Origin of the sequence: Aeromonas sp. 2HA2, assembly GCF_029237345.1 — a bacterium.
GTDB classification, from domain to species: Bacteria; Pseudomonadota; Gammaproteobacteria; order Enterobacterales; family Aeromonadaceae; genus Aeromonas; species Aeromonas salmonicida.
Map to the genome: position 1 here is coordinate 115,343 of NZ_JAACGB010000004.1, position 114,048 is coordinate 229,390.

Below are 114,048 nucleotides of genomic sequence, written 5' to 3' on the forward strand. Positions count from 1 at the left end.
ACTCGAATACTGTGACACAGTACACGCAGGCCAAGAGGAGAGCACTCACAAGAGTGCATAATACAGCGGTTCCTTGAAGGCTAGATCAGCTAACCAGTACTGTAGGGTGCAATAAGCGCAGCGCATTGCACCTCTGCTCTTACGCATTTAATTAGCGGTGCAATTCACTTCGTTCTTTGCACCCTACTCATACCGCGTTTCCGGGGTGACGAACCCTCTCCCACCCTTCGTCACAAGTGACGAATGTCACAATTCGACACGGTGCCGCGTCCTCGCCACGGCTCGGCATGAAAATTAAATCCATTTAAAAACAGTATCTTAAACTCATTTCTGGCATCACCTCAGATTTGGCCCGCATTTTGCTATCCTGCCCCTATTCTCTCCGTTCGCGACACGACAAGGTAGGCTATGAACCGCTTCGTTATCGCTGACCCCAAGCTGTGTATCGGCTGTGGCACCTGTATGGCGGCCTGCAGCACGGTTCACAAGGCGCAAGGTTTGCAGCAAGCCCCCCGTTTAACCGTTATGCGACACGAGCAGGCGACCATGCCGGTTCAGTGCCGTCACTGTGACGATGCCCCCTGCATCAAGGTGTGCCCGGTCGAAGCCATTCGCCAGACCGGCGATTGCGTGCAGCTCAACGAATCCCTCTGCATCGGCTGCAACCTCTGCGCCGTGGCCTGCCCGTTCGGTGCCATCCAGAGCGGTGGCAGCCGTCCGGTGGCCATGGCCAACAGCTACGACACCTATATTCCCTGCTCCATCCGCTCCAGCAATCCCTCCACCTCCGCCGGTCTGCGCTGCTTTGGCGAGGATCTGCTGAGCTGGGAGCCGGGGGTGCGCAGCATTGCAGTCAAATGTGACCTCTGCGAGTTTCGCACCGAAGGCCCCGCCTGTGTCAGTGCCTGTCCCTCCCAATCACTGAGCATGGTCAACGACACGGCCTGCGCCAACGCCGCCCGCGACCGTCGTCTGCAAGCGGCCAATGCCCACCCGCAAGGTTCCCCCGCATTCTCGGCCTCTGCTTGCTCGACCGCCACGACTGCGCCTGTTTCACCCGACGCTTCAATCACTGAGGGATCCTGCTGATGTTGTCCCCCCTTGTTATGGCCACGCTCCTGCTCTTTTTGCTGGGCGCTGCCGCCGGTCTGCTGCTGCAAAAGCAGCCCTGGCTGGCAAACCGTCTCAATAGTGGTTTCGCCCTGCTGGGCTCGCTCGTCGGTTTTGTTGCCGCCATCAAGGCGCTGGCCCAGGATGCGCCGATCGACGGCCAGATCTGGCTGCTGGGCTCGGTCCATCTGGATATGTTGGCGGCACTGATGCTGCTGGTGATCACGCTCGTGGGCGTCGCTGTCTCCCTCTACTCCTTTGCCTATATTCGCGAATATCAGGGCAAGGGGGATGTGGCCATTGGCGCGCTAATGAACCTCTTCCTGTTCGCCATGGTGGGCATGGTGCTGGCCGACAACGCATTGGGCTTTTTGCTCTGCTACGAGCTGGTGACCCTCACTACCTACTGGCTGGTCAAGACCAACCCGGAGGCCGCCAAGCAGAGCCGCCTCTATCTGGTGATGAACCATATCGGCATGGCGCTGGTGCTGGTCGCCTTCTGGCTGCTCTGCCGCGACAGCGGCTCGCTGGAGTTCGCCGTGCTGTGTGAGCACCATCTGGCGGGTGCATTGGCATCCCTGGTCTTTCTGCTCAGCTTCTGCGGCTTTGGCCTGCGCGCCGGTTTCGTGCCGCTGCACGGCTGGCTGCCAGTAGCAGAGCCCGTCGCCCCCTCCCATATCTCGGCGCTGATGTCTGGCGTCATGGTGAAGCTGGGTCTGTTCGGCATTTTGCGGGTCAGCATCGACTTTCTCGGCGCCAGCCAGCTCTGGTGGGGCTACATGGTGCTGATCTTCGGTGCCTGCTCGGCAGTGCTCGGGGTGCTGTTTGCACTGGCGGAGCACGATCTCAAGCGGCTGCTCGCCTACCACACGGTGGAGAACATCGGCATCATCCTGATGGGGATGGGGATCGGCATGATCGGCATCGCCAACCAGCAACCGGCGCTGGTGGTGCTGGGGTTGCTCGGCGCCCTCTATCACCTGCTCAACCACGCCATCTTCAAGAGCCTGCTCTTTATGGGCACCGGATCTGTGATGTTCCGCCTCCACACCCGTGACATGGACAAGATGGGTGGCCTCGCCAAGCTGATGCCCTGGACCGCGCTGGCGTTCCTTATCGGTGCCATGGCCATCTCGGCGCTGCCGCCCCTCAACGGCTTTGTCAGCGAGTGGTTTATCTATCAGGCGCTCCTCTCCATGACCAAACTCGGCACCTCTGTCGTTGCCCCGCTGGCGGTAGTAATGCTGGCGGTGACCGGCGCCATGGCGGTGATGTGTTTCGTCAAGGTGTATGGCATCTGCTTCTGCGGCGCCCCGCGCAGTGAAAAAGCGAGTCAGGCCCGCGAAGTACCCAATGCCATGGTGGCAGGCACCCTGCTGCTGGCGGCGGTCTGTCTGGTGCTGGGTCTGGGCGCGCCTTGGATTGCCCCCTTTGTCAGCGGCTACGGCCAAGCGATCGTCTCTACTCAGCTCATGGGCCAAATGAGCGTGGCCACTGGCGCAACCCTGCTGCCGCTCGACAGCTCACAGGCGATCCTCTCCCCGCCGGTGATTGCCATCACCCTGCTGGGGCTGTTCCTGATCCCGCTGCTGGTCGTGGCCATCTTCAAGGGGCCCAAGCTCGGTCGTCGTCACGCTGGCACGCCGTGGGCCTGCGGTTACGCCTATGAGGAGCGCATGAGCCTCACCTCCGGTGGTGTCACCCATACCCTGCGCCAACTCTGTGCCCCGCTCTATCGCAAGCAGTCCCAGCTTGATCTGGCCACCGCCCTGCACGGGGTGAGCGCGTCTCCCTCTGCCGCTGGCTGGCTGTTGCACGGCCTGGTGCTGGCGCTCTTTATCCTGATGGCTGTAGGAGTCTGATATGCCTGTTCTTGAAATGCCGAGCTGGGGCATGGTTGCCCTCGCCCTGACCCAGGCCATCGCCCTGCTGGCGCTGGCGCCGCTGGCCACCGGTTTCAACCGGGTGCTGCGGGCCAAAATGCACTCCCGTCAGGGGCCGGGCCTGCTGCAGGATTACCGGGATATCGGGAAGCTACTGCGCCGCCAGGAGGTGACCCCGGAGCCTGCCGGCATCATCTTCAACCTGATGCCGGCGCTGCTGATCTCGGCCCTCTTGCTGGTAGGGATGGCGCTGCCGACCCTGACCCACGAGTCCCCCTTTCCCATCGCCGGGGATCTCATCACCGACATCTACCTGTTCGCCATCTTCCGCTTCTTCTTCTCCCTGGCGGGGCTCGACAGCGGCAGCATGTTTGCCGGGATCGGTGCCCGCCGCGAGCTGACCTTAGGGATTTTGGTGGAGCCCATTCTGGTGCTCGCCTGCTTCATCATGGCGATGATGGTGGGCAGCTCGGATCTGGGCAACATCAGCAGCTATGTCGCCAACCAGCCGCTGGCCGCGCCGATCGCTACCCTGCTGGCGGGGGCCGCCTGCGCCTTCGCGGTGTTTGTGGAGATGGGCAAACTGCCCTTTGACTGCGCCGAAGCCGAACAGGAGCTGCAAGAGGGGCCGCTCACCGAGTATTCCGGTGCTGGCCTCGCCCTGCTCAAGCTCAGCATGGGCCTCAAGCAACTGGTGGTGGTGCAGCTCTTTTTGGTGATCTTCCTCCCCTTCGGCAAGGCGGCGAACTGGAGCCTGCCCGCACTGGCGCTGGCAACCCTGATCCTGCTCTGCAAGCTGCTGGTGGCCTTTGGACTTGCGGGCATTATCGAGAATTCCATGGCCCGCACCCAGTTCGTGCGCACCCACAAGCTCACCCGCTATGGCTTGGGGCTGGCCCTGCTGGCGCTGCTCGCCTATCTGGTCGGGGTATAACTCATGCCCGCCATCACAGCTGCTTTTTTCGATTTCACCTTTTCCGATTGCTCATTCCCGAACATAAAGTGAGAACTGCATGACCATCGCCATCCAGGATCGCATCGGTTGCGACTATATCCAGCAACTGCGACAGCAACTGCCCCACGCCATTATCGACGAGCAGTGGCAGACCGCCGATCAGGCCACCCTGACCGTCAAGCCCACCAGCCTGGTGGCCCTCACCAGCCTGATCTTCCACAAGCAGGGCGGCTGGCTCTCGGTTTCGTTTGCCAATGACGAGCGCAGCCTCAACGGCCATTTCGCCGTCTACCACGTCTTCTCCATGGAGGGCGAGACCAAGAGCTGGATCACGGTCAAGGTGCTGGTCGAAGCCACCTCGCAGGAGTACCCCTCCATCACCCCGACCATACCAGCGGCTGTGTGGGGCGAGCGGGAGATCCGCGACATGTACGGCCTGCGCGCCGTCGGCCTGCCGGACGAGCGCCGTCTGGTGCTGCCGGATGACTGGCCCGAGGATATCCACCCCTTGCGCAAAGACGCCATGGATTACCGCCAGCGCCCCATGCCCACCACCGACACCGAGACCTACCCCTTCGTCAACGAGCTCGGCAGTGATGCCAACCGCATCGTGCCGGTCGGCCCGCTGCACATCACCTCGGATGAACCGGGGCACTTCCGGCTGTTCGTCGATGGGGAAGACATCATCGATGCCGACTACCGTCTCTTCTATGTCCATCGCGGCATGGAAAAACTGGCGGAAACCCGGATGGGCTACAACGAAGTGGCGTTTCTGACCGACCGGGTCTGCGGCATCTGCGGCTTCACCCACAGCGTCGCTTACACCACCTCGGTGGAAAACGCCATGGGCATCCAGGTGCCCGAGCGGGCCAAGATGATCCGCGCCGTGCTGCTGGAGGTGGAGCGCCTGCACAGCCACATCCTCAACATCGGCCTGTCGAGCCACTTCACCGGTTTCGACACCGGCTTTATGCAGTTCTTCCGGGTGCGGGAGAAATCCATGACCCTGGCCGAGCTGCTGACCGGCGCCCGCAAGACCTACGGCCTCAACCTGATTGGCGGGGTGCGCCGCGACATCTTCAAGGAAGATCGCATCAAGGGCGCCCAGCTGGTGCGCGAACTCCGTGATGAGCTCAAACCCCTGGTGGCCATGCTGCTCGACACCGCCAACATCACCTCCCGTCTGGTGGGGATAGGCCGCCTCGACCCGCAAATCGCCCGCGATTTCAGCTGCGTCGGCCCCATGGTGCGGGCCAGCGGCTTCAAGCGTGACGTGCGCCGAGTGCACGACTTTGCCGCCTATCGCGAACTGCCGATGGAGATCCAGACCCTGGCGGGTTGCGATGTGCAGTCCCGGGTGCTGGTGCGCATCCACGAGCTCTACGACTCCCTCGACATGATTGAGTTCGGCCTTGAGCACCTGCCGGAAGGGCCCCTGCTCACCGAAGGCTTCACCTACCAGCCGGGCAAGTTTGCGCTGGGCTTTACCGAAGCGCCCCGCGGCGAGAACGTCCACTGGAGCATGACGGGAGATAACCAGAAGCTGTTCCGCTGGCGCTGCCGCGCCGCCACCTACGCCAACTGGCCCGCCCTGCGCTACATGCTGCGCGGCAATACCGTCGCCGATGCACCGCTCATTATCGGCAGTCTGGATCCCTGCTACTCCTGTACCGATCGGGTCACCCTGGTCGACCCCAAGAAGGGCAAGTCCACCGTGGTCTCCTACAAGGAGATCGAGCGCTACGGTATCGACCGCAAAAACTCTCCGCTCAAGTAAGGGGTCATCATGATCAAGCTGTTCAAGACCATCCTCAAGGCTGGCACACCGACCGCCAAGTACCCCTTCGCACCCATTGATGTGAACCGGGATTTTCGCGGCAAACCCAAATATCAGGCGGATCAGTGCATCGCCTGCGCCGCCTGCACCAAGGCCTGCCCGGCCAACGCGCTGGTGATGGAGGTCGATATGGAGACTGGCGAGCGGCGCTGGGAGATCTCCATGGCCCGCTGCATCTTCTGCGGCCGCTGCGAGGAGGTCTGCCCGACCCGCGCCATTGCCCTCTCCCCCGAGTTCGAGCTGGCGGTGACCAACAAGGCCGATCTCTATGAGGAGGCCCGCTTCGCGCTGGCCCCCTGCACCCTATGCGGCACCTACTTTGCCCCGAGCAAGCTGGTGGCGCTGGTGGAGGACACCCTCAAGCAGGCTGGCACCCCGCTCACTACCCCGGAGCGCCTGCACCACTGCCCCAACTGCAAACGAAAACAGAGCATGCTGAGCCAGCCTGACTCGGCCATGACCACACCGATTGCCACACCGATAGCCACACAACAGGAGTGGATGTGATGAGCAAGATCAAAGGCATAGAACCGGTTGTCGGCCATGCCCATACCCGCGCCGTGCCGCTGGCACAGGATCCCGAGATCACCAAACTTAAAAAAACCCTGCTCAAAGACATTCGCCGCTCGGCCTATGTCTATCGGGTCGATTGCGGCGGCTGCAACGCCTGCGAGATCGAGATCTTCGCCACCATCACACCGCTGTTTGATGCCGAGCGCTTCGGCATCAAGGTGGTCGCATCTCCCCGTCACGCCGACATACTGCTCTTTACCGGCGCTGTGACCCGGGCGATGCGAGTCCCTGCCCTGCGCGCCTATGAGGCAGCCCCCGATCCCAAGATCTGCATCGCCTACGGCGCCTGCGGCTGTGACGGCGGCATCTTCCACGATCTCTACTGCGTCTGGGGTGGCACCGACAAGATAGTGCCGGTGGATGTCTATATTCCGGGCTGTCCGCCCACGCCTGCCGCCACCATCTACGGCTTTGCCGTGGCGCTCGGTCTGCTTGAGCAGAAACTGACCGCCACCAGCCACGAGGTGCAACCGGGTGAGCGGGTCGAGCTGCGCCACACCGGCATCCCCAATGAAATTCGGGTGATGATCGAGCGCGAAGCGCGCCGCATGGCCGGTTACCGGCAAGGACAGATCATCGCCGACGAGTTTATGGCGCTGCTCGAAGGGGCGACCCAGCAGGATGTGGATCTGCGCATCCAGAGCTATCTCGATCAGCACGACGACCCGCGCCTGTCGGAGATCGTCAACAACCTGGCCAACGCCTGCCTCAACCGGGCAGCAGGCAAGGGAGAGGCGGTGCATGGCTGACCAGGTTTTCTTCTACCGCCTCTCGCGCAAGTTCGTGGATGAGCAGTTCGACGTGCCCGAGGAAGCCAAGGAGGTGATGTACTACAGCCTCGCCATCGGCCACCACCTCGGCATCGTCGACTGCCTGAGCGCCGATCTGGTCTGCCCACTGGCGGGTTATCGCGACTGGGTGGCCAAGCTGCCAGCCGGCAGCGAGGCTCGCCGCAAGATGGAGGGGTTTCTCACCTTTGGCGAGATCACCATCTATCGCGAGCACTGCCACATGCTGGCCTGCGCCTTCGACCGGCTGCGCAAAGCCGACAATGTGCTTGATGAGCAGGAGCTGGGCTGGACCAACACCTTTATGGATCAGCTCACCGCCCTCTATAACGACCCCCATATGTACCTGATGGTAAGGAGCCGCTGATGGGCTGTAATCTCGTGTTGACCGTGGGCAATGCCATGATGGGGGACGACGGTGCCGGCCCTTATCTGGCGGACAAGCTGCAAGCCGCCCCCTTGTCCGGCTGGATCCATATCGATGGCGGCATAGCGCCGGAAAATATGGTCTACAAGGTGCGGGAGCTGCAACCGGAGCGGGTGGTGCTGGTGGATGCCGCCGAGATCGGCGAGAAGGCGGGCACCCTGCAGGTGATCCCTCCCGAAACCATAGCCGAGATGTTTATCTTCTCGACCCACAATATGCCGCTCAATTTCCTGATCGACGAGCTCAAGACCTTTGTCCCCGAGGTGATCTTTGTCGGGGTACAACCGGCCATCGTGGCGTTCTCCTTCCCGATGACCGAGATGGTAAGCGAGGCGATGGATTATCTTTATCAGCATCTTGATGCCGCCAAAGATACCAGCTTGTTAATAGAAAGACTGGACCAGTGGAATATTACCAATGCCAAGCGATAGTTATTTCATCAGCTGTTAAACAAGTTATTTATTCGTAACACTGGAGATATAAAAAGAGCCTGGCGTTGTATTAAAACGTCGGGCCAACTGTCCTTTTATTGATATGAAACAACATCACGCCATATTTACAAAATATCTGTAAAATATTAAAAAAAATCATTGCCAGTCTGATTTTACTGGCTCAAAATATCAGCCATTACGGAAGTTGATGGGGTCTGGTGGCCTCCTCGGTCTACAAAACCGATGTTAGCCGAGAAGGCTTTGGCAGGTTCGATTCCTGCCTCTTCCGCCAATTTAATATAGTGAATAGTCGAATTCACCTTGTTTAATAAAGGTGCGTACTGCTTGCCAATATAATCCGGACATCGGTGTTCAACCTGGCCAATCGTTAATTTGCCAGCATGAATCAACCATTAATTCATGCTGACATTGCCAGCGTAGAATAATCCGTCAGCTCGGCCCTTCTATCGGCGAAGCTGCGTGCATCTCAAACCCACGCACTGCTCTGGTAATCCCATGCCAAACCCGTCTCACGCACCATCCCTTGCTCATCCGCACGGTCAAGCCGAACCCCGGCCTAACGCAAACAATTCCTTGCCACAGCGCCGCCTGCCGCAGGTGGAACAGCTGCTGCAGCAACCTTTTCTCGCCGGTTATATCGATGCACTGAGCCGCCCGCTGGTGACCCAGGCGGTGCGCGATGTCCTGAGCGAACTGCGCCAGAGCGAGGATTTTCGCCAGCACGGGGTTGCCCCCGAGCACCTTGAGGCGCTGATTGCCAAGCGCTGCCAGCTGCTGCTGCGCCAGCGTCAGACCCGGGTGATCAACGCCACCGGCACCCTGGTGCATACCAATCTGGGGCGCTCGCCGCTAAGTCGCGAGCTATGGGACGAGGTGCGCGACCTCAACACCGGATACAACAATCTGGAGCTGGATCTCGCCACCGGCAAGCGCGGCGGGCGCAAGGGGCTGATCGCCCCCCTGCTCGGCTGCCTCACCCAGGCGGAGGATTCGCTGGTGGTCAACAACAATGCCGCTTCGCTCTTCTTGCTGCTGCAGGAGATAGCAAAGGGGCGCGAGGTGATCGTCTCGCGGGGCGAGCAGATCCAGATTGGCGGCGGCTTTCGCATCCCCGATATTCTGGCGCTCTCCTGCGCCAAACTGGTGGAGGTGGGCACCACCAATATCACTACCGCCAAGGATTACCTCGATGCCATCACCGATCAGACCGCCTTGGTGCTGATGGTGCACAAATCCAATTTCGCCATTCGCGGCTTTACCGAATCCCCCGATATTGGCGAGGTGGCCCGCGCCCTGCCCGAGCACGTAGTGCTGGCGGTGGATCAGGGGTCGGGATTGACCACTGAGGAGTTTGCGCCGGACGAAACCTCGGTGCGTCAGTACATCAAGGCGGGGGCGGATCTGGTCTGCTACTCCGGTGACAAACTGCTGGGCGGCCCGCAATCGGGCATCATCAGCGGCCGCAGCGATCTCATCAAGCGGCTGGAAAAACACCCCATGATGCGCACCTTCCGCCCGAGCCGCATCGTCTACTCCCTGCTGGAACGCCTGCTCATTCACAAGCTCAACAAATCCCCCATCGGCGAGGGCATTGCCCAGCGCACCTTGAGCAACCCGGCCGCCATGCAGGCGAGAGCCTCCCAGCTGATGACCGCCCTGCCCGGCTGCTTTGTGCCGGTCCCCGCCCAGTTGGTGGTGGGCGGCGGTACCCTGCCGGACGAGTTCTACCCCGCACCTGCGCTCGAATGCACCGACCCACGTCCGGCCCAGCAGTTGCTAGATGCCCTGCGCGAACTGCCGGTGCCGGTCATTGCCACAGTGCGCCAGCAGAAGGTGCTGCTCAATATGGCGACTCTGCTGCCAGCTGATATGTCGCTTGTAATCGCCCAGCTTCACGAGCTGCTACCTGCCTCGATAAATGCAACTGAGGAGCCCTGATCCCATGACCCCCTATCGCGCCGTTATCGGTCTCGCCGGCCACGTGGATCACGGCAAGACCCTGCTGATCAAGGCCCTCACCGGCATCACCACCGCCCGTGCCCACGAGCAGGCCATCGGCATGACTCAGGATCTCGGCTTTGCCCACTTCGACGACGGTCAGGGCAACACCATAGGCGTCATCGATGTGCCCGGCCACGAGCGCTATATCCGCAACATGGTGGCGGGGCTCTGGAGTCTGGATCTGGTGCTGCTGGTGATCGCCGCCGATGAGGGGTGGATGCCGATGACCGGCGATCACCTGCGCCTGCTCAAGGCGATGGGGGTGCCGCGCCTGCTGGTCTGCATCAACAAGTGCGATCTGGTCTCCCCCGACGAGCTGGCACTCCTCGAAGAGAGCCTGCTGGAGCGGGTGATGGACGAGAGCGGCATGGTGCCTGATCTCGTTAGCGTCAGCGCCAAAACCGGCGCCAATATGGCGGCCCTGCACGCCGCCATCGTGCGCCAGCTTGCCGATCTACCAGCATCGCACGCTACCCGCGAACAGGCCGCCCCGCGACTGTATGTAGACAGGGTCTTTACCGCCAACGGCACCGGCACAGTGCTCACCGGCACCCTGCAGCAGGGCAGCCTCAAGGTGGGAGACAAGCTGCGCCTCTACCCCGCCGATCGGGAAGTGCTGGTGCGCTCCCTGCAGGCCTATCACCAGAGCGCCGACGAGACTGGCGCCGTCTGCCGGGTGGCGGTGGGCCTTAAAAAAGTGCCTCACAAGGAGGTGGCCCGCGGCCACTGCCTCACCAGCGCTGCGGGCCAGTGCGAGGCGGCAACGCACCTTATCGTGCGACTCAACACCGAGATCCTGAACGCCAAGGTGCTACGCACACAGGAAGTGGAAGTGGCCCTCGGCAGCTGGCACGGCCGGGCGCGCTTTGTACCAATAAAAGACACCCGGCTGGCACGGCTGATCTTTACCAGCCCCATCCCCTGCTTCTTCGGCCAGCCGCTCGCCATCATTCGCCACGGCAGCAGCGAACTGCTGCACGGCGCCCGCATCGTCTGGTGCGGCGACATCCACCCCGCCAGACGCAAGGCACTACATGCCCTGCTGGGCGATCTGCCTGATGAGCTGGAGCGCTACAACCCTGCCACCCTGCAGCTAGGGCTCAATGGCTATGTACTGGCCAACCGCTTTGACCAGCGGCCCGAACACGTTACCCCTCTCGGTGAGTGGCTGCTGGATAACCACTGGCTGTCCCAGAGCCGCGATCAACTGCTCGCTACGCTGGCCAGCGAACCGCTCAGTGCAGCGGAACTGGCGACCCGCTTTGGTATCGCCCTGCCGCTCACTCAGGCCCTGCTCCAGCAGCTCAAAAGCGAGCAGCAGATCCGTCTGCACCATGACAAGTGGCAGCTGGGTAGCGGCGAGTCGGAAGATGATTTGGGGGAAGAGGCGCAGCTGGTGCTCAAAGTGGTGCGAGATCAAGGCAAGGAGGGTTACGAGCCCGGTAAACTGGGCCCCGGCGGCGTGGAGCTGGATCCCTTTATCACCCGCAAGCTGCCCGCCGCCCTGCAGCAGGGCTTGCAACAAAAAGGCGCCCTGCAAAAGCAGCTGCGCAATCTGGCGCGACTCAAGTATCTGGTGCAGCTCGATGGCCCCATCTACTACGACACCGCGCTTTACAACCAGATGGTCGCCGCCGTGCTGGCGGGCCAGCAGGTGGGAGATCTGATCGACATGGCATCCTTAAAGGAGATCACCGGTTTGTCGCGTAAATACGCCATTCCGTTTTGCCTGCGCATGGAGATGGATGGCTGGGTGCGGCGCGAGGAGAACGAGCGTCGGGTGCTGCGTTTGCCAGCCACTCAAGATGCCTTGCAGCAGGAGCCGGCATGACGGCCACCCAACTGCGCCGAGAATTTCATATCGACGGTATCGTGCAGGGGGTCGGCTTTCGCCCCTTCGTCTATGGGTTGGCGCTGCGCCACGGTCTTACCGGCTATGTGCTGAACGATGCCAACGGCGTCACCATAGGCGCCGAGGGATCCCCCAAGCAGCTGGCCGCCTTTGCCCGCGAACTGCGCGAACTGGCGCCACCGCTTAGCCGTATCGATCATTTCAGCGAGCGGGAGCTGCCCCAAAACGATGACCCCGATTATGACGGTCAATTCCATATAAAGGCGAGTCAGCAGCAGAGCGCCGCCACTGTCGCCATCTCGCCGGATCAGGGGATGTGCGAGGCGTGCGCCACGGATGTGGCCAACCCCGTTGATCGCCACCACCACTACCCCTTTACCAACTGCACCCACTGCGGCCCGCGCTACACCATCATCCGCCGCCTCCCCTACGATCGGCCCCACACCGCCATGGCCGACTTTGCCATGTGCCCGCGCTGCGCTGCGGCGTATGAAAACCCGCTGGACAGACGCTACCACGCCCAGCCGGTGAGCTGCCCCGAGTGCGGGCCCCACCTCAGCTGGCGCAGCGGCCGTGGCGATGCCCTGGCCGAGCGCGAGGAGGCCCTGCAAATGGCAGCCCGCGCCCTGCAAACCGGGGCGCTGATTGCGGTCAAGGGGATGGGGGGGTATCACCTGATGTGTGATGCCCGCAATGAACAGAGTGTGGCCAGATTGCGAACGCTCAAGCGGCGCGAACGCAAGCCGCTGGCGGTGATGATGGGCTCCCTTGCCGAGGCCAAACTGCATGTCACCGGCTGCGAGGCTGAGTGGAGCCTGCTCTCCTCTCAGGCCAGACCCATCACCCTGCTGCGCAAGCGCACTAACGATGATCGGCTCTCAGAATCCCGACAGTCAGCCGCGCCGCTGGCCGAGGGGATCGCCCCCGGCATCCCCTACCTTGGGGTCATGCTCCCCTACACCCCGCTCCACCAGCTGCTGCTGGACGCCTGCGCCATGCCGCTGGTGGCCACCAGCGCCAATGGTCGCGGCAGCCCGATCCTTGTTGAGTGCGATGCTGTGGTCAGGGAGCTCGGCAGCGAGATTGACGGCATCCTGGATCACAACCGCCCCATACTGCACCCCTGCGACGACAGTCTGGTGCAGTGGGCGGGCGGGCGGCACCAGACGTTGCGCCTCGCCCGGGGCTATGCCCCCTGCACTCCCAGCCTGAAACAGGCGGTCAATGTGCCGCTGCTGGCGGTCGGGGCGCAGCAGAAGAACCAGCTGGCACTCGCCTTCGGCCGCCAGCGCATCTACAGCCCCTATATCGGTGATCTGCACAGCCTGCCGATGCAGGGCCACTTCGAGCAGACCCTGGCTACCTTTCGCGAACTCTACGATCTCAAGCCCGAACTGCTGGTATCGGACTGCCACCCTGGCTACCTCAGCCACCAGTGGGCCAAGGGCTATTGCCACAATCACGGGGCAACCCATCTCGAGGTGCAGCACCATCACGCCCACCTGTTGGCAGTGATGGCCGAGCATGACATCACTGGCCCTGTTCTGGGTTTTGCCTTTGACGGCACCGGCCTTGGGGATGACGGCACCCTCTGGGGCGGCGAGCTGCTGCTGGCCGAAGTGAAGGGTTTTTCACGAGCTGCCCACCTCACCCCCTTTAAGCTTATTGGCGGCGAGGCGGCCATCCGTGAGCCGGTACGCCAGCTGCTGGGGCTGCTGTTCGAGACGTATGGCGTGGAGCAGATCCGCGCCCTCGACATTCCTTTGATCAACAAGCTGCCACCTGAGCGGATCTGCAACCTGCATCAGCTCTGGCGCTTGGGTCGCAACGCCCCTTACACCAGCTCCATCGGTCGGCTGTTCGATGCCGTCGCGGCGCTGCTGGGGCTGATCGATGCCCCCGACTACGAGGGAGAGGCGGGACTCTTGCTGGAGGCAGCCGCCTTGCAGCTAGCACCGAATGAGTTGCCCTTCCCCCTCGCCTTTGGCCTGCACCAGAGCGCAGAGGGGCCGCTGCATATCGAGTGGGCAGAGCTGCTCAATCTGCTTATCAGCGAGCAAAGCAAAGGCACCTCAACCGCCAGCCTGGCTGCCGGTTTTATCCGCGCTGTCAGCGCTCTGGTCATCACCCTGGCCGAGCGTTTCCCCGGCTATCCGGTGGCGCTTGGGGGCGGCGTGTTTCAAAACCGGGTGCTGATGGACACGCTTATTCCCGGTCTCGAAGCAGCCGGCCGCCAGGTATTAACCTCTGAAACCCTACCGCTCAATGACGGTGGCATCGCCGCCGGTCAGCTCTGGTTTGCCATCCACCATATTGCCACGCACCAGCCTGTCACAACCGGTTGTGCCACCTTGTCGGAGTCCTGAAATCCATGTGTCTATCCATCCCCTCTCAGGTAGTGCAGCTGCACCCCGAAGATAACTGCGTCACCGTCGATACACTGGGGGTGCAGCGGCGCGTCAGCTGCATGCTGCTCGAAGAGCCCCTCAACCTTGGCGACTATGTGCTGCTCCATATCGGCTTTGTGATGAGCAGGATTGACGAAGAGGAGGCGCAGGCCAGCCTGGAGAGCTTCCGCCAGATGGTGGCCCTGATGCCCGATCAGGATATCTTGCCATGCTGACCTTGAATGACTTGTTTCAGGGCTTTCGTCAGCCCGACGTCATCCGCGCCCTCGCCGCCCAGATCACCGAACTGGCCAAATTACTCCCCGAACCGCTGCGGGTGATGGAGGTGTGCGGCGGCCATACCCACACCATCATGAAATACGGCCTGCCCCAGTTGCTGCCGGCCAGCATAGAGTTCGTCCACGGCCCCGGCTGCCCGGTCTGCATCATGCCCAAAGAGCGCATCGATCAGGCCATCGAACTGGCTAGAGAGCCCAACGTCATTCTGGTGACCCTGGGGGACATGATCCGGGTGCCGGGCTCCAAAGGCACGCTGGCCCAGCAGCGGGCCAAGGGGAGCGATATCCGCCCCGTCTATGACCCCCTCGACGCCCTGCGCATCGCCAAAGAGAACCCGGAGAAAACCGTGGTCTTCTTCGCCATCGGTTTCGAAACCTCCACCCCGATGACGGCCGCGCTCTTGGCAGCAGCTGAAGAGCAAGGGGTCGATAACCTCTTGTTTCATATCAACCATGTGCTGGTGCCCCCCGCCATTCACGCTGTGATGGCCGACGGAGTGGCCAAGGTGAACGCCTTTATCGGCCCCTCTCACGTCAGCGTCATCACAGGCGCCGATATCTACCTGCCCATAGTCCAACGCTATCAGGTGCCTGTGGTGGTGAGCGGCTTCGAGCCGGTGGATGTGATGGAGGCACTGCTGATGATGGTGCGCCAGAAGGTGGAAGGCCGCTACGCCCTGGAGGTGCAGTACACCCGCGCCGTCACTGCCAGTGGCAATAAAGCCGCCCAGCGGCTGGTCGAGCGCTTTTTCGAGACCCGCGAGCATTTTCGCTGGCGAGGTCTGGGGGATATCAATGCCTCCGCCCTGCGCCTGCGCGATGCCTTCGCCAAGCGCGATGTGGAGCGTCACTTCCAACTTGATCAGACCCCCATCGATGACCACAAGGCGTGCCAGTGCGCCGATATTCTGCGCGGGCTGGCCAAGCCCAATCAGTGCAAAGTCTTTGGCCGGGGCTGCACCCCGACCCAGCCCATGGGCAGCTGCATGGTCAGCTCCGAGGGGGCCTGCAATGCCTACTACCGATATATGGGGATCCAATGAGAGAAATTCAGTTAAGCCACGGTGGTGGTGGTGTCGAGATGAACCAGCTGATCAACCAGCTCTTCTTTCACCACTTTGGCAACGAGATCCTGCTGCGCGGTGAAGATGCCGCCCTGCTGCCGGTAAGCGGGCCCGTCGCCTTCACCACCGACAGCTTTACCGTCTCGCCGCTCTTCTTCGAGGGGGGCGATATCGGCAAGTTGGCCATCGCCGGTACGGTCAACGATCTGGCCATGATGGGGGCCAAGCCCGAGTATCTGAGCGCCAGCTTTATCATTGAGGAGGGCTTCCCCTACGCCGATCTCGCCCGCATCGTCGAGTCGATGGCCGCAGAGCTGGCCAAAAGCGGCGCCCGCATCGTCTGCGGTGACACCAAGGTGGTGCCCAAGGGGGCGGCCGACAAGATCTTTATCAACACCAGCGGGGTCGGCACCTTCCCGCTGCCTGAGCAGAGCCGGGGCATCTCGGTGCGCAACCTCAAGGCCGGTGACGCCATTCTGGTGTCGCGGGATATCGGCAGCCACGGCGCCTGCATCCTGATGGCCCGTGACGCCCTGCAGCTGGGCTCGGATCTGAAAAGCGACTGCACCACCCTCTGGCCGCAGGTAGAAGCGCTGCTGCAAGCGGGGATCACCCCTCACGCCCTGCGCGATGCCACCCGCGGTGGCCTCGCCGCCGTGCTGAATGAATGGAGCACCGCCTCCCAAGTGGCCATCGAGCTGGAGGAGTCCGCCATTCCGGTGTGCGATCCGGTGCGTGGCCTGTGCGAACTCTACGGCTTCGAGCCCCATGATCTCGCCAACGAGGGGACCATGGTACTGGCCCTGCCTGCCGAACAGGCGCAGGACGCGCTGGGCATCTTGCGGCAATTCAACCCCGCCGCCAGCCAGATCGGCGTGGTGCAGGCAAGTGATCGCCACAAGGTGATCCTCAATAACCCCTGGGGCAGTCGCCGTTATCTGGAGCTGCCGCAGGGGGAGCTCCTCCCGCGGATCTGTTGATCGGCCATGCCGTTCACCCAATTACCGGGAGGAGTCACTGCTCCTTCCCATATCGGTTAAGGAGCCACCATGCACGAAATGTCTCTGGCCATGGCCGCCATCGATCTGGCGGCCGAACAGGCCACCCAGCGGGGCTTTAACAAAGTGACCGCTCTCTGGCTCGAGGTCGGCAGCTTCTCCTGCGTTGACCCGGACACCATTGCCTTCTGTTTCGAGGCTGCCGCCAAGGGCACTGCCGTCGAAGGGGCCCAGCTCCACTTTCAGCACCAGGCGGCAGAGGCCTGGTGTTACGACTGCAACAAGACGGTCACCCTCACCGAGCGCGGGCAGGCCTGTCCCGAGTGTGGCGGATACAAATTACGCGTCGCGCAGGGCGATAGCCTGCGCATCACCGACATCGAGGTAAGTTGATATGTGTAGCGTATGCGGATGCGGCCAGGCGCGGATCGCCGGCCATGAAGATGAACACGACCATGCCCACCCCCACGATCATGAGCACCATGAACATGACCATGAGCACGGCCATCATCATGCTCATGAGGCTCATCACCAACATTCCCATGAGCAGAGCGCACCGCGCACCCTGATTATTCACCACCACTATCACCATCAGGGAGATGTCCATCACCACTACCACGGCGTACGGACCCCCGCAGGTGCAGAGGGTCATGATCACCCGCACGAGCACCACCATGATCACCCCCACGACCATCATCATGATCATGACCACGAGCATTCCCACGCTCATCCGCATGACCATGACCATCAGCAGGGTGATCTGCACTACGGCAAAGGGGAAGCGGGACTGTCGGTTCCCGGCATGGGACAACGCCAGCTGATCGCCATCGAGATGGATGTGCTGGCCAAGAACAACGCCCTGGCCGCCCACAACCGCGAACACTTCGACGAAGCGGCCCAGCTGGTGCTTAACCTGGTGTCGAGCCCGGGTTCAGGCAAAACCACCTTGCTGTGCGAAACCCTGCGCCAGCTGGCTGACAAGCGCCCCTGCGCTGTGATCGAAGGGGATCAGCAGACCAGCACCGATGCGGACCGTATTCGTGCCACCGGCGTCCCTGCCGTGCAGATCAACACCGGCAAGGGCTGCCATCTGGATGCCAAAATGGTCCACGACGCCTGCCACCAGCTGCCCGCCAATGAAGGGGGCATCCTCTTTATCGAAAACGTGGGCAATCTGGTCTGCCCCGCCAGCTTCGATCTCGGCGAGAAGTACAAGGTGGCTATCCTCTCCGTTACCGAGGGGGAGGAGAAGCCCCTCAAATACCCGGACATGTTTGCCGCCGCCCAGCTGATGGTGATCAACAAGATCGACCTGCTGCCCTACGTCAGCTTTGACGTGGCCCGCTGCATCGAGAACGCCAAACGGGTCAACCCCTATATTCAGGTGATCCAGGTCAGCGCCACCACGGGTGAAGGGATGGATGCCTGGCTCAACTGGCTGGCAACGGCCTGAACCGGTTAAAAAACGCTGATAACTGTGGGTAACAAAAGAGGGAGGCTGATGCCTTAATGCCAGTCAGTTAAGCCTGACTGGCATTGTTTTTATTGGCTTGTTTGACACTGTATTTCTGTGGCCTTGGCTTCACGCAGCGGGGGTAACTTCGTTCCCTTCGTGCCGGCAGCACAAACTGCCCCGCCTGCTGCTCCAGCTCCGCCACCCGCTTCGGGATAGTCCCCGGCGACATGTACGGCATGCAACTCAGTTCATGGATGAGGTACACCGATGCCATGTGAAAGCTCAGCTGGCTTGCTGTGTATCCCTTTAGACTCGCCGCCATCTTCACCATCTGGCTGCGCAGCAGGTTGTACGCCAACAACACGCCCCACAGCTCTTGCCGTATCCCCATTGCCTTCTTGCTACGCAGGGTCAGTCGGTGTTGTTGCAGGCTGTGCTTCATCTCCCGATAGCCCAACTCGATTTCCCAGCGATGGCTGTAGAGCTCGACAATCTCGGCACCCGGAAAGCGCATCGGGTCGACCATTGAGGTCAGTACCTGCCGCTCCTTGCCGTTGATAGTGCGGGTCAGCAAGCGGGCTTCCACTGTGTCCGGCAGTTGCGGCCACTTCTTGCGTGCCTGTGGACTGGTCTTGAGCTGCACCAATGCATCCTGGCGCCCCAGCTTGCGTACCACCTCGTATTGCGTGCCCTTTTTGAGCGGCAGCAGCCAGTGACGCTCGCTGCCAGCAGTTTGCCAGGCGTGTAGCAGACCGAGGGAGTAAAACCCCTTGTCGAACAGGGTGAGCGAGTGGTCCGGTGTGCGTGCAATGAGCTGTTCGGCCAGCGCCATCTCGTTGACGGCGCAGCTCTCCATGACAGCCTGAACAAGCAGATGACTGGTCAGCTCCATCTGGCAGAGCATGCGCACCTGCGGATAAGCGGTCTCCCCATGCTGGGTACCGGGCTTGGCAAAGGCGGCGGCATTGTCCGGGGTATCAGGCGTGCGCCACATCACGCCATCGACGGCGAGCAGTTGCAGCCCGGCCCAGCCGGGGTGATTGGCCTGCTGGTGCCAGCCTGTGGCGGTTTCGTGAAACAGCCGCTCAATGCTCTTGTGGCCAAGCTTTTGGCGAGCTTGCAGGAAGGCGCTGGGGGCAACAAAGGGACGGTCGCCGGGCAACAGGATATCAAGCTGATTGACCAGCTGGGTCATGGGGACGTGGCGGAAGATAGCCATGCCGATGATGGCCCAGACCAGGCGCTCCATGGGCATACGGCGGCGACGTAGGGTCACGACATCCTCTTCGGCGAGCAGCGTCGTGATGAGCTCGGGCGGAATGAGGTCAGAAAGTGACTCAAACTGAGCAGCCTTGCTAGCGTGGAGGAAGTCGAGAGCGTGAGCGATACGCATAAAAAATCCGAAACCAAATCAACAGGTTTCGGATTTTTACACATCAGCAGGATCGGTCAATGGATCCTTAACTGATCGGCATTAAGGCTGATGCCTCCCTCTTTTTTATTGTGCTGACTGCTCCCCCCAGCCCTCAGGCCACATTGCAAACCATCGGCTCCTGCTCAGCAGGTGCCTCACCAAAGCGCAGCACCCGATGGCAGATCTGGCGCAGCAGCGCCTGCTGGTGGCTAAAAATCAGGATGCCTAGCCCGCGCTGCTCGCACTCGCGCATCAGCTCCTGCCAGAGCTGGCGCTGAATTTGCGGATCCAGCTGGGCGGTCACCTCATCTGCAATCAGCAGACGAGTGCGGGGATCGAGGGCACGCAGCAGCGCGATGCGTGCCAGCTCGCCGCCAGATAGCTGACCCGGCTTGCGACCAAGCCACTCGGGCTTGACCATAAAGCGGGCCAGCATGGCCTCATCGGGGCGCCATACATCCCATAGCGCCTGCCCTGTGGTGCGATAGGGATTGAAGGTGAGTTCCGGGTGCTGGGGCACCAGCTGGATGGGGTTATAGCCTTTTACCTGTTCAGGTACCGGCTGCCCATCCAGCAGGATCTGCCCGCCTGCCCGAACCGGTTGCCAACCGGCCAATACCCGCCCCAGCGTGGTTTTGCCATAACCGCTGGGGGCAGAGATACCGAGCCGTTCGCCCGCTTTCACCGTCAGCGACAACCCCTGCCAGAGGGGGCGTTCCCCCTGGGCAATGGTGAGATCCCGTACTTCAAACATCAGGAAACCTCCGGCACAGAGAAGAGTGCGTTGAACTCCGGCAGCGCCTGCCAGTGGGCACGGAGCATCTCGCTCCCCTGCCCCTGTTGCAGGTGGTGGCTACTCAGGGTATCGCTCACCTGCCCCTGATGCAGCGCCACGATGCGATCGGCAAAACGGGCCGCTAGCGCCAGATCGTGAGTGACCCAGAGGATGCCGCTGCCCTGATTGGCCAGTTCGCGCAATTGGCTGAGCAGCAGACAGGCCAGCCCTTCGTCGAGCCAAGCGGTGATCTCGTCCGCCAGAATGTAGCGGGCGCCGCCGAGCGCCGCGGTGCAGGCCAGAATGCGCTTGGCCATGCCGCCGGAGAGCTGGCGTGGATAGCGGTCCAGGGTGGCAGCAGGCAGCTGGTAGCGCTGCAGTTGCTCGCCGAGCCGCTCGCGAGAACCGTTCTGACCGCAGAGACGAGCCGCGCGGCCCAGCTGGCGCTCCACCGTCAGCAGCGGATTGAGGGCGCTCACCCCCTGCGGCACATAGCAGAGGGTGTGGCCACGCAGACGGGCCCGGCTGGCGTCGCACAGGGGAGTGCCATCGAGGGAGAGGGTGCCGCGCATCCGCAGGTTGTCCGGCAGCAAGGTCAGTGCGCTTTGCAGCAGCAGGCTCTTGCCCTCGCCACTCCCCCCCACCAGCGCCACGATTTCCCCCGGCGCCAGTTGCAAGCTGATATCGGTCAGCAATGGCTGCCAGCTGCGCCGCCCCAACCAGGAGTAGTGGGCCGCCTCTATGGTCACATGGTCAAAACTCAACATGGTTCACTCCTGTGCCACAGCAGCTGCTGCAGGGCGCGAGTAGCCTGATCAAACAGCAGTACCAGCAGCAGCAACATCAGCCCCGGGAAGAGCGCCAGCCACCAGCCACCACCGGCCAGATAACGCAGGGCATCGGCCAGCAGCAGACCCAGGGAGGCCTCGTGGGCCGCCAGCCCAAAGCCGAGAAAGCTCAAGGCTGCGCTGTGCAGCACCGCATGGGGAAACATCAGCAAGGTGCCGATAAACCACTGGGGCAACAACCCCGGCAGCAGGTGGATGCGCCAGCGACGCAGCGCCCCCATCCCCTGACAGCGGGCCAGCACCACGTAATCGCTGCAGGCGATCCGCCGCGCTTCTGCGCAGAGAATGAGCGCCAGCTTGGGCCAGTGGGTCAGCGCCACCGCCAGGATCACTCCGCGCATGTCGCCCCCCACGGTAAAGCAGATCAGGATCAGCAGCAGCATATGGGGCAGCGCCAGCATGGCATCGATCACGAGGCGCACCGCCACATCGCATCTGGGATGAATGAGCGACACGCTTGCCGCCACCATGGCCAGCAAGCCACTGCAGAGCGCCGTGCTGATCCCCAGCTCCAGACTGGTGAGGGTACCCTGAAAGGCCCGCAACCAGAGATCCCGCCCCATCTGATCGGTGCCGAACCAGTGGGCCAGCGAGGGGGGCTGCTGGCGCGCCAGCAGATCCATCGGCACATCCTGAGCCGACAAGCTCCAGCCGTAGGCGGCCAGCAGCGCCAATCCTGTCAGCGCCACGCCGAGGCGCACTATGGAGGGAAGCGGATTAAACAGCATGCTCGCCCTCCCAACCCCGGTTGATGTGGGCCAGCAGCAGGCTGGCCACAGTGTTGCCAATAAAGACCAGCAGGGTGCAAAAGAGCACTATGCCCATCAGCAAGGGGATATCCCCCCGCAGCCCCGCATCCACGGTCGCTTGCCCGAGCCCCGGATAAGAGAACACTTTCTCCGCCAACAGCGACCCGCCAATCAGCTCACCGAGGGAGGCAAACTGCAGGCAGAGCGCCGGGGTCAGGGCGTGGCGCAGCACATGAAAACGCAGCATGGGCCAGCCGCCATCCCCCTGAGCGCGGGCGTAGCGGATAAAGTCGCTCGCCAGCACCTCGGCCACCCGCCCCCGGGTATGCAGGGCAATATTGCCCAGCCCGAGCAGGGCGAGCGCGGTCACCGGCAACAGCAGATGGCGCGCCCGCATAGCCCAATCCGCCTCATCGGCTGAGAGGCCCGGCGTCCAGGCGCAGCAGACTGGCAGCAGCGGCCAGTGCACCGCAAACAGGGCGAGCAGCAAGAGGCCGACCCAGAAGGTGGGCAGGGAGGCAAGCAGGTAGGCAAAACGGCAAATCAGGCGATCGGGCCAGCGGTTGAGATAGCGACCGGCGCAGAGGCCCAGCAGGATGCCGAAAAAGCCGGAGAGCAGCCAGGCCCCCGCCAGCAGCAGGAAGGAGGCAGCAAAGCGCTGGCCTATCACCTGAGCCACAGGCGCGTTGTAGAGCATGGAATAGCCGAAATCCCCCTGCAGCACCTGGGTAAACCAGTGCCAGTAGCGCAGCCACAGCGGCTGATCCAGCCCCCAGCGGGCGGCGATGCGGGCGTACTGCTCCGGCGGCACATGGAGCAGATCATTGCCGATATAGGCCTTGATGGGATCAATGGGGGAGTAACTCAGCAGCACAAAGGTGGCGACCGAGACCAGACAGAGCAGCCCTGCCAGACGCAGCAGGGCTTTTAGCAACAGATAACCGGAATGACTCAAGGGCGAACTTAACGGCACGTCCACCGCCAGTCAGAGAGGTTGTTGAGCAGGGACCAGCTGCCGTGGATTTCCGGCGCCCCCTTGCCAAGGTCGATGCAGCGGTTGGCCAGATACGTGTGCTGCACATTGAGCAGCCAGGCCCAGGCGGCATCCCCCTGCACCCCGGCGCCTGTCTTGCCATCCCACTCCACCTGCTGCCAGAACGGCACGGCCGCCTGCCAGTTCGGGGCATCGAGCGCCTGCTTGAGGTGGCCATCCACCACGGGGTTGCTGTAGTAGCCTGGGTTGTAGAACTCAACGCCGCCGGAGCCGCTCTGGTAGTGGTGATAAAGCTCCATGGGATCCAGACTCCCCCACCCCATCAGCACCGGATTGGCGTGCATCTCCCGCTCCACCTGCTCCCAGCTGCCAGATTTGAGGCTGACATCAAGACCTATGGGTTTGAGCATGGCGCGCACCGCTTCCGCCAGATCCCGGCGGGTACTGTCGCCACTGGTGTACCAGAGGATAAAGGCGGCGCGCTGGTCACCCTTGTGGCGAATGCCATCGCTGCCCATCTTCCAGCCAGCCTCGTCGAGCAGGGCGTTGGCATGGGCGACATCGCCGTCCTTGAAGGCGGTGGCTTTGTTCAGCCAGGGCAAGCCTTCCACCGCGCTGTAAGCGGGGATGGCGTGCCCTTCCAGCAGCTGGTCGGCCAGCAGCTTGCGGTCGATGGCATAGTTGATGGCGCGGCGCACCGCCACATCGGCGGTCACGTCGTTGCCGATGGGATAACCCTTGGCATCTTTTTTAGCCTCTTCGCTACGCTTGCTCGCTGCAGGAATGGGGAAGACGATGCCACGGTTCTCCACGCTTGGCCGTACCCACAGCTTGAGCGAGGCAGGTACGGTAGGCGCCAGCGACGGGGGTATGCGCACCAGATCGAGCTGGCTGCTCTGGGCGGCGGCATAGGCGCTCTCTTCATCGATAAAGACAAACACCAGCCGTTTGAAATCATTGATGCCGCCGGCGTAATAGGGATTCGCCTCCACCACCAGTTGCTGACCGGGCAGGAAGCTCACCAACCGGTAAGGGCCGGCACCGACAGGCTTTTGAGCGTATGCCTTGGGATCGTAATCCTTCTTCGACACTATGCCGAGGGATCCCAACACATTGACGAAGGTGCTCTGGGGGGCGCTCAAGACGATGGCGACCTCAGTGGACGAGACCACCCTGGCCGAGACAAAGTTACCCATGTCGATCTTGCCGCCGCCCTCGGCCGCGCTGTTGTAGGTAAAGGCGACATCTTCGGCGGTGAGCGGTGCGCCGTTGGAGAATTTCAGGCCGGGCTTGAGGGTGATAAGCCACCCCTTGCCATCCTTGTTCGGGGTCACCGATTTGGTGAGCAGATCCTGCCAGCTGAGGTCCGCGTTTTGCTTGAGCAGCGGGCTGTGCAGCAGCAGGTAGCTGCCGTGACTCCAGCCAAGCAAGGGGTCAAACCCTTCGGTGGGTTCGGCGCCGATGGCGAGCTTGAGTTCGGCAGGCACAGGTTGGGCGGCCAGTACGGAATGAGAGAGTCCGCTTGAGAACAGGGCCAGCAAAGTGGCCGCGACGACAGGCACACCCTTGCGGCAGCCATGGCATTGAATGGTCATAAGATTCCTTGTTCGTTTGTACCACTCACCTCGAAGAAAAACGTCAAACGAAGAAGCGAGTGAGGGGCCAAAACGGGCCCCTATTCTAAACTTGATTTCGCGTGAAACCTAGCGGCTATGCCAGTTGGCCACGACGAGCACCAAACAGCCGTCTGCGCCCCAGATCCACGCCAGCAGCGCCTTGCTGCAGCGGCAAGGAGTGCAGCATCTTGAGGGTGCTGCTCACCAGCGAGCGCCCCTCCTCGGCCCCGAGATGGGGATCGAGCGGCGACATCAGGGAGCAGGCCAGCAGCTGCCCCGTCTCGGGCAATTCACCCACCATAAAGGTCATGTTGCCGCAGGGGAGCTGCAGGGCGAGCCGATCGCTGCTGCTGCGCACCGGCCATAGGTGATCCGGCCCCGGCAGCACCACCAGGCTCAGCATCCAGGGGGTGAGCACGCAGCCGAGCCACTGCTCTTCAAACAACACGCACTCGGCCACTATGGGCATGGTGGCGTGATAGAAGGGCAGCCCTTGCATCTCTTCGCGGGCGATCCGCTCGTACTGGGCCACCAGCAAAGGCGCGGGATTGCTGGCAAAACCGATGAACTCCTGCACGGCTTCAACCTCGCTTAAATGGGACTGCGCCATAGGCCCTCCTGCTCTTGCTTTGCCCGCTCGGCATCGGAAAGCGCAATGGCGGGGGCGCCAACGGCGGCCAGCAGGGTCAAAATCCGATCCTTCGCCTCCCCCATCGCGGCCGCCACTAGCGGGGTGAGGCCGATGCGCGGTTCGAGTGATTCAGGCTCAATGCCAATCAGGGTGAGTCGCTTGGGCGACTCCCCCGTCATGTGCAGCGCCGAGAGCACGTCCGCCAGCCCCAGCTGGTGGGGGGAGATCTTGCGGCCAAACAGGGTCGGGATCTCCTCGCCCTGCAGGGTCACTACTGTGCCCGGCGGGTTACCGCTGCGCACCGCATCCGCCAAAATGATGTGGTCGCGACTGGCCATGGCTTCCAGCAGCTCCATACCGGCGGTGCCGCCGTCCAGCAGCTCGATGCCGGGGGCGAAACGGTATTCGCGCCCCAGCGCCTCGACGAGGCGCACTCCCACCGCCTCGTCACTCAACAGCAGGTTGCCCACTCCCAGGATCAGGGTGTTCATCACAGCACCTTCACCTGAGTCACTTCGCCATTCTGGGTATCCACCACGTGCACCGCGCAGGACATGCAGGGGTCGAACGAGTGGATGGTGCGCACCACTTCCAGCGGTTTGGCGGGATCCGCCACTCGCGTGCCCACCAGTGCCTGCTCGTAAGGGCCGGGCTCGTCATTGAAGTTGCGCGGACCCGAGTTCCAGGTCGACGGCACCACCGCCTGATAGTTGGCAATCTTGCCCTCCTTGATGACGATCCAGTGGGAGAGCATGCCGCGCGGCGCCTCTTCAAAACCCACCCCGCGAAACTCCTTGTCCGCCGGGATCTCGGCCTTGATGTAGGCGGTAAAATCCCCCTTGCCGATGTTGTCGATGAGCGCCTTCCACTGGTGCGCCAGGGTGTCTTTCAGCACGCAGCAGCGCACCGCCCGGCCGATAATGCGGCCCATGGTGGAGTGCAGCTGTTCGGTCTTGATGGCAGAGCCGGTGAGTGCCTTGTAGATGCCGTTCAGCTGATCGAAGTGAGCCATCGTCTCCGGGTGCTTGGCAGCCAGTTTCACCAAGAGGTCTGCGAGCGGCCCCACCTCCACCACCTTGCCGTAGAAGGTAGGGGATTTGACCCAGGAGTATTTGCCATCATCCTGCCAGCCGGTGTAGCTGGGTTCGGTTTTGCCCTCCCACGGCTTGAGAGGCTCATCATCCTTGTACCAGGCGTGCTTGTTGCTCTCGGCAATGCCGTCCATCAGCCAGGCATCCTGATGGCTCTCGATGGGGCGATAACCCGCAAGATTGCCATTCTCGATATAGCCGCCCGGCATCAGGAAGCTGCCACCGTCGGCGTCGGTGGGGAGTTCGGGCACGCTCAGGTAGTGCCTGGCCCCCTGCCCCAGCGCCAGCCACTCGGGATAGTGCGCGGCTATGATGGCGGCATCCACCTTGTAGACCTGCTCGATGAACTCGCCGAGCCGGTCGATGAAGCTCTTCACATAGAGCAGCCGTTCCAGGTTGAGCACGCTCGGCGCATCCAGGTTGATGGGGTTGGCCACCCCGCCCACCGCCAGGTTTTGAATGTGCGGGGTCTTGCCCCCCAGAATGGCGACGATGCGGTTGGTATCGCGCTGGCACTCCAGCGCCTGCAGGTAGTGGGCCACTGCGATGAGGTTCACCTCCGGGCTCAGCTTCATCTCCTTGTGACCCCAGTAACCGTTGGCAAAGATGCCAAGCTGGCCGCTCGCCACCAGGGCGCGGATCTTGTCCTGCACCTTGGTCAGCTCTTCGGCGCTGTTGAGGGACCAGGTCGACACCCCTTTGAGGATGTCCGCCGCCTTTTGCGGGTTGGCCTCAAGGGCCGCCGTGATGTCCACCCAGTCCAGCGCCGAGAGCTGGTAGAAGTGGACTATGTGATCGTGGATGTTGTGGGCCGCGATGATGAGATTGCGGATGTACTGGGCGTTGACCGGCACCTGGGCACCGATGGCGTTCTCCACCGCCCGCACCGAGGCGATGGCGTGAATGGAGGTACATACCCCGCAGATGCGCTGCACTATCATCCAGGCATCGCGCGGGTCGTTGCCCTTGACGATCTCCTCCATTCCGCGCCACATGGTGCCGGACGACCAGGCCTTGGTGACTATGCCGCCTTCGATCTCGCAGTCGATACGCAGGTGCCCCTCAATACGGGTGATGGGGTCTATGGTGATACGTTGGCTCATACGTTGGCTTTCCCTCGGGCCTGATAATCTTGGTGAACACGTTCAAGTGATGGCAGTACCGGCAAGAGCCGGATCAACAGCAAATAGGCACACACCTCGATGGCGACGAAGCCCAAGGAGATCAGCACCTCCTCCGCGGAGGGGAAATAGTGGTAGCCATTGCCGGGGTTGAAGGCGAGCAGGGAGTAATCCAGTCGCCAGAGGGCCGCGCCCAGCAGCATGCTGAGGGCCCCCAGGAACAACATGCGCGAATCCCGGCGGCTCTTGTCCCAGTGGAACACCAGCAGCGGGAAGATCATCAGCGCAATCTCGCTCCAGAACATGATGGCGTAGCGATTGAACTCGGAGAGATAGGCCGACTTGTCGTTGATGACAATCTCGGCAAAACGCAGCGCCACAAACAGGATCAGGAAGATGTCGATCACCTGGGTCAGCTTGTAGAAGAGCGACTTCTCGTTGGGACCCCGCCCCGCCAGCCCCGCCTGCACCAAAGAGCCCTCAAACACCACGATGGAGAAGCCCATGATGAAGGCGGTCAGCAAGGAGAAGACCGGCAGCAGCTCGTAGCTTTGCCAGAGCGGATGTATCTTCTCCCCCGCCACTATCATCAGGGAGCCCATGGAGGACTGGTGCATGGTGGGCAGCAGGGCCCCCAGCGCCAGCACGAAGAACATGATCTTGTTGAGGCGAATGAGTGAGGCCTTCCAGCCAAACTTTTCCAGCAGCACGGGCGCGAACTCCAGCGCCATCACCCCGATATAGATGGTCATGCAGACCGCCGTCTCGAACAGCACAGAGGAGGTGTTGAAGTGGCCGGGCAGGTAGAAGTACGGCAGGTTCCAGTAACGCCCCACGTCTATGGTGATGGAGAGGCCCCCCAGCGAATAGCCGAACAGACTGGCCAAGAGCGCCGGGCGCACCAGGGGGTGATACTCGCCCCGGTTGAACACATAGACCGCCCAGGCCAGCGCCCAGCCGCCACAGGCGAAACCGGTCCCGATCAGCAGGTCAAAGGAGATCCACAGCCCCCAGGGATAACCTCCGTTGAGATCGGTAACCGAGCCCAGCCCGAAGAAGAGGCGTTTGAGGATCAGCATGCCACACAGCACGGCAAAGGGGGCCAACACCAGTACGGGCCAGCTGACCAGCTTGCCGCCGAGCGGATACGCCTTGTGATTACTCATGCTCCTTGCCTCCCTTTTCATTGCCCTGCTTGCCCGAGCCCTGATCATGGCCATCGCCTTGATGGTGATCGTGGCCGTTCTGCTTGCTGTTGCGACGAATGAGCACCGAGAGCCCGGTCAGCACCACCATGGGCAGCACCATCCCCTTGTAGAGGGTGTGCTGGATATGCTCGGAGCGAGCACCGGAGGAGAGCTCCGGCAGGTCGGGCATGTCGAGCTTGGTGTAGGGCACCCCGGCCAGCACCAGCACCTGGGTACCGCCCCCCTCCTTCTCGCCATAGACGTAAGGCTGGTAGCTCGGCACCTCATGCAGATAAGGGTCATTGGCGGTAAGGGTCTGGCGCGGATAGGCGTATTCGCTACCCGGGCTCGCCAGCAGGCGGCGCTTGGCCTCGGCCATCAGATCCTCGCGGGTACCAAAAATCACGGCGCCGGTCGGGCACACCTCGACACAGCCGGGCGGCTTGCCCTGATCGATCCGCTCAAGCCCTTTCTGGTTGCACAACTCGCACTTGTGGATGGCCCCCAGCGGGTTGTCGTAATCATATTTGGGCACATCGAATGGGCAGCCCACCATGCAATAGCGGCAACCGGTACAGACGCTCGGGTCGTAGTGGACTATGCCGGTCTTGGGATCTTTTGTAAGAGCCTGCACCGGACAGACCGAGACGCAGTTGGGATCGACGCAGTGCATGCATTGCTTCTTGATGTAGGCATAGCCATCCACCAGTTTATCCTTATGCTCACCCGTGCCGCTCTTCCACACCTGAATGATGTTGTTGGTGTAGGGCGTCAGCTTGTCGTTGGTGGACCAGGTCTGTGCTCCCTCCGGATTGGACGGGTTGCCATTCAAACGCTGGCACTCCGCCACGCAGGCCTGACAGCCGACGCAGAGGGTGGAGTCATAGAGCATGCCGAGCGACCCGGGAATGGGCGGCTTGTTCTTGGCCGCCGCCAGCGCAGTGCCAGGCACGCTTGCCCCTGCCGCCAGTGCACTGGCAGAGGCAAATTTGAGAAAATTGCGTCTGTTCACGGTCACTCCTCCCGTGATGGGTGCTGCCCGGCTTCGTGGCGCTTCTGCTGGCGACCTAGTTCACGCACCGTCATCAGACTCACCCCCACCAGCACCCCGAGGGCCCCCCCGATGAGACCCGTGGCTGTGGGCGAGGTATAGCCCCCCTCCTGGATCTTCACATCGGGTTTATCCACACGCGGGGTCGGGTTCTCGACCTTGGCCAGCTGGAAGATCCCCTTGCTGAAACCCACCCCCTGCTCGTTGCAGCCATAACAGGGGTGGCCGATGCCGACCGGCCAGATGCCGCCGCCCACATCGCAGAACTCCAGGGTCGAGCAGTTGCCGTAGGTCTCTGGTCCCTTGCAGCCCAGATGGTAGAGGCACCAGCCCTGACGGTGGCCCTCGTCACCAAACTCCTTGGCAAAACGCCCTGCATCGAAGTGCGGACGACGCTCGCAGTTCTCATGGATAAGGCGCTCATAGGCAAACAGCGGGCGCTTCTTGCTATCCAGCGCTGGCAGCTTGCCGTAGGTGATGTAGTAGGCGACCGTGGTGAGGAAGTTGTGGGGGTTGGGCGGGCAGCCGGGAATATTGATGATGGGGGTGCCGATATTGCCGAGGGCCTCTTCGAGGCTGACGGCACCGGTCGGGTTGCCACCGCTGGCAGGCACGCCACCCCAGGCAGAGCAGGAGCCGATGGCGATGACGGCGGCAGCATCCGCCGCGGCGCGTCGAATATGGTCGACGATGGGCTCACCGGCCACCATGCAGTAGACGCCGCCATCTTTGAGCGGAATGGAGCCATCCACCACCAGCACGTACTTGCCTTTATAACGCTTGATGGCGTTGTGCTTGTTCTCTTCCGCCTGATGACCAAAGGCCGCCGAGAGCACCTCGTGATACTCCAGCGAAATGGTGTTGAGGATCAGGTTTTCGATGGTGGGGTGGGTGGCGCGCAACAGCGACTCGGTGCAACCTGTGCACTCCTGCGCGCCAATCCAGATCACCGGCGGTCGCTCCGGGCTGGTGAGCGCAGCAGCCATCTTGGCCACGGCATTCTGGCTTAGACCCAGGGTTGCGGCCATCCCGGCGCACAATTTCATAAAGTCACGGCGATTAATTCCATGAGCCGATAAAAAATTATCCTCGACCATTCTTCTTATTCCCGTTAGTGAGCACTTGTTTGATAAATGCTTAATGACGGAAATGCTAAGGACTCCCCTCTCCTCACGTGTTGATCTTTATCAAGCCACAGGGCATTACCAAAATATAAAACCCATCACCATTAATCAAAAAAACCATATGTAGCAAACCCTTAACTCTTCCAGTATCGGCTTACACAAATACCCACAAGGGGGTAATTAATGCTGAAATTGAATTAACAACATTAAAATTACACGTTAATTCTCGATGCTAAATATTCAGAGCGGATACCTGATCACACAAATTATCCCATGCAGGTGTTACTGACTCTGAGTAATCCCGGTGAAAATAAACACCGCTACCAAATACACCTTTGTTTAATGTAAATGAAATATTACTGAAGCGAACGGAGGTACCAATAAGACGCGCTATCACATGGCCAGATATTTAATCAACAGACATGAGAAGCTGACACGAAGAACCTCAAAATGGTCGTCCAGTTGCTGTGCACGCCCTCCAATGACGACAGCGTATCATAAGCACGCCAACCAATGACTCATACGAGAGCCTTCATCATTGCCTCGGAGGCCCTGCATGTACATATTGCCCTGTTCCAAATACCAGCGACATATCATCGCTCATCAACACAGGGTTTCTCGTATCAGGCATACAGAGATAATGGAAAAGAGGGGGGGAAACCACTGTGGATTTTTCTCTTGTCGCTATGCCCCCTTGCGATCCTCCGGGAGCAATTCGTTTCCTGGCTGCAGACAGAAATAATTCCCCGACAAGAAAACACGATAGAAATCACCAGCCAAAAAACATTGGCAGATGAAAATGCCATGATTTTGTCAAAAAACGATTATTCATCATACACTATTTACCATTACAAGCACGACTGGTAACATAATTAAAACATAAGCAGGTGTATGTGCTAACAGTGTAGTGACCACGCCCCCTACAAAGTCGCTACCTGTATTGAAGCAGTTCACCATGGAGGGCTCAGACAAACTGGCCGATATTTTATATCCATATACCAGTGAGGGTTTATTTGTAAAATAGGTATTAGCTCGTCAGCACATGGCTGAATATAAAGATAATGCCTATGCCAATTAGATATTCAAATGACATTGTAAATCTTTAATCGCACAAGGAGTGCGATGACTGAATGACGTTTGCCAAACACGCCATGCTTATTGTGCTGCCGGCAATATCCATCTTCATTTTCATGGAAGAAATAACCCATCATGAATACTGTTACTGCCAGCATCGATGTGGATGCACTGCACCATAATTTTGCCGTTGTGCGGCGCCATGCTCCCCACAGCAAGATCATCGCCGTGCTCAAAGCCAACGCATATGGACATGGTCTGTTGCAAGTCGCCAATACCCTGTCTCAGGCGGATGCCTATGGGGTGGCGCGGATCGAAGAGGCGCTGGTTCTGCGGGCAAACGCCATCACCAAGCCCATTCTGGTGTTGGGTGGATTCTTCTCGGCAGAGGCACTCCCCCTGCTGGCGGCTCACGACTTACAGACCACCATTCATACCTGGGATCAGCTGGCACTGCTTGAGCAGGCCGACCTGCCGACACCGATCACCGTCTGGCTCAAGCTTGATACGGGAATGAACCGGCTGGGGCTCAGGGCGCAGGATATTCCCGCCTTTGTCGAGCGGCTGGCCAACTGCAAGAACGTGGTGCAGCCCTTTCATCTCATGACCCATTTCAGCCAGTCCGACGAGCAGGACAGCCAAGCCACCCCGCAGCAGATCGAGGAGTTCAATGCACTCACAGCACGGATGCAGGGCGAGAGGGCCATGGCCAACTCGGCGGGGATCCTGGCCTGGCCAGACTCTCGCAGCGACTGGATAAGGCCGGGTATAATGCTCTATGGCGCCTCCCCCTTTGGCGGACAGCTGGCATCCGATCATGATTTGCGTCCCGTCATGACCCTCAAGAGTCAGCTCATCGCCATCAGACAATGCGAGCGAGGGGAGTCGGTAGGATATGGCGGCCATTGGGTGGCCCATCATGACACCACTCTGGGCGTGGTTGCGGTCGGCTATGGGGATGGATATCCACGCATGGCACCTCAGGGAACCCCTGTGCTCATCAATGGTCGGCGGGTCCCCATAGTGGGGCGAGTGTCCATGGACATGATCACGGTCGATCTTGGGCCCGGTGCCGGTGACAAGACGGGGGATGAGGTGATTCTGTGGGGGGATGGCCTGCCGGTGGAGCAGGTGGCAGAAAAGATAGGAACCATCCCTTATGAGCTCCTGACCCGGCTCACGTCGAGAGTCGTCATCAAACCCGCCAGCAAGCGGGGCTTGTTGACGACAGCAAGCTGATGTGGCCTGCATTGTCATCTCTCACTCGCACAATGGCGTACCTCCACCATTGAAGTGAATAAAACCGGCACCATCATTTTGCCTGGCGTGTGGCTGGCATCATGACCAGCCACCTTTTGCTGTCCTGTTGCATATTCCATGCGTCGCTGCATGCAGCTGGCCCTGACACTCGATGTATTCATGCCTTCCATACACAGATTGCCCGATTCCTCCATGCAGATGCCACATCGCGGCTGACAATATCTCCTCTGCCACACCATCAGCCGGTACATCTTCAGGCACAAAAAAGCCCCATGGATCTCATGGGGCTTTATCCATTCATAGCGGTACGAAAGACATGACCAAATAGCATCGCACACAAGGGGGATATCGCAGAAAAATGGCACATCTGAAAACAAAAAAACCGACCATCAGGTCGGTTTCTTTTAAAGATGGCGGTGAGGGAGGGATTCGAACCCTCGATACGTTGCCGTATACACACTTTCCAGGCGTGCTCCTTCAGCCACTCGGACACCTCACCATATTTTTACTTCTTTGAAGTGGCTTTCGGAGCACGCTACGCGCGCTTTCTTGCCGACTTCGTCGGTGGGCAGCCACTCGGATACCTCACCAAATTTTTACTTCTTTGAAGTGGCTTTCGGAGCACGCTACGTGCGCTTTCTTGCCGACTTCGTCGGTGGGCAGCCACTTGGACACCCCACCAAATTTTGGTCTGTTGATTAACGTGTTCAGCCAACACTGGGTTCGCAGCACTGTTGCGCTGGAACGGGGCGTAATTTAGGGGAAAGCCCCGCCTGCGTCAACGGCTTTTTTCGCCAAAGAAACCGTTCGCACATTTAACGCACAAATCAATGCACAGATTCGGATCCGACCTGGATTTCAGGCAGATTCAGGAAGCCGAGGCGCTCGCATTCAGAGACCACTTCGTGGGTCGCGGCCGTAGTACTTTCAACGAACAACAGGAACTGCTCCACGGAGAGGCCTGCCTTGGTGAAGACGGTGTGACCGACGATGAGGCGCGGCAGGTTGTCGTCGATGATATCGAGGAACACCTTGAGCGAGGGGTATTGCATGTTGAGACGACCCAGTTCGGCCATCAGCGGCAGCAGCGCCGAAGGGCGAACTTCCAGTTCGGATGAAAACAGCAACCCTTCCTCTTCGACAAAGATCCGGCTCTCCTGAATGCCGTCGACAGACTGCAGGGAGACAATGTGGATGCCATGACACTGGTCGCAAACATAGTGCTCGATGCGAGCCTGCTGCAACCAACGCATTATCATTTCAGAGCTGGGGATATTCATCATTTCCACGACACGATAAGGATCAAGGGGCGCAGTCTAAACCAATTTTCCGGCAACCAAAAGTGCAGTGGCCGGATAAGCGGGGGCCCCGCTTCTTTTTGGCAAGCGCTATGCATATACTCAGCCCATTCTCGCCCCCCCTTCGCTCGACAGAAGGCCAGATGACCATCCAAGAAAAGTATCGCCTGCATCTGAAATCCCTCTCGGATGAACTGCTGACTCTGCAAAAGCCCATCCGTATTCTGGATGCCATCAAGTGGCCCCGTCATCTTCAGGCCGAGTTTCTGGCCAAGGGGGGACGAGCGTTGCCCGCCATCGGCCAGCACTTCTACGAAACCCTCCCCCTTGGCTTCGATCCACGCAACAAGTATCTGGAGCTCAAGGAGCTGAGGGACAGGATCCGCAGAAAGCTGGGCCCCCAGGACGATCTGGGCCGCATCCTGCAAGAAACGGTCGATCAGTACATGGTGGTGATCGAGATGCTCCGCCAGCGCGGGCAACCTGACTTTCTGCGCTACAGCCAATTGCTCTATGGCTCCGCCAGCGACCACCTGCGCGGCGATCGCAAAACCCTCAAGGAGCTGGGTGCCCGTCTGTGCGATATCTTTTCCCTGCCCGGCGCCCGTCATCTGGTGCGCCCCTATCCCAAGGAATTCGAGGGAGAAGCGGCGGTCGCCAAGCTGCAGGGCAAGCTGTCGAGCTACTTCAGCGAGGGGACTGTGCAGGTCAAGTTGAGCGATGGCATCGTTTCAGATGCCGCCGCCGGCGGGGATTACATCAAGCTCAGCTCCCACGCCCGCTTCTCCGAGCTGGATCTGCAAGTGCTGGAAGTACACGAAGGCTGGGTCCACGTGGGCACGACCTTGAACGGCCGCCAGCAACCCTACGCCACCTGGCTCAGTGCCGGCTCGCCGCGGATCACCGCTTGTCAGGAGGGGCTGGCAGTATTGATTGAAACCCTCACCTTCAGCTCCTTTCCGGATAGGGCCAAGCGCATCTCGGACAGAGTGATGGCCATCGACATGGCGGAGCACGGCGCCGACTTTGTCGAAGTGTTCCAGCACTTTGTGAAACAAGGCACCAGCGAGCACGATGCCTACAAGATCACTCAGCGGGTATTTCGCGGCGGCATGGTCGAAGGGGGGGCCTGCTTTACCAAGGATCTCTCCTACGTGCGTGGCTACGTGGAAACGGTCAACTTCATTCGCAGCGCCGTGCTGGAAGGGGTACCTGAAATCCTGCCCATGCTGTTCGTCGGCAAGGTGATGCTGGATGACATTCCCGTGCTCTATCAGCACTATCTGGAGGGCTTGATCGATGCCCCCCGCTATCTGCCCCCCATGTTTCGCGACCTCACCGGACTCTATGTCTGGTTTGGTTTCGCCTCCGGCATGTCTCTGGTGGACATAGGCCGGGTACAGCACCATTTTCGCCAACTGTTTCACCGCCTGCCGGTGGCCGACCCCATCATAGCGCCGGTGGATATAGAGATAGACTGAGCCGCGGGCGGCAACAAAAAAGGCGCCATAGAGGCGCCCTTGCGGTCATTCCTATCAGACTATTTATATGCCCGCCCGGCCAGATAGTGCTTGCGGCACAGGGACACATAGCGATCGTTGCCGCCTATCTCCACCTGCTCCCCATCGCGCATCACCTGCCCGGCTTCGCTCACCCGTGAGTTCATGTGGGCCTTGTTGCCACACCAGCAGATGCTTTTGAGCTCCTCAAACTTGTCAGCGAGGCATAGCAGATGGTAGGAGCCGGGGAACAGCTCCCCCCGAAAGTCGGTCTTCAGACCATAGGCGATCACCGGAATATCCTGCTCATCGACGATGCGGGCCAGCTGGTAGACCTGTTCGCGGGTCAGAAACTGGGCCTCATCGACGATGAACACATCGATGCGCTTTACTGCATGGCGCGCCTTGACCATGTCGAACAGATCGCAGGTATCACTGAACACCTCCACCTTCAACTCCAATCCAACCCGGGCACTGATCACCCCGGCGCCGAAGCGATCGTCGATGGCCGGTGTCATGGCCAGGGGCTGCATGCCACGCTCCAGATAATTGAAGTGGGCCTGGATGAGCTGGGTGGATTTGCCTGAATTCATGGTGGCAAATTTGTAGTGCAGTGAAGCCATTATGCTGTTCCGAAACTGAATTTATGGGGCGCATGCTAACCAAAGCCCCGGACAAAACCAAGGGGCCCATGGGCCCCTTGCTCTTCCAGTGTGTTTTTTGTGCGTTATGCGGTGACCAGCGCCGGCCGTGTTTTCGCTTTGCGCAGGTGATAAGTGGTAAACACCACGAACCAGAGCGCACTGACGCTAAAGCCCGCCAGCACGGAATGCATCAACCCCATGGCCAGGTAGCCGAGCGCGGCACCCAAGGCGATGGTCAGCGCATAGGGCAGTTGGGTCATGACGTGATCGATATGATGGCAACCGGCACCCGTGGCAGACAATATGCTGGTACTGGAGATGGGCGAGCTGTGATCCCCGAACACTGAGCCTGCGAGTACGGCGGCCAGCATTGGCAGCATCAGGCTGATGTCGCTGGCGGCCGCCATGTCACCGGCCAGGGGCAGCATGATGCCGAAGGTGCCCCAGCTGGTACCGGTGGCAAATGCCATGGCGCAGGAGAGGATAAACACCACAGCAGGCAGCACTTCGATTGGCAGGTTGCCGTTCGCCAGGGAAGCCAGATATTTGCCGGTTTCCACATCCCGCACCACAGAGCCGATAGCCCAGGCAAACAGCAGAATAGTGATCGCCGGCAGCATGGCCATCACCCCTTGGGGCGCGGCCTTGATCCAGTTCTTGGCACCCAGCTTGAGGCGAAGCGCCAGACCGATGGAAACCACCAGGCTGCACAGGGCACCGTAAACCAGAGAGGAGCCGACATTGGTGTTCTCGAGCGAACCGAGCACGCTGAAGGGCAGCCCCTTCTCGCTCAGCACGGCAGCCCCTGAGTCAATCATGAAGTAGACGGTTGCGGCGGTCAGCGTCAGGATCGGCAGCACCATGTCAATCATGCCGCCATTGCTCTCCTCCGGGCTCTCCATATCCAGACCGATGGGACGGCCCTTGGATTCATCCCACAGCTTGCCTTCCAGCGCCCACTGCTCATGTTGACGCATGGGGCCGATATCGAGCTGAAACGCGATCACCACCAGCACCATGACCAGGGTGAAGACGGCATAGAGATTCATCGGGATCATCTCGACAAACGCAGCAATCGGGCTCTGCTCGGTCAGACCGTGCGCCGCCATGATGCCGCCTACCAGGGCGATAATGTAGGCCCCCCAGGAGGAGATGGGCATAAGCACACAGACGGGAGCCGCAGTGGAGTCGAGCAGATAAGCCAGCTTGGCGCGGGAGATCTGGAAGCGATCCGTCACCGGACGGCAGATGGCTCCCACCGACAGACTGTGAAAGAAGTCATCAATAAAGAAGGCAAACACCATCATGCCGGTGAGCGCCTTGGCACCCTTGCGGGTCTTGGCACGGCGCTCGGCCCACTCGGCAAAGGCGCGGGTGGCGCCGGAGACGCTCATCAGGCTGATGAGACCACCCAAGAGCAGCATGAACAGTATCATGTTGACGTTGTCACGATTGAGCGCGCCATCGACCCAGAAGATCTTGAGCACTGTGTTCAAGATGTAATGCAGGGAATCGAGGGGAGAAAACTGATTGAGCAGCAGGCTGCCGGTCAGGATCCCCGCCCCCAGCGACAGCAGGACGCGGCGGGTCAGGATCGCCAGGGCGACGGCCAACAAGGGGGGAACGACAGACCAACCTGAGTCGGCGTACTGAATGATGTCCATGATCTCTTTGCACCTAAAGACAGCAGGTGGAGATCTACCGAGAGGATAAAGAAACAAAACCCATGGGGAGGTCATACTCCTCAGCCCCTTCAGGTAGCGCTCCATAGTGGATGACTATGGCAGTCCTGCACCTGTTCGATGCAGAACCAGCAGCCCGGTATGATGGCCTGGCTACTTCGGCGCTGACTCCTTTCCTTGTGCATCACAGGCATCACCCTCCGCACAAGTAGTCATAGGCAGCGCGCCTCTACTTAAAGGTATTCGGCGCACATTTTATCGTGCTGGTACGTTATGGCAAGTTTTTTGATTAAATCCCCACGCTGGCCATTTTAAAATGGGGGAAAGGTAGTCAAATGGTGCAAATATTTTGGTTTTGTCGCTATTTTCACCTGCTTGGAACTCAGTCGGGTATGACGTATTCAATATTACTGAATCCAGTCTGAACTCAAAACAGTTCACTTATTTTTCACGCTGAATTTATTATTTTGCTTATCTTGACTTAATAGCAAGCTGGCGTATAAATTACCCAAAATTACTCTTTTCATTTAATTCTCTCCTTTGCTCGCGTGGTGGACACTATGAACGAATTTTTGAAAGTACTGCTGAATATCCGTAGCTTGCGCGCAGCGTGCCGTGAGTTGACTCTGGAACAATTGGAAGAAGGCCTGGAAAAACTCTCTGCTATTGTTGCCGAACGTCAGCAGGATGAAGCCGCCGATCGTCAGGCCCGTGAAGAACATCAGCGCAAAATTAACGAATATACCGAAATGCTGAAAGCCGCTGGCATTGATCCTGCCGAGCTGGTTGGCACAGTGGCTAACGAGCCAGCCAAGGCTGCGAAAAAAGGCAAGCGTGCCCCACGCCCTGCCAAATACCGCTATCTGGATAATGGTGTTGAAAAAACCTGGACTGGTCAGGGCCGTATGCCTTCCGCGATTGCCAAGGCCGTTGCCGAAGGCAAATCCATCGAGGAATTTGCCATCTGATTGGCAAATCACCGACCAATAAAAAACCTCGCACTGCGAGGTTTTTTATTGCCTGATATAACGCCATCAGCCCCGTTCGGCCGCCTTGACCCAGAGCACTTCCGGCGTCCCGGTGCAGGCCAGCAGGTAGCGGGCTATGGTGAAGAACCAGTCACTCAGCCGGTTTACATAGGGCAGTATGGCCGGATTGATCTGCTCTGTACGACTCAAACTCAGCAGCAGGCGCTCACAGCGACGGGTCAGGGTTCGCACCACGTGAGCTTGGGCAGCTGCACGGGAACCACTGGGCAAAATGAAATTGCGCAGCAAGGGTAAATTGGCGCTGTAGGCATCGATTTGCTGCTCGAGGCGCAAGGTCCATTCGTTATTTACCTGCCAGATGGCCTCATGCTGGCCATCGCTGGAAAAAGCCAACTCCCCACCCAAATCGAACAACTCTTGCTGCAATAATACCAGATCGGCTAATAAACCGGTTTCAGCTGCGGGCACCTCCGCAATGAGCAGACCTATATGAGAATTCAATTCATCGATATAGCCATAGGTTTCTACCCGCAGCTCATCCTTGGCCAATTGCACACCATCGGCCAGTCGGGTCATGCCTTTATCGCCCTGCCTCGTATATATCCTCATACCGACATCCTGTTAATAATGGGAACAATCATGGATTCGAGCCCGTTCAGCTTGATTTCATAGGCAAGGGCCAGCGTTTGACCCAGCGCACCGGCAGGAAAACCAGTGCGCGCCATCCACACCAGATAGGGCTCCGGAATATCGATGATCCGCCGCCCCTGATATTTACCGTAAGGCATCTTGTTGGCCAGGGTGAGCAGCACACGCTCGTCGGATAACCACTCCATATTAATCAATATCCAGATATTTATGAGTCTGGATAGATAGCCGCCAATTACGGGCAATACAGACTGCCATCGCCAGCTGGGTAGCACGGGGCTTCTGGCTGATGGGCTGCAGCGCAATTTCCACATCCGGGCGCAAAGTGGCGGTTGCCAGCAGGGCATCGAGCTCCTCGATATGGCGCTCGGTCGCGACCGGGTGCTTGATTTCGTTGGCACGCTCAAGCGCCGATACCAGCACGGGCAGGCCCCCCTTCATACCAATCTTGGGTGAGACAGTGACCCAGGTACTGTCGTGAGTCTTGATCTCGCTGGTACCGCTGGTTTCGATCTGCACCTGATATCCCGCCGTCAGCAAGACGGTGGAGAGCTCATGCAGATCATAGAGGCAAGGCTCGCCCCCCGTGATCACCACATGGCGAGCCTGATAACCCAGCTGCTGGAAACTGGCCAGGATCTGATCCGTGCTCATCTTGCTCCAGCTATCAGACTCGTTGGAACAGTCCAACACAGCCTGTACCCCCACTTCACGAGCAGGATCGACAATCCAGGTATGACGGGTATCGCACCAGGGACAACCCACGGGGCAGCCTTGCAGGCGAACGAAGATGGCGGGCAGGCCGGTGAAGATGCCCTCCCCCTGGATGGTCTGGAATATCTCGTTGATTGGGTAGTGCATCACGGTCACGGCTTGTTGCAAAAGTCGCGGATTATACCCCAAGCAAGGGCAAGACGCAGGCTCACAGTCCGCTTTTCTCACACAATCCGGTTTTCTCGTACAGCCGGGCCATGATCCCCGCCTTGTCGGCCAGATACAGATCCAGCCCCCGGCTACGCAGTTCGCAGGCAGGACAGTGACCACAGCCATCGCCAGCAATGCCGTTATAACAGGTGAGTGTCTGCTGGCGCACCGTCTCCAGGTGGCCGTAGTAATCCGCCAGCGCCCAGGTTTCAGCCTTGTCGAGCCACATCAGCGGGGTTTCAAAACGGATGCTGCGATCAAGCCCCAGAGAGACGGCCTGATTGAGCGACTTGACGAATTCGTCACGGCAATCTGGGTAGCCGGAAAAATCAGTCTCGCACACCCCTGTGATCACCGCCTCGGCACCCACCTGGTAGGCATAGATGGACGCCAGGGTCAGAAACAATATGTTGCGGCCCGGTACGAAGGTGTTGGGCAGGCCGTTGTCCTGCAATTCACCACTGACCGGGATCTCGTCCCGGGTCAGGGCCGAGACGGCCAGTTCATTGAGCAGGGTCACATCCATCACCTTGTGGGCGGCGATCCCAAACTGAGTGGCCAACCGGCGAGCAGTCTCAATCTCCTCCCGATGGCGCTGGCCATAATCGAAGGTAATGGCGTGCACCTCGTCATAATGGGCCAGAGCCTGTACCAGACAGGTGGTACTGTCCTGGCCACCACTGAATACCACGACGGCTTTTTTCACGTTCATTACTCCTGGTTTGCAATTTACACGCGGCGACCTTGTACAAAGTCATGCCACTGCTGGTTTAAATGGGTAAAGAGGGTCATCAGCGGGGCGAAGCGTTCGGGTTCACCCTCCCACTGGGACAACAGATGGTAGCCAGCCTCCAGGGTCGACAGCGCCTCGGGAAAGGGTTTCTTGCGAATGGAGTACTGGCCGGGGATAGCGCCGAGCTTGATCCTGGGCAACCGCAGCAAGGCCGGATTGCTGTGCAACATGCGATACGCCTTGCGCCAGGTGCCATCGAGCAGGATGAAGCAGACCTTGCCGCCCTCATCGTTTTGCACGATTCGCTCTCGCACCTGATCCAGCCCCAGAGCCTGCTCGTCAGGCCAGAGCAGATAACAGTGCATCTTGGGATCCGCCAGCAAGGCATTGAGCCACTGAGCCCCGGCAAAGTCTTCTCCCACATGAATACGGGCCCGGGTCAGGGACGCGGCCAGCAGAGCGGCTGTACCCTTGGGATGCCCTGCTTCGCTCGGGTGCTGCAGAATATGAAGGGGAGCGAGATGGGACACCTGCCGAATATAATCACAAAGGCAGGCTTTGAGGGCTCTGGTGCAACGTGTACAGTATCGACTGTTCTTGTCGTTGGGCCGTTTCATGTCGTCTGAAAAATCAGGATTGCTCTGGGTTATCACGCTTTCACTCGCCAGCTTGTTGCTCTTTTTCACCGTACCGAATCACCTGCTCTCCTTCGAGCGAGCCCTGATCGCCCAAGGCGAAGGGTGGCGCATCATAACAGGCAATCTGGCCCATACCAATCTGTGGCACCTGCTGCTCAACCTGAGCGGTCTGTGCGTGCTCTACAGTCTGTTTCGGGAATACCTGACGGGTTGCCGCCTGCCGGTACTGCTGCTGCTCTTGGGTTGCGCCGTCGGCCTCGGGATCTGGTGGTGGTGTCCGCAAACCCAGTGGTACATGGGGTTGTCAGGGGCCTTGCACGGCCTGTTCGTATGGGGAGCCTTGCAGGATATCCGCTATCGCCGCTATTCGGGCTGGCTGATGTTGCTGGGGGTGACCATCAAACTGGGGGTGGACTTCTACAGCGCGGGGGGAAGTCCGGTATCTGCCCTTATCGGCGCACGGGTACACATAGAGTCGCATCTGATTGGTTCGGGAGCTGGCCTGTTGCTCGGCCTGCTGCCCGTCAGTCTGGGTACCCAAACCATCAAGGAGTGACTTCTACCGGCAGAGTGCCGTGCCGGCAGAACAGGACAGGCCGGGCGGTCAATCGGCCTGTCCCCTTCAAACCTTATCGCCCTGCCAGCTCGGTATTGATGCTTGAGAGAGTAGCGGCGGGATCATCTGCCTGAGTGATGGGTCGACCAATCACCAGATAGTCAGCCCCTGCATCCATCGCAGCACGCGGCGTCATCACCCGACGCTGATCACCTGCATCAGAGCCCGCAGGACGAATACCTGGCGTCACCAGCTTGAAGTCTGCACCAAGCAAGGCTTTCAGCTCGCAGGCTTCATTGGCGGAACAGACCACCCCATCCAGCCCCGATGCTTTGGCCAGTGTGGCCAGACGGACCACCTGCTCGGCAGGGCTTACATCCAGACCAAGCGGCGCCATGTCGGCTTGCTCCATGCTGGTCAACACTGTCACACCGATCAACAGGGGAGCCTTGTCACCATAGGGAGCCAGCGCCTCCTTGGCGGCACGCATCATCCGCTCGCCACCGCTGGCATGGACGTTGACCATCCAGACACCCAGCTCGGCACTGGCGGCCACAGCCTTGGCCACTGTGTTGGGAATGTCGTGAAACTTCAGATCCAAAAAGACATCGAATCCCCTGACCACCAGCTGGCGTACAAACTGGGGACCAAACAGGGTGAACATCTCCTTGCCGACCTTGAGGCGGCACTGGGCCGGAGAGATACGTTCAATGAACGCGAAGGCATCGGCCTCGTGCTGATAATCCAGCGCTACCAGTACTTTGGGATCTAGCATCTCACTTCCTATTGATTGTTATCACTATCTGGTTTGTCGCTCACCATCCAGACCCGGCCTGATGGCGCTGCCGCAGCACCGGAAGTACCTGGCATCTCATTTTCTATCGATTACTCACCATCCAGGCCACGGATCGGCTTGATGGAACCCCATTGGCGACAGGATGGGCATTGCCAGAACAGCGAGTGGGTGGCAAAACCACACTGCCGACACTTGTGGGTTGATTTGATCTTGATCTGATCGCCGACCAGTTGTTGCAGCAGCTCCAGACTCTCCTTGGCAGGCCCCTCCTCCGCGCTGGCCAGCTGAAAGCCCACCAACTGGTAGAACCCCTTCATGGAGGGGTGACGGCGCAATTGACGCAGCACCAGAGCACGGGCCTGGTTCAGGCCATCGCGCTCCTCTACCAGTTTGGCAAGGGCCAGGGTCACACTCACCCCGGCGTGATCCTCCACCGCCTGCTCCAGCAAGGGAATGAGTTCGAGGGAACGCCCCTGGCGCTGGTAGCACTCTGTGAGGTGAGGGATGGCTTCGGAGGCAAAATCCATGTCCTGCTCGAACACCCGCAGCAGATCCTTGCCGGCCTGTTCATAGTCTTGTGCCACCATCGCCAGCTCGGCCAAGCGCAGGCTGGCACGGGCACAGGCAGGATTGACCCCCAGCGCACGTTTGAGCTTGGCGCGCCCCATAGACTCATCGCCGTCACGCAAGGCACTCTCCGCCTGTTCGCAATAGAAATGGGAAATAGGATCGGCCAGCTTCTTGCCCTGATATTTCTGCAGTCGCACTGCGACATCGATGGCCTTGTCCCAGTCACGCAACTGCTGATGGATGATCAACAACTGGGCCAGCGCCGTCTCTTCATAGTCGCTGTCTTCGCACAGCTCGTTCCAGAGCGCTTCGGCGCGGTCGAGCAAACCGGCAGCCAGAAAGTCACGGGCCAGCTCCTGCAACGCAAGCTGACGCTGTTCACGGGTCAGCTGACGGGTGACCAGGTTCTGGTGGATCTTGATGGCTCTGTCCACCTCGCCACGCTGGCGAAACAGGTTGCCAAGAGAGAGGTGTGTTTCGATGGTTTCGCTGTCCACTTCCAGCAGCTGGATAAAAAGATCCACCGCCTTGTCCGACTCGTCAGACAGCAAATAGTTGAGGCCCGCCACGTACTGGCGGGAGAATTGATTACTCTGTTTCTGGGTGTCCTGGCGAACACTCCTGCGCCCCATGTACCAGCCATAACCGGCGGCAATAGGCAACAGCAGGAAAAGCAGTTCAAGCATCGAGGGACATTATTCCTTGACTGTCGACCGAGCCAGCTCCAACTCGCGTGATTGACGACGCATGGTGCGATTGAGGGTGCGGTTCTGCATCTTGAGACGCAAGAACAGCAGACCAAAGACCAGCCAGCCCAGCAGGAAGCCACCGCCAAAGAAGAGACCCAGCAACATGGAGAGCGAAAACTCCCCTTGGGCAATCAAATAATTGAACTGCACCAGCTGACCATTTTGCGAACCGATGGCCAGGGTCAGAATAAACACCAGCACCAGCGGAATGAGGGCCAAGATACGCTTCATAGGAGCTCCCTGTCAGTATCTAATGAAAGGCTGATTATCCTTAAAATCACGGGCAGACTCTAGAGCGAATGGGAAAAGACTTGGAGAAACCAGACAATTGACACAAGAGAAGCCACAAAAACAAAAAAGGCATACCCAAGTATGCCGTTTTCTGCATTATTCAATAATGTTCACGCGCTCGCGCAACTCTTTGCCAGGTTTGAAATGAGGGACATATTTCCCGGTCAGTTCAACCTTGTCCCCGGTCTTGGGATTACGACCCACGCGGGGGGCACGATAGTGCAGTGAAAAACTTCCAAATCCACGGATTTCAATCCGGTCGCCGTTTTGCAAAGTCGATGCCATCTGCTCAAGGATCTCCTTGATGGCAGCTTCGACATCTTTGGCCGGCATATGCATGCGGCTCGCAGCCAATTGTTCGATGAGATCTGATTTGGTCATAACGTTAAATCTCCTTCCCCGATCACATGCAATATTCATTACGCCAATATAAAAAAGGGCGGCGTGAAGCCGCCCTTTTCTTGCATCAAGGATTATTCACCCTTGGCAGCTTTGAACGCTTCCATCATAGCATTGCTGAACACAACTTCTTCTTGTTGGTTCAGGCTATCGATAGCAACACGCTCGTCAGCCTCGTCCTTAGCACGGACAGACAGGCTTACGGTGCGGTTCTTACGATCAACGCCCATGAACTTGGCTTCAACTTCATCACCAACGGACAGTACCAGAGTCGCGTCTTCGACACGGTCACGAGCAGCGTCGGAGGCACGCAGGTAGCCTTCTACGCCGTCAGCCAGTTCGATCACGGCACCCTTGGCATCAACCTCGGTAACCTTACCCTTCACAATAGCACCTTTCTTGTTATCAGACAGGTACTTATTGAACGGGTCTTCTTCGATCTGCTTGACACCCAGGGAGATGCGCTCACGCTCCGGGTCCACTTGCAGAACAACGGCTTCGATCTCGTCGCCTTTCTTGAATTCACGAACTGCTTCTTCACCCTGGTTGTTCCAGGAGATGTCAGACAGGTGAACCAGACCGTCGATGCCGCCGTCCAGACCGATGAAGATACCAAAGTCAGTGATGGACTTGATTTTACCGGAAACACGGTCGCCCTTGGCGTGAGTTTCGGCAAACAGCTGCCACGGGTTGGATTTGCACTGCTTCAGACCCAGGGAGATACGACGACGTTCTTCGTCGATATCCAGAACCATCACGTCAACCACGTCGCCAACGTTAACAACTTTGGACGGGTGGATGTTCTTGTTGGTCCAATCCATCTCGGATACGTGTACCAGGCCTTCAACGCCTTCTTCGATTTCAACGAAGCAGCCGTAGTCGGTCAGGTTGGTCACGCGGCCAGACAGACGGGTGGTCTCCGGGTAACGCTTGGCGATAGCAACCCAGGGATCTTCGCCCAGCTGCTTCAGACCCAGAGATACACGGGTACGCTCGCGGTCGAACTTCAGAACCTTGACTGCGATCTCGTCGCCAACGTTGACGATTTCGGAAGGATGCTTAACGCGCTTCCACGCCATGTCGGTGATGTGCAGCAGGCCGTCAACACCGCCCAGATCTACGAATGCACCGTAGTCGGTCAGGTTCTTGACGATACCCTTGACTTCTTGACCTTCTTGCAGGTTAGCCAGCAGGCTCTCGCGCTCGGAGGTATTCTCGGTCTCGATCACGGCACGACGGGAAACAACAACGTTGTTGCGCTTCTGGTCCAGCTTGATGACTTTGAACTCGAGTTCTTTGTTTTCCAGGTGAGCGGTGTCACGGATCGGACGCACGTCAACCAGAGAACCCGGCAGGAAGGCACGGATGCCATTCAGTTCAACGGTGAAACCACCCTTGACCTTGCCGTTGATGATACCGATAACGGTAGCTTGCTCTTCGTAAGCTTTTTCAAGCTGCAGCCAGGCTTCGTGGCGCTTGGCTTTTTCACGGGACAGCTTGGTTTCGCCGAAACCATCTTCGATAGAGTCCAGAGCTACGTCAACAGTGTCACCCACACTGATTTCAAGCTCGCCCAAGGCGTTCTTGAATTCTTCAGCCGGGATGGCGGACTCAGATTTCAGACCGGCGTCAACCAGTACGAAACCGTTCTCGATAGCAACGACAGTACCCTTGACGATGGAACCTTGACGGGTTTCAACGGAGTTCAGGGACTCTTCAAAGAGTTGAGCAAAAGATTCGATCATTGTTTATTTCACAAATGAAACATCCACTTGCAATCCGGCACAAGCGGGGCTGTTTTAAATAATCTGCGCCATCCTTGGTGCAGACGACCGGATGTCAGCTTGCGCTGGCATCACCAAGTTGTTGCTCTGCATAGGCGAGCACTGTTGCCAGCACTTCATCTATGGTCATGGAGGTAGAATCCACCACGAGAGCATCTTCTGCCGCTTTAAGGGGCGCTACGGCGCGATTTCTGTCGCGATCGTCACGTTCCCGAATCTCGGTTAAAAGACGCTCAAAGTTAACATCAAAGCCCTTATCTTGCAACTGCTTATAGCGGCGCTGGGCCCGTTCCTCCGCACTGGCGTCGAGGAAAATTTTTACCTCTGCCTCCGGAAAAACCACGGTCCCCATGTCTCTGCCGTCGGCAATCAGGCCAGGGGTTTGACGAAATGCACGCTGGCGGCGCAGCAGGGCTTCACGCACTCGCGGAAAAGCGGCAATTTTGCTCGCGGCATTGCCCACCTCTTCGGTACGAATGGTGCGGGAGACATCCTCCCCTTCCAGCACCACCTTGACCTGTTCGCTATCCACCTGGAACTGCACATCCAGATTGGCAGCAAGGGGGACCAGCGCAGCTTCAGAATCGAGTTCCACATCATGGTGCAAGGCAGCCAGGGCCAATACCCGGTAGATGGCGCCGGAATCGAGCAGGTGCCAACCCAGTTTTTCAGCCAGCAACTGACACAAGGTGCCTTTACCGGCACCACTCGGGCCATCGATTGTCATCACGGGGGCCATCTGAGGCATAACTTATCTCCTGCACACTTGTTGCACACATCCCGGAGGGAATGAGGTAATGGGCGCCGATTATACCCAAATGTGCCGAGTCTGGCAGTCGTCAGGGCGCACATTTGCGCAAAAGCCGTCGCGACTGCGTTGTTTGTGTACAACTACTCAAGTCATTAAATAGCACAAGGTTTTGTTCTTATGGTTGTTATGGACAAGGCGCGCTAAACTGGCCGCCCTTTTTAAGCAGCTGTAGTAAGGAGCAACCTATGAGCAGCGTTACCCTCGTGGCCAAATCCAAGTTGCCGACCCCCTGGGGCACCTTCACGCTGGTAGGCTTTCAGGAAGCCGGCACCGGCAAGGATCATGCTGCGCTGGTGATGGGCGACGTCACGGGCGATGAGCCTGTGCTGGGCCGTATTCACTCTGAATGCCTGACCGGAGATGCCTTGTTCAGCCTTCGCTGCGACTGCGGCTTCCAATTGCAGGCCGCCATGGAGAACATCGCCAAAGCGGGTCGTGGCGTTTTGTTGTATGTACGCCAGGAAGGGCGTGGCATCGGCCTGCTCAACAAGATCCGGGCCTATCATCTGCAGGATCAGGGCGCCGATACCGTCGAAGCCAATGTGGCGCTGGGCTTTGCTGCCGACATGCGCGACTACACCATCTGTGCCGATATGCTCAAGGCGTTGAACGTCACCAGCCTGCGCCTGATGACCAATAATCCACGCAAGATGAAGGCGATGGAGAGCTTTGGCATTCCGGTGACGGAGCGGGTTCCCCTGCAGGAAGGCCGCAATCCTCACAACGAGTTCTATCTCTCGACCAAAGCGAATAAATTGGACCACATGTTCAAGAAGTGAGCCTCACAACGAGGCCTGCCTTTTGGCCAAAGCGAACAAGCTGGATCACAGGTTCAGAAAATGACTCCAGTGATCAGACGCTGGCATAAAAACGCCTCCCATCGGGAGGCGTTTTTTATTGATTCAAGCTGCTCGCTGGCACGACGCTAGCGAACCGGCAGCTCTATATCGGCAAACATGGCATCCACGTCATCGCTGGAGCGCAGCGCGATGGCGCGCTCCACCACATCCCGGGTCAGGTGCGGGGCAAAACGGGTCATGAAGTCATACATATAGGTGCGCAGGAAAGATCCTTTACGAAATCCTATCTTGGTGGTGCTGTGAGCAAACAGATGGCTGGCGTCGAGTGCCACCAAATCGGTATCAACCTGCTGATCCAGCGCCATGGTCGCCATCACCCCTATCCCGACGCCCAGTCGAACATAGGTTTTGATCACATCGGCATCGGTCGCGGTAAAGACGATATTGGGCTCGAAACCGGCCCGATTGAAAGCGAGATCCAGCTCGGAGCGGCCGGTAAATCCGAACACATAGGTCACCAGCGGGAAGCGGGCGATATCCGCAATGGAGAGCTTGCCAACCTGGGTCAAGGGGTGTCCCTTGGGAACAATGACGCTGCGATTCCAGTGGTAACAAGGCAGCATGATGAGATCTTCATACAGGTGCAGCGCCTCGGTGGCGATGGCAAAGTCGGCTTGCCCCTTGACCACGGCTTCACTGATCTGGGTCGGGGTACCCTGGTGCATGTGCAGAGACACCTTGGGGAAGCGCTTGATGAAACCCTTGATGACATCGGGCAGCGCATAACGAGCCTGGGTATGGGTGGTAGCAATATGCAGCGTGCCTTGCTCGGGATGAGTATGCTGGCTCGCCACCGATTTGATGCTCTCCACCTTTCCCAGGATCTCGTTGGCAATCTTGATCACGTCCCGCCCTGCCGGAGTGATCTGGGTCAGATGCTTGCCGCTTCGCTCGAAAATCTGGATCCCCAGCTCATCTTCCAGCATGCGCACCTGCTTGCTGATCCCTGGCTGAGAGGTGTAGAGGCTCTCTGCCGTTGCCGACACGTTCAGTCTGTGATTGGCAACCTCAACGATATAACGCAACTGTTGGAGTTTCATGATGTTAGGCTCTAAAGGCGACTTGAACTAATACTAACAAACTTTTGCCTGATAGCCTTTCCTTCTTGGCCATTTATGGCCGGGCCTGCGCCAGCAAAAAATCTCGCAAGGCGCGGTTCGCCATGGAGAGCGGATCGCCCCGCCGCCATGCCACACAGAGATCAAGAAAAATGGGGGGAGCAAACGAGATTCCAGTGAGTGAAGGCTCCTCATCCAACACCATCCGCAGGAAGGTAGTCACCGCAAATCCCTGCTTGACCACCGCCTTGAGCAGGGGGATCAGATTGCTTTCAAACGCAATGTCAGGCTCACACCCCAGCTCCTGAGCCAATGCTTCCATGTGTTCACGGTGGTAAAAACCTCGTCGGAACATGGCCAGTTCCTGGTCAAAAAACTGGGTCAGGGAGACGGCCGAGGCCTGCCGCAACGGATGCTCTTCCCCCACCACCATCAACATCTCTTCACGCAGCAACTGGGCCCCTTCCAGCGCAGGTGGCAGATCGCTGGTGATCAGGATGGCCAGATCCAGGGTGCCATCCACCATGCGGCTCAGCAACTCGCGTGAGCCGGCCTCTTCTACCCGGATCTTCAGACCGGGGTAACGATGCTTGAAGGCCATCAGGATCGGAGGAAAATAGTAAGAACCCATCATGTAGGGGATACCGATGCGCACCTCGCCACGCTCCAGCCCTTTCAGCTCGGCCATCTCGGCGCGCGCCTGATGCATCTGCAATAACAGCCGCTCGGCATGACGACAGAGCACCTCCCCCTCCGGAGTAAGCCGCACGTTGCGATCCTGCCTGTCGAACAGCCGCAGCTCGAGCTGCTGCTCCAGCTTGGCAATGGCCATGCTGATGGCTGGCTGGGCTACATGGAGGCCGTTGGCCGCCTTAGTGAAGGAACCGGCATCCCGTACCGCCAGCAAATAGGTGAGCTGCTTCAAGTCCATATCAATTAATCTTATTAGATGGATAACTTAAATATATTATATTTATGCCCTGTGGCGCACTACTCTGCACAAAAGCCGTCAGGACAACTGCACATGATCGAAGTAGGTAGCCGCGAATGGACGCGCGCCACCCTGGCCCTGAGCCTGGGTTCCTTCCTGGTATTTCTCAACCTCTACCAGACTCACCCCTTGCTGCCACTGCTGGCAAATGTCTTTTCCATCAGCTCGCTGTCGGCAGGCTGGACACTGGCTGGCTGCACTGCAGGGCTTGCCACCTCCTTGCTGATTTGCGCCCGCCTCGCGGACAGGTTCGGCCGGCGCCGTATCATGCTGTGGACCCTGGGCGGTGCTATTTTGCTCTCCCTGCTCATCAGCCTGGTAAACCAGTTTGAACAGTTATTGCTGTTGAGGATATTGCAAGGTGTACTGCTGGCCGGGTTACCCGCCACCGCCATCGCCTATATGGGAGAAGAATTCAGCAAGCGTGCCCTCCTCTCAGCCGTCGGTGTCTACATCGCCGCCAACTCGCTAGGAGGCATAGCGGGCCGTGTCGTCGGCGGCTTGCTGGCAGGCTGGTTTGGCGACTGGCAGCACACCTTTCTCGGCATTGGCTTGATAAGCCTGACCCTGCTGCCCCTCGTCGTCTGGTTATTGCCCGCCCAGACCCGCTTTGTGCCCGTCGTTGCAGAGCCTGGTCAATTCCAGCGAGCCATCAGCAGCCATCTCGGCAATCCGCTGCTGGTCGGTGCCTATCTCATCGGCGGGCTCAACTTCATGGTGTTTTTGAACCAGTACAGCTACCTCACCTTCCTGCTGGCCAAGGCCCCTTTCTCCCTGCCCACCCAGTGGCTCGGCATGCTGTTCCTGACCTATCTCTCGGGCACTGTCGCCTCCTCCTTAAGCGGCCGTTGTGCTCACCGCTGGGGGGCACAGCGCCTGCTGCTGGCGGGGATCTCGCTGATGGCGCTGGGCAGTGCACTGCTTCTGCATGGCTCGCTGGCAGCCATACTGACGGGGCTGCTCATATCCAGTTTCGGTTTCTTTCTCGCCCACGCCTGTGCCAGTGCCTGGGTCGGTCAGCACGTGGAGCACAATCGGGCGCTGGCCTCGTCACTCTATCTGGTGGGGTATTATCTGGGAGCCAGCCTGGGAGGCCTCTATCTTCACCCCTTCTGGGAACGGGGCGGCTTGGGGGGATTGGTGCTCGGCATCGAGCTGGTACTGGTTATCACAGCGGGCTTGAGCCTCTGGCTCGGTCATTTGAAGGGGCGCAGCGCTCGCCCCCGAACCTGCCATACCTGACGACGACAACAGGGGAAAACATGAGAATCCTCCCCCTGCACGGATCAGATACCGTCGTAGTAACCAGCAGGCACAGGCACAACAGCGCCGGTATGCAACTCTTCCTCAATCACCTCGGCCAAGGATCTCAGGTGAAACTTGATCTGACCAGATGCCAGCATCAGGCCCACATCCGGGTTGCGAAGCTCATCGATATTCGCGGTCTTGAACGGCAGATCTGGATACGCGGCCACCAGTTCATGCAGTGAAGCCACTACCAGCTCGATATGCTCCAGACCGGCCTGATGGTTGCGCCCCGGCTTGGGCGCGGCCAGTTCTATGCAGGGCACGCTGACATGACCACATAACACGGACTGGTGCAGCTGATAGGTGGCGATGGGGCGACCCCCAATCATGCCTTCCACCAGCAGGGTGCCCTGTGTCGCCAGTTCGGCATTCAGCTTCTGATACTCGGCCAGACTCGCCGCCCGGTAACAGAGGTGGTCAACATTGATGCTATCGACGTGAACTGCCAGTTGGTCCAGTTCAGCCAATAGCTGACAAACAAATGGGGCCATGGGCCCCAAAGTGGTATCGAGTGGGTGGAACATGATCACCATTTCTTCTTGGGTTGGAACAGGACGTCCAGTTCGTCCGCCTCTTTGTCCTTGATGTTCTGCAGCTCTTTATCGCTGTGCTGCTGCAAATGTTCATCAAGGCCTTGCAGGCCTTGCCGCATATCCTCTTCCCTGGCCATCAGATAGGGATCCTTGTCGGACACGCTGGCCAAGGCGGCCAGCCCCTTGGTATAGAGCTGGCGGCAGGTGCCGTACTGCCCCTGGATCTGCGCATCCATGGCCCGTTTGACCAGGTTGGCGATGTTGATCTTGAGCTGCATCAGCTCAAGGCGACGATCTTCCTGAGCAAAACCGTGAGGGTCTATCTTGCCCTTGTTGTGCTCAACACGCAGCACTGCCCGCATCTTCTTGACCAGTTGCAGCATCTGAATGGCCTGACGGTCGGATTCGGGGGTCTTGAAGTGCCCTTCATCCTGGCTGCTGTAGTTATCCTGCACATTCTTTATCTGGATCTGCACATCGGCGATACGCTGCTTGATCTGACTATTGGGCATCACCAGGGCGATCGCCCGGTAAGCATCCAGTATCCGGTGTTGCAGCAGCAGCACTATGTTCTTGGAGAAGGGCACCAAATTGACATTCAGCAGCACCTCTTCGGTCTCGTCCGCCACCGTTTTGTGGCGAGCAATCGTCTGGCGCTTGTCGGCTTCTGCCTTCTGCTTATATTGCTGCATCACGTTATAGGCGATAACCAGAAACAGGAGTGCGCCAATAGACAGCAATACCAAGGTTAAAATCATAGGATGTTCAAACTCCTGTCCCAATCCAATTGCGTGATCCTACAACAGCTTACCCACTTAAGGTAGTCCGCACCGCAGAGCTTACCCACGATTTATTATCCTCCCCTGTCTCAAAACAGGCAGAGGAGCTCAGGATCATGCAGCGATGGCAACACTGTCATTACCTCATAGTATCGCCCATCAGGCCCATTACTTGAGGTTGAACCCTTTCGATTGCAGGAATTCCTGCATGAAAGGACGCGCCTCCTTGCCGAGAATGGACCGGATCTGGCTGCTCCAGGTCTGCTGCTTGTTGTTGCTGCTGCGGGCCTCATAGTACGACTGGATCTGCTGATCATATTGTGCGAGCAAGGGGCGATCCAGCTCGGCGCTATAGTGGTTCTCATGTACCACCAGCGCCCTCGGCAGACGGGGCTTCTGCTCGGGCTCCTGAGCCGGATGGCCCAGACACAGACCAAACAGCGGTATTACTTGATGGGGCAAGCCCAGCGCCTCGCTCACGGCGGCCGGATTGTTGCGGATACCACCGATATAAACGCCACCCAGCCCCAGTGATTGGGCTGCCAACAGGGCATTCTGGGCCATCAAGGCACCGTCGATGGCGCCGATCAGCAGCTGTTCGACAAAGCCGGTCTGGGCATCCGGCACGATTTGGGTGTGGCGCTGATAATCGGCGCAGAACACCAGAAACTCGGCAGCCTGGGCAACATATGCCTGATGCCCAGCCAGTTCGGCGAGCCGGGTACGCAAGGCCTGGTCCGTCACCCGAACTATGCTGTTGGCCTGCAGGAAGCTGGAGCTGGATGCCGACTGGGCTGCGCTCAGGATCTGGTCGAGCTGCACCGGCGTAATGGGCTCAGGCGTAAACTGGCGGATGGATCTGTGGGAGAGAATAAGGTCGATGGTCGGGTTCATGATGCCTCCTGGAAGAAGGCCACACTCTACCCAAAAAAACGCAGCGGCCCAAGGCCATCCCGGAGGAGGATGACGGCATCTGCGTTGAACCTATTCCGCCAATGGATAAGTACCAGCCTTGCAGCAGACCGCAAACCGGTTCTCTTCCACCTGAGCCACTGTCATCGGCTTGCTGAACAAGAAGCCCTGAAAAACGTGGCAACCCTGAGCTCGCAGCGCTGCGAGTTCGTGCTCATCCTCCACTCCTTCCGCCATGATGCCAAGCCCCAGGCTGGTTGCCATGGCCACTGTGGCCCGGATCACCGGCAGGTTCAGCCCCACCACGAATGAGCGGTCCAGCTTGATGGTATCGATGGGCAACCGGTTCAGGTAAGCCAGCGACGAATAGCCGGTACCAAAATCGTCGATGGCGATCTTGATGCCCTGCTCGCTCAGGCCATCGAGGATCTCGATGCAGCCTTTCATGTCCAGCATCAGGACGGTTTCGGTCAGCTCCAGGGTAAGCAGGCTGGCATCCACGCCATACGCCTTGAGTTGCTGAGCCACCAGTTCCGGCAAGGAGGTAGATAGCTGGAAACCGGAGAGATTGACCGACACAGGCACCCTTACTTGGCATGCTTGCTGCCAATGGGCCATCTGGGCCAGTGCCGTCGAGAGCACCCAGCTGCCTATCTCCCGAATAAGGCCCATCTCCTCGGCCAGCGGAATGAACTCCACCGGTGAGACATGGCCAAGGACGGGATTGTGCCAGCGCAGCAGTGCTTCAAAGCCAATCAGTTTGCCCTGTGCCACATCGACTTGGGGCTGATAACAGAGGCTCAGCTCCTGCCGACCAATGGCCTTGGCCAGAAACTGCTTCAGGGTCAGCTTGCGATGCAAGGTCTGCTGCATGCTGGGGGTAAACCGCTGCCAGCGCAGGCGTCCCATCTGCTTGGCCTGATACATGGCCATGTCAGCGCGAGTAATGAGGGTGTCACCGTCATCTGCATCGTCCGGGTAGATGGCGATGCCTATGCTGCCGCCTATGGTCACTTCGGGTACACCGCTCAGCTGCAACGGTTTGGTCATCTGGGAGAGCATGAGATCGGCTACCTCCTGCGCCCTGTCGCTGGAATGGGCCAGCGGCACCAGGGCGGTAAACTCGTCACCGCCGAGGCGCGCCAGCTCCACATCCCGCGGACAGACTTGCTTGAGCCGACCGGCCACCCGTTCCAGCAGGCGATCGCCTGCCTTGTGGCCATAGTTGTCGTTGACCAGCTTGAAGTTGTCCAAATCCATGAACACCAGCGCAAAGCGCCCGCCCATGCCGCAATAAGCCTCGAGGGACTTCATCAGACCATAGCGATTGAGCAGCCCGGTGAGCGAGTCGTGCCAGGCCAGATGGCGGTGCTCCAGCTCTTCGAGTTTGCGGTCGGTAATATCGCGCATGGTAAGCAATATCTGTGCCCCCTGCTGGATATGCCGAAACTGATACTGGAACCAGCGCATCCCCTTCCGGGTACGACACTCCCCTTCTGCCACCACCTCGTCGAGGCGTGAGAGCTTCTGGTAGAAAGCTTCATTGTTGCCGGAAAACACCTGGGAGAGCTGACTGACCTGATCGCCGAAGCAGGTGTCAAAGTGGTGGTTGCCGCTCTCAAGCTGGCCCTGATTATCAAAGAGGCAGGCAAGGGTATCGCCGGTGGCGAGGGAGGACTCCTGATAGAGGGTATCGGCGTCGATCACCGCCTCCGTCATCATCATCAGGCGGCCGGCCAGCTGAATGCCAGACAACCGCAGGTAGATCTGTTTTTTGATCCCCTTGGGGGAGAGCGTCCACCACTCGCTGTAACTGCGCCCCTGCTGGAAATCACCGAGGTAGCGTTGCAGCAGCAGATCGATGGCGGCAGCCATGTCGGCAGAGAAGTCCCGCGCTTGCAGTTCGGCAAGCGAGCTGGCTTCCCATACCCCCAATGCGGTACGGTTGGCCCAGTAAATATGATGATGCCGGATGTCATAAACCCAGATAGGGGTATGCAGGACATCCATCCCGCTCAATAACCGTTCGTCTAGCGTATTCATCTAATGTGGTGATTCATGATGTGTGATCACTGAGAAAGCCTGCTACAAGGTACCCTTTCGGGGCACCCCATGCTGGTACAAAATAGGATCCAGCCCATAATCTGAAAATAAGCTTGCGCACAAGGGCTGACTTCATATGAAAACGCTACATGTGAAACCCATGGTCAGGAAAAACGGACTCACCTTGGTATTGTTGGGCATCATAGTAACCATTACTATGATTTTTATACTTTTTTTCTTCCGTGAACAACCACTAATCCCCTTCATCTCAGGCCTGTTGGCAGGCCTGATGATGATCTTTATCGGCTCGTTGAAGCTGGTCGAACCCCATATCAGCCTCTCCCTCTGCCACGATTGTTTGCAATATCACCACAAATACGGCGGTTGGATCCTGAAATGGAGAAATATTCAGCGAATTGACCAACCCCGCATCCATCTCGGCTGGGATCTGGTCCCCCTGCCCTACATTGGATTGAAGATAAAAGATTACGATGATTTTTTGACATTGATCACACCCAGATTGGCCGTTCGCCTGCTGACCGAGCAAAGATCCGTGCTGTTGCAGGCCCTGCGCAATGAACAACAGGATTGTCCGAGCGGTACCTGTGGTGGTGCACTGCAGGGGGAAGGTTTGCTGGAGGAGAGCCGTTTTCGCTCTTCGTCCGGCCAGCGATATGAGGGGGTTATCGCCATGCTGGCCAATCGCATGACCCGGCTGCGTGAGCTGCTTGGTTACGATCTGCTGGTGCCGGACAACAGCTTGGATCGGGATCCAGCCGAATTTATCCGCCTTTTGCACCAATACCAGCGGGAGTCGAATCTAATCCAGATCAATTAAACGCCGGATTGAGCTTGCCAAGGCGGGCGGCTCTTTTTAAGGTCTCCCCCCTGTTACACCCAGAACACCGCTTATGAAGTACATCGAAGAGTTCTATCTGTTCGTCAAGGTGGTGCAAGAGGGAGGCTTCTCCCACGCAGCTGCCGCACTGGGCATGCCGACCGGCACCATCAGCCGACGTATTTCTCAGCTCGAAGAGCAACTCGGCTGCTCTTTGCTGCACAGATCCACCCGCAAGCTCCGCCTCACCGATGAAGGGCTCAGATATTACGAGCGCCTGTGCACCCCGCTGGCCGAGATTGAACAGGCCACGGGGGAGATCCAGGGGCGGGAAGCCGATATCAATGGCGTGATCCGTCTAGCGGCGCCGATCGCCCTCTCCAATACCCTCCTGGTCGACATGCTGGCAGATTTCGGTCTGCACTATCCTGAAGTACAGTTCGACATCACCCAGACCAATGATCATCAGCACCTGTTTGATAACGATAGGGATCTGGTGTTTTTCAACGGTGAGCTGCCGCAATCCATGACCAATGCCCTCTGCCTTGGTCACATCGAGTATGGCCTGTTCGCCTCCAGACTGTATCTGGAGAAAATGGGCACGCCAGCCCACCCAGCCCAGTTGGAAGAGCATTCGCTGATCTACTGTTGGCCCCACCAGCACTGGCAATTGATAGGCCAGGATGACCAGACAATACAGATAAAGCGCGCCGCCAAGCTGACCGTCAACCAGACACAGGCGGCCGTCAGGGCAGCCAGACGGCATCTGGGTATCGTCAATGCCCCGCTCCATTATGTGCATCCATTCTTGCAAGATGAGCAGCTGGTGGCCGTGCTGCCGGACTGGAAAACCGGCCATCGCCCCTTCTACATGGTGCGCTGCCAGCCTCAGTTTGCCCCACTGCGTGTTAAGATGTTCGCTGAATTCGTTGAAAAATACTCGGCGCACTACCGGAACTGCCAATGGGACAACCAATTTTCACCAGCAACCAGTCTGTCCCATTGCATCTGACCGTGAGCGGGCCACACTTATAGCAATCCTCGTTGACCAGGCCAGCCTAACACTATGAATGTATTGATATGTGATGACTCAGGATTCGCTCGTAAACAGCTGGCCCGTGCCCTTCCCGCTGACTGGGATGTGACGCTGTATTACGCCGCAAACGGACTCGAAGGGATAGAGCAGGTGCTGATGGGGCATGGCGACCTGATCTTTCTGGACCTGACCATGCCGGAAATGGACGGCTACGGTGTGCTGGAGACCCTGCAACAGGAGGGACTGCGCAACAAGGTTTTCGTCGTCTCTGGGGACATCCAGCCTGAAGCGCATCAAAGGGTCATGAGCCTCGGTGCGCTCGATTTCATCAAGAAACCCGCCGCCCCCGAAACCCTGACCGCCCTGCTCAGGCAACACGGCTTGTGGCAGCCAAACGGCGTGGCCTCGACCCCCGCCCCCCTCCTCACCGGTATTGCAACAGCTGAGCCCGATGCCGACGTTGGCATCAAGATCAGCCCCGAGATCCGCGACGTGTATCAGGAGCTCGCCAACGTATCCATGGGCCAGGCCGCAGATTTGCTGGCCCGCCTGCTCAATGCCTTCGTGGTATTGCCCATTCCCAACGTCAACGTGCTGGAGGTCTCCGAGCTACACATGGCCCTCTCGGCCGCCGCCGATTCAGACACCCTTTCCGCCGTCTGCCAAGGCTTCATCGGGGCCGGTATCGCCGGCGAAGCGCTGATCCTGTTCCACGACTCCAGCTTCAAAGACCTTGCCCGACTGATGAAGCATCAGGGAGCACTGGATCGCAATGCCGAGCTGGAGCTATTGATGGACACCGCCAACGTGCTGATCGGTGCCTTCCTGCGCGGTTATGCCAGCCAGCTCGACACCCCCTTCAGCCAGGGCCACCCTGTGGTGCTCGGCCAGCACAGACCCATCAAGGATCTCATCAATACCAACAAGAGTCTCTGGCGTCGTACCCTGGCCATAGAGATCAACTACCGGGTCCAGGATTACGCAGTGCAGTGTGACCTGCTACTGCTGTTTACCGAAGATTCCATCGCCACCATGAACAACAAAATCATGCACATGCTCTAGGGAGTGACCATGGAAATTCGTGAATTTCATTGGCTGATGAACATAGTCCAGAACCTGGACGTGGGGCTGGTGGTACTCGACAAGGAGTACAAGGTGCAGGTGTGGAACGGCTTCATGGAGAGCCACAGCGGCCGGATGGCGGGCGAGGTGCGCGATGGTGTCCTGTTCGAGCTTTTCCCCGACGTTGACAGGGCCTGGTTCGAGCGCAAGGCCAACATGGTGTTCCAGCTCAACAACCGCGCCTTCAGCACCTGGGAACAGAGACCTTACCTGCTGCGTTTCTCCAACTATCGCCCCATCACAGGCTCCGCACCCCATATGTTCCAGAACCTGACCCTGGTGCCGCTGGCTGATTTTGGCGGCCAGGTGACCCACATTGCCGTGATGATCTACGATGCCACCGATGAAGCCATGCTGATGACAGGGCAACGGCAGATATGACGAACAAGACCATGCAGTAACGAAACAGGGCGCCGAAGCGCCCTGTTTCATTTCATGGCATTGTCACGCGCCGAGATACTCGGTAAAAGCGTCGATCACCTCTTCGATGTCGTCATCATTGATCTGCAGATGGGTCACCAGCCGCAGCTCGCCATAACCGGAGAAGAGGATCCCCCGCTCCTTCATGAAGGCCAGCAAAGGCGCACTCTCGCCACTCGTCAGTTGCAAGAACACCATGTTGGTCTGCACCTGGTCCAGATCCAGCCTGATGCCCGGCAGTGCCGCCAGCCCTTCGGCCAGCCGTCTGGCGCGGCGGTGATCGTCGCCAAGGCGCACCACATGCTGCTGCAGGGCAAACAGACCAGCCTGGGCCAGGATCCCCGCCTGACGCATGCCGCCACCCACCATCTTGCGCAGCCGTCTGGCACGAGCGATGAAGGCATGAGAACCCACCAGCAGCGATCCCACCGGCGCTCCCAGCCCTTTGGAAAGACAGATGGAAATACTGTCAAACGGCGCGGCCAGCTCACGCACCGAGTGGCCACTCGCCACGACTGCGTTGAACAGGCGAGCGCCGTCCAGATGCAGCAGCAAGCCGTGCTCATCGACAAACTCACGCATTTCGTGCAAATAGCTTAGCGGCAACACTTTGCCGTTATGGGTGTTTTCGAGGCAAACGAGGCGAGTCTGGGCAAAATGGGCATCGTCAGGGGCAATGGCTGCGCGCACGTCGGCCAGCGCCAGTGAGCCATCGGCCTGCATGGGCACGGGTTGCAGGGCCACAGACCCCAGCACGGCAGAACCCTGCGCCTCATAACGATAGATGTGGGCTGCCGAGCCCAGCACGACCCCTTCCCCACGCTGGCAGTGGCTCATCACCGCCAGCAAGTTGGACATGGTGCCGGATGGCAGGAACAGTGCGGCCTCTTTGCCAAGCAGGTCGGCACCATAGGCTTCCAGCCCATTGACGCCCGGATCCTCCCCATAGACATCGTCCCCAACCTCGGCATGAAGCATGCTCTGACGCATGGCATCCGTGGGTTGGGTGACAGTATCACTTCGTAAATCGATATAGCGCATGACATCCCTCCTGGTGCAGGAGGATGACGTTAGCCAGCGCAGGCTGGCTTGGCAAGCAGGGAGTTTCTGGAATGTGAGCCCGGTGACCGCCTACCAGGGCAGCGGCTGCCCCAGCAGATCAACAAAAGCGCCAGATTGAGTCAGGGACAAGCCTGCAATTAAAGTCAGCAAAGAGGGGGCAACCTGGGCGGGGTCCTGCAACGGAGCAGATGCCAGTGCATGAAGAAAAGGCTGGTTCATGGGGGTTGCCATGAGGCCAGGGTGTATCGTGATCACGCCGGACTTGGGAAAGCGCTCGGCCCACTCATGGGCAAGGGTCCTGACCCCCATGTTGAGGGCCGCCTTGCTCATGCGGTAGCTGTAACGTTCCCCTTGTTCATTTGCGCCTATGGCTCCCGCCAGATCAGAAATGGCACAGAGCCAGACTTGGCTATCCTCCGCCATCAGGCGGCCAAGCCGGGCAGCCACGGCCAGAGTGGGCCAGGCATTGGCCAGCAGGCTGTCACACAGCCACTTGGGATTGACCTCCTCTACCCGCTTCTCCGGCATGAAGTTGATATCGTGCAACAGGCCTATGGTGTTGATCACCACGCTCGGCAGGGCGACTGTGTCATAGAGGGTGAACAGCGCATCGAAAGAGAGCGGATCCACCTCCTGCAACGGAAAGTAGCAGGCCGGATCCAGTCCTTTTGGCAGTTGCCTGCCCGCCAGTACCAGCTCCTCGCCACGGGCTGACAGCTCCCTGGCCAGCGCCGTGCCCAATCCACCACTGCCCAAGATCAGATAGCCCATCACCCTCTCCCTGGATTGACTGCCTGTTTAGAGGTTATCAGAATAATGACCGCTTGCCGCCAAGGGGAGGCGGCAACCCCCATGCGGCTTTATGCCTCACCCAGATGTTTGCCAAACTCCCGTGCCAGCGCCAGATCCAGAAAACCATCTGCCTTCTTGTGGCTGCGCAAGAACTGGTAATACGCGAGCAGGGTGACCAGCTGTTTTTCATCTGGCAGGGATTGCTCGGGAACCAGCTCCTGCAGCAGGGTGCCGGCGGCGGCCAACGCCTCCCGATCCACTACTTCCGCCTGTCGATAGAGGTAGCCGCAACCGGTGGCGAGCCACTCCAGCGAACAGTTGGCTCCCATGGCAATCTGGTTTGCCTTGCCAAGGCCGGGCTCGGCTCCCTTCAGGTACTTGCGGATCAGGGCTTCACTCAAACCCACCTTGCGGGCGAAGGCGCTGACACTGCCCTCCCCGATCAGACTCTGCAACCGCGCGGCAAATCCGTCCATCATGAATCCCGTCAGAACTAAAGTTCGAATGAACAAAAACCACATTATTGCCTTGCCAGGCAGAAGAGACCAAGATGCTGGCAGCATTTATTCCCCAAGGAGTCACCCATGTCTGTATCTCGCCTCGCCCTGCACGCCCAGGGCCCGACCTTCTCTCGCCTTATCATGGGCTACTGGCGTCTGATGGAGTGGCAGCTCTCCCCGGCCGCCCTGCTCGATCTGATGAAGTACCACCTGGACCTGGGGGTGACCACCATAGATCACGCCGATATCTATGGTGGCTACCAGTGCGAAGAGGCATTTGGCCATGCCCTGCGCCTGGAACCCTCCTTGCGTGACCGGATGGAAATCGTCAGCAAGTGTGGTATCGCCCTCACCGCCAAGCCTGAGCATGCCCTCAACCACTACAACACCGGCAAGGCGCACATCATCGCCAGTGCCGAGGACTCCCTGCGCAAACTCGCGACCGATCACCTGGATTTGTTGCTGATCCACCGTCCGGACCCCCTGATGGATGCCGATGAGGTGGCCGATGCCTTTATCAGCCTCAAGCAGGCGGGCAAGGTGAAACATCTGGGGGTGTCCAACTTCAGTGCCCGCCAGTTCGAGCTGCTGCAGTCCCGCCTGCCCTTCCCGCTGGTCACCAATCAGCTGGAGATATCGCCCCTGAATCAGAGCACGACGCTGGATGGCACCCTGGATCTCTGTCAGCAACTGCGCATCAAGCCCATGGCCTGGTCCTGCCTGGGTGGCGGACGCCTGTTCGAAGGCCAGGAGTATGCGCCGCTGCGCGCCGAGCTCGAGCAGATCCGTCATGAAGTGGGAGCCCAGAACATAGAGCAACTGGTGTACGCCTGGGTAATGATGCTTCCAAGCCAGCCGTTGCCGCTGATTGGCTCAGGCAAGCGGGAGCGGATTGCCGCTGCCGTGGCAGCCGAGTCCATAGCGCTCACTCGCCAGCAGTGGTTCCGCATTCGCAAAGCGGCGCTTGGTTACGACGTACCCTGACCCCTGCTTGATGGCCCAATCGCGCACAAACAAAAACGGCATGGGAAAACCCATGCCGTTTTGCATTAACGAGGCAACTCAACGATGACGCTGGGGGCGACCACGTGGTGCATCTGTCTTCGGTTTGGCTTGGTTGACTGTGATGGTACGGCCACCGATCTCGGTGCCATGCAAACCGGCGATGGCCTTTTCGGCATCGCCATTAACAGGCATTTCAATAAAGCCAAACCCCTTGGACTGACCGGTATCTCGGTCGATGATGATATCGACCTTGTCTACCTGTCCAAATTGGCTGAACACGGTTGTCAGTTCGTCGGCCGTCATCCGGTACGACAGATTACCTACGTAAATCTTCATGCCATCCACTCTCGATTCAAGGTGCCTTCTCTATCCCATCACCAACACAAAGGTAAGGGCACAACCCCCATGCCGGACCTGCCAGGGCGTCATGCCTTGGCACTCCCCGTTCTGCTCACTCAAGTCATTGATCTCTTGGGTGAACAGAACAGGCAAGATCAATTCGAGTCACTGGCAGTATCTGAGCTTTGAGCTGGATTGTCGAGAAAATAGTCAGTTCAAACCGGGAGCAGCTCGTTCAGTACCCCCTTGATCGCCCGGCGGCTATGCCAGGCTCGTTTAAAGCCAAAGCGGTAGATGCCAGGGGCAACCTCATGGGTCCCTTCGCGGCCCAGCCCCATAAGCGTGGTCGCCGCAGCAAGCTGTGCACAGTCGAGTCGAAGGTCCAGACTGAACGCCAGCCACTGGCCGTCGTGACCTACCTTGTACTCCCGTTCGATGGCCACCAGCGCTGTTTTAGGCAAGGCCAGCGCCTGATCATCGCTGCCGTTGAGCAGATAGAGGTGCTCGTCATCCCAACCCAGTTCGGCCAGCCGCCAGCGTTGCCAACTGCGTGGCAGAGAGACCAGGATCCCAGTGATGCCCCCGAAGATGACCCCAACCCAGTGGAGCAACCCCATGGCACCCCGTCCATACCACAAGGAGGCAGCCACCACGCCCCAACTCGTCAGCAACAACAGAAAAATGACGCAGCGATAGGGCATTGCCGGCGGCATCAGCAAGCGAACCCCGGGGGTTGCCAGCAAGGATGTAATTCGCATGAAAGGTTCCTGTGACCGTGAAATGGCGCCATTGTGAATAGACCTCACGGGACTGACAAGGGGGTTTTCTTTGTCATCCCCCTATAAAATCAATACCATGGCATCAATGATACTCAATGGAACTTGTTTCTTGACCAGCTCGCAGCCCTGTGTGCGCTTTTGTGGCGTCAACAAATTCTACGGTGACTTCCAGGCCCTGCATCAGATTGACCTCACCATAGCGCGGGGGGAGAAGTGGGTTATCTGCGGCCCGTCAGGTTCGGGAAAGTCCACGCTGATCCGCACCATCAACGGCCTGGAGGGGATAGACAGCGGCCAGCTGTTCCTGTTTGGCGAGCCCGTTACCCCCGCCTACCTTCGTCGTCTGCAAGGGCGAGTCGGCATGGTGTTTCAGCAGTTCAACCTGTTTCCCCATATGACGGTGCTGGAAAACCTGATGGTGGCCCCTGTACATACGCTGGGACTGAGCACGCAAGCGGCCAAAACCCGTGCCCTCGGCCTGCTGGAACGCGTACGCATTCAGGCACAGGCCGACAAGTACCCCCACCAGCTCTCAGGCGGCCAGCAGCAGCGCGTGGCCATCGCCCGCTCCCTCTGCATGCAGCCGGAACTGATGCTGTTTGATGAGCCGACGTCTGCCCTCGATCCCGAGATGATCCGCGAGGTACTGGATGTGATCCGCGAGCTGGCTGACGAGGGAATGACGCTTATCTGCGTCACCCACGAGATGGGTTTTGCCCGCCAGGTGGCGGACCGGGTGCTCTTCATGGATGAGGGCAAGATCATCGAATCCGCCCCGCCGGCTCAGCTGTTCAGCAAGCCTGCTCACCCGAGAACCAGTGCCTTTCTCGAGCAGGTGCTCAGCTACCATGGCTGATACCCGACCCACCCGCCTCGCCAGCTGGTTGCTGGCAATCCTGTTGCTGATCCTGCTGCTGGGCTGGGTGCTCTACAGTGGTGCCCATCAGATGGGTTATGAGTGGCAGTGGCAGCGGGTCGGCCCCTTTCTCGGGGAGTGGGAAGATGGCGACTTCTACCCTGGCCCACTGCTCAGCGGCTTGCTGGTTACCCTGCAAGTCGCCTTGCTCAGTCTGGTTGGCACCCTGGTCGTCGGGTGTTCCGTCGTCAGCCTGCGTCTGCTTCCCTCTCGTCTGGGCCCCTGGCTTGCCGTCACCTATCTGGCGCTGGTGCGCACCACGCCCCAGCTGGTGCAACTCTACATCCTCTATTTTCTGCTGGGCCCCATGTTGGGACTGGCCCCGCTCGCCTGCGCCGTGCTGAGTCTCTCCCTCTATCAGGGGGCCTTCACCGCCGAAGTGTTGCGAGCAGGAATACAGGCCATCCCCAGCGGACAGTGGGAGGCAGCGCGCTCTCTTGGTTTGTCACGGGCCATCACACTGCGCAAAGTGATACTGCCGCAACTGGTTCGTATCGTGCTGCCTCCGCTCACCAACGAGCTGGTGTCCCTCATCAAGCACTCGGCGCTGGTGAGTGTCATCGCCATCTTCGATCTCACCAACGAAGGGCGTACTCTGGTGGCCGATACCTTCCTCACCTTTGAGGTGTGGTTCACCGTGGCCGCCCTCTATTTGCTGTTGACGCTGACACTGTCAGCCTGTTCGCGGGCGCTCGCCCGTTATCTGGATCCGGAACAACAAGGACGCTAACCATGTCACTCTCGTTCAAAACCGCCCTGTCGGGCGCAGCCCTGCTCTTTACCGCTCTCTTTACCCCTGCCCAGGCAGAAGGCGAGGCATCTGCCACCCTGGCGCAGATAGAACAAAGCGGCACCCTGCGGGTTGGCATGTCCACCTTTGCCCCCTGGGCGATGCGCGACAAACAAGGCGCCCTCATCGGCTTCGAAATCGATGTTGCCCGCCGCCTGGCCACCGATAACGGCTGGCAGGTCGAATTCGTCCCCACCGCCTGGGATGGCATCATTCCTTCCCTGCTGGCAAAAAAATATGACGTCATCATAGGCGGCCTCACCATCACACCCGAACGGGAGAAGAGCGTGCGCTTCACTCAGGCCTACTCCCACTCAGGCATCCAGCTGGCCGCCTCAAAGGCGCAGGCCCAGGACAAAAAGACGCTGTCCGACTTCAACCAGCGCGGCGTGATCCTGGCGGTGCGCCGTGGCGCCTCACCGGTGCAGGTCGCCAAGGAGAACTTCCCCAAGGCGACTCTTCGCCAGTTCGATGATGAATCTCAAGTGTTTCAGGAAGTACTGAACGGCCGCGCCCACGGCGCCCTCTCCTCTTCCCCGAAACCGGAACAAGAGACACTGCGCCACCCCGAAGCTCTTTTTATGCCGTTTGCCGAACCGCTGTCGCAAGGCAGCGAAGGCTTTGCACTGCGCAAAGGGGATGACGCCCTGGCCGAGCAGTTCAACGAGTGGATCGCCGCCCGTCAGGCCGACGGCTGGCTCAAGGTCCGTCATGACTACTGGTTCAAGTCGCTGGCATGGGAAGCCCAGGTCGCCAATCCCTGATGCTGATTGCCATCAAACGCGCTACCCGAGCCGTCGGCTGGCTCGACGGGATACTCATGCTGATACTGCTGCTGGCAGGCATGTGGCTTGCCAGCAGATTGCACCTTGGCGTGGCCTACCAATGGCACTGGCAGGCCGCCTTTGAGTTGCTGTTCACGCGCGGCCCCCAGGGTGAGTTGCCCTATTTTTTCAGCGGCTTGCTCACCACCTTGCGCATCGCCCTGCTCGGCATGGCACTGGCGCTGCTGCTGGGCACTGCGCTGGGTCTGGCGGCATTCAGCCGCCGTCCCTGGCTGGTGTTGCCGGCGACCCTGTTCATCCAGTTGATCCGCAATCTGCCGCCGCTGGTGTTTATCTTCATTTTCTACTTCTTTATCGCCAATCAATTACTGCCGGCGAGCGGCCTCTCCCGCTGGCTCGGCACTCTGTCACTCTCCCCCTGGCAAGAGGCGCTGCTGGGCCCGCCCGCCAGATGGGAGAACCTCATCTCTGGCACCCTCTGTGTCGGCATGATCAGCGCCGCCTTCGTCGCCGAGATAGTCCGTGCCGGTCTCGCGGCCGTGCCCAAAGGGCAGTGGGAAGCGGCGCAGAGTCTGGGGCTCTCGCCTCGGGTGCGGCTGCGCCGGGTGATCCTGCCCCAGGCCATGTTGCTGATGCTGCCTCCCCTCACCGGCCAGCTCATCGCACTGGTGAAGGATACCGCCATCGTTTCCCTCATTTCGGTGCAAGAGCTCACCTTCGTCGGCACCGAGATGGCCAACTCCAGCGGGCTGGTTTATGAAATCTGGCTACTGGTGGCGGCCGCCTATTTATTGATATGTTTGAGTCTGTTTGTGCTGCTCAGCCGACTCGAAGCAAAACAAGGAGCCCATAGATGCTGACGTCCCTGTTACTGGCCTCTGTACTGCAGGCCGAGGCGATCGGCGGTTATGCCGCCGGTTGCCTCAAAAACGGCATGGCCCTGCCACTGGAGGGACCCGGGTATCAGGTGATCCGCACCAAGCGGCTGCGTTACTACGGTCATCCCGACCTCATCCACTATCTGCAGGGGCTGGCCAACCAGACCCGCATGGCGGGCATGCCGGATCTCTATATCGCCGATCTGGCGATGGCCCGCGGCGGCCCCTTTACCTCGGGCCATCGCAGTCACCAGACGGGCCTGGATGCCGACATCTGGTTTCGCATGGCCAACCGCCCCATCAGCAAGTGGGAGCAGGATGCCCCCAAGGAGTGGGCGCTGATCGACGAGCCCAGCTATCGGGTATTGCCGGGTCGCTTCGGTCCGGAGCAACTGAACCTGTTGCGACTGGCTGCCAGCAAGCCCGAGGTGGCGCGCATCTTTATCAACCCCGTCATCAAGGGAGAGGTGTGCAAACGGGCCGCCGATGAGCCCTGGGTTGCCAAACTGCGCCCCTGGGTCGGCCACTTCAGCCACTTTCATGTGCGGTTGCGCTGCCCCGTCGGCAGCCCGGATTGCGAGCCACAAGCCCCCATTCCCCCCGGCAATGGCTGCGGCGCCGAGCTGGCCTCCTGGCTCAAGGACAAGCCACAGCTACCCAAGGTCTCAGGTATCAACAAGATGCCCATCCTGCCCGCCCGTTGTGGCAACTGACCCCAAGCTGGTATGGTGTGCCCATATCCGCTAGAAATTTCAATGGAGAACAACAAGATGGCCACTTCACTCTGGCGCAGCACCACGCAGAGCCTGTTGACACTGACCCTGCTGCTGGGATTGACCGGCTGCGGCATGAACAATATTCCGACCCTGGATGAGCAGGTCAAGGCGAGCTGGGGCCAGGTCGAGAATCAGTATCAGCGCCGCGCCGATCTCATTCCCAATCTGGTGGCCACCGTCAAGGGCTACGCCAGCCACGAACAGGAGACCCTCAAAGCAGTCACCGATGCCCGAGCCAGGGTTGGCAGTGTGCAGGTGAGCGATCCGGCCCAGCTCAAGGAGTTTGAAGCGGCCCAGAACCAGCTCTCCAGTGCCCTCTCCCGCCTGATGGTGGTGGTGGAGCGCTATCCGGATCTCAAGGCAGATCAGCAATTCCTCACCCTGCAGGCGCAGCTGGAAGGCACCGAAAACCGCATCTCGGTAGCACGCCGTGACTACATAGAGGCGGTGCGCCAGTTCAATACCGAGATCCGCACCTTCCCCGGCGTCATCTGGTCCAAGCTGCTCTATTCGGATCTCGAAGCCAAACCGAGTTTCAGTGCCAAACCCGGGGCTGAAGAGGCTCCCAAGGTCAGCTTCCAATGAGCAAATTTGCCCGCTGGTTACTGCCCTGTCTGTTGCTCTGGACCGCAGTACTGCAAGCCGCTCCCGACTTTCCGGCCCTCAGCGGTCGTGTCGTGGACGAGGCGAACCTGATGTCCCGCAAGCAGGCCCACCAGCTGACCCAACAACTGGCCGCGTTTGAAAAACGCAGCGGCATCCAGCTGGTAGTTGTCTCCATCGACAGCCTGGATGGCGAAACCATAGAGGAGTACGGCTATCAGCTCGGTCGTCATTGGGGCATAGGCCAGAAGGGAAAGAACAACGGTGTGCTGCTGCTGATCGCCCAAGATGAGCGCAAAGTGCGTATCGAAGTGGGCTATGGGCTGGAGGGTGCCCTGCCCGATGCCATTGCCGCCAACATCATCCAGACCCGGATCCTGCCCGCCTTCAAACGTGGCGACATGGTTGCGGGCGTGGTGGCTGGCAGCCAGAGCATCATGCAGGCACTGGCGGGTGAATATCAGCCAGTGGACACCGCCAAAAAAGAGGGCAAGCTGGGTGGTCCCTGGCTGTTCATTCTGATGGTGATTGTGATGATAGTGCTGCATAACCTGCGCGGAGGCGGTGGGGGCGGTGGCGGTGGTCGACGCCGCGCGGCTTTTCTGGCCGGTGGTTTTGGCGCCGGTAGCTTCGGCGGCAGAGGAGGTGGCGGCGGTGGCTTCAGCGGTGGCGGCGGCAGTTTTGGTGGCGGTGGTGCCTCCGGTGGTTGGTAACAGGAATAAAGAGACAGACCATGATTTCTAAACAGTTCTTTCACACTCTGCAGGCCAAGGTTCGCGAGGCGGAGCTGGAAACAGACGCCGAGCTGGTCACAGTACTGGCCCCGGCCAGCGACGGCTATCGCTACATTCCCACTCTGTGGGCAGCCCTGATTGCCATGCTCACTCCCCTGCTGGTGTTCGAACTCGGCTTCTGGCTCGGCTGGTACGAGATACTGCTGGCACAGTGGTCAGTCTGGTTGCTGCTGAGCATACTGTTCCACTGGACTCCCATCAAAATGTACCTGATCCCGAAGAAGGTACGCAGGCACAGAGCCGCCCTGATGGCGCGCCTGCAATTTGTCGAGCAGGGGCTGCACCGCACCCGTGACAGGCTGGGGGTGCTGATCTTTGTCTCTGTGGCCGAGCACTACGTCGAGATACTGGTGGATGACGGCATCGCCCAGCACATTGACAATGCCCAGTGGCAGGCGATCATCGATGACTTCACCCGCCGGGTACGCAACAAGGAGGTGGAGCAGGGATTCCTCGAATGCGTGGAACGCACCAGCGCCATCCTGACCGACGCCTTCCCGGCTACACGGGATCAAAACGAGCTGCCCGACAGCCTGATCATCCTGGACAAGCCCTGATCGGGTTTAAAATATCGGCATTTTGTTCAAGGGATAGCCGCTCGATAAAGATTATGAAAAATAAGGGGAAAAGTGGTTGACCCAGGCAGCCCTTTCCCCTAAATTACGCCCCGTTCCGGCGCAACAGCGCAGCGAACTCAGTGTTGGCCGAACACGTTAAACTCTGGTCGAAAATCTGGTGTGGTGTCCGAGAGGCTGCCCACCTACGAAGTCGGCAAGAAAGCACGCACAGCGTGATCCGAAAGCCACTTCAAAGCAGTAAAAATTTGGTGAGGTGTCCGAGTGGCTGAAGGAGCACGCCTGGAAAGTGTGTATACGGCAACGTATCGAGGGTTCGAATCCCTCCCTCACCGCCAAATTCAAAAAAACCGACCTGATGGTCGGTTTTTTGCTTGTGGGGAAACCGCAACGCTGATGTCGACGAGGGAGGGTGAGAACCCTCGCTGGGTTCGAGCAGAGCAGCTTGCTGCGATGAACGGCCAACGGCCGCCCCGAAGGGGTGAGCCACGCAGTGGCGAATCATCCCTCCCTCACCGCCAAATTTAAAAAACCGACCTCAGGGTCGGTTTTTTGCTTTTGGGCCGGCCTATCCTCTGCTGCCGACTCTCCTTCCTCTACTCTTACCAAGATTGCATGCTGCAGTGTTGGACGCTCTCCCCTCTGCCCGACCAAATTCCCTTCATTCCCCTCTCGCTGTGTAAACCCGCCATCTTTGCCCATCTCTACGAAACACTGTTTTGCGGGCTTGTTCCAGCCGTTGAAAATCATTCTCAAATGAGAAAATTGACCTTTGTAGCAAAAAACAATTTTACCCCCGCCGATTAATTATTAATCCGCTGAAATGACATGTAAATCAGTATGAAAGTGCCATAATGCGTAACATTATTGTTAAGTCACGTGATTAATTTGGTTAGGGAAAATCTCTATGTTTGCTGATATTGCTGTTCAACATTGGGCTTTTGCCATTTATGTCATTGCAGCCATCTGCCTCTGTCTGGTGATGATCGGCCTCGCCGCCCTGCTGGGTGGCCGCGCCCACGGCCGTGCCAAAAACAAGCCCTTCGAGTCTGGCGTCGATTCGGTGGGTAACGCCCGCCTGCGCTTCTCCGCCAAGTTCTATCTGGTTGCCATGTTCTTCGTCATCTTCGACGTAGAGGCGCTTTACCTGTTTGCCTGGTCTGTTTCCGTTCGGGAAAGCGGCTGGGTCGGCTTCATTGAAGCCGCCATCTTTATCGGCTTGCTGCTGGTAGGACTCCTCTACTTGTGGCGTATCGGCGCCCTCGACTGGGCACCGAAAAAACGCGCCCTGACCGACAAGAAGCCTGACTGACTTACTGATTCTCTTTTTGAGGTTGCACCATGAAGTACACCCTGACCCGGATTGACCCGGATGCGCCCGTTGAGCGCTATCCACAGGAACAGAGCCAGACCGTCGATGACCCGCTGGCACAAGACGCGACGCGCGGCATCATGATGGGGCGTCTCGAGGAGGTGTTGCAAGACACCGTCAACTGGGGTCGCAAAAACTCCCTCTGGCCCTACAACTTCGGTATCTCCTGCTGCTATGTGGAGATGTGTACCGCGTTCACTTCCCCCCATGACGTGGCCCGTTTCGGTGCCGAAGTGATCCGGGCCTCGCCCCGTCAGGCGGATTTCATGGTGATAGCCGGTACCCCCTTCATCAAGATGGCGCCTGTCATCCAGCGACTGTATGAACAGTTGCTCGAGCCCAAGTGGGTCATTTCCATGGGCGCCTGCGCCAACTCGGGCGGCATGTATGACATCTATTCAGTGGTACAGGGGGTAGACAAGTTCCTGCCGGTCGACGTCTATATTCCGGGCTGCCCGCCCCGTCCCGAGGCCTTCCTGCAAGCCCTGATGCTGCTGCAGGACTCCATTGGCAAGGAACGCCGCCCCCTCTCCTGGGTCGTCGGCGATCAGGGTATCTACCGTCCCGACATGCCGGCCGAGAAAGACCGCAAACGGGGCGAGCGGATCAAGGTGACCAACCTGCGCACGCCGGATGAGATCTGACCATGAAACTGACTCGCGATTTTCCCAGCAATTACACCATGGCCCAGTGGCAACCCAGCGATCACCAGGATACCCAGGTTGTCGGCGAACTGTTTGCCCACTTCGGTGCCGAGCGTTTCACCGTGCAGAGTACCCGTACCGGCGTACCCGTGATCTGGCTCGCCCGCGAACTGCTGCTGGACGTGGTGGGCTTTTTGCGCAAGCTCCCCTCCCCGTTCGTGATGCTGTATGATCTCAGCGCCACCGACGAACGGCTGCGCAGCCATCGTGACGGCCTGCCCCAGAGCGACTTCACCGTCTTCTATCACTTCATCTCCATCGACCGTAACGCCGATGTGATGCTCAAAGTGCCCCTTGCCGAGAGCGACCTGCATCTTCCCACTCTCACAGGCCACTTCCCCAACGCCAACTGGTATGAGCGGGAAGTGTGGGATCTGCTGGGCATAACCTTCGACGGTCATCCCCATCTGACCCGCATCATGATGCCCAAGAGCTGGCAGGGTCACCCGCTGCGCAAGGACTATCCTGCACGGGCCACCGAGTTCGATCCCTTCATGCTCGATGCCGCCAAGCAGGACATGGAGCAGGAGAACCTGCTGTTCAAACCGGAAGAGTGGGGCATGGCCCGTGGCAACGAGAACGAGGACTATATGTTCTTGAACCTCGGTCCCAACCACCCGTCCGCCCACGGCGCCTTCCGACTGGTGTTGCAACTCGATGGCGAAGAGATCCGCAACTGCGTACCCGACATAGGTTATCACCATCGCGGTGCCGAAAAAATGGGTGAGCGCCAGTCCTGGCACAGCTATATCCCCTACACAGACAGGGTCGAGTATCTGGGCGGGGTAATGAACAACCTGCCTTACGTGCTGGCAGTGGAGAAACTGGCCGGCATCAAGGTGCCGAACCGGGTCGACGTGATCCGGGTGATGATGGCGGAGTTGTTCCGCATCCAGAGCCACCTCCTGTTCCTTGGCACCTATATCCAGGACGTGGGGGCCATGACCCCTGTCTTCTTTACCTTCACCGACCGGCAGAAGATCTACACCATCATCGAAGCCATCACGGGTGCCCGCATGCACCCGGCCTGGTTCCGTATCGGTGGCGTGGCCCACGACTTGCCCAAGGGATGGCAGCGACTGGTGCAGGACAATCTGCTGAGCTGGCTGCCCAAGCGTCTGATGGATTATGAAAAAGCCGCCATGCGTAACAGCATTTTGCGCGGGCGCACCATTGGCGTCTCTGCCTACACCACTGAGCAGGCGCTCGCCTGGGGCACGACGGGGGCGGGTCTGCGGGCCACGGGCCTCAACTTTGACGTGCGCAAGTGGCGCCCTTATTCGGGTTATGACCAGTTCGACTTCGAAGTGCCGGTGGGTAGCAATGGCGATGCCTATGACAGGGCCACGGTACGCATCGAGGAGATCCGCCAGAGCCTGTCGATCATAGATCAGTGCATGAAGAACATGCCGGAGGGGCCCTTCAAGGCGGATCACCCCCTCACCACACCGCCCCCCAAGGATCGCACCCTGCAAGACATAGAGACGCTGATCACCCACTTCCTGCAAGTGTCGTGGGGCCCTGTGATGCCGGCCGCCGAGTCGTTCCAGATGATAGAGGCCACCAAGGGGATCAACAGTTATTACCTGACCAGCGATGGCTCCACCATGAGCTACCGGACCCGGATCCGCACCCCGAGCTTTGCTCACCTGCAACAGATCCCCTCCGTGATCAAGGGCAGCATGGTGTCGGATCTCATCGTCTATCTGGGCAGTATCGATTTCGTTATGTCGGATGTGGATCGTTGAGTCCTCGGGTAATCAAACCACAGCACTCAACAACCGTGACGAGACAAAAAGAATAAGCCACAAAAGGTTAAGCCATGAGCCAGCAATGTCAGTGCCAAAACAGTCAGACCCCGCAGGGGCAGAGTGCGTGCGGGGGCAAGGGGGATGGACCCGTCCCTGGACCAACAGACGGCTTCGTCCTGAGCCAGGCCGAACGGGACGCCATCGAACATGAGAAACACCACTACGAAGATCCCCGCGCCGCCAGCATTGAAGCGCTCAAGATAGTGCAGCAGGCCAGGGGCTGGGTACCGGACGGTGCCATTTATGCCATCGCCACCGAGCTCGGCATTCCCGCCAGCGACGTGGAAGGGGTCGCCACTTTCTACAGTCAGATCTTCCGTCAGCCGGTAGGCCGCCACATCATCCGCGTCTGTGACAGCATGGTCTGTTACATCAACGGTCACGAAGGGCTGCTGGCCGGCCTCAAGGAAGTGATGGATCTCGCCCCCGGCCAGACCAGCGCCGATGGCCGCTTCACCCTGCTGCCCGTCTGCTGCCTCGGCAACTGCGACAAGGGCCCGGCCCTGATGATCGATGACGACACCTATGGCGGGCTCGATGCCGCCACACTGATCAAGACGCTGGAGGCTTATCCATGAGTCTTCCAATCAACAAGATCCTCGCCTCTCTCGGCACCGCCAACCGCACGGCCCGGGCCCCCAAGACTCATCCGCTCACCTGGCGACTGCGTGACGACGGCCAGCCGGTCTGGCTGGATGAATACCAGAGCAAGCAAGGCTATGACGCTGCCCGCAAGGCGCTGGGCCAGATGAGCCCTGATGAGATAGTCGGCACCGTCAAGGATGCCGGTCTCAAGGGTCGTGGCGGCGCCGGCTTCCCCACAGGGGTGAAGTGGGGGCTGATGCCCAAAGACGAGAGCATGAACATACGTTACCTGCTCTGCAATGCCGACGAGATGGAACCCAATACCTGGAAAGATCGCCTCTTGATGGAGCAGCTGCCCCACCTGCTGATCGAGGGCATGCTCATCTCCGCAAAGGCGCTCAAGGCCTATCGCGGCTATATCTTCCTGCGCGGTGAATACGTGGATGCCGCCGTCCATCTGCGCCGTGCGGTGATCGAGGCCAAGGCCGCCGGCCTGCTCGGCAAGAACATTCTGGGATCCGGCTTTGATTTCGAGCTGTTCGTCCACACCGGCGCCGGGCGTTACATCTGTGGCGAAGAGACGGCGCTGATCAACTCACTGGAAGGGCGGCGCGCCAACCCGCGCGCCAAGCCCCCCTTCCCCGCCGTTTCCGGCGTCTGGGGCAAACCCACCTGCGTCAACAACGTCGAAACCCTGTGCAACGTGCCAGCCATCATAGGCAATGGCGTGGCCTGGTATCAGGGGCTGGCGCTGCCGGGTTCTGAAGATCACGGCACCAAGCTGATGGGTTTCTCCGGCAAGGTGAACAACCCCGGCGTTTGGGAGCTGCCCTTTGGCATCACGGCCCGCGAGCTGTTTGAGCACTACGCCGGTGGCATGAAGCCAGGCTACCGCCTCAAGGCGTGGCAACCGGGCGGGGCTGGCACCGGCTTCCTGCTGCCAGAGCACCTGGATGCCCAGATGTATACCGCCGGTATCGGCAAGGTGGGCACCCGCATGGGGACGGGTCTGGCCATGGCAGTCGATGACAGCGTCAGCATGGTAGGGCTCTTGCGCAACATGGAAGAGTTCTTCGCTCGCGAATCCTGCGGTTGGTGCACCCCGTGCCGTGATGGCCTGCCCTGGAGCGTCAAGCTGCTGCGGGCGCTGGAGCGTGGCGAGGGACAGCAAGGGGATCTCGCGACCCTGGAGCAGCTTTGCAATTTCCTTGGGCCGGGCAAAACCTTTTGTGCCCACGCGCCCGGCGCCGTCGAGCCCCTTGCCAGCGCACTCAAGTATTTCAGATCCGAATTCGAGGCCGGTATCAAGGGGCCAAGCGACCATCACTCGCTGCTCAAAGGGATCCAGCCCAATCTGCTGGGCGAACGCTGGTAAGCGCCAAGGCGCATCGGGCAATAGCCGATTTCACCATAGGTTTCAGGAACGTTGTATGGCGACCATTTTTGTAGACGGTAAAGAGTACGAGGTAGACGGGGCAGACAACCTGCTGCAGGCCTGTCTGTCGCTGGGTCTGGACGTCCCCTATTTTTGCTGGCATCCGGCGCTGGGTAGCGTGGGCGCCTGCCGCCAGTGTGCGGTCAAGCAGTATCAGAATGCCGACGACAAGCGCGGCCGGCTGGTCATGTCCTGCATGACCCCCTCTACCGATGGCACCTATATCTCCATCGAAGACGAAGAGGCGAAAGAGTTTCGCAAGTGTGTGGTGGAGTGGCAGATGACCAACCACCCCCACGACTGCCCTGTCTGTGAAGAGGGCGGAGCCTGCCACCTGCAGGACATGACGGTGATGACAGGCCACAACAGCCGCCGCTACCGCTTTACCAAGCGTACCCACCAGAATCAGGAACTGGGGCCCTTCATCAATCACGAGATGAACCGCTGCATCGCCTGTTATCGCTGCGTGCGTTACTACAAGGATTACGCCGGTGGCGAGGATCTGGGGGTCTATGGCGCCCACGACAACGTCTATTTCGGCCGGGTCGAAGATGGCACCCTGGAGAGCGAATTCTCCGGCAACCTGGTGGAGATCTGCCCCACCGGCGTTTTCACCGACAAGACCCACTCAGAGCGTTACAACCGCAAGTGGGACATGCAGTTTGCCCCCAGCGTCTGCCAGCAGTGCTCGGTGGGCTGCAACATCAGCCCGGGTGAGCGTTATGGCGAGCTGCGCCGCATAGAAAACCGCTTCCATGGCGGCATCAATCACTACTTCCTGTGCGATCGTGGCCGCTTTGGCTATGGCTACGTCAATCTGGCTGACCGTCCCCGTCAACCGCTGCTTCGGGTAGACAAAGAGCAGCGCGATGGCAACGACCCGCTGGCCATCACTGTGGATGGCGCCCTCAACCGCGCCGCCGATGCCCTGCGCACCGCCAGCGCCGTCATCGGCATCGGCTCACCGCGCGCGTCGCTGGAGAGCAACTTCGCCCTGCGCGAACTGGTCGGGGCCGACAACTTCTATTGCGGCGTTGAGCAAAGCGAGTGGGCGTGCCTGCAAAAGATGCTGCACATACTGCAGCACAGCGGCATTCGCACCCCGAGCCTGCGGGACATGGAAGAGGCCGACGCCATTCTGGTGCTCGGTGAAGATGTCACCATGAGCGCCGCCCGTATCGCCCTGGCGCTGCGCCAATCGGTCAAGGGCAAGGCCCGTGAAATCGCCCGCAAAATGAAGGTGGACTTGTGGCAGGTCGCCGCTGTGCAGACCCTGGGCCAGAATGAGCGCTATCCGCTGCTCATCACCAGCCTGGACAGCACCCGCCTCGACGACGTGGCGGCAGAAAAACTGCACGCCCCCCATGCGGATCAAGCCCGCCTCGGCTTTGCCATCGCCCATCTGCTCGACAGCTCGGCGCCAGCCCTGTCCGATCTCGGCCAAGAGCAGCAGGCGCAAGCCGCTCGCTGGGCCGACCTGCTTGGCAATGCCAAAAAGCCGCTCATCATCGCAGGCTCGGGCGCCCGCACCCCGGCATTGATCGACGCGGCCAGCAACATCGCCCGCGCCCTCAAAGGCCGCGGTCAGGACGTCAGTCTGGCACTGGTGGCACAAGAAGCCAACAGCCTGGGGCTGGCCATGCTGGCCGGCAACGCCGCCCCGCTGGAAGCCGCACTCACCCGCATCGAGGCCCAGGATAATCTGGCGCTGGTGACCCTGGAGAACGATCTCTACCGCCGTGCCCCGCGCAATCGGGTCGATGCCGCCTTCAATCGTCTGCAACACCTGCTGGTCATCGATCATCAGGCTACCCAGACCGCTCAAAAAGCCGATCTGGTGCTCCCTGCCGCCAGCTTTGCCGAGGCCGATGGCACCCTGGTCAATATGGAGGGGCGCGCCCAGCGCTTCTTCCAGGTCTATGCCCCCGCCTTCTACAACGCCGACATTCAGGTGCGTGAAGGGTGGCGCTGGCTGGCCGCGCTGCAAGGCGCCCTCCTGCGCCAACCGCTGCGCTGGCAGACCTATGAGCAGATAAGCCATGACTGCGCCACCAGCCATCCGCTGCTGGCCACCATGCAGGAAGCGGCCCCCAACGCCGGATTGCGGATCCGTGGCATGAAGCTGGCCCGTGAACCGCACCGCTACAGCGGCCGTACCTCCATGCTGGCGGATCAGAACGTCAGCGAACCCAGAGTGGCACAGGATCCAGATTCCCCCTTCAGCTTCTCCATGGAAGGCTATGCCGGTGCCCGTCAGCCGATGCAACAGGTGCCGTTCGCCTGGGCGCCGGGGTGGAACTCGCCCTCTGCCTGGAACAAGTTCCAGAGCGAGGTAGGTGGCAACCTCCGGGCCGGCGATCCCGGTCGCCGTCTGCTGGAGCCGGGCGACGACACCCTGGATTGGTTTGATACCGTTCCTGCCCCCTTCACCGCCCAGGAAGCCCTGCAGGTGGTCAACTATGACCAGCTGTTTGGCGGCGAGGAGCTCTCCGCCAGAAGCCCCGTCATACAGGCACGCATGAACGAACCCGAGCTGGTGCTGAACCCGGCCGATGCGGCTCGCCTTGCCCTCAAGGCGGGCAACCAGGTGAGCTTCTCCTGGGGTGGCAACCACTGGCGTCTGAAGCTGCGACTGAGCCATGCCCTGGCTCAGGGCCTGCTGGGACTGCCCCTTGGAGTGAACGGTCTGCCGACCGCACTGCAACAGGCCTATATCAACAACCTGCAGGAGGCCATCGCATGAGTGATTCCCTGATCGACCTGTTGCTGGAGGTTGGCAAGGCATTGATAGTGCTGGTGGGTATAGTGGGGGCTGGCGCCTTCATGAGCTTCATCGAGCGCCGCCTGCTGGCCCTGTGGCAGGACAGATACGGCCCCAATCGAGTGGGCCCGTTCGGCCTGCTGCAACTGGCAGCCGACATGATCAAGATGTTCTTCAAGGAAGACTGGATCCCGCCGTTCGCCGATCGCCGGATCTTCATCCTGGCTCCCATCATCGCCTTCACCGCCTTTATTCTGGCGTTTGCGGTGGTACCCATCACCCCCACCTGGGGCGTGGCGGATCTCAACGTGGGGCTGCTCTACATCCTGGCTATCGCGGGGCTCGCTGTCTATGCCGTGCTGTTCGCCGGCTGGTCGAGCAACAACAAGTACTCATTGCTCGGCAGCCTGCGCGCCTCGGCCCAGACCCTCTCCTATGAAGTGTTCCTGGGGCTCTCCCTGATGGGGATAGTGATCCAGACCGGCAGCTTCAACCTGAGAGACATAGTCGAGGCCCAGGCCGGCTTGTGGAACGTGGTGCCCCAGATACTGGGCTTCATCACCTTCCTGTTTGCCGGTGTCGCCGTCACCCACCGTCACCCGTTTGACCAGCCGGAGGCCGAGCAGGAGCTCGCCGACGGTTATCACATCGAGTACGCGGGCATGAAATGGGGTCTCTTCTTCGTGGGCGAATACATCGGCATAGTGCTGATCTCCTCGCTCATAGTGACCCTGTTCTTCGGCGGCTGGCATGGCCCCTGGTTACCCCCTTTCATCTGGTTTGCCCTGAAGACCGCCTGTTTCATGGTGTTCTTCATCCTGCTGCGGGCTTCCTTGCCAAGGCCGCGCTTTGACCAGGTGATGTCGTTTGGCTGGAAAGTCTGCTTGCCGTTGACCCTTGTCAATATGCTGATCACCGGCGCTGTGGTGCTGATAAATGTGCAGTGAGGCACGACTATGAAAATCATTAACATCATCAAGGGTGTCGGCACCCAGTTACGTAGCCTGGGCATGGTGTTCTCCCATGCCTGGCGTCCCCGCGAGACCCTGAGCTATCCGGAGGAATCCGTCTATAGCACGCCCCGCTACCGTGGTCGTATCGTACTGACCCGTGATCCTGACGGTGACGAGCGCTGCGTGGCGTGCAACCTGTGCGCCGTGGCCTGCCCGGTCGGTTGCATCTCGCTGCAAAAAGCCGAACGCGACGATGGCCGCTGGTATCCCGAGTTCTTTCGCATCAACTTCTCCCGCTGCATCTTCTGCGGCTTGTGCGAAGAAGCCTGCCCCACTACCGCCATCCAGCTGACGCCGGATTTCGAAATGGGGGAATACCGCCGCCAGGATCTGGTGTACGAGAAAGAAGATCTGCTGATCAGCGGGCCCGGCAAATACCCGGACTACAACTTCTATCGCATGAGCGGGATGGCCATCGACGGCAAGCCGAAAGGGGATGCCGAGCACGAAGCCAAACCCATCGATGTCAAAAGCCTGCTGCCCTGAGGAGTCAATCATGGAACTGGCATTTTATGCCGCGGCCCTGGTCGCCGTTTACAGCACGCTGCGGGTGATCAGCACCAGCAATCCCATGCATGCGCTGCTCAATCTCATCATTTCGATCATCGCCGTGGCCATGATCTTCTTCTGCCTGGGGGCCTCTTTCGCGGGCGCCCTGCAGGTGATCGTCTATGCGGGCGCCATCATGGTGCTGTTCGTGTTCGTGGTGATGATGCTGAACCTGGGGTCGTCCCAGGCCCAGGAGAAGAAGTGGCTCACCCCCATGACCTGGGGCGGCCCCGCCCTGCTCTCTCTCATCCTGCTCGGCTTTCTGGCCTACGGCATCCTGGGCGTGACCGGTGGTCAGCTTGGTCTGAGTGACGTCAGTGCGAAAGAGGTGGGCATAGCCCTGTTCGGCCCCTATGTGCTGGCAGTGGAGCTGGCCTCCATCCTGCTGCTGGCGGGTCTGGTGACCGCCTACCATCTGGGTCGTGAAGACAAGAGCGGCGAGGTGCTTTCTGTCCCCCGCGCCTCATCACGCTCGTCACAAGAAGGAGGACCGCTATGAATGGCATTCCAATGGAACACGGCCTTCTGCTGGCTGCGATCCTGTTCTGCATCGGGTTATGCGGTCTGCTGATCCGCCGTAACTTGCTGTTTATTCTCATGAGTATCGAGATCATGATGAATGCCTCGGCGCTGGCGTTCGTGGTGGCAGGCAGCCGCTGGGCCCAGGCCGATGGCCAGATCATGTACATACTGGTGATTTCTCTGGCGGCAGCGGAGGCCAGTATCGGCCTCGCCCTGTTACTGCTGCTCTATCGTCGTTACCACACCCTCAACGTGGACACTGTGAGCGAGATGCGCGGATGAGCCTCTTATACCTGACGTTTCTATTTCCGCTGCTGGGATGGCTGGTGCTGGCCTTCTCCATCGGCCGTTTCGGCGAGCGCACCTCGGCCCTGATCGGGGTTGGCAGCATAGGGTTGTCGGCCCTCACCACCCTGTGGGTCGGCGTCGATTTCCTCACTGCCATGCCGGTCGGCGGCGTCTATACCCAGACCCTGTGGCAATGGATGGCGGTGGGCAACTTCAGTCCCAGCTTCCGCCTCGCACTGGACGGCCTGTCGCTGACCATGCTGGGGGTAGTGACAGGGGTGGGTTTCTTCATCCACCTGTTCGCCTCCTGGTACATGCGCGGGGAAGAGGGCTATTCCCGCTTCTTCACCTATACCAACCTCTTCATCGCCAGCATGGTGTTTCTGGTGCTGGCCGATGACCTGCTGTTCGTTTACCTCGGCTGGGAAGGGGTGGGGCTGTGCAGCTACCTGTTGATCGGCTTCTACTACCGCAACCCGGCCAACGGGGCTGCCGCCCTCAAGGCGTTCGTGGTGACCCGGGTCGGCGACGTCTTCCTCGCCATCGGCCTCTTCATCCTTTACCGGGAGCTGGGCACCCTCAACATCCACGAGCTGCTGGTACGCGCCCCCGTCATGTTTGCCGAGGGCTCCCCTGCCCTCTCCCTGGCCTGCCTGATGTTGCTGGGCGGTGCGGTCGGCAAATCTGCCCAGCTGCCGCTGCAAACCTGGCTGGCGGATGCCATGGCGGGCCCGACCCCGGTCTCGGCCCTCATCCACGCCGCCACCATGGTGACCGCCGGTGTCTACCTGATTGCCCGCACCCACGGCCTCTTCCTGCTGGCCCCCGAGATCCTGCATCTGGTGGCGCTGGTCGGTGCCATTACTCTGGTGTTGGCCGGTTTCGCAGCTCTGGTGCAGACCGACATCAAGCGGATCCTCGCCTACTCCACCATGAGCCAGATTGGTTACATGTTTCTGGCCCTCGGGGTCGGTGCCTGGGAAGGGGCCATTTTCCATCTGATGACCCACGCCTTCTTCAAGGCGCTCTTGTTCCTCTCCGCCGGTGCCGTCATCGTCGCCTGCCACCACGAGCAGAACATCTTCAAGATGGGCGGCCTGCGCAAAAGCTTGCCGCTGGTCTATGCCTGCTTCCTGGTGGGGGGCTCGGCGTTGGCTGCATTGCCGCTGGTGACCGCCGGTTTCTACAGTAAAGACGCCATCCTGTGGCAGGTGCAGGCATCCGGCCAGACAACCCTGTTGTGGGCAGGTCTGGTGGGCGCCTTCCTGACCTCGCTCTATACCTTCCGCCTCATTTTCATCGCCTTCCACGGCAAGGTGCAGACGCAAGCCCATGCCGGTCACGGTCTGGCCCACCAGCTGCCGCTGCTGGTGTTGCTGGTGCTCTCCACAGGTATTGGGGCCCTGATAATGCCGCCACTGGCCGGAGTACTGCCAGCCGGGCCGGGAGACAATATCGAAGCGGGTCGCCATACCCTGGAGATCGTCTCAGGCATTGTTGCCATCGCGGGCATTGCCCTGGCGGCCTTCCTGTTCCTCGGCGAACGACGGCTGGCAAACAAGATTGCATCCAGCGCGCCGGGCCGTCTGCTCAGCACCCTCTGGTTCAATGCCTGGGGCTTTGACTGGTTGTATGAACGGCTGTGGGTCAAACCCTATCTGCTGGGGACCCGACTGCTTGGCAAGGACCCGCTGGACTGGATGATGAACCTGCCCGCCTGGCTGGCACAACGCGGCCACCAGCTGTTGGTCTGGACCGTTTCCGGCAAGTTGCGCTGGTATGCCGCCTCCATGGGGATGGGGGCCACCCTGATCCTGGCTCTGTTGCTGCTTGGCTGACCCCATGCGGCCCCTGAACGCGGACTAGTACCATTACTCGCACATAAACGAGAGCTGATATCGTGACCTTACTCTGGATCTTGTTAATTCCTTTCATCGGCGGTCTGCTCTGTTGGCAGATGGAGCGCCTTGGTGAGCAATTCGTACGCTGGGTTGCCCTGTTGTCGATGAGCGCCTGCCTGTTGCTCTCCTGCGCCATCTGGTGGAGCGGTGACTTCACCCTGATCAACCAGACCGGCGTGCCCGTCTGGGCCGCCGAGCTGCAACTGCCCTGGATCCCCCGCTTTGGCATCTCCTTGCACCTGGCGGTGGATGGCCTCTCCCTGTTGATGGTGATGCTCACCTGCTTTATCGGGGTGCTGGCCATCCTCTGCTCCTGGAAGGAGATAGTGCAGCGCATCGGCTTCTTCCACCTCAACCTGCTCTGGATCCTGGGGGGCGTGCTCGGTGTCTTCATGGCCGTGGACCTGTTCCTGTTCTTCTTCTTCTGGGAGATGATGCTGGTTCCCATGTACTTCCTGATCGCGCTGTGGGGCCATTCGGTCACCGATGGCAAGTCACGGATCAACGCCGCCACCAAGTTCTTCATCTACACCCAGGTCAGCGGCCTCATCATGCTGGTCGCCATCCTGGGGCTGGTGCTGACCCACCATGCCGCCACCGGCGTCTTCACCTTTAACTACGAGGATCTGCTCCACACCCCCATGAGCACGGGTGTCCAGTGGCTGCTGATGCTGGGCTTCTTCATCGCCTTCGCGGTCAAGATGCCGCTGGTGCCGCTGCACGGCTGGCTGCCGGATGCCCACAGTCAAGCGCCGACCGCAGGCTCGGTTGACCTGGCAGGCATCTTGCTCAAAACCGCTGCCTATGGCCTGCTGCGTTTTGCCCTGCCCCTGTTTCCGGAGGCCTCTGCCGAATTTGCCCCCTACGCCATGGCGCTGGGTCTCATTGGCATCATCTACGGCGCTCTGGTGGCCTTTGCCCAGACCGACATCAAGCGGCTGGTGGCCTACACCAGCATCTCCCACATGGGCTTTGTGATGATCGCCATCTACTCGGGCAGCGAACTGGCATTGCAAGGGGCCGTGGTGCAGATGATTGCTCACGGGCTCTCTGCCGCTGGCCTCTTCATCCTGTGTGGTCAGCTCTACGAGCGGCTGCATACCCGGGATTTGCGCCTGATGGGTGGCCTCTGGGGCCGACTGCGTTACCTGCCCGGCGTCATGCTGTTCTTCTCGGTGGCTTCCCTTGGCATGCCGGGTACCGGCAACTTCGTCGGCGAGTTCCTTATCCTGATCGGCAGTTTCCAGGTCGCCCCCGTCATCACTGTCATCGCCACCTTCGGGCTGGTGCTGGCGTCCGTCTACTCCCTCATCATGCTGCAACGGGCCTGCTTCGGTACGCCCAAAGAGACCACCATGCTCAAGGGGCTGGATCGCCGCGAACTGGTGATGATGATGACCATAGCCGGCCTGCTGGTGCTGCTCGGTGTCTATCCCCAGCCCATACTCGATACCGCTGGCAGCAGCCTGATGAGCGTGCTGCACTGGTACGCACTGCCATCCGCAGGAGCCTTGCAATGACATCTTCCTCTCAACGGCCCACCCTGTTGCCTTTCTTGCACACGACAGGAGCACTGCAATGACCTTCACCGCTTCTCAACTGCTGGCGCTCTTGCCCCTGCTGCTGACCACGGGGACCATGGTGGCCCTGATGCTGGCCATCGCCTGGCGGCGCTGTGACGACACCGCCTTCATCGTCACCATCACTGGCCTGAACCTGACACTCTTCTCCCTGCCCATCGTCATGGCACAAGGTGATCAGGGGATCACTCCCCTGCTGCAGATCGATGGCTACGCCATCTTTTACATGGGGCTGGTGCTGGTCGGCGCGCTTGCAACCTGTACCTTCGGTCGCTCCTGGCTCAAGGGCTATCCGGACAACCGGGAAGAGTTCTACCTGCTGCTGGTGATCGCCACCATAGGCGGGCTTGTGCTGGCAGGCTCCCGTCATCTGGCGTCGCTGTTCATCGGGATCGAGATGCTGACCCTGCCCATGTTCGGTCTGGTGGGTTACGCCTACCGCGAGCGCCATTCGCTGGAGGCCAGCATCAAGTACATGGTGCTCTCCGCCGCCGCCACCGCCTTTTTGCTGTTTGGCATGGCCTTGCTCTATGCCCAGGCAGGCAGCCTGAGCTTCAGTGATCTGGGGCTGACCCTGGCACAGAGCCCGGCCCATCATCCACTGCTGATGGGCGGTCTCGGGTTGATGCTGGTCGGCTTTGGTTTCAAGCTGTCGCTCGCCCCCTTCCACCTCTGGACACCCGACGTCTATGAAGGCGCACCGGCGCCGGTGGCAACTTTCCTCGCCACCGTCAGCAAGATAGCCGTGTTCTGCGTGCTGCTGCGATTCTATCTGGCGGTACCGGCGGCGGCGGATCCCATGATCCACTGGTTGCTGGCAGCCATGGCAGTTATCTCCATCGTCATCGGCAACCTGCTGGCGCTGCTACAAACCAACATCAAGCGGATGATGGGGTACTCCTCCATTGCCCATTTTGGTTATCTGCTGGCAGTGGTGGTGGCGAGCCGCCTCGGCCAGATACCGGTGGAGGCCGCCGGTGTCTATCTGTTGATGTACCTGTTCACCAGCCTGGGTGCCTTCGGCGTCATCAGCATGATGTCCAGCCCGTATCGCGGCAAGGATGCGGACTCCCTGCACAGCTATCGCGGCCTGTTCTGGCACCGTCCTTACCTGACCGCTGTGCTGACAGTGATGATGCTCTCCCTGGCCGGTATTCCCATGACATTGGGCTTTATCGGCAAGTTCTATCTTATTGGCGTAACGGTCGAAGCCCGGCTGTGGTGGCTCTCTGGCGCCATAGTGCTCGGCAGCGCCCTGGGGCTCTACTACTACTTGAGGGTCATGGTGACGCTCTATATGCGCGAACCCGGCATGCAGATGCGTGACGCCAGGGGCGACTGGGCCCTCTCCTCGGGCGGGCTGGTGGTACTGCTCTCCGCCATCATGGTGGTGGCCATGGGCATCTATCCCCAACCGGTCATCAGCCTGGTGCAGGGCTTGCAGAACGTGGTCTTGCGCTAACCCGCCCTGATAGCCAATGCCCCTTCTGTCAGGCACCATGGCCATCTTCCAGATGTGAAAAAATCCGAAACCAGCTTGGCTGGTTTCGGATTTATGTGATTGTCAGCAGACGAAGCCAACAGATTCAGAATAGGACTTTAGTCGACACATGCCATTAATGTGTTTATTAAGATCCTTTATATTCATGACAAGAATCTATTTTTTCAACGTAAAGTTATAGTTCCCCTCGCCATTATAAGAATACACTTTAAACCGATAATAACCACTACTTGCAACATAGTTAATCGCTTCATTCGAGGTGACGCTGGTGGATGTTGCCACAGATATCCAGGTACTGTTCTGCCATTTGTCCAGTGACAAATCGAAGTCAGCATTGCCGGGACCGGTCAACACACCATACAGGGTTCCACCATCATATTGAAACCAGCTGCCATTCGGAATGATATGACTAACGCCTTTCCCACTCAGATAACCTGAGTAATTTTCTTGATTTGAATTACCATCACCACCGATGTCGAATGTCATTCGACTTGAGACAGCGCTAATATTCGTCAGCTCCAACCCTGAATCAGCACCACTCCACCAGCGTGAGTTGGTTCCTCGACTGGACAGCGCATTGGGTTGAGTATCACCAAACGTGTCTTTCCCAGAAGCATGATACATATCATAAGCATCACCAAGATTAATATTTTTCTCTGGGTCACGATTCCCGTCCGCATGTTCCATCTGAACATATGGATACCACTCATTATTATTGGAGCCATCAGGATCAACATGCCATACAATAAGACCTTGCCCTGGCATATACTGATTTTGCCCGGTCTGAGTTCTTGTCTCTATATAAAAAGCTTCACCGGCTTTATTCGGGTTGGACCAGCGGTATAGTGTGTTGCTGTTAGCCTGGTGACTCAATAGACCTGAAGGTGCATTGCTATTAACCGCAGGATTGAGCTCAGTGATCGTTTCCCAGCCACTCAGTGAGCGAAAGTAGCCATTGGGTGGAACTGGTTTTTTATGTCTGTTACCGGTTACACCGCCATATCCCATAATACAGTGCGAGCCAGCGGATCCTCCTGAACTGCCATCGTAATCGTAAAGATCAGGCCAGCCGAACAACAGGTGTCCTGACTCGTGGATGAAGGTCCCGATAGATAAATTGCTATCCATGTTGGAGATCTGGTATTTGGATGCACAGACTCCATCGGCACACCAGCGATTCAAGCCACCTTGATGAGGCCATAGGCCCTGAGCCCAGCCACCACCCGTCTTGCCAGAATAGAACACATTCAAACCACGAATATTGCCGTTACTATCTTTCGAGATGGTCGAAAAGTCGAAGCCTTCGGTATATTCAAGCCAATCCAGCGCTTCGACGATCAACTCTCTTGCTCTGGCACCATAGGTTATCGTGGGGTCTGTGTAGTAGGACTTATATTTCTTGGCCGTATAATATCCAACCACAGTATTGGTATAGTCCAATTTATTACCAGACACGGCACGAAAATAGTCCCTGATTGATTGTGCATTTCCATGGCCTGTGTAACCGATTTGGTTGGTGTAGTTGATGACCTCACTGGGTGGAATAGAACTGGATTCATCAGGAAATTGAATCAATATGGTCAACCCTCGAACATTACCTGTTACATTGGCATATTGATTGGCAAAACCACTGGTTTTGGGTGATTGGGCTTGATATTGTAAAACTTGTAATTGCTTGGCGTTACGTTGCACGATAGAACGCTTGGCATGTTGAGGAATATCAGTGTCCTTCTGTATGGACCTGGTGCTAATACCATTCGATTCGGTAACCAGAATTCCGGTCGACTCAAACATCTCTTCATTTTCTGAAAGCTTGGCATAAGCGTAACCTTTCAGGGTATTGTCATAGATAACCGGATAGCCATCTTTAGTTCGTTGATCTGCGTAAAGAGTTGAGCCATTGAGGATCAACTCAAGTGTCGAACCATCCGGCTGCGTAACCGTATGATGATAGTTGACGTAAGGTACTGCGGCTTCCGTTTGAACAGCGAACATGACTGACCCTATGATGGTTAAAATATTTAACCATACTGCTCTTCCATTTTTCATTTTATCTTCCTTGTGAGTCCCGTGCAGAATAAGTCTTATATCCAGTTCACCAAGGGATCAAATTTTATTTTCAAACTGGGATGTGTGTAACCATTCACCGACGTGAATTCAAACAAAATCATGTCATTTTTGTGGTTATATCCCAGATCAGAGAAGCGCCCCGCTATTCCCATGACATTGCACTTATTCGGGACTTTGCCACTCCCCCAGCCGGTGGCAGTGCCGTTCAGCGTATGCCCTATGTCTGTACCTGAACGCAATGCTGGATAAACAGCAGGCCAGCTCACTGGGTCATACCCGCCAGCCAATAAACAAAGAGGGAGGCACAATGCCTCCCTCTTGTTATTCACACCTGTCACAAAACGGGCCAAGGATTGGATCCCCTGAACACATTGCCCAAAACCCGTTTTGCCTGCAAAGGCTGGCGAGTCAGGTCATGCCGCTTCTGCCAGCTCTTCCTCTTTTTTCTGGTACGCCTGGGGCGTGAGTCCCAGCAGCTCCTGTACGGTCGATGCTACCGTGATGGAAGAGATGGTACCCACCAGAACGCCGGTAAACAGCGTGAAGGCGAAGCCGAACAAGGCATCCCCTCCGAACAGCAGCAGGGCTCCCACAGTAAAGAGGGTGGTCCCCGAGGTGATCATGGTGCGGCTGAAGGTCGCCTTGATCGCCACATCCGAGCACTCGTAGATGGAGAGTTTGGTGCGTGAGCTCAAGATGTCCCGCAGCCGGTCCGAGATGACGATGCTGTCGTTGAGCGAGTAACCGATCACCGCCATCAGGCCTGCGATCACGTTGAGGTCAAACTCGATGTGGAACAGCGCCAGCAGCCCTATCGCCACCAGACCATCGTGCAGCACAGAGATCAGGATGCCGATGGCCTGGCGCCACTCGAACCGTACCGCCAGATAGGCGGAGATGGCCAGTGAGGCCACCAGCACCGCCAGCATACCCTGCTGGAACAGCTCGGCGCCCACCTGGGGGCCGACTATGGTGGTGCGCAGCAGCTCCACCGGCAAGTTGAGCTGTTGACCCAGCATGACCGCCAGCTCCTCGGCCGGCCAGGGCAGCTCGTGGGGCGGCAGCTTGATGAGCCACTCTCCCGGAATGCCGGCGCCATTGAGTTCGATGGCCCCTGCCAGCGGCGCGCTCAACAGGGCGTTGAGTTCATGGGCCTCTTTCAATGTCTGGATACGAAACTCCAGCAAGATACCGCCGGTGAAGTCGAGCCCGAGCTCCAGGCCGTTGATGGCCAGCACGGCTATGCTCGCCACTGTCAGCAGCACGGAAATCCACAATCCAATGTAACGCCAGCGGGTCAGGCCCATGGCAACGATCATTCTCAACATAATTTTATCCTCGACAACAGCTGACTCGGGCTTCCCAACCGGAAGCGCGTGACGCAGGCGCGGAGCAGGCTCGAACGCGCGGCGCTATGGCACAGAGTAAATGCAGGGGGCACGGTCACACCCTCAGCAGCTTGGCGCTGCTCTTGCCCCACAAGGGGTTGATGATGGCGCGAGTACCCCAGATACCGGTCACCATGCTGGAGATGAGGCCCAGGATCAGGGTGATGGAGAAGCCCTGCAGCGGGCCAGAGCCGATGGAGTAGAGCACAACGGCACAGATCAGCGTGGTGATGTTGGCATCGAAAATGGTGCGAAACGCCGAGCGATAGCCAAAGTCGATGGCATTGGCAAGGCTGCCCCCTTCACGCAGGCGGTCCTTGATCCGCTCAAAGATCAGCACGTGGGTATCCACCGCCATGCCGACCGTGAGCACCAGACCGGCGATCCCCGGCAGGGTCAGTACGGCCCCCGGCAGCACGGCCAGCATGCCCACCTGCATCAGCAGGTTGGCGATGAGCGCCGTGATGGCAACCCAGCCAAACTTGCGATACCAGGCCATCATGAACAGCATCATGCCCGCCATGCCGAACGCCAGCGCGGTGAAGCCAGCCTCGATATTTTGCAGCCCCAGGGTCGGCCCGATTGAGCGCTCCTCCAGGATCTTCAGCGGCGCTGTGAGGGCACCAGCCCGCAGCAGCATCGCCAGCTCCTGAGCTTCGGGTACGCTGGCAAGGCCTGTGATGCGGAACTGGTTGCCAAGGGCTGTCTGTATGGTGGCGACGTTGATCACTTCGCTCTGGGCACGCAGCTTGCCCTGGGCATTGGTCTTGTATTCGGTGAAGACGGTGGCCATGGCGCTGCCCACATGCTGGCGGCTGAACTGGTTCATCTTGCTGCCACCCAGGGTGTCGAGCACTATGCTCACCTGGGGTTGTCCCATCTCTCCCATACCTGCCCGCGCATCGACTATGTGCTCACCGGTCAGTACCGGCTTGCGCGCCATGCCGACCGCCTGACCGTTGCGATCCGCCATGAAGAAGCGGCTCTCCGGCTGGGCCTGATAGAAGGCGAGTGACGCCGTGGCGCCTATCACTTCCTTGGCTTGCTTGGGATTGTGTACCCCTGGCAGCTCGATGCGAATGCCATCCTGGCCCTGACGCTGGACCGAGGCTTCGACGATGCCGAGCTCGTTGATCCGTTTTTTGAGGATCGACAGGTTCTGGGTCACGGCGTTATTGGCCAAGAGGGTGCGCTCGGCCTCGCTCATCACCAGTCGCAGCTCGTTGCCGCTGCGATTGAGGGTCCACTGATCCTGTCGGGTACCGGCAGAATCCTTGATGATGTTGAGCCAGGGAGCCTGATCGGCCACCTCGGGCAGTATGACCCGCACCTCACCCTCGCTCACCCGGGCCACGTTGGCACCCCGCAGGCGCGCTTCACGGAACTGGCTGCGCAGCATGTCCACCAGGTTTCTGGTCTGGTTGTCCACCACGAAGCTGAGATCGACCCCGATCAGCAGCTGGGAGCCGCCACGCAAGTCCAGCCCGAGCTTGATGGGAGCCGCACCGAGCTGGCTGATCCAAGTCGGGGCATTGGAGTAGAACTCCAGGGTCAGGGCGGCGCTGTCATAGCCTTGCTGCTCCAGCAGCTGTTTGGCCCTTTGCTGTTCAGACTGGCTGCCGAACACCAGTTCGACCCGCTCTTTTTGTTGTACCTGTTTGACCGGTGCTATCTGGTTGTCGGCCAGCAGGGTGCGCTGCGCTTCTGTCAGGCTGGTCTGGCCATGCAGGCCAAGTGAGGGCTGCTCACCGAAGAAGGTTGGCAGGGAGTAAAACGCGAAAGTGAACAGCATGAGCAGCAGCAGGGCGTACTGCCACTTGCTCATGCGGTTCAGGGTGATACGACTCTTTTTTCTCATGGCAAAAGCCTCTGTCAGGAGAAGGCGGCGGGCACGCACACCAAAAAGGTGAACGGCACGCAAGAAAATACAAATGAGACAGTGAGCCTGTTCACGCGCGGTGAGCAGGCTTTACGGGAGGCGATGAGGCTGTGCAGTAAGACCGGACCCCATCGGGATCAGGCGAGATAGCTCTGGGAGAAGCGGTATTGCAGGTGTTGGCGTTGCAACCTGTGCCGATGAATGGTGGCAAAGCGGTCGCGGAAACTGTTTTTGGGGGAGTAGAGGACGGCGTAGAACAGCAGGCCGCACAGCAGCAACAGGATCGCCTGCTGCGACCAGCTCATGATCAGCTCGTAAACGACGCTGCCGGGCTGACTATCGCTACGCAGGGAGTGCTCGAGACGCAACAGGTGATTCTGGTGGGAGCCGACAAATTTGACGATGCCGTCATCGCTGTCACTGGCACTGTGGAGCGCCCGCGAGCTGTCTGACGGCTCGCGTGTGCCGGCATCATTCATCACCTGAGCGTGCTGGGAGGCAGACGAATGAGCGGATACCTCGAGCCCCTCCACCGAGACGGTAGAGAGCAACAGAGTGAGCGAGATGAGCAGTGTCATCAGCGCCAGTTTCACTTTGTCCAGCAGGCTCAAAAAGTTAATTCCCAAATTATAGAAAGGGCAAACTACCACAGAGGCCCGCCAAGGACAAGGCGGCAAGGCGCATCACCTCGCCGCGCTGACCTTGCAATGCCCCCCTGCGCTTACCCCTCGGACATCTTTCTAAAGTCCCGGGCATAGTCCTTGAGCAGGGAGTAAAGATGGGCGCGCTGGGAGATATCCAGCGACTGGCTCAAGGCGCTCAGCCAGTTGACGGTACGCTGGCGGGATTGATCCGTGTAGCCGGTGAAACGGCCATCCATGAGCCCATCCCCCTGCTGCAACAGGGCGGTGAGCTGGGCACCGAAGTCCGGGCTCTGGCGCTGCTTCATCAACCGGGCCAGCTCCTTGGTCCAGGCGGTCTGGAACTCCAGCCAGGGGGCTTGCAGCTCATACTGCCACTCCACCCACTGCGCCACCAAAGGCACCTGCGCCGGTTTCACTTCGCCAATCCAGAACACGAGTCGCTCGTTCATCTTGTCGGTGAACTCCTTGAGCATCTCGGCCTTGGGCTTGCGGGCAAAGTCCTGCTCCCGCTCGGCCTGACGGGTGAGCCTGTCCTTCATGAACATGGCCACCTGATCTTCGGTCAGGGTGCGGGCCAGCCGAACGGCACGGGGAACCGTGTTCTCCAGGGTGCGGGTCAGGCTCTGCTGGGCCGCATCCAGATGGCGGGAAACCTGCGCCGGGCTCATGGGGCTCGCGACCGCCTTGGCCAGGGCATCGAGATCATCGGCATAACGGGGCACCTCGTGCTGACGGTGCCAGGCCATCAGCCCTTTTACCTCATGATCCAGCAAGCGCTTCTGGCTAGAGTCCAGCGAGAAGTAGTCATCCAGCTGCCAGACGATGGCCACGTCCAGCCAGTAATAGACAACGCGGGTGGAACAGCCCACCAGCAGCAGGCAGAGCAACAACAGACTCCAGCTGCGGGGCTGACGCCAGGAAAAGGTGGTCATCATGCACTACTCCAAACGTTGACGATTCATGTCGATCAGGGCCTGATAATCAGGCTCGGCTTGTTGCTCGGCCATCAGCAGGGCCCACAGCAGGCCAATGTAATCGACCCAGGGCAGGAAGGCCTGACTCTGAAAGCCCTTTGCTCCCAGCGTCCTCCCTGCCCGCTCAAGATAGCGCTGTTCCAGTGCCGCTCGCCGCTCGTCATCCCAGCCGTGGGTGCGCTGTATGCTGGCGACCTCGAAACCGGGGTGACCGGCGGCGCCATACTCCCAGTCGATGACCCAGGGGCGCGACCCCAACAAATTAGCCGGATTGAGATCGTGATGGCAAGGGAGCCAGCAGTCGTCAGGCTCGCGGCTGGCAAGCAGCGCACGCTCCAGCGCAGGCAACCACTCAGGGATCCGGGCCAGGCGGCCGCGATAACCGGCGGCATGAGCCCGCACCGCCATCACGACGGCAGGCACCGGCAACTGGTGCAGTCGCACCAGCACCTCAGCCAGTAGACCGGGCTGCTCGGCCAGGGGGGGTGGCGCCTCGGCCCAGTTTGGCTCGTCGCACCAGTCCAGCAACATCAAACCGCTGGCAGGATCGCTGTGGTGGCAGGGCAGCGCCAGCCCTTGTTCAATGGCGCCCTGATAGAGCTGCCACTCTGTGGCTCTGTCGATGCCGAGCCGATAGGGGTCGGGGTGACCAAGCCGCAAAAAATGACTGCGCCCCGAGGGGAGGCGCAGTCGATAGTTGCAGTTGGTCAGGCCACTGGCCAGAGATTCCAGCCGCCCCGAGCACCAGGGAACTGGCAGGCTGGCCAGCAGCTCGAGCTCTGCCAGATCACCAGCCAAAGGTGGATTTCTTCGCCTGTTTTCGGATCTCTTTCTGGTCGGCCCACAGCAGTTCGCCGTTTTGCAGATCCATCAGGTTCATGGTCATCTGGTAGTAGACGTCCTTCACCTTGCCGTTGTCCTTGACGATGCTGCTGAGGTTGCCATAGACCATGTAGCGGGCACCGGTCTGCTTGCCCAGACGTACCATGGAGGCAGGATCCACCATGCCGCTGCTCTGCTGGTATTCGAGCTGCTGCTTGACCGCGGCCACCTTGCTCATGTCGACGAAGCGGAACTTGCCAACGCGCAGCAACTTGGTGCGGATGGTATCCGTGATGGCTTCTGTATCGATGTGCTCCGAGGTCTTGTTGCGGATGGAGTCCATGAACATAACGGGACGACCACCTGCAGTGATCTCGCTGGTCGCCGGTGAAGCGAGCATGGAATCCGCCATCTTGTCGGCAATGGCCTGCAGATCCGATGAGCCGTAATCCACGGTCACCGTCTCGGTTTCGGTGGGGTCGCCATAGCTGACGGTGGTACTGGAACAGCCGCCAAGCAGCAGGGCGCCGCTCAATATCAGCAGGGCATGATTCATTTTCATCAGTTGGATTCCTCAATCACTTCGCGTACATAAATCCGGTATCCCTGCGCGGCCGGGCTCGGCGCCAGAGCAGACAGGGTGCGGCTCTGATAGCCGTGGAGCTTGATGGGTGTCCAGCCGCGACCATCACTGGCCACTTCCTGCCCCGCCTCATCATACCAATAGAACATATATTGCAGCTTGTTGTCGCCACGCTGGGTACTGGCAGCGGCCACATTGACCTGCAGCAGGCCGTTTTGCTCGCGCCGGCTCAGCTCGGTCAGGGTCACATTGACGTTCTGATGCTGCTCCTGCACAGGCGCCGCGCCCGCAGCGCCATAGAGCGCCACGCCGGATGTATTGGTGGCGCAGCCTGCCAGCAGCATAACCAACCCCAAGGCCAACCCGTATGCTTTCATCTTGATCTCCTTAGCCGGCGGCCACAGGGGCCCAGCCGATCAGTCATGGGTGTCATTGTCGTTTGAGTGGGTGCCTAGAGCGGCATCACCCGGGTAGTCAGGCCTGCGCCGAGCCGTTGCACCCACACCAGGGTGGTGCGTCCGCCATGTATGGTGAGCGGCAACTGGCGCATGGCACTCCCCGCCCCCAGAGTGAGTTGCACGTCACCGGCCGGCAGCATGCCCTGCCAGCTGGATGCCTGAGCAGGCAGCGTCAGCCAGCTGCGGGTATCGGCCCGCTCAGAAAGGGTGTTGAAGATGCCCACCAGAATATTGCCCACATCACCTCCCTCCTTGGCGGCTGTGCGCCTCAACTGCTCCTTGGCCACCAGCCGCAGCGCCTGACGGGTCAGCATGCCCGGCAGTCGCTCCTGCAGATCCTTGGCGGCCAGCGCTTCCAATCGCACCAGCTCGCTGGTCTGCTCGATTCGCTTGCCTACCGAGACCACAAGGGGACCAGTCTGGCTGGCTCTATTGTCGTAATAGGGGACGGCCACGGTAAAGGTACGAAAATCACCACTGGAGGTAGAAATGGGCAGCGGCAGGAACAGCTCCCGCCGCGCCGGGATCAGCCCATCTTCAAACAACACCACCAGCTGACCCTGATCCTTGGCAAGCAGCGGCGCTTTGCGGCCCACCTTTTTCTCGGTCTCTTTCAGCTCATCCGGCGAGCCACGCAGCCGTGCCAGGCGCAGCAAGGCGTCCTGCAGGCTCTGGTTGTCCGGCGCTATCTGGTAACCCCGCTGATAGTCGACCCAGGCGTCGTTGAGATCCCCGGCCGCCTCATAGAGCACGCCGGAGAAATAGAAGGTGTAGGCGTTCTGAAAACCGTTTTTCACCTTGCCGATCAGCCGATCCAGATCCGGTGCCCCGCGCGACATGAGCTGGCGCATATTGCGCTCAGTGCTGGCTTCGGCGCCTTTTTCCCAGGCCTTGCTTACCTCCCCCGCTCGCGCCTTGAGGGCCCGCTCCTGCACCTGGTTGGCACGGCGTACCTCCACCAGCGCACCGTCGGCATCCCCCCGTTGCAGGTAATTCAGCGCCAGATAGTGATGCAGCATGGTGCGCTCATAATCCGGCGTCAGGTAGGCCATGCTCTGATCGTTGGTAAGCAGGCTGCCCGCCTGACTCAGGCCCTGGCTCAGCCGATACTCGGCCTGATTGTCTTCCCACTCGAGGCGGCTGTCGGCGGCGGCAAAGGCCTGCTTGCTGCCCGCATCCTGCCCGGCCAGCCAGGCGATGCGCCCCTGCTCCAGCCGGTCCAGTACATAGGTGTCATCACCCAGGGTGGATTCACGCACCTCGGGCAGGGCCTCGGCGGCGTGTCCCAGCAGCAGCTGGTTGCGCAGGGGCACCATCTGATCGGAATAGGAGACGAACATATCCTGCCACTGGGAGGCGCAGCCCCCCAGCAGGGTGCTGGCCAGCAACAGACCGGCCAGACGGGGAAACGGACTCATCACAGGCAGAGCAGCGGCCCCAGGGATTGACCACCCACCAGATGCATATGGATGTGGTAGACCTCCTGCCCGCCGTGGCGGTTGCAGTTCATGATGAGGCGATAGCCATCCTCGGCGATACCGGCATCAACTGCCAGCTTGCGTGCCACCGTGAACATGCGGCCAAGGGCCAGCTCATGCTCGGGCTCTACATCGTTGACGGTGGGGATCAGCACGTTCGGCACTATCAGGATATGGGTCTTGGCCTTGGGTTGAATGTCCCGGAATGCAGTCACCAAATCGTCTTGATAAAGGATGTCGGCGGGGACCTCTTTACGGATGATTTTGCTGAAAATGGTTTCTTGCGCCATGGATAACTCCCTTATATGAAAAAGAAAATTCTAAACCCACCTCAAGCGGCTCCCAAAGTTGCCGTCAGGGCCGGTCAAGTGTGACACAAGCCGATATTTGACACAGCCGTTGTCCCATTCTCTTCAGTTATTGTTAAAAATACCGATAGCCGGAGGACGTCTGCCGACGTCGCTCGCCCAAGGTGATAGCAGGGTATCAAATGGACGGGGTATTCAGGCAAGGGACTTTTGCATATACAGCGGGACAATAATGAAACAATCCATGTCAGACCTCTCCATCTTGCAGAGAGTCTATTTAGGCTTTGCCATTCTGGTAGCCGTGATGGCGGCGACCTCGGTACTCACCTTTCGCAGCCAGAGCGAGCTCAATCAGGCGCTGGATCAGGTTACCCGGCAATCCATGCCGCTGGTGATCGCCAGCAGCCAGACCCAGATCAGCCTGCTCAGCGCCAACAAATGGCTCACAGACGTGTTGACCGAGCAGGATCCCAAGCAGATCCCGGCCGAAGTGGCCGAGCTGCAACAGGCCAAGGCCCAGGTCGACAAGACACTCGCCACCCTCAGCCAGCAGGCCGCGGCGCACCCGCAACTGCAGGGTGACATGGCAACACTGACCAAACTGGTCAGCGACTATCTGCAGCTGACCGGGACGCTACCCACCGAACACCAGGCCCTGCTCACCCGTCTGCACAAGGTGAACCAGGCCAAGGGACAGTTTCAGGTCAGTCTGCCCCAGTTCAAGAAAAACCTCGGCGACATGATGATCACCATCGACGACAGCTTCATCAAGATGCTGTCCGAGACCTTGACCACCAAGCTCTCCGCCATCGAGCTCTCCACCATGGATGCGCTCAACCAGAGCATCCCCGCCCCCATAGAGGCGGCGCTCAAACGCAACAAGATGCAGATAGAGGGCTTCAACAGCACCATCAAGGATCTGCAGGGGGAGCTCAAGGATTTCGACAACAACATGGGGCACTACGTCCATGGGTTCGTGCGCGACACCACTTCCAGTGAAGGGGTGCTTGCCCAATACCTGGCGTTGATGAAGCAGCAGCAGACCATGCGCGAGCAGAGCAAGCAGGCCAGCCAGCTCATCGTCAACATTCAGAGCAAACTGGAAGGGATCACCGATCAGAGCCAGCAGCTGATGAACAACAGCATTCGCGCCTCCGGCAAGGTGCAAGCCCAGAGCACCCTGACCCAGGGGCTCAGCATCGCCATCGCCATTTTCATCGCCATCCTGGTGGCCTACACACTGGGCAAAGCCATACGCCGCCCCCTCAAGGAGCTGCTGCGGGTGCTGACCGAAGTGACCCAGGGGGACATGACACAGCGCGTCGGTTTCAAGAGCCAAAATGAGTTCGGCCAGCTCGGCAGCCAGGTCAACCTGCTGATCCAGCAGATGGGGGATGTGCTCACCCAGCTCTCCCAGGCCTCAACCCAGCTCAATAGCGCCGCCCACGACAATCGCCACACCACGGAATCGGTGCGGGCGGATCTGGAAACACAGCGCCAGGAGACCGCCTCGGTCGCTGCCGCCATGACCCAGATGGAAGCCTCGGTGCGGGAAGTGGCCCAGGCCGCCAACCAGACCCTGGAGCGGGTACAGGACGTGGAGAAAGCCTCCGAGACCGGCCGCAAGGTGATGGCGGGCAACATCACCACCACCCATCAGTTGGCAGGCAAGTTGCAACAGACCGGCAAGGTGATAGGCGATGTCAGCGCCATGAGTGGCCAGATTGGCAATATCCTCGACGTCATTCGCGGTATCGCAGAGCAGACCAACCTGTTGGCCCTCAATGCCGCCATTGAGGCGGCCCGTGCCGGCGAGCAGGGCCGCGGCTTTGCCGTGGTGGCCGACGAAGTGCGCAGTCTGGCGGGGCGTACCGCCCAGTCCACCAGCGAGATCCAGACCATGATCGAGAACCTGCAACAGGGGGTCGCCAAGGCGGTGACAGTGATGCAGGAGTGCTCCCGCGAGATGGACAGCTGTGTGGATCAGAGCTCCCACGCCAATACCGCCATGGAGGAGGTGCAGGCCATAGTGGTGCTCATCAGCGACATGTCGAGCCAGATCGCCTCCGCCGCCGAGCAGCAGCAGGCGACCAGTGCCGACATCGCCACCAACCTCAACCGCATCTCGGATATTTCGGATCTCAACTATCAGGGCATTGAACGGGTAGCCGAGACCAGCCAGCAGCTGGACGCCCTGGCCGAGCAGCAGGAGAATCTGGTCAAGCGCTTCAAGCTCAGCGCCTGAGTCTCTCTCTGAAACAACAAGGCCCCGCTGTTGGCGGGGCCTTGTTTATCTGGTGGCAGCGTGGTGAGATCAGGCGTAGGCGATGGCGCCCTTGCCGACCCCTTCATAGGCCACGACCTTCACAAACTTGTCACCCACCGCTTTTTTCACTTCACGGGCTATGTAGCACGCCAGCAGCTCTATGGTGGTGTCGGTGTCGATCATCTCCACCTCGGCCACCGGCATGGCGAGCTGAAACAGCCCCTGGGGGGCAACATACTTGAATCCCAGGTGCTGCTCACCCAGTTGGGACCGGGCAACATCGCTCAAGTTCAGTTCGCTCAGGTCCACCTTGTCTTCGTCGGTGCCAAGGTAGATATCGGCCCAGCGCTCGGCCCAGTTCAGCTCGAGCTCACCGTCACGCATCCCATCCACATGGATTTCGATGGGAGAACGGTGGCCGTGGGCGATCCGCTGGCAGTTGCCATCGTGCTTCTTGAGACCGTGGCTGTAGTGATAGAAGGCGCCGTCGATCTGCTCCTGACGCAGGGTCACCGACAGATCCCGGATGTTGCCGGGCAGACGCTGTGCCAATACCGCCAGCAGGTAGCGGGTGACGGACTCTTTATCGACCTGGGGCGCCGGTATGAAGGCAAAGCCCTGAGTCGGGCAGCGCAGGTGAATGGACCCCTGGGGGCGCAGCAGATCGACCGTGCTCTCCTCCCCCTCCAGATGCGCCACATGGATCAGGGCGCACTCGGCCGGCACCAGCAGCTTGTGATCCACCTCTTCGTCGATGATCGACTTGATCAGCTTTTTCACCCGACCAAAGTCCAGCAACATGCTCATCTCGTTGAGCTCGCCACTCATCTCGACATCCACCAGCCAGCTCTCCCCCACCATGCCGCGGCGTTCGCACAGGTAGCTGGAGTCGATCACGGTCAAATCTCTTACAAATAACTTCATCAGTCAGACCTTGCTACAGAGAAAGTACAGTTTGCGATATTATGACCCGCGATCACTGACAAAGGAACTGGACTCCCCCATGAACAAATTGCTTATCAAGAATGCCACCCTGGTCAACGAAGGCCGCATCTACGCCTCTGATGTATTGATTGAAGGGGAACGGATCGCCCGGATCGCCCCCCATATCGAGGCGCCCGATGCCGTTGTGATCGATGCGGCAGGCCGCCACCTCATCCCCGGCATGATCGATGATCAAGTCCATTTCCGGGAACCTGGCCTGACCCACAAGGGGACCATCGCCAGTGAATCCCGGGCCGCCGTGGCAGGTGGCACCACCAGCTTCATGGAAATGCCCAACGTCAACCCCCAGACCACCACCCTCGACGCCCTCGAAGCCAAATACCAGATAGCCGCCAACTCCTCCGCCGCCAACTACAGCTTCTATCTCGGCGCCACCAACGACAACCTCGACGAGATCAAGCGCCTCGATCCCAAGCAGTCCTGCGGGGTCAAGGTGTTCATGGGGTCGTCCACCGGCAACATGCTGGTGGACAATCAGGAGACACTGGCGGCCATCTTCCGCGAGAGCCCGGTGATGATAGTGACTCACTGCGAGGACACCCCCTCCATCAAGGTGCTGGAAGACGAAGCCCGCGCCAAGTGGGGCGAAGATGTGCCGATGCGCGAGCACGGCCGCATTCGCAATGACGAGGCCTGTTACAAGTCCTCCAGCATGGCGGTGGGTCTGGCGAAAAAGTACGGAGCCAAGCTGCATGTGCTGCATTTGACCTCCGCCAAGGAGCTGTCGCTGTTTACCGCCAGCCACGACTTGAGCGAGCTGAAAGACAAGAACATCACCGCCGAGGTATGCGTCCACCATCTCTTCTTCAATGAGGCGGATTACGACACCCTGGGCAGTCAGATCAAGTGCAACCCGGCGGTGAAGACAGCCGCCGACCAGCACGCCCTGCTGGATGCAGTGCGCAACGACGTGCTGGACATCATTGCCACCGACCACGCCCCCCACACCTGGGAGGAGAAGCAGAACAGCTACTTCAAGGCGCCGTCCGGCATCCCCCTGGTGCAGCACTCCATGCTGGCCCTGCTGGAGCTCTACCACAACGGCGTGTTTTCACTGGAGACTATCGTCAAGAAGACATCCCACGCGGTAGCCGAGCGCTTCCAGGTGCAGGATCGCGGCTACATTCGTGAGGGCTACTTCGCAGATCTGGTGCTGCTGGATCTGGGCAAACCTTATGTGGTCAACGACAGCAACCTGCTCTACCTGTGTGGCTGGTCACCCTTCAACGGTTACCGCTTCCACAGCACGGTGGAGATGACCCTGGTGAATGGCCAGATCGCCTGGCAAAACGGCCAGGTCACCGATCAGGTGCTGGGCAAGCGGTTGACTTTCAACCGCTGATCCGGTCACCACTGATGCAAACGGCCGCCCCCAGGGCGGCCGCTTTTTTATGGTGTCTTGAAAAATGCGTCACAACGCCCCCTGAAATGCGCTCTCGATGGCCGAATTCAACCACTGTGGCGGCACTTTGAGCGTCAATTGCTCGCAAAGCAGGCAAACAGTCTCAGAGCCGGATTTCCCCTGTTGACAGGGTCGAAGCATCTCCATAAACTCAGCCCCCGTCAGCCGAGCTGACTCCGTCGGTGTGTAGCGCAGCCAGGTAGCGCATCTGCATGGGGTGTAGAGGGTCGGAGGTTCGAATCCTCTCACACCGACCAAATTCCCCGGTAAAGGCCTTGTCAAACGACAAGGCCTTTTCTTTTGTGCCGCGGCTCTGGCACTGCCCGTTGATGACCTGAGCGACGATTGTCTCACTGATCGGTTTGTGCTGTAGTGACAAGGTGTTTCGCCAACCGGCCATCGAGATGCAACGTCCGCTCCTCCTCTCCTTTTGCTCACACCTGCATGTTCTGCTGCTTGTCGTCAGCCTGTTCGGCACCCTACTGGGCGGCTGTGCCACCTCCTATCACAGCGAAAAGTCATTCTGGAACGGCCAGACCGGCTTTTCCCAGACACAACTTGGCCCCGACAAGTGGCAGCTGGAGTTTGTCGGCAACGATCTGATCGATCGGGAAACGGCTCGCAAGTATGTGCTCAAGCGCGCTGGCGAGATGGCGCAAAGCCGGGGCTATGAGTGGATTGAGGTGAACGAACTGACGCTGCAGCGCGATGCGGTCAGGGTCACCCCCTTGCGCCCCGTGTTCGGCTTTGATGAAGAAGAACCTGACCTCTTCCTGGCACAGATGCAGGTGCAACACACCACCTCGGCCCTGCTGATTTTTACCCTGCTGCATCAGCCCTTACACGAACAGTGCATGGAAGCCAAATATCTTGTTAACATCAAAATAAACGGCGATTAATATCGATAAAATGCAAGATCCATATCACATACAACTAACGACAGCATAAAACACTGATACAAGACGCTGGATTTACCCCCCCGAATTAGGCATGCTGCAAGCACACCGGCTGTCAGGAATCTACGGCCCGGATCACAAAAACGGACTGAAGTGGCACCCCTGCCACTCAAAACGCTTTGCACTTATCAAAACTGGGACCACCTCATGAAAATGAATAAATTGACGGCTGCCATCATCATTTCGATGTTATGTGGCATCCTCACTGGTCAAGGCTATCGCGTGTTCGCCCCGGAGCAGGCCGCAGGCTTTGCCGACGATATCACCATACTGACCGACATTTTTTTGCGTCTGATCAAGATGATCATCGCCCCCCTTGTCTTCACCACGCTAGTGGTCGGCATCGCCAAGATGGGCGACACCCGCACCGTCGGTCGCATCGGCGCCAAGACCCTTGGCTGGTTCATGCTGGCCTCCCTGCTCTCCCTGACACTGGGACTGGTGATGGTTACCCTGCTGCAACCGGGCGTGGGCCTCTCTCTCTCCTTGCCGGATGATACCGCCAGCTCAGGTGTGGTCGTCACCGCCATCTCCCTCAAGGACTTTGTCACCCACGCCATACCGAAAAGCGTGGTAGAGGCCATGGCCACCAACGAGATCCTGCAGATAGTAGTGTTCTCCCTCTTCTTTGGACTAGCCTCCGCCGCCTTGGGCGATACCGCCAAGCCGGTGGTCAAGCTGATGGCCAGCGGTGCCGAGATCATGCTGAAAGTAACCGGCTACGTGATGAATTTTGCGCCGTTCGCGGTATTTGGTGCCATCGCAGCCATGGTCGCCAAGGAAGGTCTGAGCATTCTGGCCACCTACGGCACCTTCATGGCGCAATTCTATCTGGCGCTGGGTTGCCTCTGGCTGCTGCTGATTGCCATGGGCAGTCTGTTTATCCGCCGCCGCATCCTGACCCTGCTGGCCATGATCCGCGAACCCATACTGCTCGCCTTCTCCACCGCCAGCTCCGAAGCTGCCTACCCCAAAACCCTGGATCGATTGGAGAAGTTTGGTTGTGACAAGCGCATCGCCAGCTTCGTGCTGCCCATGGGCTACTCCTTCAACCTGGACGGCTCCATGATGTACTGCACCTTCGCGGTCATGTTCATCGCCCAGGCCTATGGCATAGAGCTCTCCCTGGCTCAGCAGATCACCATGCTGCTGCTGTTGATGGTCACCTCCAAGGGAATGGCCGGTGTGCCACGCGCCTCTCTGGTGGTCATCGCGGCCACTCTCAACCAGTTCCACATCCCGGAGGCAGGCATTCTGCTGCTGCTGGGGATCGACCATTTCCTCGACATGGGCCGCTCCGCCACCAACGTGCTGGGCAATGCCATCGCCGCCAGCGTGGTGGCCAAGACCGAAGACAGCCTGGGGGAAACCGAACCTCTGGGTGAGGTCGATACCGCCAAGGCGTGATCCTCCGCTCCCCCCCCTAAAGCAGAACGGCCCGCTGATGCGGGCCGTTTTTTTATCTGCGTTTTTTCAGCGTGTCCCGCGGCTCAGCACCAGCGGCGAACCCGCCGGCAGTACTCTGCATACGCCTCACCGAAGCGAGCCTGCAGGGCCCGCTCTTCCGGCACGATTTGAAAGCGATTCAACCAGCCCCACAGCACCAGGGGCCCGATCCAGACCCCCATGCCACCCAGATAGCAGGCCAGCGCCATTGTCCAGCAGAGCAGCCCCAGGTACATGGGATTGCGGCTGAGCCGATAAAGCCCTGTGGTCACCAACACGCTGGCCTGCGCCGGCCGGGTTGGACTGACGGTGGTGCCATGCTGGCGAAAGCGCAGCACGCCGCCAAAACCGAACACACAGCCGACCACCGTCAGCAACAGGGCCAGCTCTGGCCACCCCTCCCCGCGACCGCCCCCCAACACCATGGCCAGCACCACTATGCCAAACAGCAGGACAGGCGGCACACGACACTCCAGATCTCTCATCTACTGGCTCCCATGAGACGTGCCACAATCGACACCTTGCGATACACTTCCCACGGGAATAATGCCGCAGGAAATTGACAAAGTTCATAACAATAACAATGCCTTGGCTACACTCTATCCCATCTGCATGACAAAGGCCGTCATAAGGTCGTCATGCACCTCAACGCCAACAATAAAAAAGGAATCACCCCATGCACAAGAAGACACTGCTGGCCACCTTGATCCTGGGCCTGCTGGCCGGTCAAGCCGTCGCAGCCCCCTATCTGCCGCAGGCGAGCGATCATCGCAACGGCGAAGTACAAACCGCCAGCAACGCCTGGTTGGAAGTGGATCTGGGCGCCTTCGAACACAATATCCAGACCCTCAAGGATCGCCTCGGTGACAAGGGCCCGCAGATCTGCGCCATCATGAAGGCGGATGCCTACGGTCACGGCATCGATCTGCTGGTTCCCTCCGTCATCAAGGCCGAGATCCCCTGTATCGGCATCGCCAGCAACGAAGAGGCCCGCGTCGCTCGCGAGAAGGGGTTTACCGGTCGCCTGATGCGGGTGCGCGCCGCCACTCCTGTCGAAGTGGAACAGGCCCTGCCCTACAAGCTGGAAGAGCTGGTTGGCAGCCTGGTGAGTGCTCAGGGGATCTCAGACATCGCCCTGCGCCACAATACCCGGATCCCGGTGCATATTGGCCTCAACTCCGCCGGCATGAGCCGCAACGGCATAGACCTGCGTCTGGCCGATTCCAAACAAGATGCGCTGACCATGCTCAAGCTCAAGGGGATCACCCCGGTCGGCATCATGACCCACTTCCCGGTAGAGGAGAAAGAGGACGTCAAGATGGGGCTAGCCCAGTTCAAACTGGACTCCCAGTGGCTGCTGGAAGCGGGCAAGCTGGATCGCAGCAAGATCACCATCCACGCAGCCAACTCCTTCGCCACCCTGGAAGTGCCGGATGCCTACTTCGACATGGTGCGCCCGGGTGGCCTGCTCTACGGCGACTCCATCCCCTCCTACACCGAATACAAGCGGGTGATGGCATTCAAGACCCAGGTCGCCTCGGTCAACCACTACCCGGCAGGCAACTCCGTCGGCTATGACCGCACCTTTACCCTCAAACGTGACTCCCTGCTCGCCAACCTGCCGCTCGGTTACTCCGACGGCTATCGCCGTGCGCTCAGCAACAAGGCCTATGTACTGATCCAGGGTCAGAAGGTACCTGTGGTGGGCAAGACCTCCATGAACACCATCATGGTGGACGTGACCGATCTCAAAGGGGTGAAACCCGGTGATGAAGTGGTGCTGTTTGGCCGTCAGGGTGAGGCCGAAGTGAAACAGGCCGATCTCGAGGAGTACAACGGTGCCCTGCTGGCGGACATGTACACCATCTGGGGCTACACCAACCCCAAGAAGATCAAACGCTGATAACGCGATATGAAAAAGGGCTCCCGCGGGTAATGCCAGTCAGTTAAGAGAATTTGAGTCCCAACCCGCGGGGTATAAGGGCTAAAGAGTGAGGGAGGCATGATGCCTCCCTCTTTTTATTGCATGCCAGTCAGGGCAAGGGTTAGAGCCAAATTGACTCTTTAACCATGGAACCGTTCTTGATATTCAATATCTCGAATATTTAGTCATAAAAGTGCTTAACTGACTGGCATTAGGCTCCCGCGGGAGCCCTTTTTATTGGTGCAGCGTTTAAGCCACTTTTTTACGGGTCACAAAGAGACTCAGCCCCATGGAAACCAGCAGGATCAGCGCCACCACGCCCAATGCAATGCCGGTCGGGATCTTGAAGATATCCAGCAACAGCATCTTGACCCCGATAAACATCAGGATCAGTGCCAGACCGTATTTCAGCAGGGCGAAGCGCTCGGCCACACCGGCCAGCAGGAAGTACATGGCGCGCAGACCCATGATGGCGAAGATGTTGGAAGTCAGGACGATGAAGGGATCCGTGGTCACCGCGAAGATGGCCGGGATACTGTCCACCGCGAAGATGAGATCGCTCACCTCCACCAGCACCAGAATGAGCAGCAGCGGCGTCGCATACCGCACACCGTCACGCCAGACGAAGAAGTTCTCCCCTTCCAGGGTCTCGGTTACCTTGAAGCGACGGCGCATCCAGCCCAGCAGCGGGTTGTTGGCCAAGTCAGGCTCCTTGTCGGCGGCCCACAGCATCTTGACCCCGGTCAGCAGCAGGAAGGCGCCAAACAGGTAGAGGATCCAGTGGAACTGCTCGATAAGCCAGCTGCCCGCGAACACCATGCCGGCGCGCATCACTATGGCACCCAGTACCCCGTAGAGCAGCACACGGCGCTGCAACTCGGCCGGGATGGCGAAGTAACCGAACAGCATCAGCCAGACGAAGACGTTGTCCACCGCCAGTGCTTTCTCGATGAGATAGCCGGTGAGAAACGCCAGCCCCTTCTGGTTGGCAATTTCGCGGCCTGCGCTGTGATCCAGCCAGAGCCAGATTGCCAGGTTGAAGAGCAGCGCCACGCTGACCCAGACCAGAGACCAGATGCCCGCCTCTTTGAGGGATACCTTGTGCGCCTTGCCACCACCGACAAAACGTATATCTATCCATAACAGGACCAGCACTATGCTGAAGAAACCGGTCCACATCCACCATTCACCCATGTTCATCTCTCCCAAAAACGACAAAACCCACGACCGAGAGGCGTGGGTTTGCGTTTGGAGCAGATACACCTTGCCTCTCGGCAAGGTCTCACTTACAGCTGATTTGCATCAACTGCCCGGCTGCCGGGTGCACTGCAGGAAATGGGTGCACCGTAATGACGACAAACCAGCGAGAAGTTACTCCCCTTGTTGAAGCGGATAGTAACAGCAGCAAAAGAGAACACCAAGATGCATCTTGTCCAAATGCAAAATGAATCGGGGCGCCACTTGGGCGCCCCGTATCGGATGCTCACACTCAGAGCGGATCGGCCTTGAGGCAGGAGACGGCGTGGTCGAAATTGCCCTCCAGCTGGGGCCGGGTCTTGGCACACTCGGGACCCGCCACCGGGCAGCGGGTACGAAACACACAGCCGGACGGCGGATTCATGGGAGATGGCAAGTCCCCTTCCAGGATCTGGATGACCTTGCTGCGCTCCAGATCCGGATCCGGAATGGGCACGGCCGACATCAGCGCCTTGGTGTAGGGATGCAGGGGATTGGCGAAGATCTCCTTGCGCGTGCCCAGCTCCACCGCATTGCCCAGATACATCACCAGCACCCGATCCGAGATGTGTTTGACCACGGACAAGTCGTGGGCGATGAAGATGAGCGACAGCCCCATCTCCTTCTGGATTGCCTTGAGCAGGTTCACCACCTGAGCCTGGATGGAAACATCCAGCGCCGACACAGGCTCGTCACAGATGATCATCTTGGGTTCCAGGATCAGCGCCCGGGCGATGCCGATACGCTGGCACTGGCCGCCGGAAAACTCATGGGGATAGCGGTTCACCAGGTTGGGCAGCAGACCCACCTTGCTCATCATGGCGCGCACCTTCTCCTTCACCTGCTCTTTGGAGAGGTTGGGATAGAAGGTGATGAGCGGCTCGGCGATGATGTCGCCGATGGTCATGCGCGGGTTCAGGGATGCCAGCGGATCCTGGAAGATCATCTGGATCTCTTTGCGCTTCTCCCGCAACGCCTTCTGGTCAAGCTTGGTCAGATCGTTGCCCAGCCACACCACCTTGCCGTCGGTAGCCGGCACCAGCCCTATCAGGGCACGGGCAAACGTAGACTTGCCACAGCCGGACTCCCCGACTACGCCAAGGGTTTCCCCTTCGTACAGGCGCAGGGTTACCCCATCTACCGCCTTCAACGCCGAGGGCTTGGCCCAGGGCCAGGCCTTGTCACTCTTGATGCTGAAGTGGACCTTGAGGTCAGACACTTCCAGCAGCAGTTTCTTGTCAGTACCCATTTAATTCGCCCCCTTGATCATGGCATCCGATACCCAATGACAGGCCCGCTCACGCCCGTCGTTGAACGGCGTAAGAACAGGTGACTGCTGGCCGCAAATCTCGCTCACCCGGTGGCAGCGCTCCTGGAAGGGGCAACCGGTGGGCAGACGCAGCAGGTTGGGCGGATTGCCCGGTATGGTGGGCAGCTCTTCCCCTTCGGTGTCGAGGCGGGGAATGGCGCGCAGCAAGCCTTCGGTATAGGGATGGCTCGGGCGATAGAAGATATCGTTCACCCGGCCGTACTCCATGGTACGACCGGCGTACATCACCAGCACCTTGTCACAGATGCCTGCCACCACGCCCAGGTCGTGGGTGATCATGATGATGGAGGTGTTGAACTCGCGCTTGAGCTCGTTCATCAAGGTCATGATCTGGGCCTGCACCGTCACGTCCAGCGCCGTGGTCGGCTCATCTGCGATGAGCAGCTGCGGCCGGCAGAGCAGGGCCATGGCGATCATCACCCGTTGGCGCATGCCACCGGAAAACTCGTGGGGATACATGTTCATCCGCTTGCGCGACTCGGGGATCTTCACCGCATCCAGCATGCGCACCGACTCTTCGAACGCCTCGGCCTTGCTCACTCCCTTGTGCAGCATCAGCACTTCCATCAGCTGATCCTTCACCTTCATGTAGGGATTCAGCGAGGTCATGGGGTCCTGAAAGATCATGGCGATCTTCTCGGAGCGGATCTTGTTGAGCTTGTGCTCCGGCAAGTTGAGGATCTCGTCACCCTGAAACTTGGCCGACCCCGTTATGATGCCGTTCTTCGCCAGCAGCCCCATGATGGCAAATGCCGTCTGGGACTTGCCTGAGCCGGACTCGCCGACGATCCCCAGGGTTTCGCCTGCGGCGAGAGAGAAGTTGAGGTCGTTGACCGCCACCACATTGCCGTCCGGGGTCTTGAACTCGACCCGCAGATCTTTTACATCCAGTAATTTCATAAAAACTCCTTATCGATCTTTGGCCGCTCTTGTTATCGATCCTTCGGATCGAGTGCGTCACGCAGACCATCCCCGAGGAAATTGAAGCAAAACAGGGTCACCACCATGAAACCGGCAGGGAACAAGAGTTGCCATATGGCCACTTCCATCGACTTGGAGCCTTCATCCAGCAGGGCACCCCAGCTGGTCATGGGTTCCTGGACGCCGAGGCCCAGAAAACTCAGGAAGGATTCAAACATGATCATGCCCGGCACCAGCAAGGTGGCGTAGACGGCCACGATACCAAGCACGTTCGGCACTATGTGACGGGTGATGATCTTCCACTTGGAGACGCCACAGACGTGAGCCGCCTCGATAAACTCCTTGCTCTTGAGACTCAGGGTCTGGCCTCGCACGATCCGCGCCATATCGAGCCAGCTCACCGCACCGATGGCGATGAAGATGAGCGCCAGATTGCGGCCAAAGAAGGTCACCAGCATGATCACGAAGAACATGAAGGGGAAGGCGTTGAGGATCTCGAGCACGCGCATCATCAGGCTGTCGACCCGACCACCGATGAAACCGGACGCCGCGCCATACAAGGTGCCGATGACCACGGCCACCATGGCCCCCATGATGCCGACCATCAGCGAGATGCGGCCACCCAGCAGGGTGCGCACAAACAGATCACGCCCCAGACTGTCGGTGCCGAACCAGTGGCCGGCTTCCATATCCGGCGCAGACTGCATGGCGCCCCAATCTGGATCGTCGAAGGTGTATTGGGACAGATGGGGACCGACGATCACAGCCAGACCGATAATGGTCAGTATGATGAGGCTGGTCAGTGCCGCCCTGTTACGCAGGAAACGGCGACGGGCATCCTTCCACAGGGAGCGTCCCTCCACCACTTCCACTTGCTGTGCGAACGCCTCGACGGCCTCGCGTTTTTCAGTTGTGACAACCATGATGAACTCCCGACTTAGTAACGGATCTTGGGATCGATAAAGGCATAGAGAATATCGACCACGGCGTTAAAGGTAATGGTGAGGGCACCGACCAGAATGGTCAGGCCAAGCACCATGGAGTAATCACGGTTGAGGGCACCGTTGACAAACAACTGACCAATTCCCGGCAGACCGAAAATGGTCTCTATCACCACTGAACCCGTGATGATGCCCACAAACGCAGGCCCCAGATAGGAGACCACTGGCAGCATGGCCGGACGCAGCGCGTGTTTCAGTATGATGTGACGCAGCGGCAAGCCCTTGGCACGGGCGGTACGGATGAAGTTGGAGTTCATGGTCTCGATCATGCTGCCACGCATGATGCGCGAGATGGCGGAGATGTAATACATCATCATGCCAAATACCGGCAGTACCATGAATTGCACCCCGCCCCCCTGCCAGCCACCGGCCGGAAACCAGCCCAGATAGATACTGAAGAAGAGCACCAGCAAGGGTGCCAGCACAAAGCCCGGGATCACCACACCAGCCATGGCCGACGACATCAAGAGATAGTCGATGAGGGTGTTCTGTTTCAAGGCTGCAATGGTGCCAAAGGTCACCCCCAGCAAGACGGCAAAGACGAAGGCCGCGCTCCCGATCTTGGCGGAAACAGGCAACGCCTGGCTCACCAGATCATTGACGCTGAAGTCCTTGTACTTGAAAGAGGGGCCCAAATCGCCCTGTACCAGGTTGCCCAGGTAGGTGAGGTATTGCACGCCTATGGGCTTGTCCAGGCCGTACTTGGCCTCGATGTTGGCCAACACTTCCGGCGGCAGGGCACGTTCGCTGGTAAAGGGGTTACCCGGCGCAAAACGCATCATGAAGAAAGAGACGGTGATCAAGACCAGCAGAGTCGGGATCGCTTCCAATAGACGTTTAAAAATGAATTTCAACATAGACAATTCCTGTCCTGTACTGCTTCCAAAGGGTCGCGGTTTTAATACTAAGGCCCGCCGTCTGGCGGGCCTGCTTGTTATGCGACTTGTTATTTTACTCAGTGAGCAACGATGTACATGTCTTTGCTGTAGAGGTTGTCCAGCGGGTTGGCCGGATAGCCGCCCACATAGGACTTGACCATGCGGGAGGTCACGTACTGGTAGATGGGGGCGATCGGCATGTCCTTAGTGAGGATCTCTTCGGCCTGGACATAGAGCTGGTTGCGGGAAGCATCATCAACCTGGTCGCGAGACTCGTCCATCAGCTTGTCAAATACCGGGTTGGAGTATTTGCCATCGTTGTTGCCGTGAGTGGTCTGCATCAGATCCAGCATGGAGGAGGCTTCGTTGTAGTCGGCGATCCAGCCACGACGAGCAACATCAAACTGTCCCTGCTTGAGTGTCTCCAGATATGTCTTCCACTCCTGGTTCACCAGGCTCACCTGTACGCCGAGCTTCTTCCACATGGAGGCCACGGCAACCGCTACCTTCTTGTGGTTGTCGTCAGTGTTATAGAGCAGCTCGAACTTGAGCGGATTGTCTGGACCATATCCCGCCTCTTGCAACATGGCTTTTGCCTTGGTGTCGCGCTCGGCCTGGGTCAACTTGGACCACTCGGGGGCAACCGGTTTGAAACCATCCACAAAATCAGGCACCAGGGCATAACCCGGTGTTTCTCCCTTGCCCATCACCTTGTCGGCGATCACGTCACGGTCGATGGCGTAGGTAAGTGCAGTGCGAACCCGAACATCGTCATAGGGTTTACGTTTGGTGTTGAAGGTGTAGTAGTAGGTCCCCACGTAGCCACTCACCTTCACCTCGTTGGGCAGATCTTTCTTCATCTGCTTGAAGCGCTCGATGGGCATGTTGTAGGTAAGATCCAACTCACCCGCCAGATAGCGGTTCAACTCGGCATTGGTGGACTGGATAGGCAGGTAGCTCACCTTGTCGATCACCGTCTTGGCGTTGCCCCAGTATTTGGGGTTGCGCTCGACGTCGACGCGTTCGTTCACTACCCAGTCTTTCAGTTGGTAGGCACCGTTGGATACCATGTTGCCGGGCTGGGTCCACTTGTCACCAAACTTCTCGATCACCTTCTTCGGCACCGGGTAGGTGGTGGTGTGGGAGAGCATGCTGACGAAGTAAGGGATCGCTTTTTCCAGCTGTACTTCGAAGGTGTAATCATCGACGGCCTTCACGCCCAGCGTATCTGACGGCTTCTTGCCGGCAATGATCTCGGTGGCGTTGACTATGGTCGGGATTTCCATGTACCAGGCATAAGGAGAACCAGTCTTGGGATCCACGGCCCGCTTGAAGGCGAACTCGAAATCGTGGGCTGTCACGGGATCCCCGTTGGACCACTTGGCATCTTTGCGCAGGTGGAACACGAATTTTTTGTTGTCCTTGGTTTCCCAGGACTCGGCCACACCGGGGAGCACTTCACCCTTGGGGCCGGAGGAGACGAGACCTTCGAACAGGTCACGCAGAATATTGGATTCAACCGTTCCTTCGGTTTTGTGGGGATCGAGCGTTGCGGGCTCGGAGCCGTTGCCTTTCACCAACTGCTGAACATCAGACAGTTTGGTACCTGCGGGGACATCAGCAGCGTGCGCCGCATTCATTCCGCCAAATAGCGCTGCCACCAATAGGGTATTAATCATTGTTTTTTTATGAGTCATTTCCATTTACTCCAACAAGAACATTCCATGCATTTGTCCATCAACGAGATAAGTACCCCGCTGCCAGCATAATTCCCTGACAATTCTAATAATGCAATAGATATCATCAGGCTAGGCTAGGCTTCATGGTTAAAAAAACAGCTTTTAGCCAATTATTCAGCATTTAAATATCGCGCCGCGGACGTTTTTTATACAAACCCGCTCGATTCTAGGAAATGACTAACAAAAAAGAAACAATAAAAAGCCGGTCACGAGGACCGGCTCCGACAAAACAGACCTGAATCACATCAATCCGGGGAAGACTCCCTTGATCCCTGCCACCATGATCTCGATGCCCAGTGACATCATGATAAGGCCCATGATCCGGGTAACCACGTTGATGCCGGTGTTGCCCATCAGCTTGAACAGCAAGGGGGCGGCGCGGAAGATGAGCCAGGAGCAGAATGCAAACACCATGACCACCAGCGACATGCCCAGCATCTGGGACCAGGTGCTCTGGCTGGCGTAGACAATAGAAGAAGAGATGGCACCCGGACCCGCCATCAACGGCAGTGCCAAGGGCACCACAGCGACAGATTCGCGCGCGGCCAGCTCACCCTTCTCCTGTTTGTTATGCTTCACTTCCCCCAGCTTGCCCTGCAGCATGGACCAGGCGATCAGGGTAATCAGGGATCCACCGGCGATGCGAAACGATGCCAGCGAGATGCCAAAGCCATCGAGGATCAGCTGCCCCATGTACATGGAGACCAGCAAGATAATCATCACGGCAATGTTGGCAGTGGTGTTGGTCTTCATCCGCTCTTCCGGCGTTTGATGGCCGGTCAGACTGACAAACACC

Annotated in this window: 110 protein-coding genes, 4 tRNA genes, 1 other RNA gene and 1 riboswitch (1 of these 116 running past the window's edge); of the genes, 57 read left to right on the top strand and 58 right to left on the bottom strand. The window is 59.2% G+C overall.

What is annotated here, in order from left to right; genetic code table 11:
• Positions 1-408: 408 nt before the first annotated feature.
• The 17 genes from GWQ29_RS07990 to hypB all read left to right on the top strand — a co-directional run bounded on the left by GWQ29_RS07990 (position 409) and on the right by hypB (position 18,079).
• On the top strand, positions 409-1,089 hold the full coding sequence (locus GWQ29_RS07990) for a 4Fe-4S dicluster domain-containing protein (RefSeq protein ID WP_275919168.1): 681 nt from the start codon (positions 409-411) through the stop codon (positions 1,087-1,089).
• Positions 1,089-2,972: a hydrogenase 4 subunit B gene (gene hyfB / locus GWQ29_RS07995; protein WP_275919169.1), complete on the top strand. Its 1,884-nt coding sequence runs from the start codon at positions 1,089-1,091 to the stop codon at positions 2,970-2,972. Before GWQ29_RS07990 ends, hyfB begins: the two co-directional genes overlap by 1 nt.
• Before the next feature lies 1 nt (position 2,973).
• Positions 2,974-3,927, top strand: a complete 954-nt coding sequence (locus tag GWQ29_RS08000; protein ID WP_275919170.1) for an NADH-quinone oxidoreductase subunit H — start codon at positions 2,974-2,976, stop codon at positions 3,925-3,927.
• A 79-nt stretch (positions 3,928-4,006) separates the two neighbouring features.
• Entirely contained in the window at positions 4,007-5,725 is a 1,719-nt protein-coding gene (locus GWQ29_RS08005) for a hydrogenase large subunit (RefSeq protein WP_275919171.1), read from the top strand.
• A 9-nt stretch (positions 5,726-5,734) separates the two neighbouring features.
• Complete coding sequence (locus GWQ29_RS08010) at positions 5,735-6,292, top strand: formate hydrogenlyase complex iron-sulfur subunit (protein WP_275919172.1); 558 nt, start codon at positions 5,735-5,737, stop codon at positions 6,290-6,292.
• Entirely contained in the window at positions 6,292-7,107 is an 816-nt protein-coding gene (locus tag GWQ29_RS08015; protein ID WP_021140364.1) for an NADH-quinone oxidoreductase subunit B family protein, read from the top strand. The genes GWQ29_RS08010 and GWQ29_RS08015 overlap by 1 nt, the downstream gene beginning before the upstream one ends.
• Positions 7,100-7,513 carry a formate hydrogenlyase maturation HycH family protein gene (locus GWQ29_RS08020; RefSeq protein ID WP_275919173.1) on the top strand — a complete coding sequence of 138 codons (414 nt, stop codon included), beginning with the start codon at positions 7,100-7,102 and terminating at the stop codon, positions 7,511-7,513. The genes GWQ29_RS08015 and GWQ29_RS08020 overlap by 8 nt, the downstream gene beginning before the upstream one ends.
• Entirely contained in the window at positions 7,513-8,004 is a 492-nt protein-coding gene (gene hycI, locus GWQ29_RS08025) for a hydrogenase maturation peptidase HycI (RefSeq protein ID WP_275919174.1), read from the top strand. The genes GWQ29_RS08020 and hycI overlap by 1 nt, the downstream gene beginning before the upstream one ends.
• A gap of 200 nt (positions 8,005-8,204) precedes the next feature.
• Positions 8,205-8,296: transfer RNA gene (locus tag GWQ29_RS08030), tRNA-OTHER, on the top strand.
• Between the two features lie 224 nt (positions 8,297-8,520).
• Positions 8,521-9,963, top strand: a complete 1,443-nt coding sequence (selA, locus tag GWQ29_RS08035; RefSeq protein WP_275919175.1) for an L-seryl-tRNA(Sec) selenium transferase — start codon at positions 8,521-8,523, stop codon at positions 9,961-9,963.
• Positions 9,964-9,967: 4 nt separating this feature from the next.
• On the top strand, positions 9,968-11,857 hold the full coding sequence (gene selB / locus GWQ29_RS08040; protein ID WP_275919176.1) for a selenocysteine-specific translation elongation factor: 1,890 nt from the start codon (positions 9,968-9,970) through the stop codon (positions 11,855-11,857).
• Positions 11,854-14,244 carry a carbamoyltransferase HypF gene (gene hypF / locus GWQ29_RS08045; protein WP_275919177.1) on the top strand — a complete coding sequence of 797 codons (2,391 nt, stop codon included), beginning with the start codon at positions 11,854-11,856 and terminating at the stop codon, positions 14,242-14,244. The genes selB and hypF overlap by 4 nt, the downstream gene beginning before the upstream one ends.
• A gap of 5 nt (positions 14,245-14,249) precedes the next feature.
• Positions 14,250-14,501 carry a HypC/HybG/HupF family hydrogenase formation chaperone gene (locus GWQ29_RS08050; protein WP_234579454.1) on the top strand — a complete coding sequence of 84 codons (252 nt, stop codon included), beginning with the start codon at positions 14,250-14,252 and terminating at the stop codon, positions 14,499-14,501.
• The gene (gene hypD / locus GWQ29_RS08055) at positions 14,495-15,607 is read left to right on the top strand and encodes a hydrogenase formation protein HypD (RefSeq protein ID WP_265453081.1); all 1,113 of its coding nucleotides are present in this window, start codon (positions 14,495-14,497) and stop codon (positions 15,605-15,607) included. Before GWQ29_RS08050 ends, hypD begins: the two co-directional genes overlap by 7 nt.
• On the top strand, positions 15,604-16,608 hold the full coding sequence (gene hypE, locus GWQ29_RS08060; protein WP_275919178.1) for a hydrogenase expression/formation protein HypE: 1,005 nt from the start codon (positions 15,604-15,606) through the stop codon (positions 16,606-16,608). Before hypD ends, hypE begins: the two co-directional genes overlap by 4 nt.
• Positions 16,609-16,677: 69 nt before the next feature.
• Positions 16,678-17,019: a hydrogenase maturation nickel metallochaperone HypA gene (gene hypA, locus GWQ29_RS08065; RefSeq protein WP_021140355.1), complete on the top strand. Its 342-nt coding sequence runs from the start codon at positions 16,678-16,680 to the stop codon at positions 17,017-17,019.
• Position 17,020: 1 nt separating this feature from the next.
• A complete protein-coding gene (gene hypB / locus GWQ29_RS08075) occupies positions 17,021-18,079 on the top strand; it encodes a hydrogenase nickel incorporation protein HypB (RefSeq protein ID WP_345893292.1) in 1,059 nt (352 codons plus the stop codon).
• A gap of 67 nt (positions 18,080-18,146) precedes the next feature.
• Here the strand turns inward: hypB and GWQ29_RS08080 are convergent, their stop codons facing one another.
• The 12 genes from GWQ29_RS08080 to hybO all read right to left on the bottom strand — a co-directional run bounded on the left by GWQ29_RS08080 (position 18,147) and on the right by hybO (position 30,656).
• The gene (locus tag GWQ29_RS08080) at positions 18,147-19,475 is read right to left on the bottom strand and encodes an IS4 family transposase (RefSeq protein ID WP_275919179.1); all 1,329 of its coding nucleotides are present in this window, start codon (positions 19,473-19,475) and stop codon (positions 18,147-18,149) included.
• A gap of 133 nt (positions 19,476-19,608) precedes the next feature.
• Positions 19,609-20,250, bottom strand: coding sequence for an ATP-binding cassette domain-containing protein (locus GWQ29_RS08085; RefSeq protein ID WP_021140352.1), 642 nt, complete (start codon positions 20,248-20,250; stop codon positions 19,609-19,611).
• A complete protein-coding gene (locus GWQ29_RS08090) occupies positions 20,250-21,038 on the bottom strand; it encodes an ATP-binding cassette domain-containing protein (RefSeq protein ID WP_275919180.1) in 789 nt (262 codons plus the stop codon). The genes GWQ29_RS08085 and GWQ29_RS08090 overlap by 1 nt, the downstream gene beginning before the upstream one ends.
• Entirely contained in the window at positions 21,032-21,847 is an 816-nt protein-coding gene (locus GWQ29_RS08095; protein WP_275919181.1) for an ABC transporter permease, read from the bottom strand. The genes GWQ29_RS08090 and GWQ29_RS08095 overlap by 7 nt, the downstream gene beginning before the upstream one ends.
• A complete protein-coding gene (locus GWQ29_RS08100) occupies positions 21,837-22,847 on the bottom strand; it encodes an ABC transporter permease (protein ID WP_275919182.1) in 1,011 nt (336 codons plus the stop codon). Before GWQ29_RS08100 ends, GWQ29_RS08095 begins: the two co-directional genes overlap by 11 nt.
• Positions 22,832-24,457 carry an ABC transporter substrate-binding protein gene (locus GWQ29_RS08105; RefSeq protein ID WP_275919183.1) on the bottom strand — a complete coding sequence of 542 codons (1,626 nt, stop codon included), beginning with the start codon at positions 24,455-24,457 and terminating at the stop codon, positions 22,832-22,834. The genes GWQ29_RS08100 and GWQ29_RS08105 overlap by 16 nt, the downstream gene beginning before the upstream one ends.
• Before the next feature lie 115 nt (positions 24,458-24,572).
• Positions 24,573-25,088 carry a hydrogenase-2 assembly chaperone gene (gene hybE / locus GWQ29_RS08110; protein ID WP_275919184.1) on the bottom strand — a complete coding sequence of 172 codons (516 nt, stop codon included), beginning with the start codon at positions 25,086-25,088 and terminating at the stop codon, positions 24,573-24,575.
• A complete protein-coding gene (locus GWQ29_RS08115; protein WP_275919185.1) occupies positions 25,070-25,600 on the bottom strand; it encodes a HyaD/HybD family hydrogenase maturation endopeptidase in 531 nt (176 codons plus the stop codon). Before GWQ29_RS08115 ends, hybE begins: the two co-directional genes overlap by 19 nt.
• Positions 25,600-27,303 (bottom strand): hydrogenase 2 large subunit, encoded by a 1,704-nt coding sequence (gene hybC / locus GWQ29_RS08120; protein ID WP_275919186.1) that lies wholly within the window; start codon positions 27,301-27,303, stop codon positions 25,600-25,602. The genes GWQ29_RS08115 and hybC overlap by 1 nt, the downstream gene beginning before the upstream one ends.
• On the bottom strand, positions 27,300-28,487 hold the full coding sequence (gene hybB, locus GWQ29_RS08125) for a Ni/Fe-hydrogenase cytochrome b subunit (RefSeq protein WP_275919187.1): 1,188 nt from the start codon (positions 28,485-28,487) through the stop codon (positions 27,300-27,302). Before hybB ends, hybC begins: the two co-directional genes overlap by 4 nt.
• A complete protein-coding gene (hybA, locus tag GWQ29_RS08130) occupies positions 28,480-29,520 on the bottom strand; it encodes a hydrogenase 2 operon protein HybA (RefSeq protein WP_275919188.1) in 1,041 nt (346 codons plus the stop codon). Before hybA ends, hybB begins: the two co-directional genes overlap by 8 nt.
• 2 nt (positions 29,521-29,522) lie before the next feature.
• Positions 29,523-30,656, bottom strand: a complete 1,134-nt coding sequence (hybO, locus tag GWQ29_RS08135; protein WP_125608912.1) for a hydrogenase 2 small subunit — start codon at positions 30,654-30,656, stop codon at positions 29,523-29,525.
• A gap of 1,236 nt (positions 30,657-31,892) precedes the next feature.
• Here hybO and alr (GWQ29_RS08140) point away from each other — a divergent pair.
• Complete coding sequence (alr, locus tag GWQ29_RS08140; protein WP_275919189.1) at positions 31,893-32,996, top strand: alanine racemase; 1,104 nt, start codon at positions 31,893-31,895, stop codon at positions 32,994-32,996.
• Between the two features lie 432 nt (positions 32,997-33,428).
• Here alr (GWQ29_RS08140) and GWQ29_RS08145 read toward each other — a convergent pair.
• Together GWQ29_RS08145 and GWQ29_RS08150 are read right to left on the bottom strand one after the other, a co-directional pair.
• Positions 33,429-33,516, bottom strand: a tRNA-Ser gene (locus tag GWQ29_RS08145).
• A gap of 328 nt (positions 33,517-33,844) precedes the next feature.
• Positions 33,845-34,300 carry a YbjN domain-containing protein gene (locus GWQ29_RS08150; RefSeq protein WP_080561576.1) on the bottom strand — a complete coding sequence of 152 codons (456 nt, stop codon included), beginning with the start codon at positions 34,298-34,300 and terminating at the stop codon, positions 33,845-33,847.
• A gap of 158 nt (positions 34,301-34,458) precedes the next feature.
• Here GWQ29_RS08150 and GWQ29_RS08155 point away from each other — a divergent pair, with 158 nt between their 5' ends.
• Entirely contained in the window at positions 34,459-35,796 is a 1,338-nt protein-coding gene (locus GWQ29_RS08155; RefSeq protein ID WP_275919190.1) for a flavohemoglobin expression-modulating QEGLA motif protein, read from the top strand.
• 59 nt (positions 35,797-35,855) lie between these two features.
• Here GWQ29_RS08155 and GWQ29_RS08160 read toward each other — a convergent pair whose 3' ends face one another.
• Both GWQ29_RS08160 and GWQ29_RS08165 read right to left on the bottom strand, forming a co-directional pair.
• Entirely contained in the window at positions 35,856-36,437 is a 582-nt protein-coding gene (locus tag GWQ29_RS08160) for a thymidine kinase (RefSeq protein ID WP_005315094.1), read from the bottom strand.
• A 104-nt stretch (positions 36,438-36,541) separates the two neighbouring features.
• A complete protein-coding gene (locus tag GWQ29_RS08165; protein ID WP_275919191.1) occupies positions 36,542-38,122 on the bottom strand; it encodes a Na+/H+ antiporter NhaC family protein in 1,581 nt (526 codons plus the stop codon).
• Between the two features lie 86 nt (positions 38,123-38,208).
• A riboswitch (Lysine riboswitch) is annotated at positions 38,209-38,380 on the bottom strand.
• Between the two features lie 320 nt (positions 38,381-38,700).
• Here GWQ29_RS08165 and GWQ29_RS08170 point away from each other — a divergent pair.
• Positions 38,701-39,108, top strand: a complete 408-nt coding sequence (locus tag GWQ29_RS08170; RefSeq protein WP_058394089.1) for an H-NS family nucleoid-associated regulatory protein — start codon at positions 38,701-38,703, stop codon at positions 39,106-39,108.
• 66 nt (positions 39,109-39,174) lie between these two features.
• Here GWQ29_RS08170 and GWQ29_RS08175 read toward each other — a convergent pair whose 3' ends face one another.
• The 5 genes from GWQ29_RS08175 to GWQ29_RS08195 all read right to left on the bottom strand — a co-directional run bounded on the left by GWQ29_RS08175 (position 39,175) and on the right by GWQ29_RS08195 (position 42,051).
• Entirely contained in the window at positions 39,175-39,738 is a 564-nt protein-coding gene (locus GWQ29_RS08175) for a cob(I)yrinic acid a,c-diamide adenosyltransferase (RefSeq protein WP_111588731.1), read from the bottom strand.
• Positions 39,735-39,965, bottom strand: a complete 231-nt coding sequence (locus GWQ29_RS08180; RefSeq protein WP_005315061.1) for a DUF3820 family protein — start codon at positions 39,963-39,965, stop codon at positions 39,735-39,737. The genes GWQ29_RS08175 and GWQ29_RS08180 overlap by 4 nt, the downstream gene beginning before the upstream one ends.
• 1 nt (position 39,966) lies before the next feature.
• On the bottom strand, positions 39,967-40,638 hold the full coding sequence (gene queE, locus GWQ29_RS08185) for a 7-carboxy-7-deazaguanine synthase QueE (RefSeq protein WP_265461875.1): 672 nt from the start codon (positions 40,636-40,638) through the stop codon (positions 39,967-39,969).
• Between the two features lie 61 nt (positions 40,639-40,699).
• Positions 40,700-41,407 (bottom strand): 7-cyano-7-deazaguanine synthase QueC, encoded by a 708-nt coding sequence (gene queC, locus GWQ29_RS08190; protein WP_256683933.1) that lies wholly within the window; start codon positions 41,405-41,407, stop codon positions 40,700-40,702.
• 23 nt (positions 41,408-41,430) lie between these two features.
• The gene (locus GWQ29_RS08195; protein ID WP_192873380.1) at positions 41,431-42,051 is read right to left on the bottom strand and encodes a tRNA-uridine aminocarboxypropyltransferase; all 621 of its coding nucleotides are present in this window, start codon (positions 42,049-42,051) and stop codon (positions 41,431-41,433) included.
• Here GWQ29_RS08195 and rrtA point away from each other — a divergent pair.
• The gene (gene rrtA / locus GWQ29_RS08200) at positions 42,050-42,628 is read left to right on the top strand and encodes a rhombosortase (protein WP_241778224.1); all 579 of its coding nucleotides are present in this window, start codon (positions 42,050-42,052) and stop codon (positions 42,626-42,628) included. The two genes, GWQ29_RS08195 and rrtA, sit on opposite strands and share 2 nt — an antisense overlap.
• Positions 42,629-42,701: 73 nt before the next feature.
• Here the strand turns inward: rrtA and pyrF are convergent, their stop codons facing one another.
• The 6 genes from pyrF to cmk all read right to left on the bottom strand — a co-directional run bounded on the left by pyrF (position 42,702) and on the right by cmk (position 47,965).
• Positions 42,702-43,403: an orotidine-5'-phosphate decarboxylase gene (gene pyrF / locus GWQ29_RS08205; RefSeq protein WP_265461845.1), complete on the bottom strand. Its 702-nt coding sequence runs from the start codon at positions 43,401-43,403 to the stop codon at positions 42,702-42,704.
• 110 nt (positions 43,404-43,513) lie between these two features.
• On the bottom strand, positions 43,514-44,680 hold the full coding sequence (lapB, locus tag GWQ29_RS08210; protein ID WP_005315046.1) for a lipopolysaccharide assembly protein LapB: 1,167 nt from the start codon (positions 44,678-44,680) through the stop codon (positions 43,514-43,516).
• Positions 44,681-44,689: 9 nt separating this feature from the next.
• Positions 44,690-44,974 carry a lipopolysaccharide assembly protein LapA domain-containing protein gene (locus GWQ29_RS08215; protein WP_005315045.1) on the bottom strand — a complete coding sequence of 95 codons (285 nt, stop codon included), beginning with the start codon at positions 44,972-44,974 and terminating at the stop codon, positions 44,690-44,692.
• Positions 44,975-45,130: 156 nt separating this feature from the next.
• Entirely contained in the window at positions 45,131-45,415 is a 285-nt protein-coding gene (gene ihfB / locus GWQ29_RS08220; protein WP_005299934.1) for an integration host factor subunit beta, read from the bottom strand.
• Between the two features lie 92 nt (positions 45,416-45,507).
• Positions 45,508-47,178 carry a 30S ribosomal protein S1 gene (gene rpsA / locus GWQ29_RS08225; protein WP_005315043.1) on the bottom strand — a complete coding sequence of 557 codons (1,671 nt, stop codon included), beginning with the start codon at positions 47,176-47,178 and terminating at the stop codon, positions 45,508-45,510.
• A 94-nt stretch (positions 47,179-47,272) separates the two neighbouring features.
• On the bottom strand, positions 47,273-47,965 hold the full coding sequence (cmk, locus tag GWQ29_RS08230) for a (d)CMP kinase (RefSeq protein WP_159166617.1): 693 nt from the start codon (positions 47,963-47,965) through the stop codon (positions 47,273-47,275).
• 248 nt (positions 47,966-48,213) lie between these two features.
• Here cmk and ribA point away from each other — a divergent pair, with 248 nt between their 5' ends.
• Positions 48,214-48,807: a GTP cyclohydrolase II gene (ribA, locus tag GWQ29_RS08235; protein WP_021140653.1), complete on the top strand. Its 594-nt coding sequence runs from the start codon at positions 48,214-48,216 to the stop codon at positions 48,805-48,807.
• A gap of 146 nt (positions 48,808-48,953) precedes the next feature.
• Here ribA and cysB read toward each other — a convergent pair whose 3' ends face one another.
• Both cysB and GWQ29_RS08245 read right to left on the bottom strand, forming a co-directional pair.
• Positions 48,954-49,928, bottom strand: a complete 975-nt coding sequence (gene cysB, locus GWQ29_RS08240; RefSeq protein ID WP_005315034.1) for an HTH-type transcriptional regulator CysB — start codon at positions 49,926-49,928, stop codon at positions 48,954-48,956.
• A 73-nt stretch (positions 49,929-50,001) separates the two neighbouring features.
• Positions 50,002-50,877 (bottom strand): LysR family transcriptional regulator, encoded by an 876-nt coding sequence (locus GWQ29_RS08245; protein ID WP_275919192.1) that lies wholly within the window; start codon positions 50,875-50,877, stop codon positions 50,002-50,004.
• A 93-nt stretch (positions 50,878-50,970) separates the two neighbouring features.
• Here GWQ29_RS08245 and GWQ29_RS08250 point away from each other — a divergent pair, with 93 nt between their 5' ends.
• Positions 50,971-52,179 carry an MFS transporter gene (locus tag GWQ29_RS08250; RefSeq protein ID WP_275919193.1) on the top strand — a complete coding sequence of 403 codons (1,209 nt, stop codon included), beginning with the start codon at positions 50,971-50,973 and terminating at the stop codon, positions 52,177-52,179.
• Positions 52,180-52,223: 44 nt separating this feature from the next.
• Here the strand turns inward: GWQ29_RS08250 and GWQ29_RS08255 are convergent, their stop codons facing one another.
• From GWQ29_RS08255 to GWQ29_RS08270, 4 genes are all read right to left on the bottom strand, one after another.
• The gene (locus GWQ29_RS08255) at positions 52,224-52,778 is read right to left on the bottom strand and encodes a VOC family protein (protein ID WP_275919194.1); all 555 of its coding nucleotides are present in this window, start codon (positions 52,776-52,778) and stop codon (positions 52,224-52,226) included.
• Positions 52,772-53,536, bottom strand: coding sequence for a DNA repair protein (locus GWQ29_RS08260; protein ID WP_111588724.1), 765 nt, complete (start codon positions 53,534-53,536; stop codon positions 52,772-52,774). The genes GWQ29_RS08255 and GWQ29_RS08260 overlap by 7 nt, the downstream gene beginning before the upstream one ends.
• Positions 53,537-53,725: 189 nt before the next feature.
• The gene (gene nfsA, locus GWQ29_RS08265) at positions 53,726-54,451 is read right to left on the bottom strand and encodes an oxygen-insensitive NADPH nitroreductase (RefSeq protein WP_265434289.1); all 726 of its coding nucleotides are present in this window, start codon (positions 54,449-54,451) and stop codon (positions 53,726-53,728) included.
• Between the two features lie 90 nt (positions 54,452-54,541).
• Positions 54,542-56,479, bottom strand: a complete 1,938-nt coding sequence (locus tag GWQ29_RS08270) for an EAL domain-containing protein (RefSeq protein WP_058394098.1) — start codon at positions 56,477-56,479, stop codon at positions 54,542-54,544.
• Positions 56,480-56,801: 322 nt separating this feature from the next.
• On the opposite strand from GWQ29_RS08270, the gene GWQ29_RS08275 reads away from it, so the two are divergent.
• The 4 genes from GWQ29_RS08275 to GWQ29_RS08290 all read left to right on the top strand — a co-directional run bounded on the left by GWQ29_RS08275 (position 56,802) and on the right by GWQ29_RS08290 (position 59,889).
• Entirely contained in the window at positions 56,802-57,350 is a 549-nt protein-coding gene (locus GWQ29_RS08275) for a DUF2982 domain-containing protein (RefSeq protein ID WP_275919195.1), read from the top strand.
• A 73-nt stretch (positions 57,351-57,423) separates the two neighbouring features.
• Positions 57,424-58,362, top strand: coding sequence for a LysR family transcriptional regulator (locus GWQ29_RS08280; RefSeq protein ID WP_265421544.1), 939 nt, complete (start codon positions 57,424-57,426; stop codon positions 58,360-58,362).
• Positions 58,363-58,416: 54 nt separating this feature from the next.
• Positions 58,417-59,448, top strand: coding sequence for a response regulator (locus GWQ29_RS08285; RefSeq protein WP_265421545.1), 1,032 nt, complete (start codon positions 58,417-58,419; stop codon positions 59,446-59,448).
• Positions 59,449-59,457: 9 nt separating this feature from the next.
• Positions 59,458-59,889: a PAS domain-containing protein gene (locus GWQ29_RS08290; protein ID WP_162626294.1), complete on the top strand. Its 432-nt coding sequence runs from the start codon at positions 59,458-59,460 to the stop codon at positions 59,887-59,889.
• 63 nt (positions 59,890-59,952) lie between these two features.
• Here GWQ29_RS08290 and ltaE read toward each other — a convergent pair whose 3' ends face one another.
• The 3 genes from ltaE to GWQ29_RS08305 form a co-directional block, all read right to left on the bottom strand.
• Positions 59,953-60,969 carry a low-specificity L-threonine aldolase gene (gene ltaE, locus GWQ29_RS08295; RefSeq protein ID WP_275919196.1) on the bottom strand — a complete coding sequence of 339 codons (1,017 nt, stop codon included), beginning with the start codon at positions 60,967-60,969 and terminating at the stop codon, positions 59,953-59,955.
• Between the two features lie 90 nt (positions 60,970-61,059).
• On the bottom strand, positions 61,060-61,761 hold the full coding sequence (locus GWQ29_RS08300) for an SDR family oxidoreductase (RefSeq protein ID WP_275919197.1): 702 nt from the start codon (positions 61,759-61,761) through the stop codon (positions 61,060-61,062).
• An 89-nt stretch (positions 61,762-61,850) separates the two neighbouring features.
• Entirely contained in the window at positions 61,851-62,258 is a 408-nt protein-coding gene (locus GWQ29_RS08305) for a hypothetical protein (protein WP_005314974.1), read from the bottom strand.
• Positions 62,259-62,366: 108 nt separating this feature from the next.
• Here GWQ29_RS08305 and GWQ29_RS08310 point away from each other — a divergent pair, with 108 nt between their 5' ends.
• Positions 62,367-63,266 (top strand): aldo/keto reductase family oxidoreductase, encoded by a 900-nt coding sequence (locus GWQ29_RS08310; RefSeq protein ID WP_275919198.1) that lies wholly within the window; start codon positions 62,367-62,369, stop codon positions 63,264-63,266.
• A gap of 78 nt (positions 63,267-63,344) precedes the next feature.
• Here the strand turns inward: GWQ29_RS08310 and GWQ29_RS08315 are convergent, their stop codons facing one another.
• Both GWQ29_RS08315 and GWQ29_RS08320 read right to left on the bottom strand, forming a co-directional pair.
• Positions 63,345-63,623, bottom strand: coding sequence for an RNA-binding protein (locus tag GWQ29_RS08315; RefSeq protein ID WP_011898630.1), 279 nt, complete (start codon positions 63,621-63,623; stop codon positions 63,345-63,347).
• A 218-nt stretch (positions 63,624-63,841) separates the two neighbouring features.
• Positions 63,842-64,384, bottom strand: a complete 543-nt coding sequence (locus tag GWQ29_RS08320; protein WP_275908770.1) for a hypothetical protein — start codon at positions 64,382-64,384, stop codon at positions 63,842-63,844.
• 106 nt (positions 64,385-64,490) lie between these two features.
• On the opposite strand from GWQ29_RS08320, the gene GWQ29_RS08325 reads away from it, so the two are divergent.
• From GWQ29_RS08325 to nuoN, 23 genes are all read left to right on the top strand, one after another.
• Positions 64,491-65,261, top strand: a complete 771-nt coding sequence (locus GWQ29_RS08325) for an amino acid ABC transporter ATP-binding protein (protein ID WP_275919224.1) — start codon at positions 64,491-64,493, stop codon at positions 65,259-65,261.
• Positions 65,254-66,051 carry an amino acid ABC transporter permease gene (locus GWQ29_RS08330; RefSeq protein ID WP_275908769.1) on the top strand — a complete coding sequence of 266 codons (798 nt, stop codon included), beginning with the start codon at positions 65,254-65,256 and terminating at the stop codon, positions 66,049-66,051. The genes GWQ29_RS08325 and GWQ29_RS08330 overlap by 8 nt, the downstream gene beginning before the upstream one ends.
• 2 nt (positions 66,052-66,053) lie before the next feature.
• Positions 66,054-66,875 carry a transporter substrate-binding domain-containing protein gene (locus tag GWQ29_RS08335; RefSeq protein WP_275908768.1) on the top strand — a complete coding sequence of 274 codons (822 nt, stop codon included), beginning with the start codon at positions 66,054-66,056 and terminating at the stop codon, positions 66,873-66,875.
• Positions 66,875-67,756 (top strand): amino acid ABC transporter permease, encoded by an 882-nt coding sequence (locus GWQ29_RS08340; RefSeq protein ID WP_345893293.1) that lies wholly within the window; start codon positions 66,875-66,877, stop codon positions 67,754-67,756. The genes GWQ29_RS08335 and GWQ29_RS08340 overlap by 1 nt, the downstream gene beginning before the upstream one ends.
• Positions 67,750-68,487: a penicillin-insensitive murein endopeptidase gene (mepA, locus tag GWQ29_RS08345; RefSeq protein ID WP_058394109.1), complete on the top strand. Its 738-nt coding sequence runs from the start codon at positions 67,750-67,752 to the stop codon at positions 68,485-68,487. Before GWQ29_RS08340 ends, mepA begins: the two co-directional genes overlap by 7 nt.
• A 42-nt stretch (positions 68,488-68,529) precedes the next feature.
• Positions 68,530-69,135, top strand: a complete 606-nt coding sequence (locus tag GWQ29_RS08350) for a LemA family protein (protein WP_005314946.1) — start codon at positions 68,530-68,532, stop codon at positions 69,133-69,135.
• Entirely contained in the window at positions 69,132-69,866 is a 735-nt protein-coding gene (locus GWQ29_RS08355) for a TPM domain-containing protein (protein ID WP_275919199.1), read from the top strand. The genes GWQ29_RS08350 and GWQ29_RS08355 overlap by 4 nt, the downstream gene beginning before the upstream one ends.
• A 20-nt stretch (positions 69,867-69,886) precedes the next feature.
• Positions 69,887-70,504: a TPM domain-containing protein gene (locus GWQ29_RS08360; RefSeq protein WP_265422619.1), complete on the top strand. Its 618-nt coding sequence runs from the start codon at positions 69,887-69,889 to the stop codon at positions 70,502-70,504.
• Between the two features lie 268 nt (positions 70,505-70,772).
• Positions 70,773-70,860: transfer RNA gene (locus tag GWQ29_RS08365), tRNA-Ser, on the top strand.
• Between the two features lie 54 nt (positions 70,861-70,914).
• A non-coding RNA gene (locus GWQ29_RS08370) (RtT sRNA) lies at positions 70,915-71,043 on the top strand.
• A gap of 386 nt (positions 71,044-71,429) precedes the next feature.
• Positions 71,430-71,834, top strand: coding sequence for an NADH-quinone oxidoreductase subunit A (locus GWQ29_RS08375; protein WP_021140926.1), 405 nt, complete (start codon positions 71,430-71,432; stop codon positions 71,832-71,834).
• A gap of 29 nt (positions 71,835-71,863) precedes the next feature.
• The gene (locus GWQ29_RS08380; protein ID WP_005314925.1) at positions 71,864-72,538 is read left to right on the top strand and encodes an NADH-quinone oxidoreductase subunit B; all 675 of its coding nucleotides are present in this window, start codon (positions 71,864-71,866) and stop codon (positions 72,536-72,538) included.
• A 38-nt stretch (positions 72,539-72,576) separates the two neighbouring features.
• On the top strand, positions 72,577-74,346 hold the full coding sequence (nuoC, locus tag GWQ29_RS08385) for an NADH-quinone oxidoreductase subunit C/D (RefSeq protein WP_345893294.1): 1,770 nt from the start codon (positions 72,577-72,579) through the stop codon (positions 74,344-74,346).
• Positions 74,347-74,420: 74 nt separating this feature from the next.
• The gene (nuoE, locus tag GWQ29_RS08390; RefSeq protein ID WP_005314908.1) at positions 74,421-74,987 is read left to right on the top strand and encodes an NADH-quinone oxidoreductase subunit NuoE; all 567 of its coding nucleotides are present in this window, start codon (positions 74,421-74,423) and stop codon (positions 74,985-74,987) included.
• Positions 74,984-76,369, top strand: a complete 1,386-nt coding sequence (nuoF, locus tag GWQ29_RS08395) for an NADH-quinone oxidoreductase subunit NuoF (protein WP_275919201.1) — start codon at positions 74,984-74,986, stop codon at positions 76,367-76,369. Before nuoE ends, nuoF begins: the two co-directional genes overlap by 4 nt.
• Before the next feature lie 55 nt (positions 76,370-76,424).
• A complete protein-coding gene (nuoG, locus tag GWQ29_RS08400; protein WP_275919202.1) occupies positions 76,425-79,172 on the top strand; it encodes an NADH-quinone oxidoreductase subunit NuoG in 2,748 nt (915 codons plus the stop codon).
• Positions 79,169-80,137 carry an NADH-quinone oxidoreductase subunit NuoH gene (gene nuoH / locus GWQ29_RS08405; protein WP_021140921.1) on the top strand — a complete coding sequence of 323 codons (969 nt, stop codon included), beginning with the start codon at positions 79,169-79,171 and terminating at the stop codon, positions 80,135-80,137. Before nuoG ends, nuoH begins: the two co-directional genes overlap by 4 nt.
• 9 nt (positions 80,138-80,146) lie before the next feature.
• Positions 80,147-80,689: an NADH-quinone oxidoreductase subunit NuoI gene (nuoI, locus tag GWQ29_RS08410; RefSeq protein WP_058395410.1), complete on the top strand. Its 543-nt coding sequence runs from the start codon at positions 80,147-80,149 to the stop codon at positions 80,687-80,689.
• Positions 80,690-80,699: 10 nt separating this feature from the next.
• Positions 80,700-81,251 (top strand): NADH-quinone oxidoreductase subunit J, encoded by a 552-nt coding sequence (gene nuoJ / locus GWQ29_RS08415; RefSeq protein ID WP_058395411.1) that lies wholly within the window; start codon positions 80,700-80,702, stop codon positions 81,249-81,251.
• Positions 81,248-81,556 carry an NADH-quinone oxidoreductase subunit NuoK gene (gene nuoK / locus GWQ29_RS08420; RefSeq protein WP_005314891.1) on the top strand — a complete coding sequence of 103 codons (309 nt, stop codon included), beginning with the start codon at positions 81,248-81,250 and terminating at the stop codon, positions 81,554-81,556. The genes nuoJ and nuoK overlap by 4 nt, the downstream gene beginning before the upstream one ends.
• Positions 81,553-83,400 (top strand): NADH-quinone oxidoreductase subunit L, encoded by a 1,848-nt coding sequence (gene nuoL / locus GWQ29_RS08425; protein WP_265422626.1) that lies wholly within the window; start codon positions 81,553-81,555, stop codon positions 83,398-83,400. The genes nuoK and nuoL overlap by 4 nt, the downstream gene beginning before the upstream one ends.
• Before the next feature lie 62 nt (positions 83,401-83,462).
• The gene (gene nuoM, locus GWQ29_RS08430) at positions 83,463-84,983 is read left to right on the top strand and encodes an NADH-quinone oxidoreductase subunit M (protein WP_265422627.1); all 1,521 of its coding nucleotides are present in this window, start codon (positions 83,463-83,465) and stop codon (positions 84,981-84,983) included.
• A gap of 58 nt (positions 84,984-85,041) precedes the next feature.
• The gene (gene nuoN / locus GWQ29_RS08435) at positions 85,042-86,505 is read left to right on the top strand and encodes an NADH-quinone oxidoreductase subunit NuoN (protein ID WP_111588703.1); all 1,464 of its coding nucleotides are present in this window, start codon (positions 85,042-85,044) and stop codon (positions 86,503-86,505) included.
• Between the two features lie 195 nt (positions 86,506-86,700).
• On the opposite strand, the gene GWQ29_RS08440 is transcribed toward nuoN, so the two are convergent.
• The 11 genes from GWQ29_RS08440 to hinT form a co-directional block, all read right to left on the bottom strand.
• A complete protein-coding gene (locus GWQ29_RS08440) occupies positions 86,701-88,593 on the bottom strand; it encodes a M6 family metalloprotease domain-containing protein (RefSeq protein WP_275919203.1) in 1,893 nt (630 codons plus the stop codon).
• A 35-nt stretch (positions 88,594-88,628) separates the two neighbouring features.
• Positions 88,629-88,964 (bottom strand): hypothetical protein, encoded by a 336-nt coding sequence (locus GWQ29_RS08445; protein WP_275919204.1) that lies wholly within the window; start codon positions 88,962-88,964, stop codon positions 88,629-88,631.
• Positions 88,965-89,027: 63 nt separating this feature from the next.
• Positions 89,028-89,942, bottom strand: a complete 915-nt coding sequence (secF, locus tag GWQ29_RS08450) for a protein translocase subunit SecF (protein ID WP_174218925.1) — start codon at positions 89,940-89,942, stop codon at positions 89,028-89,030.
• A gap of 115 nt (positions 89,943-90,057) precedes the next feature.
• Positions 90,058-91,860 (bottom strand): protein translocase subunit SecD, encoded by a 1,803-nt coding sequence (gene secD, locus GWQ29_RS08455; RefSeq protein ID WP_219615565.1) that lies wholly within the window; start codon positions 91,858-91,860, stop codon positions 90,058-90,060.
• 158 nt (positions 91,861-92,018) lie between these two features.
• A complete protein-coding gene (locus tag GWQ29_RS08460; protein ID WP_275919205.1) occupies positions 92,019-92,492 on the bottom strand; it encodes a hypothetical protein in 474 nt (157 codons plus the stop codon).
• A 110-nt stretch (positions 92,493-92,602) separates the two neighbouring features.
• Entirely contained in the window at positions 92,603-93,460 is an 858-nt protein-coding gene (locus GWQ29_RS08465; RefSeq protein ID WP_275919206.1) for a DUF6279 family lipoprotein, read from the bottom strand.
• Between the two features lie 3 nt (positions 93,461-93,463).
• Positions 93,464-94,297: a phosphotransferase gene (locus GWQ29_RS08470; RefSeq protein WP_265422631.1), complete on the bottom strand. Its 834-nt coding sequence runs from the start codon at positions 94,295-94,297 to the stop codon at positions 93,464-93,466.
• Positions 94,287-94,883 (bottom strand): penicillin-binding protein activator LpoB, encoded by a 597-nt coding sequence (lpoB, locus tag GWQ29_RS08475; RefSeq protein ID WP_005314873.1) that lies wholly within the window; start codon positions 94,881-94,883, stop codon positions 94,287-94,289. The genes GWQ29_RS08470 and lpoB overlap by 11 nt, the downstream gene beginning before the upstream one ends.
• Complete coding sequence (locus GWQ29_RS08480) at positions 94,883-95,281, bottom strand: YcfL family protein (protein WP_005314863.1); 399 nt, start codon at positions 95,279-95,281, stop codon at positions 94,883-94,885. Before GWQ29_RS08480 ends, lpoB begins: the two co-directional genes overlap by 1 nt.
• 74 nt (positions 95,282-95,355) lie before the next feature.
• Positions 95,356-96,780 carry a hypothetical protein gene (locus GWQ29_RS08485; protein ID WP_275919207.1) on the bottom strand — a complete coding sequence of 475 codons (1,425 nt, stop codon included), beginning with the start codon at positions 96,778-96,780 and terminating at the stop codon, positions 95,356-95,358.
• A complete protein-coding gene (hinT, locus tag GWQ29_RS08490; protein ID WP_275919208.1) occupies positions 96,780-97,130 on the bottom strand; it encodes a purine nucleoside phosphoramidase in 351 nt (116 codons plus the stop codon). The genes GWQ29_RS08485 and hinT overlap by 1 nt, the downstream gene beginning before the upstream one ends.
• 262 nt (positions 97,131-97,392) lie before the next feature.
• Here hinT and GWQ29_RS08495 point away from each other — a divergent pair, with 262 nt between their 5' ends.
• Positions 97,393-99,393, top strand: coding sequence for a methyl-accepting chemotaxis protein (locus GWQ29_RS08495; RefSeq protein WP_275908754.1), 2,001 nt, complete (start codon positions 97,393-97,395; stop codon positions 99,391-99,393).
• Between the two features lie 69 nt (positions 99,394-99,462).
• Here GWQ29_RS08495 and GWQ29_RS08500 read toward each other — a convergent pair whose 3' ends face one another.
• Positions 99,463-100,338 (bottom strand): 6-carboxytetrahydropterin synthase, encoded by an 876-nt coding sequence (locus GWQ29_RS08500; protein WP_271774737.1) that lies wholly within the window; start codon positions 100,336-100,338, stop codon positions 99,463-99,465.
• 79 nt (positions 100,339-100,417) lie between these two features.
• On the opposite strand from GWQ29_RS08500, the gene GWQ29_RS08505 reads away from it, so the two are divergent.
• The 4 genes from GWQ29_RS08505 to GWQ29_RS08520 all read left to right on the top strand — a co-directional run bounded on the left by GWQ29_RS08505 (position 100,418) and on the right by GWQ29_RS08520 (position 104,184).
• A complete protein-coding gene (locus tag GWQ29_RS08505; RefSeq protein WP_005314854.1) occupies positions 100,418-101,761 on the top strand; it encodes a dihydroorotase in 1,344 nt (447 codons plus the stop codon).
• A gap of 240 nt (positions 101,762-102,001) precedes the next feature.
• A tRNA-Pro gene (locus tag GWQ29_RS08510) sits at positions 102,002-102,078 on the top strand.
• 147 nt (positions 102,079-102,225) lie between these two features.
• Complete coding sequence (locus GWQ29_RS08515) at positions 102,226-102,720, top strand: hypothetical protein (protein ID WP_275919209.1); 495 nt, start codon at positions 102,226-102,228, stop codon at positions 102,718-102,720.
• A gap of 204 nt (positions 102,721-102,924) precedes the next feature.
• Positions 102,925-104,184, top strand: coding sequence for a dicarboxylate/amino acid:cation symporter (locus tag GWQ29_RS08520; protein WP_059112229.1), 1,260 nt, complete (start codon positions 102,925-102,927; stop codon positions 104,182-104,184).
• An 83-nt stretch (positions 104,185-104,267) separates the two neighbouring features.
• Here GWQ29_RS08520 and GWQ29_RS08525 read toward each other — a convergent pair whose 3' ends face one another.
• On the bottom strand, positions 104,268-104,708 hold the full coding sequence (locus GWQ29_RS08525; protein ID WP_099992823.1) for an isoprenylcysteine carboxylmethyltransferase family protein: 441 nt from the start codon (positions 104,706-104,708) through the stop codon (positions 104,268-104,270).
• 191 nt (positions 104,709-104,899) lie between these two features.
• On the opposite strand from GWQ29_RS08525, the gene alr (GWQ29_RS08530) reads away from it, so the two are divergent.
• Complete coding sequence (gene alr, locus GWQ29_RS08530; RefSeq protein WP_275919210.1) at positions 104,900-106,126, top strand: alanine racemase; 1,227 nt, start codon at positions 104,900-104,902, stop codon at positions 106,124-106,126.
• A gap of 270 nt (positions 106,127-106,396) precedes the next feature.
• Here the strand turns inward: alr (GWQ29_RS08530) and GWQ29_RS08535 are convergent, their stop codons facing one another.
• From GWQ29_RS08535 to GWQ29_RS08565, 7 genes are all read right to left on the bottom strand, one after another.
• Positions 106,397-107,341: a TerC family protein gene (locus GWQ29_RS08535; RefSeq protein ID WP_275919211.1), complete on the bottom strand. Its 945-nt coding sequence runs from the start codon at positions 107,339-107,341 to the stop codon at positions 106,397-106,399.
• A gap of 295 nt (positions 107,342-107,636) precedes the next feature.
• Complete coding sequence (gene oppF / locus GWQ29_RS08540) at positions 107,637-108,632, bottom strand: murein tripeptide/oligopeptide ABC transporter ATP binding protein OppF (protein WP_058395427.1); 996 nt, start codon at positions 108,630-108,632, stop codon at positions 107,637-107,639.
• A complete protein-coding gene (locus tag GWQ29_RS08545) occupies positions 108,633-109,613 on the bottom strand; it encodes an ABC transporter ATP-binding protein (RefSeq protein ID WP_058395428.1) in 981 nt (326 codons plus the stop codon).
• A gap of 32 nt (positions 109,614-109,645) precedes the next feature.
• Positions 109,646-110,557 carry an oligopeptide ABC transporter permease OppC gene (gene oppC, locus GWQ29_RS08550; protein WP_059112224.1) on the bottom strand — a complete coding sequence of 304 codons (912 nt, stop codon included), beginning with the start codon at positions 110,555-110,557 and terminating at the stop codon, positions 109,646-109,648.
• A 14-nt stretch (positions 110,558-110,571) separates the two neighbouring features.
• Positions 110,572-111,492 carry an oligopeptide ABC transporter permease OppB gene (oppB, locus tag GWQ29_RS08555; protein ID WP_021139963.1) on the bottom strand — a complete coding sequence of 307 codons (921 nt, stop codon included), beginning with the start codon at positions 111,490-111,492 and terminating at the stop codon, positions 110,572-110,574.
• 98 nt (positions 111,493-111,590) lie between these two features.
• Positions 111,591-113,210: an ABC transporter substrate-binding protein gene (locus GWQ29_RS08560; RefSeq protein ID WP_275919212.1), complete on the bottom strand. Its 1,620-nt coding sequence runs from the start codon at positions 113,208-113,210 to the stop codon at positions 111,591-111,593.
• 282 nt (positions 113,211-113,492) lie between these two features.
• Positions 113,493-114,048 carry the 3' portion of a YchE family NAAT transporter gene (locus GWQ29_RS08565; protein WP_005314822.1) on the bottom strand. It continues 80 nt past the right edge of the window, so 556 of the gene's 636 nt are visible here — the last part of the coding sequence; its start codon lies beyond the right edge, outside the window; it ends in the stop codon at positions 113,493-113,495.

Coding starts and splice junctions, on each gene's coding strand:
- GWQ29_RS08505 (WP_005314854.1), top strand. CDS start 100,418: ATGAACAAATTGCTTATCAAGAATGCCACCCTGGTCAACGAAGGCCGC.
- GWQ29_RS08520 (WP_059112229.1), top strand. CDS start 102,925: ATGAAAATGAATAAATTGACGGCTGCCATCATCATTTCGATGTTATGT.
- nuoI (WP_058395410.1), top strand. CDS start 80,147: ATGAAAATCATTAACATCATCAAGGGTGTCGGCACCCAGTTACGTAGC.
- GWQ29_RS08195 (WP_192873380.1), bottom strand. CDS start 42,051: ATGAAACGGCCCAACGACAAGAACAGTCGATACTGTACACGTTGCACC.
- GWQ29_RS08260 (WP_111588724.1), bottom strand. CDS start 53,536: ATGATTTTAACCTTGGTATTGCTGTCTATTGGCGCACTCCTGTTTCTG.
- GWQ29_RS08105 (WP_275919183.1), bottom strand. CDS start 24,457: ATGACCATTCAATGCCATGGCTGCCGCAAGGGTGTGCCTGTCGTCGCG.
- GWQ29_RS08180 (WP_005315061.1), bottom strand. CDS start 39,965: ATGGAGTGGTTATCCGACGAGCGTGTGCTGCTCACCCTGGCCAACAAG.
- GWQ29_RS08335 (WP_275908768.1), top strand. CDS start 66,054: ATGTCACTCTCGTTCAAAACCGCCCTGTCGGGCGCAGCCCTGCTCTTT.
- nuoJ (WP_058395411.1), top strand. CDS start 80,700: ATGGAACTGGCATTTTATGCCGCGGCCCTGGTCGCCGTTTACAGCACG.
- alr (WP_275919210.1), top strand. CDS start 104,900: ATGCACAAGAAGACACTGCTGGCCACCTTGATCCTGGGCCTGCTGGCC.
- GWQ29_RS08465 (WP_275919206.1), bottom strand. CDS start 93,460: ATGATGACCACCTTTTCCTGGCGTCAGCCCCGCAGCTGGAGTCTGTTG.
- GWQ29_RS08115 (WP_275919185.1), bottom strand. CDS start 25,600: ATGAACACCCTGATCCTGGGAGTGGGCAACCTGCTGTTGAGTGACGAG.
- GWQ29_RS08380 (WP_005314925.1), top strand. CDS start 71,864: ATGAAGTACACCCTGACCCGGATTGACCCGGATGCGCCCGTTGAGCGC.
- secD (WP_219615565.1), bottom strand. CDS start 91,860: ATGAGAAAAAAGAGTCGTATCACCCTGAACCGCATGAGCAAGTGGCAG.
- ribA (WP_021140653.1), top strand. CDS start 48,214: ATGAGCAGCGTTACCCTCGTGGCCAAATCCAAGTTGCCGACCCCCTGG.
- oppB (WP_021139963.1), bottom strand. CDS start 111,492: ATGTTGAAATTCATTTTTAAACGTCTATTGGAAGCGATCCCGACTCTG.
- GWQ29_RS08280 (WP_265421544.1), top strand. CDS start 57,424: ATGAAGTACATCGAAGAGTTCTATCTGTTCGTCAAGGTGGTGCAAGAG.
- GWQ29_RS08150 (WP_080561576.1), bottom strand. CDS start 34,300: ATGATGAATATCCCCAGCTCTGAAATGATAATGCGTTGGTTGCAGCAG.
- GWQ29_RS08325 (WP_275919224.1), top strand. CDS start 64,491: ATGATACTCAATGGAACTTGTTTCTTGACCAGCTCGCAGCCCTGTGTG.
- cmk (WP_159166617.1), bottom strand. CDS start 47,965: ATGCCTCAGATGGCCCCCGTGATGACAATCGATGGCCCGAGTGGTGCC.
- GWQ29_RS08215 (WP_005315045.1), bottom strand. CDS start 44,974: ATGAAGCGTATCTTGGCCCTCATTCCGCTGGTGCTGGTGTTTATTCTG.
- GWQ29_RS08375 (WP_021140926.1), top strand. CDS start 71,430: ATGTTTGCTGATATTGCTGTTCAACATTGGGCTTTTGCCATTTATGTC.
- nuoE (WP_005314908.1), top strand. CDS start 74,421: ATGAGCCAGCAATGTCAGTGCCAAAACAGTCAGACCCCGCAGGGGCAG.
- hybE (WP_275919184.1), bottom strand. CDS start 25,088: ATGGCGCAGTCCCATTTAAGCGAGGTTGAAGCCGTGCAGGAGTTCATC.
- GWQ29_RS08250 (WP_275919193.1), top strand. CDS start 50,971: ATGATCGAAGTAGGTAGCCGCGAATGGACGCGCGCCACCCTGGCCCTG.
- GWQ29_RS08440 (WP_275919203.1), bottom strand. CDS start 88,593: ATGAAAAATGGAAGAGCAGTATGGTTAAATATTTTAACCATCATAGGG.
- GWQ29_RS08560 (WP_275919212.1), bottom strand. CDS start 113,210: ATGACTCATAAAAAAACAATGATTAATACCCTATTGGTGGCAGCGCTA.
- rrtA (WP_241778224.1), top strand. CDS start 42,050: ATGTCGTCTGAAAAATCAGGATTGCTCTGGGTTATCACGCTTTCACTC.
- GWQ29_RS08315 (WP_011898630.1), bottom strand. CDS start 63,623: ATGAAGATTTACGTAGGTAATCTGTCGTACCGGATGACGGCCGACGAA.
- GWQ29_RS08320 (WP_275908770.1), bottom strand. CDS start 64,384: ATGCGAATTACATCCTTGCTGGCAACCCCCGGGGTTCGCTTGCTGATG.
- GWQ29_RS08305 (WP_005314974.1), bottom strand. CDS start 62,258: ATGGACGGATTTGCCGCGCGGTTGCAGAGTCTGATCGGGGAGGGCAGT.
- GWQ29_RS08080 (WP_275919179.1), bottom strand. CDS start 19,475: ATGCGTATCGCTCACGCTCTCGACTTCCTCCACGCTAGCAAGGCTGCT.
- GWQ29_RS08010 (WP_275919172.1), top strand. CDS start 5,735: ATGATCAAGCTGTTCAAGACCATCCTCAAGGCTGGCACACCGACCGCC.
- GWQ29_RS08015 (WP_021140364.1), top strand. CDS start 6,292: ATGAGCAAGATCAAAGGCATAGAACCGGTTGTCGGCCATGCCCATACC.
- GWQ29_RS08535 (WP_275919211.1), bottom strand. CDS start 107,341: ATGGGTGAATGGTGGATGTGGACCGGTTTCTTCAGCATAGTGCTGGTC.
- GWQ29_RS08095 (WP_275919181.1), bottom strand. CDS start 21,847: ATGCTGTTTAATCCGCTTCCCTCCATAGTGCGCCTCGGCGTGGCGCTG.
- lpoB (WP_005314873.1), bottom strand. CDS start 94,883: ATGAAAATGAATCATGCCCTGCTGATATTGAGCGGCGCCCTGCTGCTT.
- hypB (WP_345893292.1), top strand. CDS start 17,021: ATGTGTAGCGTATGCGGATGCGGCCAGGCGCGGATCGCCGGCCATGAA.
- nuoK (WP_005314891.1), top strand. CDS start 81,248: ATGAATGGCATTCCAATGGAACACGGCCTTCTGCTGGCTGCGATCCTG.
- nuoC (WP_345893294.1), top strand. CDS start 72,577: ATGGCCCAGTGGCAACCCAGCGATCACCAGGATACCCAGGTTGTCGGC.
- hypE (WP_275919178.1), top strand. CDS start 15,604: ATGAGAGAAATTCAGTTAAGCCACGGTGGTGGTGGTGTCGAGATGAAC.
- GWQ29_RS08170 (WP_058394089.1), top strand. CDS start 38,701: ATGAACGAATTTTTGAAAGTACTGCTGAATATCCGTAGCTTGCGCGCA.
- GWQ29_RS07990 (WP_275919168.1), top strand. CDS start 409: ATGAACCGCTTCGTTATCGCTGACCCCAAGCTGTGTATCGGCTGTGGC.
- GWQ29_RS08290 (WP_162626294.1), top strand. CDS start 59,458: ATGGAAATTCGTGAATTTCATTGGCTGATGAACATAGTCCAGAACCTG.
- GWQ29_RS08000 (WP_275919170.1), top strand. CDS start 2,974: ATGCCTGTTCTTGAAATGCCGAGCTGGGGCATGGTTGCCCTCGCCCTG.
- selA (WP_275919175.1), top strand. CDS start 8,521: ATGCCAAACCCGTCTCACGCACCATCCCTTGCTCATCCGCACGGTCAA.
- hybO (WP_125608912.1), bottom strand. CDS start 30,656: ATGGTCGAGGATAATTTTTTATCGGCTCATGGAATTAATCGCCGTGAC.
- GWQ29_RS08285 (WP_265421545.1), top strand. CDS start 58,417: ATGAATGTATTGATATGTGATGACTCAGGATTCGCTCGTAAACAGCTG.
- pyrF (WP_265461845.1), bottom strand. CDS start 43,403: ATGCTAGATCCCAAAGTACTGGTAGCGCTGGATTATCAGCACGAGGCC.
- GWQ29_RS08480 (WP_005314863.1), bottom strand. CDS start 95,281: ATGAAAGCATACGGGTTGGCCTTGGGGTTGGTTATGCTGCTGGCAGGC.
- hybB (WP_275919187.1), bottom strand. CDS start 28,487: ATGAGTAATCACAAGGCGTATCCGCTCGGCGGCAAGCTGGTCAGCTGG.
- nuoG (WP_275919202.1), top strand. CDS start 76,425: ATGGCGACCATTTTTGTAGACGGTAAAGAGTACGAGGTAGACGGGGCA.
- GWQ29_RS08330 (WP_275908769.1), top strand. CDS start 65,254: ATGGCTGATACCCGACCCACCCGCCTCGCCAGCTGGTTGCTGGCAATC.
- secF (WP_174218925.1), bottom strand. CDS start 89,942: ATGTTGAGAATGATCGTTGCCATGGGCCTGACCCGCTGGCGTTACATT.
- nuoF (WP_275919201.1), top strand. CDS start 74,984: ATGAGTCTTCCAATCAACAAGATCCTCGCCTCTCTCGGCACCGCCAAC.
- nfsA (WP_265434289.1), bottom strand. CDS start 54,451: ATGAACCCGACCATCGACCTTATTCTCTCCCACAGATCCATCCGCCAG.
- GWQ29_RS08090 (WP_275919180.1), bottom strand. CDS start 21,038: ATGTTGAGTTTTGACCATGTGACCATAGAGGCGGCCCACTACTCCTGG.
- GWQ29_RS08340 (WP_345893293.1), top strand. CDS start 66,875: ATGCTGATTGCCATCAAACGCGCTACCCGAGCCGTCGGCTGGCTCGAC.
- rpsA (WP_005315043.1), bottom strand. CDS start 47,178: ATGATCGAATCTTTTGCTCAACTCTTTGAAGAGTCCCTGAACTCCGTT.
- GWQ29_RS08165 (WP_275919191.1), bottom strand. CDS start 38,122: ATGGACATCATTCAGTACGCCGACTCAGGTTGGTCTGTCGTTCCCCCC.
- oppC (WP_059112224.1), bottom strand. CDS start 110,557: ATGGTTGTCACAACTGAAAAACGCGAGGCCGTCGAGGCGTTCGCACAG.
- GWQ29_RS08275 (WP_275919195.1), top strand. CDS start 56,802: ATGATGATCTTTATCGGCTCGTTGAAGCTGGTCGAACCCCATATCAGC.
- GWQ29_RS08515 (WP_275919209.1), top strand. CDS start 102,226: ATGCAACGTCCGCTCCTCCTCTCCTTTTGCTCACACCTGCATGTTCTG.
- GWQ29_RS08350 (WP_005314946.1), top strand. CDS start 68,530: ATGGAGAACAACAAGATGGCCACTTCACTCTGGCGCAGCACCACGCAG.
- hybC (WP_275919186.1), bottom strand. CDS start 27,303: ATGAGCCAACGTATCACCATAGACCCCATCACCCGTATTGAGGGGCAC.
- oppF (WP_058395427.1), bottom strand. CDS start 108,632: ATGGGTACTGACAAGAAACTGCTGCTGGAAGTGTCTGACCTCAAGGTC.
- GWQ29_RS08270 (WP_058394098.1), bottom strand. CDS start 56,479: ATGGATGTCCTGCATACCCCTATCTGGGTTTATGACATCCGGCATCAT.
- GWQ29_RS08310 (WP_275919198.1), top strand. CDS start 62,367: ATGTCTGTATCTCGCCTCGCCCTGCACGCCCAGGGCCCGACCTTCTCT.
- nuoL (WP_265422626.1), top strand. CDS start 81,553: ATGAGCCTCTTATACCTGACGTTTCTATTTCCGCTGCTGGGATGGCTG.
- cysB (WP_005315034.1), bottom strand. CDS start 49,928: ATGAAACTCCAACAGTTGCGTTATATCGTTGAGGTTGCCAATCACAGA.
- GWQ29_RS08085 (WP_021140352.1), bottom strand. CDS start 20,250: ATGTTTGAAGTACGGGATCTCACCATTGCCCAGGGGGAACGCCCCCTC.
- hypD (WP_265453081.1), top strand. CDS start 14,495: ATGCTGACCTTGAATGACTTGTTTCAGGGCTTTCGTCAGCCCGACGTC.
- queE (WP_265461875.1), bottom strand. CDS start 40,638: ATGCACTACCCAATCAACGAGATATTCCAGACCATCCAGGGGGAGGGC.
- GWQ29_RS08500 (WP_271774737.1), bottom strand. CDS start 100,338: ATGAAGTTATTTGTAAGAGATTTGACCGTGATCGACTCCAGCTACCTG.
- hypA (WP_021140355.1), top strand. CDS start 16,678: ATGCACGAAATGTCTCTGGCCATGGCCGCCATCGATCTGGCGGCCGAA.
- ltaE (WP_275919196.1), bottom strand. CDS start 60,969: ATGCGCTATATCGATTTACGAAGTGATACTGTCACCCAACCCACGGAT.
- GWQ29_RS08005 (WP_275919171.1), top strand. CDS start 4,007: ATGACCATCGCCATCCAGGATCGCATCGGTTGCGACTATATCCAGCAA.
- GWQ29_RS08020 (WP_275919173.1), top strand. CDS start 7,100: ATGGCTGACCAGGTTTTCTTCTACCGCCTCTCGCGCAAGTTCGTGGAT.
- GWQ29_RS08485 (WP_275919207.1), bottom strand. CDS start 96,780: ATGAGTCCGTTTCCCCGTCTGGCCGGTCTGTTGCTGGCCAGCACCCTG.
- GWQ29_RS08525 (WP_099992823.1), bottom strand. CDS start 104,708: ATGAGAGATCTGGAGTGTCGTGTGCCGCCTGTCCTGCTGTTTGGCATA.
- ihfB (WP_005299934.1), bottom strand. CDS start 45,415: ATGACCAAATCAGATCTCATCGAACAATTGGCTGCGAGCCGCATGCAT.
- GWQ29_RS08160 (WP_005315094.1), bottom strand. CDS start 36,437: ATGGCTTCACTGCACTACAAATTTGCCACCATGAATTCAGGCAAATCC.
- nuoN (WP_111588703.1), top strand. CDS start 85,042: ATGACCTTCACCGCTTCTCAACTGCTGGCGCTCTTGCCCCTGCTGCTG.
- selB (WP_275919176.1), top strand. CDS start 9,968: ATGACCCCCTATCGCGCCGTTATCGGTCTCGCCGGCCACGTGGATCAC.
- GWQ29_RS08050 (WP_234579454.1), top strand. CDS start 14,250: ATGTGTCTATCCATCCCCTCTCAGGTAGTGCAGCTGCACCCCGAAGAT.
- mepA (WP_058394109.1), top strand. CDS start 67,750: ATGCTGACGTCCCTGTTACTGGCCTCTGTACTGCAGGCCGAGGCGATC.
- GWQ29_RS08255 (WP_275919194.1), bottom strand. CDS start 52,778: ATGGTGATCATGTTCCACCCACTCGATACCACTTTGGGGCCCATGGCC.
- GWQ29_RS08355 (WP_275919199.1), top strand. CDS start 69,132: ATGAGCAAATTTGCCCGCTGGTTACTGCCCTGTCTGTTGCTCTGGACC.
- hycI (WP_275919174.1), top strand. CDS start 7,513: ATGGGCTGTAATCTCGTGTTGACCGTGGGCAATGCCATGATGGGGGAC.
- GWQ29_RS08245 (WP_275919192.1), bottom strand. CDS start 50,877: ATGGACTTGAAGCAGCTCACCTATTTGCTGGCGGTACGGGATGCCGGT.
- GWQ29_RS08545 (WP_058395428.1), bottom strand. CDS start 109,613: ATGAAATTACTGGATGTAAAAGATCTGCGGGTCGAGTTCAAGACCCCG.
- alr (WP_275919189.1), top strand. CDS start 31,893: ATGAATACTGTTACTGCCAGCATCGATGTGGATGCACTGCACCATAAT.
- hinT (WP_275919208.1), bottom strand. CDS start 97,130: ATGGCGCAAGAAACCATTTTCAGCAAAATCATCCGTAAAGAGGTCCCC.
- lapB (WP_005315046.1), bottom strand. CDS start 44,680: ATGCTTGAACTGCTTTTCCTGCTGTTGCCTATTGCCGCCGGTTATGGC.
- nuoH (WP_021140921.1), top strand. CDS start 79,169: ATGAGTGATTCCCTGATCGACCTGTTGCTGGAGGTTGGCAAGGCATTG.
- GWQ29_RS08175 (WP_111588731.1), bottom strand. CDS start 39,738: ATGAGGATATATACGAGGCAGGGCGATAAAGGCATGACCCGACTGGCC.
- GWQ29_RS08155 (WP_275919190.1), top strand. CDS start 34,459: ATGACCATCCAAGAAAAGTATCGCCTGCATCTGAAATCCCTCTCGGAT.
- GWQ29_RS08495 (WP_275908754.1), top strand. CDS start 97,393: ATGTCAGACCTCTCCATCTTGCAGAGAGTCTATTTAGGCTTTGCCATT.
- hypF (WP_275919177.1), top strand. CDS start 11,854: ATGACGGCCACCCAACTGCGCCGAGAATTTCATATCGACGGTATCGTG.
- GWQ29_RS08360 (WP_265422619.1), top strand. CDS start 69,887: ATGATTTCTAAACAGTTCTTTCACACTCTGCAGGCCAAGGTTCGCGAG.
- hyfB (WP_275919169.1), top strand. CDS start 1,089: ATGTTGTCCCCCCTTGTTATGGCCACGCTCCTGCTCTTTTTGCTGGGC.
- GWQ29_RS08300 (WP_275919197.1), bottom strand. CDS start 61,761: ATGGGCTATCTGATCTTGGGCAGTGGTGGATTGGGCACGGCGCTGGCC.